This window comes from Variovorax sp. GW823-FHT04B03 (assembly GCF_058796495.1).
Genome location: NZ_JBXAIT010000001.1, coordinates 801,638 through 912,729, shown reverse-complemented (window position 1 = coordinate 912,729; position 111,092 = coordinate 801,638). Strand labels below are relative to the sequence as shown.

Here is a 111,092-nt window from a genome sequence, read left to right as displayed (position 1 = left end):
CCTGCCTGCGCGAAGCCGGCGCCGCGCGCCAGGAAGCCGGTCGCCACGGCCTGACCACCCCCGGTGCGGAACGCGAAGACGCCAACGCGCTCGCACGCTGCCGCGAACAACCCGTGGCCGACCGCGCCGATTGCGAAGCGCGCATCCGCGGCGGCGCGCGCACCTCCACCGAAGGCAGCGTGATGGGCGGCGGCGTGATCCGCGAAACCGTCACCCCGCTGCCGCCGCAGCCCGTGCAGCCGGCGCGCTGATCGCGCGAGGCCGGCCTTCACCCCGATACGCCAACAAGGAGCACACCATGCCAAACAATGCGCGTTCGATGATCTTTGCCCTGCTTGCACTCAGCGGGCTGGCCACCACCACCATCGCCACGGCCGCCCGTGGCGATGGCGGCGGCAGCACCTACCAGCAGGAGATTGCGGTCTGCGGCCACAACCAGCAGGACCGTGCCGCCTGCATCCGCGAAGCCGGCGCCGCGCGCCAGGCCGCGGCGCGCGGCGGCCTCACCTCCGCGCCCGACTACCGCGCCAACGCCGTGGCCCGCTGCGGTCTGCAGCCGCCGGCCGAGCGTGCCGACTGCGAAGCCCGCGTGCTGGGCAGCGCAGGCAACATCCGCAGCAATGTCGATGGCAGCGTGATGGGTGGCGGCGTGATCCGCGAATCAGTCTCGACCCGCGTGGTGAACATACCGGCCGCAACATTGCCGCCGCCGATGCCGGCACCGATGCCTGCGGAACCGATGCCGATGCCCATGCCGCGCCCCGTGCCGGTGCAGTGACCCGGTGCGCATCGCCCGGAATGCGCCTCGGTGATAACACCGACGACACGTTCGCGGGCGATGCCCTCGTTTGTCATCAAATCGTCACAAAATACAGGCATGTGCTAGCTATAGTTCCCGGTCCCTGCCAACCGAGGAACACTTTCCCATGAATGCCATCAAGGTCGCTCGCCGATTCATTGAAACGGACCCGGCCAACGAATCGGCCAAGATCCTTGCCCAACTCGTGCTGGCGCTCGAAGCCGAACGCAGCTTCGAGTTGATCACGCTCTACAGCCTCGACTACAAGAGCTTCCAGCTTGCGATGGACATCCTGAAGGAGTGGCGCCTGGACCGCTACTACGCCAGCAAGTCCAAGCTGTTCGATCTCTCGCTGCAAGTCACCGAGCTCGAAGCGGGCAACAGCGCCGCTTCCTGAGCCCGTCCCATGGCGGTCCGGTACCTGGCGTACCCGGGCCCGCCTTTTTTCATTTCCCCCAGCGCAACACCAACGGATCGAGCCGCCGCGCGGTCTCGATGAGGCCCGCGCGCGTCTCGGGATGCAGCGCGGGCAGCGGATGCCGCGGCGCTTCGCAGGCGATCACGCCGCCTTCCTTCATGAGCGCCTTGCAGGCCAGCAGGCCCGCTTGGCGGTTCTCGCAGTTGATGAGCGGCAGCCACCGCTGGTACAGCGCGAAGGCCTGGTCGCGGTCGCCGGAACGGTGTGCCTCGATGATGGGGCGGATGCCGTCCGGATAACCGCCGCCGGTCATCGCACCGGTCGCGCCGGCATCGAGGTCGGACATCAGCGTGATCGCTTCTTCACCGTCCCACGGCCCTTCGATGGCATCGCCGCCCAAACGGATCAGCTCGCGCAGCTTCGACGCGGCGCCAGCAGTTTCGATCTTGAAATACGCGACCTGCTCGATCTCTTTCGCCATGCGTGCGAGGAACGGCGCCGACAGCACCGTGCCGCTCGCGGGTGCGTCCTGGATCATGATCGGAATCTTCACCGCATCCGACAGCCGTGCGTAGAACTCGTGGATCTGCGGCTCGGGCACGCGGAAGGTCGCGCCGTGGTACGGCGGCATCACCATCAGCATCGCCGCGCCCATCGCCTGCGCGCGGCGGCTGCGCTCGGCGCAGACCTGGGTGCTGTAGTGCGTGGTCGTCACGATCACCGGCACGCGTCCCTTCACGTGCTCGAGGATGGTGCGCGTGAGCACCTCGCGCTCCTCGTCGGACAGCACGAACTGCTCGGAGAAATTCGCCAGGATGCACAGCCCGTCGGAGCCCGCGTCGATCATGAAATCGACGCAGCGCTTCTGGCTTTCGAGATCGAGCGCGCCCTGTTCGGTGAAGGTGGTGGGTACCACCGGGAAGATGCCGCGGTATCGAGGATTGGACAGGTTGTAGTTCATGGGTTTGGGCATGGCGGTTGAACAAGGCTCTTTCGGGGGGGACACCGCGGAACCGGCTTTGCCGGGCCGCTGGTGTTGTCCCCGGTAGGGGGTTGGCGAAGCGACACGAAGTGCGCGCAGCCTGGGGGCGAGTCAATGCGAATGGCGGGGAACGGCCGAGCCTCTGCAGCCGACCAGGAAATCGAAGTCGCAGCCTTCGTCGGCCTGCAGCACGTGGTTGACGTAGAGCTTCTGGTAGCCGCCGCCGCGCGTGCTCATCGGCTGCGCATCGGACGCGGACAACGAGGCCAGGCGCGACGCCAGCTCCTCGTCGCTGATGTCCAGGTGCAGTCGCCCCGCATCGCAATCGAGCTCGATCCAGTCGCCATCGCGCACCGCCGCGAGCGGCCCGCCGTCGGCCGCTTCGGGCGCGACGTGCAGTACCACCGTGCCGTACGCCGTGCCGCTCATGCGCGCGTCGGAGATGCGCACCATGTCCTTCACGCCCTGGCGCAGCAGCTTCGGCGGCAGCCCCATGTTGCCCACCTCGGCCATGCCGGGGTAGCCCTTGGGGCCGCAGTTCTTCAGCACCATCACGCAGCTCGCGTCGATGTCGAGGTCTTCATCGACGATGCGTGCCTTGTAGTGCTCCAGGTTCTCGAACACCACGGCGCGGCCGCGGTGCTTCAGCAGCTCGGGCGTGGCGGCCGAGGGCTTGAGCACCGCGCCGCGCGGCGACAGGTTGCCGCGCAGGATGCGGATGCCGCCGTCGGCGATGAGCGGGTTGTCGAGCGGGCGGATCACTTCGTCGTTGAGGCTCGGCGCCTCGCGCACGTTGTCCCAGAGCGACTGGCCGTTGACGGTGAGCGCGCCGGGATGCGGCAGCAGCCCGTTCTCTCCGAGGCGGCGCAGCACGGCGGGCAGGCCGCCCGCGTAATAGAACTCTTCCATCAGGAAGCGCCCCGAGGGCATGAGGTCCACGATGGTCGGCGTGTGGCTGCCGATGCGCGTCCAGTCTTCCAGCTCGAGCTCGACGCCGATGCGCCCCGCGATCGCCTTCAGGTGGATCACCGCGTTGGTCGATCCACCGATGGCCGCATTCACGCGGATCGCATTCTCGAAGGCCTCGCGCGTGAGGATCTTCGACAGCGTGAGTCCGTCCTTGGCCATCTGCACCGCGCGCGCGCCCGACATCTGCGCCAGCACGTAGCGCCGCGCATCGACCGCCGGAATCGCCGCGTTGTGCGGCAGCGAGGTGCCCAGCGCCTCGGCCATGCAGGCCATGGTGGAGGCCGTGCCCATCGTGTTGCAGGTGCCCGCCGAGCGCGACATGCCGCCTTCGGCCGAGAGGAACTGGTGCAGGTTGATCTCGCCCGCCTTCAGCGATTCGTGCAGCTGCCACACGGCCGTGCCCGAGCCGATGTCCTTGCCGTCGAGCTTGCCGTTGAGCATCGGTCCGCCCGTGACCACGATGGCCGGGATGTCGCAGCTGGCCGCGCCCATCAGCAGCGCGGGCGTGGTCTTGTCGCAGCCCGTGAGCAGCACCACCGCATCGACCGGATTGCCGCGGATGGCCTCTTCCACGTCCATGCTCGCGAGGTTGCGCGTGAGCATGGCCGTGGGCCGCAGGTTCGATTCGCCGTTCGAGAACACCGGGAACTCGACCGGAAAACCGCCCGCCTCCGAGATGCCGCGCTTCACGTGCTCGGCGATCTTGCGGAAGTGCGCGTTGCACGGCGTGAGTTCCGACCAGGTGTTGCAGATGCCGACGATGGGGCGGCCGTCGAACTCGTGGTCCGGGATGCCCTGGTTCTTCATCCAGCTGCGGTACATGAAGCCGTTCTTGTCGGCGGAGCCGAACCATTCGGTCGAGCGCAGTTTCTTTGTCATGGGGAAATGGTCAGCGGCGCGGGGCGCGCGAGGTGAAGAAGCGTTGGAGCAGGCAGAACACGAAGAGCAGCGCACCGACCACGATGCGCGTCCACCACGAACTCAGCGTGCCGTCGAAGGAAATCAGCGTCTGGATGATCCCGAGCATCAGCACGCCGAAGAGCGTGCCCGCCACGTAGCCCACGCCGCCGGTGAGCAGCGTGCCGCCGATCACCACCGCCGCGATGGCGTCGAGCTCCAGCCCGAGCGCGTGCAGGCCGTAGCCCGAGAGCATGTAGAAGGTGAAGATCACGCCGGCCAGCGCCGAGCAGAAACCCGAGAGCGTGTACACGCCCACGAGCGTGCGGCGCACCGGCAGGCCCATGAGCATGGCCGAATGCTCGCTGCCGCCGATGGCGTACACCGCGCGGCCGAAGGGCGTGCAGTGCGCGATGAACACCGCAGCCAGCAGCACGGCGATGGCGATCACCGCGCTGACCGAGACCGAGGCCTCGCCCCAGATGGGAATGCGGATCTGCGAGACCTCCGAATAAAAATCGTTGGTGATGCTGATCGAGTCGATGCTGATGAGGTAGCACAGACCCCGTGCGAGGAACATGCCCGCCAGCGTGACGATGAAGGGCTGCAGCCGGAAGCGCTCGATGAGCAGGCCCATGAACGCGCCGAAGGCCGTGCCCATCGCGAGCACCAGCGGAATCACGACCGCCGGGCTCCACCCGTGCTTCTCGACCAGCGAGGCCGACACCATCGTCGTGAGCGCGATCACCGAGCCCACCGACAGGTCGATGCCGCCCGAGAGGATCACGAAGGTCATGCCGACCGCGACGACGATGAGGAAGGCGTTGTCGATCAGCAGGTTGAGGAACACCTGCGCCGAGAAGAAGCCGTCGTAGAACACCGAGCCCAGTGTCGCCATCAGCACGAACAGCGAGATGGTCGCGGTCAGCGGCAGGTACTTCGGATTGAGCCTTGCCTTGCTCCCGCGCACGGGAGCGGGTGGAGCGGAAGGCGCCGCCTCGATCACCGCACTCATGCCCTGCTCCCGTCATGCACCGGCCGCTGCACCAGCGTGCGAACCTCCGCCCGGAACTCCGGCGACTGCATCAGCATCACCACGAACACCACCACCGCCTTCACCACGAGGTTGATCTCCGGCGGCACGCCCAGCGAATAGATCGCGTAGGTCAGCGTCTGGATGATGAGCGCGCCGATCACGCTGCCCACGAGACTGAAACGCCCGCCCGTGAGCGCCGTGCCGCCGAGCGTGACCGCGAGGATCGCGTCCAGCTCCAGCAGCTGGCCGGCGTTGTTGCCGTCCGCGCTCTTCACGTTCGAGCTGATCAGCAGGCCCGCCACGCCCGCGCACACGCCGCAGAACGCATACGCACCGACGACCAGCCGCCGCGCCTGGATGCCCGCCACGCGCGCGGCCGTCGGGTTGATGCCCACCGCCTGGATGAACAGGCCGAGCGCCGTGCGCGTGATCGCGAGATACAGCAGCGCGAACACCGCCGCCACGATGAACAGCGAGAACGGCAGCCCCAGCAGGTAGCCGCTGCCGAGGAAGAAGAAGGGCTTGTAGTAGATCGTGATGATCTGCCCGTCCGCAATGAGCTGCGCGATGCCGCGCCCCGCCACCATGAGGATCAGCGTCGCGATGATCGGCTGCATGCCGACCTTGGCGACCAGCAACCCGTTCCACAGCCCGCACAGCAGCGCGACGGCCAGCGCCGCGAGGATCGCGAGCGGCATCGGGAAGCGGCTCACGTCGCTGGACACCGAGCCGCCGATCATCCAGGCCGCGACCGCCGCCGCGATGGCCACCACCGCACCCACCGAGATGTCGATGCCGCGCGTGGCGATCACGAGCGTCATGCCGAGCGAGACCAGCACCAGCGGCGCCGCGCGGTTCACGATGTCGATGAGGCTGCCGTAGAGATGGCCCTCGCGCCATTCGAGGCGCAGGAAGCTGGCGTTGAACGCGGTGTTGATCGCGAGCAGCAACAGCAACGTGATGATGGGCCAGGCGAGCCGGTGGCTCATGAGGGACGAGAAGCGGTTCATGCGGCGGCAATCATTTCGTAGACCTCGTCCTCGGTCGAGCCGCCCGGCAGCTCGCCCACCTTCTGCCGGTCGCGCAGCACCACGATGCGATGCGCCACGCGCACCACCTCGCTCATCTCCGACGAGATGAAGATCACCGCCATGCCTGCACGCGCGAGCCGCAGGATCTCTTCCATGATTTCCTGCTTGGCCGCAACGTCGATGCCGCGCGTGGGCTCGTCCAGGATCAGGAGGCGCGGCTCGGTCGCGAGCCAGCGCGCGATCATGGCCTTCTGCTGGTTGCCGCCCGAGAGCAGGCCGATGGGGGTTTCGACACTGGCGGTCTTGATGCCCAACGAGGCGACAAAGCGCTCGGCCATCGCGGTCTGCTCCGCGTGCGAGAGAAATTTCCGCGTGCCCAGGCGGGCCTGCAGCGCGAGCGCGATGTTCTCGCGCACCGACAGCTCGGCCACGATGCCATCGGTCTTGCGCTCTTCGGGGCACAGCGCGAGGCCTTCGCGGATTGCATCGGCCGGATTCGAAAGGCTGATGGAGCGGCCGTCGATCTTCAGCACGCCACGGTCGGGCGATTCGAGGCCGAACAGCAGGCGCGCCAGTTCGGTGCGGCCCGCGCCGAGCAGGCCGGCGATGCCGACGACCTCGCCGGCACGCACGCGCAGATCGGTGGCCTGCAACTGCCCGGCCTGCCCCAGTCCTTCGGATTGCAGCAGCGCGGGCGCCGCCTCATCGAATGCAGGCAGCGCGGCAGGTCGTGCCGACTGCGCAGCCAACTCGCGACCCAGCATCGCCGCGATCAAGGCTTGCGGCCCGAGGTCCGCCGCCTTCCACTCGCCCACCCAGTTGCCGTTGCGCAGCACGGTGATGCGGTCGGATACCGCGTACATCTGGTTCAGGAAGTGCGTCACGAAGACGATGGCCAGGCCCTCGCCGCGCAAGCGCCGCAGCACCTCGAACAGCTTCTCGACTTCATCGTCATCGAGGCTCGATGTCGGCTCGTCGAGGATCAGCACCTTCGACGACACGCCGAGCGCGCGCGCGATCGCCACCATCTGCTGCACCGCGACCGAATAGCTCGACAGCAAGCGCGCCACGTCGATGTCGAGCCCGATGCGCGCCAGCAGCTCCGACGCCCGGCGGTTCACCGCCGCCCAGTCGATGCGAAAGCCCTGCAGCGCGCCGCAGCGCGGATAGCGCCCCGCGAACACGTTCTCCGCCACCGAGAGGTTCGGGCACAGGTTCACTTCCTGGTAGACCGTGCTGATGCCCAGCTTCTGCGCCTCCAGCGGCGAGCCCGGACGGATGGCCTCGCCCCCAAGGAACATCTCACCGCCGCTCGAAGGCAGCACGCCCGTGAGCACCTTGATGAGCGTCGACTTGCCCGCGCCGTTCTGCCCCATGAGCGCATGGATCTCGCCCGGGTAGAGCTTGAGCTGCACGCCGTTGAGCACCGGGATGCCGGCGAACTGCTTGTGGATGCCCCGCAACTCCAGCACGGGGGTGACGCCGCTGTCGGTCATGCGTTCACTTGTTCTTGTTGTAGACGTCGATGAACACCGCCGCCAGCAGCACCAGCCCCTTGATGACCTGCTGGTAGTCGATGCCGATGCCCAGGATCGACATGCCGTTGTTCATCACGCCCATGATGAAGGCGCCGATCACCGCGCCCATCACGCGGCCCACGCCGCCCGAGGCCGAGGCGCCGCCGATGAAGCAGGCCGCGATCACGTCGAGCTCGAAACCCAGGCCCGCCTTGGGCGTGGCGGTGTTCAGGCGCGCCGCGAACACGAGGCCCGCGAGCGCCGCCAGCGCACCCATGTTCACGAAGGTGAGGAACGCCAGCCGCTGCGTCTTCACGCCCGACAGCCGCGCGGCCTTCTCGTTGCCGCCCAGCGCATAGATGCGCCGGCCGATGGTCGTGCGGTTCGTGACGAAGTCGTAGACCACGATCAGCACCGCCATCACCACCAGCACGTTGGGCAGGCCCTTGTAGGTCGAGAGCAGGTAGCTGAAGAAAAGAATGATCGCCGCGAAGAACAGGTTCTTCACGAGGAAGAAGGCATACGGCTCCTGCTCCATGCCGTGCGCCTTGAGCTTGGCGCGCCCACGCAGCTTGAAGAACACCAGCGCCGCAGCGGCCAGCGCGCCCACGATCAGCGAGGTGGTGCGCAGCGTGTCGCCGCCGAGCGGATCGGGAATGAAGCCCGAACTCAGGCGCTGGAACTCCACCGGAAACGGCCCCACCGACTGGCCCGCCAGCAACGCCAGCGTGAGCCCCTTGAACACCAGCATGCCCGCGAGCGTGACGATGAACGAAGGGATCTTGCGGAACGCGACGAACCAGCCCTGCGCGGCGCCGATGACCGCACCGGCCGCGATGCTGATGAGCGCCGTCGGCACGAAGTGCCACTCGTACTCCACCATCAGCACCGCCGCGAGCGCGCCGATGAAGCCGCAGACCGAGCCCACCGACAGGTCGATGTGCCCCGCCACGATCACCAGCAGCATGCCCAGCGCCATGATGACCACGTAGCTGTTCTGCAGCAGCAGGTTGGTGAGGTTCAGCGGCCGCAGCAGCGTGCCGTCGGTCAGCACCTGGAACAGCACCATGATCGCGACCAGCGATATCAGCATGCCGTACTCGCGCAGGTTGTTCTTCAGGAAGCCCACATGGAGCTTCGGTGCTGCAGGTACGGCGCTCTGCACCGCGTTGGCTTCAGGCAGCGACATGGACAGCGCTCCCTGCGCTCACGATGGCATGCATGATGCGCTCCTGCGACGCCTCGGCCGCGGTGAACTCGGCCACGAAGCGCCCCTCGTTCATCACGTAGATGCGGTCGCACATGCCCAGCAGCTCGGGCAGTTCGGAAGAAATCATGAGAATGCCTTTGCCCTCGCTCGCGAGCTGGTCGATGATGGTGTAGATCTCGTACTTGGCGCCCACGTCGATGCCACGCGTGGGCTCGTCCAATATCAGCAGTTCCGGCTTGGTGAAGAGCCACTTGCTCAGCACCACCTTCTGCTGGTTGCCGCCCGACAGGTTGACCACCAGCTGCTCGACGCCCGCGCAGCGGATGTTCAGCGCCTTCCTGAAGTCGTTGGCCACCTTGAACTCGCGGCCGTCGTCGATCACCGCGCGTTCGGAGATCGCATCGAGGTTCGCGAGGCTGATGTTCTTGCGGATGCCTTCCTCCAGCACCAGCCCGAGGCCCTTGCGGTCTTCGGTGACGTAGGCGATGCCGTGGTCGATGGCCTTGCGCACCGTGCTCACGTCCACCGGATGGCCGTGCATCAGCACCGAGCCGCTGATGCGCTGGCCGTACGACTTGCCGAACACGCTCATCGCCAGCTCGGTGCGGCCCGCGCCCATGAGGCCCGCGATGCCCACGATCTCGCCCTGGCGCACCTGCAGGTTCACGCCCTTGATCTGCTCGCGGTCGGCATGCAGCGCGTGGTGCACGCGCCAGTCGCGCACCTCCAGCACCGTCTCGCCGATCTTCGGCGAGCGTTGCGGATAGCGGTGTTCCATGTCGCGGCCCACCATGCCCCGGATGATGCGGTCTTCGCTGATCGGCGCGCCGCGGCAGTCCATCGTCTCCACCGTCGCGCCATCGCGCAGCACGGTGATCGAATCGGCCACCTTGGCGATCTCGTTGAGCTTGTGCGAGATGAGGATCGAGGCGATGCCCTGGCGCTTCAGCTCGAGCAGCAGCGCCAGCAGCGCGTCGCTGTCGTTCTCGTTCAGGCTCGCGGTGGGCTCGTCGAGGATCAGGAGCTTCACTTCCTTCGCCAGCGCCTTGGCGATTTCCACGAGCTGCTGCTTGCCGACACCGAGGTCGGTCACCAGCGTGGTGGGCGGCTCCTTCAGGCCCACCTTGGCGAGCAGCTCGCGCGTCTTCGCATAGGCGGCGAACCAGTCGATCACGCCGCCGCTCGCGATCTCGTTGCCCAGGAAGATGTTCTCGGCAATCGAGAGCAGCGGCACCAGCGCGAGCTCCTGGTGAATGATGATGATGCCCAGCTTCTCGCTGTCGGCAATGCCCTTGAAGCGGCGCAGCTCGCCCTCGAAATGGATCTCGCCGGTGTACGAGTCGCACGGGTAGACGCCGCTCAGCACCTTCATGAGCGTCGACTTGCCCGCGCCGTTCTCGCCCACCACCGCGTGAATCTCCCCCGCGCGCACGGCGAGGTTGACGTTGCTCAGGGCCTTCACGCCCGGAAACGTCTTGGTGATCCCGCGCATCGCGAGGATCGTGCGCGCTTCGCCGGCCGGGCTCACTTGACCTGGCTTTCCTTGTAGTAGCCGCTGTCCACCAGCACCTGCTTCCAGTTGGAGCCGTCCACGCTCACCGGCTTGAGCAGGTACGAGGGCACGACCTTGATGCCGTTGTTGTAGGTCTTGGTGTCGTTCACCTCGGGCGTCTTGCCCGAGAGCATGGCGTCGACCATGGCCACCGTCACCTTGGCCAGCTCGCGCGTGTCCTTGAACACGGTGGAGCTTTGCTCCTTGCGCAGGATCGACTTGACCGAGGGAATCTCCGCGTCCTGCCCCGACACCACCGGCATCGGCTGCGAGCCCGAGCCGTAGCCCACGCCCTTGAGCGACGACAGGATGCCGATGGAAAGACCGTCGTACGGCGACAGCACCGCATCCACGCGGTCCTTCGTGTAGTAGGCCGACAGCAGGTTGTCCATGCGCGCCTGCGCCACCGCGCCGTCCCAGCGCAGCGTGCCGACCTTGTCCATGCCCATCTGCTTGCTGCGCACCACGAGCTTGCCGCTCTTGATGTACGGATCGAGCACCGACATCGCGCCGTTGTAGAAGAAGAAGGCGTTGTTGTCGTCGGGCGAGCCGCCGAACAGCTCGATGTTGAACGGGCCCTTGCCGCTCTTCAGGCCCAGTGCGGTTTCGATGGATTGCGCCTGCAGCACGCCGACCTGGAAGTTGTCGAAGGTGGCGTAGTAGTCGACGTTCTTCGAGCCCTTGATGAGCCGGTCGTAGGCGATGACCTTCACGCCCTTGTCAGCAGCCTTTTGCAGCACGTCGGACAGCGTGGTGCCGTCGATGGCGGCAATGACCAAGACCTTCGAGCCCTTCGTCACCATGTTCTCGATCTGCGCAAGCTGATTGGGAATGTCGTCGTCCGCGTACTGCAGGTCGGTCTTGTAGCCCTTGTCCTTGAAGTACTTGACCATGTTCGCGCCGTCGGCAATCCAGCGCGCCGACGACTTGGTGGGCATCGAGATGGCGATCAGGCCCTTGTCCTGCGCGTGGGCCAGCGGCGTGAAGCCGACGACGGCGAAGGCCAGGCCCGCGAGCGAGGCCTTGAGGAAGTTGCGTTTCATGTCGGTCGGTCCTCAGTACTTGCGATTGGGAAACTCTTTGGCCGCGACTTCCATGGGGAAGATGCCTTCTTCCGTGACGATGCGCTTGGGCAGCGTCTTGCCGGCCTTGATGTCCTTCACCGCGCTCATGAGCTGCGGCCCGAGCAGCGGGCTGCATTCCACCGACACGTTGAGCTTGCCGGCGATCATGGCTTCGAAGGCGCCCTTCACCCCGTCGATGGAGATGATGGTGATGTCCTTCGCGGGCTTCATGCCGGCCTCTTCGATCGCCTGGATGGCGCCGATGGCCATGTCGTCGTTGTGCGCGTAGAGCACGTTGATCTTCTTGCCCTCGGCCTTGAGGAAGGCTTCCATCACCTCCTTGCCCTTGGCGCGCGTGAAGTCGCCGGTCTGCGAGCGGGTGATCTTGAACTTCGGGTCGGCCTTGATGATTTCCTCGAAGCCCTTCTTGCGGTCGATGGCGGGGGCCGAGCCCACGGTGCCCTGCAGCTCGACGATGTTCACCTCGCCCTTCTGGTCCTTCATCTTCTCGACCAGCCAGCGGCCGGCCTTGCGGCCTTCCTCGGTGAAGTCGGAGCCCATGAAGGTCACGTAGAGCGAGTCGTCCTTGGTGTTCACGGAGCGGTCGGTCAGCACCACCGGAATCTTCGCGGCCTTGGCTTCGCGCAGCACGGTTTCCCAGCCCGACTCGACCACGGGCGAGAACGCGATCACGTCGACCTTCTGCGCGATGTACGAGCGGATGGCCTTGATCTGGTTTTCCTGCTTCTGCTGCGCGTCGGAGAACTTGAGCTCGATGCCCGCCTCCTTGGCCGAGGACTTGATCGACTCGGTGTTGGCGGTGCGCCATTCGCTCTCGGCGCCCACCTGCGCGAAGCCGAGCACGAGTTTCTTCTGCGCGAGGGCGGACACGGGCAGCATGCTGCCCAGGGCTGCGGCGGCGAGCGCGGTGTTGAGGGTGCGGCGATTCATGGTCATGGTTGTCTCCTTCTTGATGAGTCTGTGATGTGTTCGGTCAGGCCAGCATGTAGCCGGTCTTCACCGTCGTGTAGAACTCCGCGGCGTGGCGCCCTTGTTCGCGCGGCCCGTAGCCCGACCCCTTGCGGCCGCCGAAGGGCACATGAAAGTCCACCCCCGCGGTCGGCAGATTGACCATCGTCATGCCGACCACGGCATGGCGCCTGAAGTGCATCGCGTGCTTCAGCGAATTGGTGCAGATGCCCGCGCACAGGCCGAAGGGCGTGTCGTTGCACAGCGCGAGCGCTTCGTCGTAGTCGCCGGCGCGCAGCACGCAGGCCAGCGGCCCGAAGATCTCTTCGCGCGCAATGCGGTGTTCGGGTTGGGCCAGGAAGAGCGCGGGGCTCATGTAGTGGCCCGCGGTGGCGCGCTGCAGCGCCTCGCCGCCCCACACGTGTTCCGCGCCCTCTTCGCGCGCGATGTCGATCCACGCGAGGTTCTGCGCCAGCCGCTCTTCGTCGGCCACGGGGCCGATGTCGATGCCGCGCTCCAGCGCGTGGCCGATCTTCAGCGTCTTCAGGCGCTGGCGCAGCTGCGCCACGAAGGCGTCGTGCACGGCGGCTTCGACGATGAGGCGGCTCGATGCGGTGCAGCGCTGGCCGTTGGAAAAGTAGGCGCCCTGCACCGCGCAGTCGACGGCGCGGTCCAGGTCGGCATCGGCCAGCACCACCAGCGCGTTCTTGCCGCCCATCTCCAGCTGCACCTTGGCGCGCCGTGCGGCCGCGGCCTGCAGCACGCGTTCGCCGTTGGCGGCCGAGCCGGTGAAGCTCAGCGCATCGACCAGCGGGCTGTCGACCAGCGCCTGGCCGGCTTCGCGCCCGCTGCCCATCACGAGGTTGAACACGCCGGCCGGCAGCGTGGCGCGACCGATGATGTCTGTGAGCGCCCAGCCGCAGGCCGGCACCAGCTCGGCCGGCTTGAAGACCACGCTGTTGCCGTGCGCCAGCGCCGCGGCAATCTTCGAGGCCGGCACCGCGAAGGGCGTGTTCCACGGCGTGATGAGGCCCACCACGCCGACCGGCTCGCGCGTCACGTCGACCTGCACGCCGGCGCGCACCGAGGCCACGTTCTCGCCACCGCCGCCGCGCAGGGCCTCGCCCGCGAAGAACTTGAAGATCTGGCCCGCGCGCGCCACCTCGGCCACGGCCTCGGGCAGGGTCTTGCCGACCTCGCGCGCCAGCAGCAGGCCCAGCTCGTCCTTGCGGGCGAGCAGCTCGGCGCCGATGCGGTCGAGCACGTCGGCGCGCCGCTGCGGCGTGCTGTGGCTCCAGTGCACGAAGGCCTCGCTGGCCGCGCGGATCGCCAGCTCGACCTGGCGCCGGTCGGCACGTGCGTACTCGGCCACCACTTCGCTGGTGTCCGATGGATTGACGCTGACACCGGTGGTCGCGCTGGTTTCCCAGCGGCCGTTGATGTACTGGCGCACGCTTTGCCGAAGCTCGCCGTGGATCACCGTGGCGTTGCCTTGTCTCTGTTGTTATGGGACTGGGGCGGAAGTCTAGGAATGATTTCGATATCGATCCAATCGTTTTTTAGACAAAATGCATATCAATCGGTGGATTCTGGAAAACCCCGTCAGACCTTCGTTCGCAGCCTCTTCATGAACACCTACAACCACTGGTTCATCCGCGCCCGCCTCAAGACCCGCCAGCTGCTGTTGCTGGTGGCGCTGGCCGAGGAAGGCAACATCCACCGCGCGGCGCAGGTGCTCAACATGACGCAGCCCGCCGCGTCGAAATTGCTGAAGGACCTGGAAGACGTGCTCGAGGTGCCGCTGTTCGAGCGCCTGCCGCGCGGCATGCGCCCCACCTGGTACGGCGAGACCATGATCCGCCACGCCCGCGTGGCGCTGGCCAGCCTGAACCAGGCGCACGACGAGCTCACCGCGCTGAAGGCCGGGCGCCTCGGCCAGGTGAACGTGGGCGCCATCACCGCGCCGGGCCTCACGCTGATGCCGCCGGCCGTGGCGATGGTCAAGCGCGAGCAGCCCGACCTGCGCGTGTCACTGGAGATCGAGACCAGCCCGGTGCTGCTCGAGCGGCTCGAGCAGGGCAAGCTCGACATCCTCGTGGCGCGGCTGTTCGCCGAGCACGACAAGTCGCAGCTGCGCTACGAGGCGCTCACCGAGGAGCCCGTGTGCGCGCTGGTGCGCCCCGGCCATCCGCTGCTGGGCGTGAGCGGGCTCACGCTGCGCGACGTGGTGGGCGCCGGCTGGATCGTGCCGCCCGCGGGCAGCGTGCTGCGCCATCGCTTCGAGCTGATGTTCCAGGAGGAAGGCCTGGCGCCGCCGGGCAACATCATCGAGAGCCCGGCGCTGCTGTTCATCACGCGCATGCTGCAGCAAAGCGACATGGTCGCGGTGCTGGCGACCGACGTGGCACGTTACTACGCGTCGCACGGCATCGTGTCGCTGCTGCCGCTGGACATGCCCTGCCACATGGACGCCTTCGGCATCATCACGCGCACCGACCGGCTGCTGTCGCCGGCCGCGAAGGTGATGATGAAGGCGCTGAAGACCGCGAGCATGAGCGTCTACGGACGCAAGCTCGAGATGGACTGATCAGGTCCAGCCGGCGTCGACGGTGAACTCCTGCGCGGTGCACATCTTCGCGTCGTCCGACGCCAGGAACAGCACCATGCGCGCGATGTCTTCCGGCATCAGCTTGTCGGGCAGGCACTGGTTGCGGTGCAGCGCCTTCTCGCCCTCCTCGTCGAGCCACAGCGCCACCTGCCGCTCGGTCATCACCCAGCCGGGCGACACGGTGTTGATGCGGATGCGGTCGCGGCCCAGCTCCACCGCGAGCCCGCGCGTGAGGCCGTTCACCGATGACTTGGCGATCGCGTAGCAGGGGTAGCCCGAGCCCTTGGTCTGCCAGCCCGTGGAGCCGAGGTTGATCACCGAGCCGAAGCCCAGGCGCTTCATGCCCGGCACCACCGACTGGATCGCGAACAGCGCGGGCCGCTCGTTGATGGCCATGCGGTTGTCGTAGTAGTCGGGCGTGACCGATGCGAGCGTGTGGCGGTCGTCGCTGGCCACGTTGTTGACCAGCACGGCGAAGTCACCGAGCTCGGCGGCCGCGTCGGCCATGGCCTGCTGCAGCGCGCCGATTTCGCGCACGTCGCAGGCACGCCACCACGGCGCGGCGTGGCCGGCCCCGGCGATCTGCGCGGCGAGCGCCGCGCTGGCGCCTTCCGCGATGTCGACAAAGGCCACGCGCGCGCCCTGCGCCGCGAAAGCAGCGACGATGGCCGCGCCGATGCCGCTGCCGCCGCCGGTGACGAACACGGTGCGGCCCTTCAGGCTGGGATGGATGGAAAGCTGAGGGGAATTCAAGGACAAGGTCTCCAGGGGGCATCTCATGACATTGCAAAATACATATCAATCGATGCAGTTATTTTCAATTTCTATTATCAATATGCCTTGATACGATCCGCCGCGTCAAGGCGACATGACCTACAGAAAGAACAAATGAACATGCAAGAGACAAGCGCCCCTTCTTCGCCGCACGCAGCGCCCCGCGTGCTCGGCACCCCCGAATGCCTCTGGCCGGCCGCCGCCGACCTCGGCGAAGGCACGCTGTGGTCGGTGCGCGAGCAGGCGCTGTACTGGATCGACATCCTGCAGCCGCGCCTGTTCCGCTACGACCCGGCCACGGGCGCGCAGCGCACCTGGCATTTCGACGAAGAGATCACCGCGATTTCCGAGCGCGCGTCGGCGCCGGGCCTGTTCCTCACGCTGCGCCGCGGCTTCGCGCTGTTCGACACCACCGCGCCCGGCGACACCACGAAGCCGCGCTACCTGCACCAGCCCGAACCCGAGCGCATCAACAACCGCTTCAACGACGGCAAGTGCGACAGCCGCGGCCGCTTCTGGGCCGGCAGCATGGACTTCGACTGCAAGGCACCCACCGGCGCGCTCTACCGCTTCGACGCCGACGGCCAATGCACCCGGCACGACGACGGCTTCGAGGTGACCAACGGGCCGACGTGGTCGGGCGACGGCCGCACCATGTACTTCAACAACACGGCGATCAACACGATGTACGCCTACGACTTCGACATGGACGCCGGCGCGGTGTCGAACAAGCGCGTGTGGCACCGCTTCCCGAAGGGCGACGGCCTGCCCGACGGCATGACCACCGACGCGGCCGGCCGCCTGTGGATCGCGCACTGGGACGGCGCCTGCGTCACCTGCCACGACCCGGTGAGCGCCGCCGAGCTGTGCCGCATCGCGCTGCCCGCGGGCAACGTGACCGACTGCGCCTTCGGCGGTGCAGACATGCAGACGCTCTACATCACGACGGCGCGCAACAGCCGCACCGAAGCACAGCTGCAGAGCGAGCCGCTGGCCGGTGGGCTCTTCGCCGTGCGCATCGACAGCCCGGGCGTGCCGGCGGCGCTGTTCGCCGGCTAGGCGCCCTCACGCGGCTGCAGCGACGGCAGGTGCGCCGCCGCGAAATCGGCGAACAGCCTGGCCCGCGCGAAGCTGCCACGGGATGAAGGCCACACCGCGTGGACCGGAATCCTCGGCGACTCGAACTCGGTCAGCACCAGTTCGGCCTGCCCGCTGTCGAGCAGGTCGCGGATCTGCCACAGCGGCGTGAAGAACAAGCCCAGCCCGCTCAGCACGGCCGCATAGATCGCGGCCGTGTTGTCGGCCCGGAAGCGCCCCGTCACCTTGACGCGCTGCAGCGTGCCGTCGACCGTGAAGGGCCAGTGCGCGTCGCTGCCGTGCGTGGTGCGCACCACGCACTGGTGGTCGGCCAGGTCTTCGGGCCGCTGCGGCCGCCCGTGCCGCGCGAAGTACGCCGGCGAGCCGAACACCACCAGCCGCAGCTCGCCGAGCGGCTTGGCCGCCAGTTCGGAATCGGGCAGCTCGCCGATGCGGATGGCCAGGTCCAGCTCGCCTTCGATCAGGTCCACGAAACGGTCGGAGGCCGTGAGCTCGACCTCCATGTCCGGGTAGCGCTGCATGAACGCGCCGATCAGCGGCACCACGAAGGCCGGCGCGAACTGCACCGGCGCGGCCACGCGCAGCAGGCCCCGCGGCGAGGCGAGCTGGCTGCTGGCCTCGACGGCCGCTGCATCGAACTCCGCCAGCGCGGCCCGCACGCGGCGGTGGTAGGCCAACCCCACTTCGGTGACCGACGACTGCCGCGTGGTGCGGCGAAGGAGCTGCACGCCCAGGCTGCGCTCGAGCACGCTCAGCGAGCGGCTGATGGACTGCACCGAGCGCCCCAGTTGCCGGGCCGCCGCGCTCTGGCTGCCGTGGTCGACGATGGCCACGAAGGCCCGGATGTCCTGAATCTGGTCCATGGATTCTCTCGGTCTGGATGAAGGTCTATGGCGGCGCGCGTGGATTCCCGATGGCGCCTGCCGTTCGTATCTTCGAGGCCTCGCGGTCGCAGATCGCATTGCCAAAAAACGAAGGAATCATTCCATGAAACAACGACACAGACCCACCGTGCGGGTGGTCAGCACCGACGGCGCCACCGGCGCAGAGGGGCTGCAACCTCGTCCGCGCACCTTGAACCCCTACATCCAGGAGCTTGCCCAATCATGACCACCCGAAAACTGCCGGCCCGTTATGCGGGCATCGTCATGCCCTTCCTGCTGTCGATCTTCATGTCGTGCATCGTGGCGGGCATCTCCACGCTCAAGAGCGTGGGGCTGGCCTCGGGCCTCTTCCAGATGTGGATGGCCGCATGGGGCGTGTCGTGGCTGGCCGCGTTTCCGTCGCTGCTCGTGGTGCTGCCGGTGGTGCGCCGGATCGTCGCGGCGACGGTGCAGAGCCCGCAGCGCTGATCCGTGGTCAGCCGATGCCGAAGCGGTGCTCGGTCGTGCTGGTGAACACCTCGCCGGGGCGCAGCACGGTCGACGCAAACGCCGGCCGGTTCGGCGCGTCGGGAAAGTGCTGCGTCTCCAGGCACAGGCCGTCGCCCTGGCGCAGGCTCGCGCCCGCGCTGCCGCGCAGGCTGCCGTCGAGGAAGTTGCCCGAATAGAACTGCACGCCGGGCTCGGTGGTGTGCACGTCCATCACGCGGCCCGAGGCCTCGTGGGCGAGGCGCGCCGCAAACGCCAGGCCCGTGCCGCTGCGGTCAAGCACCCAGTTGTGGTCGTAGCCATGCGCGCGCAGCAGCTGCTCGTGGCTGTCGCGGATGCGCGCGCCGATGCGCGTCGGCGTGCGGAAATCGAAAGGCGTGCCGGCCACCTCGCCCAGCCCGAGCGGAATGAGCGTGGCATCCACCGGGCAGTAGCGGCTCGCGGGCAGCGTCAGCACATGGTCCATCACCGAACCGCTGCCGGCGAGGTTGAAGTAGTCGTGGTGGCTCAGGTTGAGCACCGTGGGCCGGTCGGTGGTGGCGCGGTAGTCGATGCGCCAGGTGTTGGCGGTGGCACTCAAGGTGTAGCGCACCGTCAGCTGCACCTCGCCGGGGTAGCCCTCTTCGCCGTCGGCGCTGGTGTAGCGCAGCTCGAGCGCGAGTTCATGCGGCACCGGCACGATCTCCCAGTAGCGCTTGCCGAAGCCGGTGGCGCCGCCATGCAGCGTGTTCACGCCGTCGTTCAGGCCCAGCTGGTGAGCCGTGCCATCGAGCGTGAAGCGGCCCGCCGCGATGCGGTTCGCATAGCGGCCGACGATGGTGCCGAAGTGCGGGTGCGGCTTCAGGTAGTCTGCCAGCGAGGGCAGCCCCAGCACCACGTTGGCGCTGCGCCCCTGCCGGTCGGGCACGTGCAGCGCGGTGACGATGCCGCCGAGGTTGATGGCGCTCAGGCGCAGGCCGTGGCCGTTGTCGAGCGTGTATTCGGTGACGGGCCGGCCGTCGGGCATGGCGCCGAAGGGGCGCGAAGTGAGGGGTTCGATCATCGGGCTTGCGACTGCAGCGCCTCGCGCGCGCACTGTGATGCGGTGCGCAGGCCGATGCGGTCTTTCAGGTCGTGGAAGGTCGGTGGCTCGGCGTCGTGCGTCATCACCTCGACGCGATGGCCCGCCTTGCCCACCGCGTCGGCAAAGCGCTGCTGCAGCGCGAACGGCGTGTTGCGGTCGCCGGGATTGCCGATGAGCACGATGCGCCGCTGCGGGTCGCGCGGGATGCCGGCCACATGGTCCAGCGGGTCGTAGACCTGCGCGCTGCCCGTGGTGTCGGTGCGCCCGTTCTTCGAGCGGCCGAGCAGCCGCGCGCGCTCCAGCAGGTCGAACGCGCCCGAGGTGAGCACCGCGCAGGCCACGCGCGTGCGCCCGAGCGTGAGCAGCGCGGCACCGGCCGTGGCGCCTCCGCTGTGGCCGAAGAGCACCACGCGCTGCAGCCTGTGGCGCTGCATCAGCGCTTCGAGCGCCGCATCGAGCGCATGGAACTCCACCGCCTCGCGCCGCTGGCGGTGGTCGCCCGACGAGCCGTAGGTGCCGGGGCGCGCCATGAAGATCCACGGCATGCCCGCGCGGTCGCTCGCGGCCTGCGCGTCGAGCGTGCGCAGCGGTTCGGTGTTGCCGGGAATGCGCGTGGGCGACAGGTTCATCACGCTGTCGCGGTCGCCCGAGAACTGCACGATGGCGATGCGCGCGTCGTCGATGTCGCGGCTGGCGAAGTAGCGGATGCACGACGGCCCCTCGACCGCCTGCACCCAGAGAAAGCCCGGGCGGTCGGGGCAGTTGGCGCGCACGGCGGGCTGGTTCCAGTGCAGCAGCGCGCCCTCGGCCGAGGCGGAGGCCGCCGGTTCGCGGGGTGTTGAAATTCTTGGCGCATCGGCGCGTTGCGCGCAGGCCGTCTGCATGAGAACCAGCAGCAGGCAGGCCAGGCGCGTGCGCGGCTTCATAGCTTCTGCAGCAGTTCGGAGATGAGGCCGAAGTCCGACTGCTGGCGGTCGCCCTTCACCAGCACCAGGTCGCCGTCGCGCAGGAATTCGCCGAGGTAGCCGGTGAGCTGCGCGGCGTCTTCGAAGTGCGGGCCGAGCAGCTCGGCCGGCACCTCCTCGCGCAGCCAGCGCATCTCGGCCCCGTGCGTCACGAGGTGCTGGATGCCCGAGGCCAGCAGCGGCGCGGCCAGGCTGCGGTGCATGGCCTCGGCTTCCTTGTCGAGGTTGATGATGCGCCCGAGCACGCCGATCTTGCGCGTCACCGGCCCGTGCGCCGCATGCTGGCAGTTGCGCACGAACTCCATCGCGTTGCGCATCGACATGACCTCGGCGTTCCAGCTGTCGTCGATCAGCGTGGCCTGCACGCCGCCCTGCGTGCGCAGCGGGCGCAGCTGCATCACCGAAGCCGGCAGGCGCACGAAAGGCATGCGCGCGCACGCGGCCTCGGCATCGAAGCCCAGCGCCAGCAGCGCCGCAAAGGCCAGCGCCGAATTGCGCACCAGCCCCGCACTGGCGATCGGAAACAGGTATTCCACCGTGCGCCCCGGCAGCGCGATGCGCACGCGGCAGCCGCCGTCGGGCTCGGGCCGCGTGTCGACGATGCGGATGTTGGCGTCGGGGCTGCTGCCCACCACCCAGATGGCGCCCGCCGTGCGCGCGGCCGCCCGCACCACCTGCATCAGGCAGGGGATATGGTCGGGCACGATGGCCACGCCGCCGGGCTCCAGGCCCAGGAAGATGCGCGACTTGAACTCGGCCGTCTGCTCGAGCGTGGCGGTCTGGCGGGTCTGCGACAGGCCGATCTCGGTGAGGATGGCCACGTGCGGGCGCGCCACGAGCGAGATCGGGCCGCGGTCCATCCACAGCGCGCTCTGCGCCATCTCGAGCACGCACACGTCGGCATCGGCCGCGAGGTTGGCCAGCATCGCCGGCACGCCGACGCGCGAGTTGTAGTTGTCGATGGTGGTGTGCACGCGCGCCGCCTCGGGCAGCAGGTCGCGCAGCATGGCGATGGTGGACGACTTGCCGACCGTGCCGGTCACGCCCACCACACGGCCCTTGAAGCGCGCACGCGCGGCCACGCCCAGGTCGATCATGGCGCGGATCGGGTCCTCCACCTGCAGCAGCGGGAACGACGGGTCGAGCCCGTCCACCGGGTGCGCGACCACGGCGCCCGCGAGTGCGTGCTGCAGCACGGGCACGTCTTCATGGCGGTCGGGGTTGTCGGCGCGCGGCTTGCTGTAGTTCTCGTGCCTGGCGAGCGTGCGGTAGTCGGACGCGATGAACAGCGCCGGCTTCGGCAGCCGCGCCATGTGCGTCGGTCCGCGCACCACCGCGTTCACGAGCCAGCCCGAAGGCGGCGGCACCAGCCACTGCCCGCCGGTGACACGCTGCAGGTCGTCGGCGGTCCACACGGGCGACGGCTGCGCCGGGGCACCGGGGCGCAGCGCCGCGAGCACGGGCGCGGGGCGCTCGGGCAGCGGCGCCGGAAACTTCGGCACGCGCAGGCCGCACCACACGGGCAGCCGGCGCGCGCCCGGCAGGTCGGGCATGCTGCCGCGCACGCGCACCTCGATCTGCAGCACGTCGTTCTCGAGCAGGCCCAGGCGTGGCGCGCGCAGGCCGTAGCGGTCGCGGTAGATGCGTCCCGGCGTCCAGCGGCTGGTGGGCCACATCCAGTCGCAGGGGTCGTGGTCCATGGCCTCGCCCCAGGCCGGCATGGTGGTGCTGCGCATCGGCAGCGCGCGGAACTGCACGCGCAGGTCGGCGCTCACGGGCGCATCGGCGGTCCAGAACGACTCGACCCACAGCAGGCGCCGCCCGATGATCTGCGTCGGCGCGAGGCGGATGCCCACGAGGCGCAGCGGGCCGAACTGCAGCGGGCGAATCTTGGCGTCTTCGGGCACGGCATCGACCGACCACTCGGGCCGGGGCGCGAGCACGGGGCCGACCAGCGCGGGCGGGCGCGACGCCGACAGCGGCGCCAGCGGCGGGCGCCCGGCCGGCGCGGTGCGTTCGGGCGGCGACAGCTGCAGCGCGCAACGCCCGTCGGGCCGCGCCGTCATCTCGGTGCCGAGCGCGCGGCACAGTTCAGCGAAGCGCGCGCTGGCGGCTTCGGCCGCCTCACCCGCGAGCTGCTGCGAGAAACCGAAGCCCACGCCCACCGGCGTGAACACCACCTCTTCCACGCCGTGCGGCCCCAGGCGCAGCGAGAACACGCCGGAGTCCGCGAGATCGTTGCGGATCGCGTCGAACAGCAGGTCGCCCGCGTCGTGCAGGATCGGCCGGCCCTGATGCACCTCGATGCCCTGCAGCACGTGGGCGGAGGTGCCGAGCACCGCGTCGGCGCCGGCTTCGACGATGGCATGGCCGACGGCGATCTCGGCACGCGAGGGCGCGGTCTCCAGGTTCTCGCCCCAGTGCACGGCCACCAGCACCACGTCGGCCTCCTGGCGTGCGGCGGCGATGCGCGGCGCGAGCGTGGCGCGCCATGCCGCCGGGTCATCGAGCGACAGCCAGGCCGCGCCGGGGCGCTGCGCGGTGGCGGCGAAGCGCGGCTGCGTGGCGTCGAGCGAGAACAGCGCGACACGCAGCCCGCCGGCTTGCCGGAAAGCGGGGCGCAGCGCCGAGTCGAGATCAGGCCCCGTACCGGCGAACGCGATGGCGGCGGCGTTGAGCAGCCCGTGCTGCTCCAGCAGCGCCTCGGGGCCGTAGTCGCCGCTGTGGTTGTTGGCCGTGGCGACCATGTCGATGCCGGCCTCGGTGAGCACCGACAGCATCTCGGGGCGCGCACGGTAGTAGTAAGGGCCGCCCTCGTCCTTCTCGACGCCCTGCTCGCCCGTGGTGGCGACCACGCATTCGAGGTTCACGATGCGCAGGTCGGCCTCGCGCAGCGCGGCGATGTCGCCGAGCATGCGGGCGGGGCCGCCGAGGTCGTGCATGCGGTAGTGCTGGCGCCGGCCCAGGTTGACGTCGCCGCCCCACAGCACGATGCCCTCGGCGCCGCGCGGCGCAGTGGGCTCGGCCGTGGCCAGCGTGAGCTGCGCGCTCAGCTGCTGCGCCTCGCGCGCCTCGAGCAGGCGGTGGTAGGCCACGTAGCCCGACAGGTAGTGCTCCACGTCGTCGATGCGCACGCGGAAGCTGTGGTGCTTGATGAAGAACGAGCCCGCGATGCGGTCGGGGTGGCGGAAGAACATCGCCAGCTCGGGCCAGAAGTGGCCGTTGGCGAGGTAGCGCGCGCGGTGCTCCAGCGCGCGGTCGAACTTGTGGCGATCGAGCCCCGCGAGCAGCGGGCGCAGGGCAGGGTCGGCTTCGAGCCGCAGCACCATCTCGCGCGCGGCCATCATCAGCTCGAGCAGCGTGGGGAAGGTGGTGATGCGCTCCAGCACGAAGTCGAGGTGGCCCGCCATGTTCTGCAGGCCGAACTGGTAGTAGCGCGTCTCGGGCTTGAAGCGCGTGAGTTCGTTGACGCAGTAGCTCAGCCAGTGGTCGTGCGCGCGCCAGTGGCCCGCGGCGATGAAATGCTCGAAGGCCTTCTCGACCACCGCGAGCCAGCGCGCGTCGCGCGTGAGGCCGTACAGCCGCATCAGCCCGAAGGCCGCCTCGCCGTCGTAATAGATGATGCGGTAGGGCTCCTTCACATCAAGCCCCGGGTGGTTGAGCACGTGCACGAAGCGCCCGGTCTCGGGGTCCTGCATGGAGCGGATGCCCAGCGCCAGCTGCTCCATCAGCGGCTGGTACTGCGCATCGCCGGTGAGCTCGGTGTACTTCACCAGCGCCAGCAGGCACACGGCGTTGCCGCCGAGCTTGATCTCGTTGCCGATGTCGACCAGGAACGCGGCCTGCGTGCCGTCGGCCAGCGTGGCGCGGCGGATCAGCCGCTGGCTCAGGAAGGCCAGCGCGCGGTCGATGGCGGCCTTCTGCACGTCGCTGCGCGTGAGCTCCCAGCCTTCGAGCATGGCGTAGGTGGAGCTGGCGTGGCGCAGCGTGTTGTAGGTGGGAATCGCGCGGTCGAAGCACGGGAACCAGCCGTAGTGGAACTCGCCCGTGGGCTTGACCTGTTCGGCGAGGTAGTCGCTCGCCGAATCGACCAGCGCGCGCACCTGCACGGCGTTCCAGTCGGTGAGCGTGCGAAAGCCCGCGGCCTGCCCTTGCGCGGTGAGCGGCCAGGCGCCCTCGGCATCGACGTACACGGCGCGCGTGGTGAAGCACCACACGGGCGCGGCGTCGTCGGTGGGAAAGTCGCGCTCGTCGCCGAAGCGGCGCTTGGTGTGCGTGCGCAGGTTGCCGTTGTTGGGCTCCGCGTGGTCGACCGTGCCGTTGTAGAGCACGGCGCTGCCGTGCATCTCCTGCGCGAGCAGCGCGGTCTCGAAGCGCGCGTCGAGCGCGATGCCTTCGTTGAAGTAGTTGCGCTTGGTCTGCGCCAGCCGCGCCTTGAGTTCGCCCCAGGTCATCGGCGTGGCGTGCTCGACGATCTCCGCGCGCAGCCGCTGCGCGGGCCGCTCGGCGCGCTTCGCCTTCACGGCCAGCGCCTCGGCGGCGGCCTGCCACGCGGCCTCGGTGTCGCGGCCGCGGCCCATGACGACGCGGGCGCGGCTTTCGCCCTCGCCCATCGCGAGGAACACCACGCAGCCGGCCTCGTCGGTGGCGGGCGGGGCCGGGGGCAGCGCCCCGTCCGGGGTGGCCAGGGCCTGCCTGGCGCGGTTCAACAGATCGGCGAGGGGGACGGGAGCTTGGTGAGTCATGCGCCGCGAATGATGACAGGCCACGGCGCAGCCTGCCACTGCGGAAATCCGGGGCGCACCAGGTCCGGGTCAGGCCCAGGCGTCGAACACCGCGCCGCGCACGGCCTCGACCGCCGCCGAGCGCTGGCCGCCGGCCGGCGCGATCCAGCACAGCCACGAGTGTGAGCGCCAACCGTTCCAGACCACGAGCTCGCCCTGGCGCTCGCCCTGCTCGGCCTGGTCCAGCCGCATCAGGCCCGCGCCCATGCCGCTGGCGACCATGCTGCGGATGGCGCTCTCGCCGTCGGCGGTGACACCCTGGCGGTAGTCGCGCCCGGCCGAAGCGAAGAGCTTCTCGAGGTGCGCGCGCAGGATGCACGAGGGCGGCGTGCCGACCCAGGTCAGGTCGGTGAGCTGCGCGAGCGTGAGCTCGGGGTGCGTTTGCGCCACCGCCAGCGGCAGGCCCACGGCCAGGTCGACCGCGCCCAGGCGCCGCAGCTCGAAGCCTTCGAGCCGCTCGGCATCGCTGAGCACGTAGGCGCAGTCGAGTTCGCCGCGCTGCACGGCCGCCAGGGTTTCGTACGACAGCCCCTGCTTGAGCTGCAGCGTGACCTGCGGGTGCTGCTGCGCCAGCGTGACCAGCACGCTGCCCAGGCGCAGCGCCACCGGATCGACCACCGTGCCGAAGCGCACCACCCCCTGCGCCGCGCCGCGCAGCTGGTCGGCGGCCGACTGCATGCGCATGGCCGAGGCCAGGGTGCGCTCGGCCTCTTCGAGCAGGCGCCGGCCGGCCGCGGTGGGCGACATGCCGCGCGGCGTGCGCTCGAACAAGCGCACGCCGAGTTCGTCTTCGAGCGCCTTGAGCTGCGCGCTGGCGGCCGGGGCGCTGGTGAACACGCGTTCGGCGGCGCGGGTCAGGTTGCCCTCCTTCGCGATGGCGACGAAGGTCTTCAGTTGGTACAGCTCCATGACCGCGGATTGTGAGCGCGTGCGGCGCGGTCGTCCGTTCGCTTTTTCGGAAGCCCTTGTCCAAAGAAACGAATGGCCTTCGCGGCGGCCCGTCCCCATCCTTCAGGCCACGCGCTCCCTCTTTTTTCTTGAAAGGCCTTCCCGTGTCCTCCCCTTCCTCACGCCTGCCGGGCATCGCGGCCCTGCTCTTCGCCACCGCCAGCTGGGGCAGCCTGTTCCTCGTCGGCAAGGGCGTGCTGCAGCACGTGGCGCCGGTGTGGCTCACGCTCATCCGCTACACCCTGTCGGCGCTGGTGTTCGCCGCGCTGCTGGGCCTGCGCGGCAGCGGCGGCTGGCACAAGCTGCGACAGCATGCGGTGCCGCTGGCGCTGCACGGCTTTGCGGGCTTCGGCGTGTTCAGCATCCTGCTGTTCGTCGGGCTCTCGCACTCGGTGCCTTCGCACGGCGCGGTGCTGATCGCCACCACGCCGATCACCACGCAGCTGCTGCGCTGGTGGCTCGACGGCGTGCGCCCGACGCGCACCACCTTGCTGACCGCCGCGCTGGCGCTGGCCGGCGTGGCCACGGTGGCCGGGCTGCTGTCGCCCGGTGGCGCAGGCCTGTCGCACGACACGCTGCTCGGCGACGCCATCGCCTTCGTCGGCACGCTGGGCTGGGTCGTCTACACGCGCGGCGCGGCGCGCTTCCCGACGCTGGACACGGTCGACTACACCGCGCTCACGGTGCTGGCTTCGTGGCCGCTGCTGCTGGCCGTGGCGGTGGGCATGACCGCGCTGGGCGCATCGCCCGCGCCCGACGCGCAGGGGCTGCGGCTGTCGTGGCAGGTGCTGCTGTACGTGGGGCTGGTGCCGTCGGCGCTCGCGGTGCTGGCCTTCAACCACGGCGTGCGCGCGCTCGGTGCGGTCACGGGCACGGCCTTCCTGAACTTCGTGCCGGTGTCGGCGCTGCTGATGGGCGTGGCGCTGGGCAAGCCGCCCGCGACGCACGAGATCGTCGGCGTGGCGATGGTGGTGGTGGCGCTGCTGCTGCATGTGGCAGCAGCGAAGCGGGCGGCGACGCCTGTGGCCCCGGTCCGCGTGCCGGCGCCAGGCCAGCGCACCTGCGGCGTCACGCCATGAACATCAGCCCTCGGCGCGGCTGCGCCGGAAGATCGCGTAGTTGCCGTTCGCCATCCCCACGAGCACCTCGCCCACGTACAGCCGCGACTCCAGGTTGGCGACGGTGCGCCCGCGGTTGAGCAGCGTGGTCCTGCAGACGACCTGGCCTTCGAACACGGGCTTGAAGTAGTTCATCTTGATCTCGATGGTGGCGCAGATCTCGCCCGCCTCGAGCGTGGGGTACAGCGCCGTGCCCATGCCCGTGTCAGCCAGCGCATACAGCACGGCGCCGTGCACCACCTCGTGCGGGTTCAGGTGCTGCGGCGCGACCACCAGCGTCATGGTGCTGGCGCCGGCGGTGGCTTGCTCGCAGTGCAGGTCGATCAGTTCGGCGAAGGGGTGTTTCATGGCGACGGGAAATGAAAGGACCGGCCGACTGTAGACCGCACGGCCGTCAGTCGCCGAGCGCGCGATAGAAGTAGGTGGTGCCGCACGGCGTGCCGTCGGGCAGCAGCGCATAGCCGGGGATGGTGCCCACGCGCAGCCAGCCGCAGCGGGTGTACAGCCGCTCGGCCTCGGGGCTGGAGGTGTCGAGCACCAGCAGGGTCTTGCCGTGGTCGCGTGCGCGCTGTTCGGCGCCCTTCATCAGCAGCGCGCCGAGGCCGTGGCGGCGCGCGCGGCGGTGCACCAGCATCTTCGCGACCTCGCCGCGGTGCGGCTGGTTCTCGGGCTGCGCCAGCACCAGCTGCACGGTGCCGACGATGCCGGCGTCGTCCTCGGCCACGAGCAGCTCGCGCTCGCCGCGCGCCACGCCGTCGGCCACGTGGCGCCAGAATGCCCGCGCGCGTTCGGGCGTGAGCGGCTGCATGAAGCTCACCGAGGCGCCGCCATCGACGCAGTCGATGAGCACGTCGGCCAGGGCGTTCATCTCGGCCTCGGTGACGGAAGAAAGGGCGCGCAGGCGCGGGGTGGTGGCAGCAGTTATGGTCATTTCCGGTTGGCGTGAGAAGGCGCGCTGGTGATGACGACCGCGTAGCGCGCCGTCTCGCGGGTGGGGTTGAAGTAGCTCGTCGGCTGGTCGAGCACGAGCGCGAGGCAGTCGCCCGCTTCGAGCCGGTGTTGCTGGTCGCCGACCGCGAGTTCGATGCAGCCTTCGAGCACCCACACCTGCTGGTGGATGCGCGGCTCGCGCGCGCCGGTTTCGTAGGCCACGCGCGCGCCGGGCGGAAACAGCACCTCGACGATCTGGATCGGCGAGGCGTCGCCGCCGGCCGAGACGTTGCGGCGCAGGTAGCCCGAATGCGGATCGCGCCATTCGAGCTGGTCGGCGCGGCGCGACACCGGGCTGGCGGCCGGCGCGTCGGACTCGAACAGCGAGGCCAGCGGCACGCCCAGGCCGGTCGCGAGTTTTTCGAGCAGCACGGCTGTCGGACTGCTCTCGCCGCGCTCGATCAGAGAGATCATGGAGCGGCTGACGCCGCAGTGCGTGGCCAGGGCGTCGAGCGAGAGATCGCGCGCGGCGCGCAGGGCGCGCACACGCTGGGCGATGCGGTCGTTGAGGCTGGGGGTCGAAGCCGATTCTTCTTTCATATTGGATGAAATATCCAATGAAATAGAAACTCAGTCAACCCCGGGCTGAAAGCTGGCCGTCTCGGACGTAGAGACTTGCTCGTCGAAGTGACTGTTCTTTGGAGAAATATTCATGCCGATCGCTGAAATCATCCAACACATCACCACCACCGACGCACCATGAGCGCCAACGATCCCGCCCCCCTGCCCTCGACGTTTGCCACCTTCGCCGACGGCCCCGCCGCGCCTTCCGCGCTGCGCGCCCGCATCACCGCCGCCTGCCGCCCGCCCGAATCGGAGGCACTGCAGCCGCTGCTCACGCAGGCCCGGCTGCCGGCCGACCAGGCCGCCGAAGCCCACGCCCTGGCCCATCGCATCGCCCACCAGCTGCGCCAGCGCAAAAATGGCGGCGGCCGCTCGGGCCTGGTGCAGGGCCTGCTGCAGGAGTACGCGCTGTCGTCGCAGGAAGGCGTGGCGCTGATGTGCCTGGCCGAGGCGCTGCTGCGCATTCCCGACGCCGACACGCGCGACGCGCTCATCCGCGACAAGATCGCGCAGGGCCAGTGGCAGGCGCACGCGGGGCACAGCCCGTCGGTGTTCGTCAACGCCGCCACCTGGGGCCTGCTGCTCACGGGCAGGCTGGTGGCCACGCACAGCGAGACGGGCCTGTCGGCCACGCTCACGCGGCTGATCGGCAAGGGCGGCGAGCCGCTGATCCGCAAGGGCGTGGACATGGCGATGCGCATGATGGGCGAGCAGTTCGTCACCGGCGAAACCATCGCCCAGGCGCTGGCGCATGCGCGCACGCTGGAGGCGCAGGGCTTTCGCTATTCGTACGACATGCTCGGCGAGGCCGCGCTCACGGCCGACGACGCGCGCCGCTACCGCGCGGCCTACGAAGACGCGATCCACGCCATCGGCCGCGCCTCGAACGGGCGCGGTGTGTACGGCGGGCCGGGCATCTCGATCAAGCTGTCGGCGCTGCACCCGCGCTACAGCCGCGCGCAGTACACGCGCGTGATGGCCGAGCTGTACCCGGTGCTGCGCGACCTGGCGCTGCTGGCGCTGCACTACGACATCGGCCTGAACATCGACGCGGAAGAAGCCGACCGGCTCGAGCTCTCGCTCGACCTGCTGGAGCGCCTGTGCTTCGAGCCCGCGCTGGCGGGCTGGCAGGGCATCGGCTTCGTGGTGCAGGGTTACCAGAAGCGCTGCCCCTTCGTGATCGACTGGGTGATCGACCTCGCGCGCCGCAGCGGCCACCGGCTCATGGTGCGCCTGGTGAAGGGCGCCTACTGGGACAGCGAGATCAAGCGCGCGCAGCTCGACGGTCTCGCGGGCTACCCGGTCTACACGCGCAAGGCCTACACCGACGTGTCGTACCTCGCGTGCGCGCGCCGCCTGCTCGACGCGCCCGACGCGGTCTACCCACAGTTCGCCACGCACAACGCCCACACGCTGGCCGCGATCTACACGATGGCCGACCCGTCGCGCTACACGCCGGGCCAGTACGAGTTCCAGTGCCTGCACGGCATGGGCGAGCCGCTGTACGAGCAGGTGGTGGGCCCGCTCGGACGGCCCTGCCGCATCTACGCGCCGGTGGGCACGCACGAGACGCTGCTGGCCTACCTGGTGAGGCGGCTGCTGGAGAACGGCGCCAACACCTCGTTCGTGAACCGCATCGCCGATGCGTCGATCCCGCTCGACACGCTGGTGGAAGACCCGGTCGCGACCGTCGAGCGCATGGCCGCGCAGGAAGGCGCGATGGGCCTGCCGCACGCGGCCATTCCGCTGCCGGCCGCGCTCTACGGTGCGCAGCGCGCGAACTCGCAGGGCCTGGACCTCGCGAGCGAAGCCGCGCTGCATGCGCTCGCCGCCACGCTGCAGGCCAGCGCGAGCGAGCCGTGGCGAGCGACGCCGATGCTCGCCGCGCCACGCGCAGGAAACGAAGCCAGTCGCACCTGGGCCGAGGTGCGCAACCCCGCCGACCGCCGAGACCTCGTCGGCCAGGTGCAGGACGCGGTGCCGGGCGACGTGGCCTCGGCCCTTGCGCAGGCCGAAGCCGTCGCCACCACATGGGCCGCCACGCCGCCCGCCGAACGCGCCGCCGCGCTCGAGCGTGCCGCCGCATCGCTCGAAGCGCAGCAGCCGCGCCTGCTCGGCCTGTTGATGCGCGAGGCCGGCAAGAGCGGCGCCAACGCCATCGCCGAGGTGCGCGAGGCGGTCGACTTCCTGCGCTACTACGCGGCGCAGGCGCGCACCGACTTCGCCAACGCCACGCACCGCCCGCTCGGGCCGGTGGTGTGCATCAGCCCGTGGAATTTTCCGCTGGCGATCTTCACCGGCCAGGTGGCCGCGGCGCTCGCGGCCGGCAACCCGGTGCTGGCCAAGCCGGCCGAGCAGACGCCGCTGGTCGCCGCCGAGGCGGTGCGCGTGCTGTGGGAGGCCGGCGTGCCGCGCGCAGCGGTGCAGCTGCTGCCGGGGCGCGGCGAGACCGTCGGCGCCGCGCTGGTGGGCGACGCGCGCGTGCAGGGCGTGATGTTCACGGGCTCGACCGAGGTCGCGCGCCTGCTGCAGAAGACGTTGTCGGCGCGGCTCGGCGCGCGCGGCGCGCCGGTGCCGCTGATCGCCGAGACCGGCGGGCAGAACGCGATGATCGTCGACTCGTCCGCGCTCGTGGAGCAGGTGGTGGCCGACGTGATGGCCTCGGCCTTCGACAGCGCCGGCCAGCGCTGCTCGGCGCTGCGCGTGCTGTGCGTGCAGGAAGAAGCGGCCGACCGCCTCGTGGCGATGCTGCAGGGCGCGATGGCCGAGAGCTGCATCGGCAACCCCGCGCGGCTCGCGGTGGACGTGGGCCCGGTCATCGACGACGAGGCGCGCGACGGCATCGAGCGCCACATCGCCGGCATGCGCGGGCGCGGCCGGCGCGTGTTCCGCCAGGGCCGCGAGTTCGGCCACGACACGCGCCACGGCACCTTCGTGCTGCCCACGCTGGTCGAGCTGGAGCACCTGGGCGAGCTGCAGCGCGAGGTGTTCGGCCCCGTGCTGCACCTGCTGCGCTACCGCCGCCGCGACCTGGGCGCGCTCATCGGCCAGATCAACGGCAGCGGCTACGGCCTCACGCTGGGCGTGCACACGCGCATCGACGAGACCATCGCGCAGGTGGTGGCGCAGGCGCAGGCGGGCAACGTCTACGTGAACCGCAACATGGTCGGCGCCGTGGTGGGCGTGCAGCCCTTCGGCGGCGAAGGGCTGTCGGGCACCGGGCCGAAGGCCGGCGGGCCGCTGTACATGGCGCGCCTGCTGTCGGCGCGGCCCGACGACGTGCTGGCGCGCGCCGTTGCGGACGACGTACCCGTCTCACCATCGGCCGGCCTCGCGGCGCTCGAAGGCTGGGCGCGCGACACGGGCCGCAACGCGCTGGCCGCGCAGTGCCGCCGCTTCGCAGGCCTGGCGCACGTGGGCCGCGCACGCACGCTGGCCGGCCCGACCGGCGAGCGCAACGTCTACACGCTGCAGCCGCGCGAGGCCGTGCTGTGCCTCGCCGATGCGGAAGCCGACCGGCTCGTGCAGCTGGCGGCCGTGCTGTCGGTCGGCAGCACCGCCATCTGGCCCGCCGATGCGCCCGGCGCACACGCGCTGCTGGCCGCATTGCCCGACGAGGCGCGCCACGCGGTCGTGCTCGCCAACGACTGGCGCGCACCCACCGTGGTGTTCGATGCCGTGCTGCACCACGGCGACGCCAGCCACCTTGCCAGCGTGCTGCAGCAGGTGGCGGCGCGGCCCGGCCCCATCGTCGGCGTGCGCGGCTTCGCGCCGGGCGACACCGGCATCCCGCTCGAGAGCCTGGTGCTGGAGCGCGCGCTGAGTGTCAACACGGCCGCGGCCGGCGGCAATGCGAGCCTGATGACGATCGGTTGAGCGGGCTTACTTGTCGAACGCCGGGTCGATCGGCACGCGGTAGCCGTTCACCAGCCGGTTCGTCTCGTTCGCCATGCCGACCACGGCCATCAGCTCGGCGAACATGGCCGGCGTCATGCCGGCCTTCTCCGCGCCCGCGTGGTGGCTCGCGATGCAGTAGCCGCAATTGTTGGTGACGCTCACCGCCAGATAGATCATTTCCTTCACCACCGGGTCGAGCGCGCCCGGCGCCATCACCTCCTTGAGGCTGGCCCAGGTGCGCTTCAGCGTGGCCGGGTCGTTGGCCAGGTACTTCCAGAAATTGTTGACGTCGGGCACGTTGCGAGACGCCTTGATGTCGTCGAACACCGCGCGGACCTCGTCGGAAGCGGCGGCGTGCTCGATGGGCTGGGGTTTCATGGGGGCTCCTGAAGTGTGAATGCGCGATGGAAAGCAACATTTGCTTTCGGTACCTTCACATTTATTGTGAATTAGGTCCTAGGTTCACGCGCCCTGCGGTTCATACAGTCGAAGCGTCACACATCAAGCGCGCCATCAGGCGCCATCTCAGGGAGAAGAGAGAACCATGGAACACGTCACACAGCACGTGGGGGGCGGTGCGCGCGCCGCATTCGTCTGCAAGAAGAAGACCCGAGGCATCGCGGGCGCCGTGCTCGCACTGGCCGCCGGCCTCGCAGGCCCGTCGGCCTGGGCCGATGTGAGCCTGGGCGGCACCAGCTACACCACCGGCTCGGGCGCGGTCTGCAGTTCGGGCGGCGCCGGTCCCACGTGGGCCTGCCAGGTGCCCAACGGCAGCGGCGGCTTCGCGCTCATCACCGGCGTGCCGACCGATCCCGTGAACGGCGGCCCCGATGCTGCGGCCTTGCAAGGCATGGTGAGCGGCAACCTCGGCGGCGACGCACTGTTGCTCGGCGGCACGGCTGCCAAGGCCACCGGCTTCGGCAGCGTGGCGGCGGGCTCCGACGCACGCGCCACCGAAACCTACGCCACCGCCATCGGCTCCACCACCGTGGCCGCGGGCGTCAGCAGCACGGCCGTGGGCAACGTGGCCCAGGCCTTCGGCACCAACGCCACCGCCATCGGCGCCAACAGCACGGCCGTGGCCACCAGCAGCGTCGCAGTGGGCGACCGCGCCACCGCGAGCGACATCAATTCGACCGCGCTCGGCGCCAACACGCAGGCACGCAAGAAGAGCAGCCTGGCGGCCGGCGACAAGGCGATCGCCGACGGCATCAACGCCGCCGCGCTCGGCGCGAACACGCAGGCGCTGGCCGACAGCGCCGTGGCCGTGGGCGACCGCGCCACCGCGGGTGCCGAGTCGGCCGTGGCCGTGGGCCGCCAGAGCACCGCATCGGCCGCGTCCGCCGTGGCCATCGGCACGGGCGCGACGGCGAGCGCCATCAACGGCGTGGCGCTGGGCGCCGGCGCTACAGCCGACCGCGCGGGCATGAACGGCCAGCAAGAGCGCTTCTCGAACTTCGCCGTGGGCTCCACGCAGGGCGCGGTCTCGGTCGGCAGCGCGGGCGGCGAGCGGCAGATCACGAACGTGGCGGGCGGCACGCAGGCGACCGACGCGGTCAACGTGCGCCAGCTGCAGGCCGTGCAGGCCGGCGCGGTCAACTACGTGACCAACGTCGATGGCAGCGTGAACCACAACCAGATCGTGCTGGGCAACGGACAGGCGCCCAACGGCACCACCGTGTCCAACGTGGCGCCCGGCGTGGCCGGCACCGACGCCGTCAACGTCAACCAGCTGAACGCCCAGGGCGCGCAGTGGCGCGACGCCATCCGCGTGAACCAGCGCGACGCCAACGCCGGCACCGCCGGTGCGATGGCCATGGCCGGCATGCCGCAGGCCTACATGCCGGGCAAGAACATGATCGCGGCCGGCATCGCCGGCTACGAGGGGCAGAGCGCGCTCGCGGTCGGCTTCTCGAGCATCTCGGACAACGGCAAGTGGGTGATGAAGTTCACCGGCTCGGCCAACTCGCGCGGCAAGGTCGGCGTCTCGGCCGGCGCGGGCTACCAGTGGTGAGCCGCATGAACCCCAGAACCGCCATCGCTCCAGGCCCCACGCATTCCTCCTTCATGACACGCACCTCTTTTCTGCCCACCGCCGCGCTGCTGGCCTTGCTCACGCTCGCCGGCTGCACCTCGTACGTGAGCCGCGGCATCGACAGCGACGGCAAGGCCACCGAACTCGTCTGGCCCGGCGCCGACCAGCAGCAGACCTGGCAGACCGAAGGCAGCTTTCCGAACCGCGAGAACCTGCGCGCCATCGGCCCCGGCGCCACCAAGGACCAGCTGTACGCGCTCATCGGCCGCCCGCACTTCGACGAAGGCATGGCCGCCGTGCGCGAGTGGGACTACGTCTTTCACTTCCGCTCGGGCGGCGGTGCGACGAGCTGCCGCTACAAGGTGATCTTCGACGCGGCCTACAAGGCGCGCAGCTTCCACTGGAACCCGGCGATCTGCGCCGAGCTGGCCAAGGGCTGATCAGCCGCCCTGCGGCGGCTCCGGCCGCCGCCACAGCCACGCCAGCACGACCGCCATCGAGCCGGTGGCGACGCCTGCGAGCCACGGCTTGTGCGCGGTCAACACGATGACGACCGCGCAGAACGCCATCGCCGCAGTGGCGCTCCACTTGGCGCGCCGGCTCACGGTGCGGCCGTTCTCCCAGTTGCGCAGCAGCGGCCCGAAGAGCCGGTGGTTCAGCAACCACCGGTGCAGCCGCGGCGAACTGCGCGCCGCGGCCCACGCGGCCATCAGCACGAAGACCGTGGTCGGCATGCCCGGCGCGACCACGCCGATGGCGGCCAGCACCAGGCACAGCGCGGCAAAGACCATCAGCAGCCAGCGCACGACCAGCGGCAACGGCCGGGGCTCCACGACAGCGGGCGGGTTCTGGGGGTCTTCGGCGGGGGTCACGGGCCGATTGTCTTTCTTTCTCTTTCACCGCACCGACGCGCTTGATTCAGATCAACCGCGCGCCGCTTTCGGCTGCCGATACTGGACTTTTACATCCACCTGCAAAGTTCTGAAGACCATGGCCCACCTTGTATGGAAGACCGAGCTCAATACGGGGATCCATGAGATCGACACGCAGCACCAGCGCATCGTGCAGTACATCAATGCGCTGGACGATGCCCGCCGCACGAACGACCGCAAGGTCGTGGGCCGGATCATCGAAGAGATCATCGACTACACCGCCTCGCACTTCGCGTTCGAGGAGGCCATGATCGAGGACGCGGGCTACCCCTTCACGGGTCCGCACCGAAAGGTGCACGAGATCTTCGTGCGCCGCGTCACCGAGTTCCGCGCGCGCTTCGAGCACGGCGAAGAGGTGCTGGCCGAGCTGCACGACATGCTCTCGCGCTGGCTGTTCAACCACATCCGCCATGAGGACGGCGCGTACGTGCCGACCGTGAAGGCCCATCTGCACACCACGGATTCGTCAGCGGAAGTGCTGGTCCACGCGCAGGTGCGCAAGGCGGTGCAGCAAGGCGGCGCCGCGGGGCAGGTCAAGATGGGGTGGATGCGGCGCTTGTTCGGCGGGTGACGCGCCGCATCACTCCTCGACGAAGGCTTCTTCGCGCTTGGCCTTCACCGAAGGCAGCAGCACCACGATGAGCAGCAGCGCCGCCGCGGCCAGCAGCCCCGCCGACAGCGGGCGCATGACGAACACGCTCCAGTCGCCGCGCGACAGCAGCAGCGCGCGGCGCAGGTTCTCTTCCATCATCGGCCCGAGGATGAAGCCCAGCAGCAGCGGCGCGGGCTCGCACTTGAGCTTGAGGAACAGGTAGCCCACGATGCCGAAGATCGCGACCATCCACACGTCGAAGGTGTTGTTGTTCTCCGAGTACACGCCCACCGCGCAGAACAACACGATCGACGGGAAGAGCCACTTGTAGGGAATGGTCAGCAGCTTGATCCAGATGCCGATCATCGGCAGGTTCAGCACGATGAGCATCAGGTTGCCGATCCACATCGAGGCGATCAGGCCCCAGAAGAGTTCCGGGTTGCTGGTCATCACCTGCGGGCCCGGCTGGATGTTGTGGATGGTCATCGCACCGACCATCAGCGCCATCACGGCATTGGGCGGAATGCCCAGCGTCAGCAGCGGAATGAACGAGGTCTGCGCGCCGGCGTTGTTGGCCGACTCCGGCCCCGCCACGCCGCGGATGTTGCCCTTGCCGAAGGGCACCTCGCCCTGCTTGAGCTTGATGCGCTTCTCGATGGTGTAGGCTGCGAAGGCCGACAGCAGCGCGCCGCCACCCGGCAGGATGCCCAGGGCAGAACCCAGCGCGGTGCCGCGCAGCACGGCAGGCGTCATGCGCCGGAAGTCTTCCTTGGTGGGCCACAGGCCCTTGACCTTGGCGGTGAACACCTCGCGCTCGTGCTCGGGCACGGCGAGGTTGGCAATGATCTCGCCGTAGCCGAACACGCCCATCGCGATCGCGATGAAGCCGATGCCGTCGGTGAGTTCGGGAATGTCGAAGCTGTAGCGCGCCACGCCCGAGTTCACGTCGGTGCCCACGAGGCCCAGCGCCAGCCCGAGCAGGATCATCGTGATGGCCTTGAGCAGCGAACCCGAGGCCAGCACCACGGCGCCGATCAGGCCCAGGATCATCAGCGAGAAGTATTCGGCGGGGCCGAACTTGAAGGCCAGCTCGGTCAGCGGCGGCGCGAAGGCCGCAAGAATGAGCGTGCCGACGCAACCTGCGAAGAACGAGCCCAGGCCCGCCGCGGCGAGCGCCGGCCCGGCCCTCCCCTTGCGCGCCATCTGGTAGCCGTCGATCACGGTCACCACCGACGACGATTCACCCGGCAGGTTGACCAGAATGGCGGTGGTCGAGCCGCCGTACTGCGCGCCGTAATAGATACCGGCCAGCATGATCAGCGCCGACACGGGCGGCAGCGCGTAGGTGGCGGGCAGCAGCATCGCGATGGTGGCCACGGGGCCGATGCCGGGGAGCACGCCGATCAGCGTGCCCAGCAGGCAGCCGACAAAAGCATAGACAAGGTTCTGCGCGGTGAAGGCCACGCCGAAGCCGATCGAGAGGTTGGTAATCAGGTCCATTGTTCTCTTGGATTTCTTGTTGTTCTGCGCGGGTCAGCCGGCGATGAAGGTGGGCCACACCTGGAACTGCAGCTTCAGCGCCACCACGAAGGCCAGGTAGCTGCCGAGCGCAAGCACGGTCGCCAGCAGGGTCACGCCCTTCCAGCCGAAGCTGTCGCCCGCCAGGCTCGCGATGAAGGTCAGCGCATAGATCGCGACGATGAGCCCCATCGACGGCAGGCCGATGCTCGGCAGCCCGCCGAGCAGCACGCCGAAGATCAGGTTGGCGCCGATGATGAACAGCAGCGGCTTCCATGCGATGCGGCCCACCGGTTCGCCGTCGGCGGTCTCGACCGTGAGGGCCTTGAACGTGATCAGCACGCCCATGCACGCGATGAGGATGCCCACGATGAGCGGAAAGTAGCCGGGGCCCATGCGGGCGCCGGTGCCCACGTTGTAGGTCGTGGCGCCCCATGCGAAGGCCACGCCGAAGGCGCTGAAAAGCACGCCCGAGCAGAAGTCTCTCTGACTCTTGATTCTCACCGTTGATGTCTCCTGGAACTGCGTTGATCGGCACAGGATGTGCGTCAGCGATCCTAGGAATTCAGCGCGGCGGTGTGTATGAACAAAGCATTGCCATTCGGCAATGTTCGAGGCGCAAGAAGGCGGGAAAAGGTGTCGCTCAGGCGTCCGTCGTCGGCAGGTCGATGCAGGCGCGCAGGCCCGGTCGGGCATCGCCGAACTGCAGGCGACCGCCGTGCAGCGCGACCACCGCCTGCACGCTCGCGAGCCCCAGGCCGTGGCCCGGCGTGCTGTGGTCCAGCCGATGGAAACGCACGCCCAGGCGCTCGTACTCGGCGCTCGGAATGCCGGGGCCGTCGTCCTGCACGAACAGCTGCGCACGCCCGTCGACCGTGTGCGTGCCGATGCGCACGGTGGCGCCGGCCCCGCCGTACTTCAGCGCGTTGTCGAGCAGGTTGGCCGCCGCGCCCGCGAGCAGGTCGCGGTCACCGAGCGCGATGGCACGGTCGGCGGGCTCGCGCAGCAGCGTGATGCCCCGCATCTCGGCCACCGCCTCGTACAGCTCGGCCACGTCGTCGGCGATGACGTGCAGCGCCACCGGCGCGAACTGCTGGCGCCGCGCACCGGCCTCGACCTCGGCGATCTGCAGCAGCTTCTCGAACATCACCGCCAGCTCCTCGAGCTCGCGGATGGCGGTGGCGACGGGCTCGCGCTGCGGATGGTGGGCGTCGCCGAGGCCCGCCTCCACCGCACGCAGGCGCACCAGCACGCGCGTGAGCGGCGTGCGCAGGTCGTGCGCGATGGTGTTCGACACGTGGCGCACGCCGTCCATCAGCGACTGGATGCGGTCGAGCATCGCGTTGATGTCGCCCTCCAGCAGCGCGAACTCGTCCTCCTGGCCCGAAGGCGCCACGCGCTCCTGCAGCTCGCCCGCCGCGATGCGCGCGGCCGTGCGCCGCACCGCGCCCACGCTGCGCTCCAGCTCCTGGCGGAAGACGAAGGTGCCGCCGATGAGCAGCAGCACCGCCACGATGCCCGCCGCCGCGCTGGCGCTGGCCACCAATGATTCGATCGACTCCTGGTCGCGCAGGTCGTGCCCCACCACGAGCATGCCGCCGTCGGGCAGCGGGCGCATCACGAGGTAGGCGATGACGGTCTGGCCCGCGCGCACCACGCGGCGGTGCACGCCGTCGCCCGCATCGGGTGCCAGTGAGGGCATCTGGTCGAGGTTGCCCGCGCGCTTGTTTCCGTCGCGGTCGGTGAGCAGGTAGATCTCGTTGTCGGAGTTGCGGCCGTCGGAGAGCGCATGGGCGATCTCGCCCGCCACGCCTTCGGCGCCGCGCGCTTCGTAGCGCACCACCAGCTGCTGCACGCTGGCGGCCACCTGCCGCACCATGCGCTGCTGCAGCACACCCACGGTCTGCATGTAGACGATGGCCAGTGCGGCGAGCATGGTGATGGCCACGAGCAGGCCGTAGTAGAAGGCCAGGCGGAAGCCGACCGAGCGCCACAGCTGGCGCAGGGCCCGGGTCATTGCGGCGCGGCCAGCGTGTAGCCCACGCCGCGCACGGTGTGGATCAGCGTCGGCGCGCCGCCCGCATCGAGCTTGCCGCGCAGGCGGCTCACCTGCACGTCGATCACGTTGGTCTGCGGATCGAACTGGTAGTCCCACACGGCCTCGAGCAGCATGGTGCGCGTGACCACCTGGCCCGGATGCATCATGAGATAGGCCAGCAGCCTGAACTCGCGCGGCTGCAGCGCGATCGGCCGGCCGCCGCGCTCCACATGGCGACGCGCCAGGTCGAGCGTGAGGTCGGCCAGCTGCAGCGTGCGGATCTCGGGCCCGCTGCGCGAGCGCCGCACCAGCGCCTCGGCGCGCGCCGCGAGTTCGGAAAAGGCGAAGGGCTTGGCCAGGTAGTCGTCGCCGCCGGCCTTGAGCCCGCGCACGCGCTCGTCGAGCGCGCTCAATGCGCTGAGCACCAGCACCGGCGTCTTCTTGCCGAGCGCGCGCATCGTGGTGAGGATCGACAGGCCGTCCACGTCGTTGGGCAGCATGCGGTCGAGGATGACGAGGTCCCACGTCTCGCCCGTGGCGCGCGCGAACGCATCCACGCCGTCGCGGCTGATCACCGCCACATGGCCGAGCGAACGGAAGCCTTCGGCGATGTAGCGCGCGTTGTCGGCATCGTCCTCGACGATGAGGCAGTTCCAGATGACGGTGGGGCCGAGCACGTCAGTCGGTGCGGCCACGGCAAGAAATACCCATGGATGGCGGTGCGGTTGTGCTCACGTTGCGCCCCCTGGGATGCGGGGGCCTGCAACGCAAATGCTAGCCCAGGTGGAAGCGGGAAAGGCCTGCGCTTCATTACCGTTTGTCCATGAAGCCGCGTGGTCGCGTGGTCGCATGTGCGATGAGCTGACCTGACCCCATCCAGTCGAAGACCACACTCACTCTCCGTTCACCAGAGACACCCCGTCCGCCGGCTTGCGCATCCATTTCGCAACGTCCACGCCCAACCCGTGAATCACTGCATCCATGGCGCTGCATTCGGTCGTCTCCGCCGTGATATCAGCGTACGGGGTGTGCACTTGGCGCAGGGCCTTGAATTGCGCAGGGGGCAGTCCCGGTCGTTCAAGCACCGCATGGATGACCACGATCGTGGGGCCGCCAGCGCTGACGGTCACGATGTCCATGATGTCGATCTTCAGCACAAGGGCGGCCTCCCTGCCGGGACCCGGCACAGGGCGCACAACCTCATACCGCGCCTTCAACTGATCTTGCACGGCCTGACGCAGCGGGTCCGGCACACCGCACGCGTCATCGGCTTCGGACATCTGGCGGCCCTGGTCATGTCCGTACGCGACGGGCGGCAGCACCACCGTGGTGGAGGCAGCAGGCGCGGGTCGCGTTCGCTCGGGCGGCTGGGAATCGTGTGAACCGCAAGCAGCCAGAAGTGCGCTTGCCGCCATCGCGATGCACGTGTTGCGCACGAAGGCAGGCGAAGCCTCTGCAGGCGCATTGGAGGTACAGCAGGCCGGCGGCACCAAGACGCGATTTGTTACATTAGTCCGGGGGTTGGAGGAATTTTGCAGGACCGACTACCTACCGGGCGATCGCCCGGCCAAATCAACTATAAGGAAAAATTCTACATGCACACCATCAATTACAAGATGGAGTACTCGATTCTCGAGTACGTTTTCGGCCTGATTGGCCCGGCAATTATCATTGCCGCCATTTTTTATCCGATTGCCGATCTGAAAATAGGCACCCTTCGGCTTCACCTGCCGACCGGCGTGGCCAATGGCGTTCTCATGTTGATCGGGGCTTATGTCACGTATCTTACGGTGGGAACACTTTTCAAGAAACGCGCAGCCAACAGCCAGGGCGCCAGCATTGTTCTTGATGAAAAGGGCATGTCTTTCACGACCGTCAAGAAATTCTCGGGCGTACTGACCACCGTGGGCTATGACGCCATCAATCAAGTCACCATCACGGACATCCCGGAAACCTCCACATCGAGTGCGGAGAAAACAATAGAAATCAGCACGCCGTCGATGGCACCCAAGAAGCACGAGTTCGATGCCATTCACATGGTGAAGGATTCAGACTTTGAAGTTCTTGTGAATGCGCTCAAGCATCGCGCCGTCAATGCCACCTTCAAGCAAATCTGACCCATGGGTTTCTTGAAGAAGTTGTTCCAGATAGTTTCTGGCAAAAAATACAGAAACTGCCCCGATGGGGCCGCAGCGGATCCGGCGGCGCAGCGCGCACTTCAAGCGGGGCTCATCAACTCCGAACAGATCATGGCGTATTGCGACAGCTACGCAACGGGGCTGTCTGACGAAACTCTCTCCGAGGGACTTGGCTCGCACTGGGGCATACGCTCGCCCCAGGAGGCTGCTGAAACCCTGGCGTCACTCGGTCGCCATGGCCATCGCTTTTTTTACGACATTGTTTTTCGTATTTACAGCAATGGTGCTTCAGGAGAGGAGCGCCAGGAGGTTCTCGAGGCCTTGATCGCCAGTGGGCGCTACGGTTCCCCGGAAACGGTGCGCGAGCAGATTGCTGCGCAGGGGCCGAGTGAGGAAAAAGACCTCGTTTTCTCGGCTTTGGCGCAGGCGATGGAGATGCTGGAGAATCTGCGATCCGTTTTTCGTCTTCTCGAAGACAAAGTCAATGGCTCGTACCTTCCCAAGGATTACAGCGCCGGCATCCTTGCCTGGGATCTGGGCCGCCTCGTCACGGTTGCGAGAATGTCATTGGACTGCAAATACATCGAGCAGGCTGAATTCGATCGAATTCTTTCGCATGCAGACAAAGAATTGCGCTCGAATTTTTCGTCCTGGCCGCAGTTTGCAAAGAGCTACATCATCGGTCGGGCCAGCTGGGCGGGTCAGAATATGACGCTGGGCGGAATCATCGGTATTGCCGAAGATCTCATGACCGATGAGCGGAGCCCTTGGGTGCTGTCGCCTCTGTGAGTCGCATTCGACGACAGCGCTGGAAAAGATCCAGCTCGTCGGATCACTCCCTGTTGATTTCCGTGGACGCTTGATCCACCTTTCCATCGCGAACTGACCGGCCGCAATGTCTTTCGGCCGTTGTTCGCATGGAGGACTGGATTACTCGTAAACGGAAATCAACAAATTCAAAGTATTTACGACGCTGTTTGCGCGTTCAAGACTTTATTTGGCGAGATCGTCAGGATCGCGTCGCCCACGCACGCTCACTCCACCGTCACGCTTTTAGCGAGGTTGCGCGGCTTGTCGACATCGGTCCCGCGCGCACACGCCGTGTGATACGCCAGCAGCTGCAGCGGCACCACGTGCAGCAGCGGTGACAACGCGCCGTAGTGCTCGGGCATGCGGATCACGTGCAGGCCTTCGCCGCTGGCGATCTGCGTGTCGCCGTCGGCCAGCACGTAGAGCACGCCGCCGCGGGCGCGCACTTCCTGCAGGTTGCTCTTGAGCTTTTCGAGCAGGGCGTCGTTCGGCGCCACGGCCACCACGGGCATCTCGCTCGTGACGAGCGCGAGCGGGCCGTGCTTGAGTTCGCCGGCGGCGTACGCCTCGGCGTGGATGTAGGTCACTTCCTTGAGCTTGAGCGCGCCTTCGAGCGCGATCGGGTAGTGCAGGCCGCGGCCCAGGAACAGGGCGTTGTCCTTGCGCGCGAAGTCTTCGGCCCAGCCGATGATCTGCGGCTCGAGCGCGAGCACCGACTGCAGCGCGACGGGCAGGTGGCGCATTTCCTTCAGGTAGCGCGCTTCGTCGAGCGCACTCAGGCGGTCCTTGGACTGCGCGATGGCCAGCGTGAGCAGGAACAGGCCCGCGAGCTGGGTGGTGAAGGCCTTGGTCGAGGCCACGCCGATTTCGACGCCGGCGCGCGTGATGTAGGCCAGCTTGCACTCGCGCACCATGGCGCTGGTGGCGACGTTGCAGATGGTCAGCGTCTGCTCCATGCCCAGCGAGCGCGCGTGCTTGAGCGCGGCCAGCGTGTCGGCAGTTTCGCCCGACTGGCTGATGGTGACGACCAGCGTCTTGGGGTCGGGCACGGAGTCGCGGTAGCGGTACTCGCTGGCGATCTCGACCTGGGTGGAGATCTTCGCGATGCTCTCGAGCCAGTACTTGGCGGTGCAGCCGCTGTAGTAGCTGGTGCCGCAGGCCAGGATGAGGATCTTGTCGATGTCCTGGAACACGCGGTGCGCGCTCGCGCCGGTGGCGCCGTCCTGGCCGATGCCGTCGAACAGCTCGGGCACGATGCCCTCGACGCCTTCGAGCGTGTCGCCGATGGCGCGCGGCTGCTCGAAGATTTCCTTCTGCATGTAGTGGCGGTACGGGCCCAGCTCGGCCGCGCCGCTGTGGGCGTGCACGGTGCGCACGGTGCGGGTGACGGGCTTGTGGTTCTTGTCGACGATCCAGTACTTGCCGGGCTGCAGGTCGACCACGTCGCCTTCTTCGAGGTACACGATCTGGTCGGTCACGCCGGCCAGCGCCATCGCGTCGCTGGCCAGGAAGTTCTCGGTGCCGTCCTTGCCGGCGCCCAGGATCAGCGGCGAGCCGGCGCGCGCGCCGATCACGCGCTGCGGTTCGTCGCGGCAGATGACGGCGATGGCGTAGGCGCCGTGCAGCTGCAGCACGGCGGCCTTGACGGCCTCGAACAGGTCGCCGTTGTAGAGGCTGTCGACGAGGTGGGCGATGACCTCGGTGTCGGTCTGGCTCTCGAACACGTAGCCCTTGGCCTCGAGCGCGGCGCGCAGCGGTTCGTGGTTCTCGATGATGCCGTTGTGCACGAGCGCGATGCGGCCCGGGCGCGCGGCGGGCGCGTCGGCGCCGACGCCGTGGCTGAAGTGGGGGTGGGCGTTGTGCACGGCCGGTGCGCCGTGGGTGGCCCAGCGCGTGTGGGCGATGCCGGTGAGGCCTTCGACCTTGTCGTCGCGCACCTGCGTCAGCAGGTCGGCCACGCGCGAGGTGGTGCGTGCGCGGCTCAGGCCGCCGGCATGCACCGCGACGCCGCAGGAGTCATAGCCGCGGTATTCGAGCCGCTGAAGGCCCTGGACCAGGACCGGAACGATGTCGCGATGGGAGGCTGCGCCGACGATGCCGCACATGGGGTGTACCTTGTCTTGAAGAACAGAAGGGCTCGATGGTAGGGAGCCCTTCGAGAAATATGGCGTCTAAATTTCCATAGTTTTGGATTTTTATTTCACTCAAACCTGCAGATGGAGTTTTATTCCATAATTTCAATCCATATGGAATCAATCTCTCTCGACGCCATCGACCTCAAGCTGCTCGACGCGCTCCAGAACGACGCCTCGCAGACCAACCAGCGCCTGGCCGCCGAGGTGGGCATCTCGCCGCCGACCTGCCTGCGCCGCGTGCAGCGGCTGCGCCAGGAAGGGCTCATCGAGCGCCAGGTCGCCCTGCTCTCGCCCGACCGCCTCGCCACGGTGCTGGGCCACGGCCTGCAGGCGGTGGTGGAGATTTCGCTCGACCGGCAGGACGCCGCCGCGCTCGACGCCTTCGAGGCCCGCGTGATCGCGGACGACGCCGTGCAGCAGTGCTGGCGCGTGTCGCCGGGGCCCGATTTCGTGTTGGTGGTGGTGGCGCGCGACATGCCCGGCTACGGCGCGCTGACGCAGCGGCTGTTCACGGCCGACGCCAACGTGCGCAACGTGAAGGCGTTCTTCAGCCTCAAGCGCGCGAAGTTCGGGGCCCGCGTGCCGCTGGGCTGACGCGGGTTCCCGACCCGATCAGCGCTCGCTCGCCGCCTCGCGCAGCGCTTCGAGGAAGGTGCGCCGCCACCAGTGGATGTCCTGTGCCCGGATGCGCGACAGCAGCTTCTGGTGCCGCTCGCGCCGCTCTTCCAGCGGCATCTGCAGCGCCTGCTGCACCGTCTCGGCGGTGCCGTGCGTGTCGTACGGATTCACCAGCAGCGCTTCCTTCAGCTGCTCGGCCGCGCCAGCGAAGCGCGACAGCACCAGCACGCCGGGGTCGGCCGGGTCCTGCGCCGCGATGTATTCCTTGGCCACGAGGTTCATGCCGTCGCGCAGCGGCGTCACCAGCCCCACGGCCGCCGCGCGGCACAGGCCGGGCACGCGGCGCCGCGCCACCATGCGGTGGATGTAGCGCACCGGCATCCAGTCGAGCTCGCCGTAGTCGCCGTTGATGGCGCCGCACAGCGACTCGAGCTCCTTGCGGATGTCGGCGTAGGCATCGACCGTCTCGCGCGTGGGCGAGGCGATCTGGATCAGCGTGGCGCTGCGGCGGTTCTCGGGGTAGTTGGCCAGCAGCTCGCGGAACGAGCGCACGCGCTGGGGGATGCCCTTCGAATAGTCGAGCCGGTCGATGCCCAGCAGCAGCCGGCGGCTCGAGTACTCGCGCTTCATGGTCTCGTACATGTCGCGCGATTCCTTGGCGTGCGTGAGCGCCGCGAACTCGTCCACGTCGATGCCGATGGGGAAAGCGTTGCAGCGCACCGTCTGCCCGTAGGCGCGGTACATGTCGTTGCCCAGGTATTCGCCATGGGCCTCGTTGCGCACGTAGTGCTCGAAGTGCTGCACGTCCTGCTGCGCCTGGAAGCCGATCAGGTCGTACGAGAACAGCGAGCGCATCAGCCACTCGTGCTGCGGAATGGCCGCGATGATGATCTGCGGCGGCAGCGGAATGTGCAGGAAGAAGCCGATGCGCTGCTTGCAACCCATGGCGCGCAGCTCGGCGGCCAGCGGCATCAGGTGGTAGTCGTGGATCCAGATGATGTCGTCGTCCTTCAGCAGCGGCATCAGCTTGCGCGCGAACAGCTGGTTCACGCGCCGGTAGCCGCCGATGAAGCCGGCATCGAAATGCGCCAGGTCCAGGCGGTTGTGGAACACCGGCCACAGCACGTCGTTGCTGTAGCCCAGGTAGTAGCTGTCATGGTCGTCGCGGCTCAGGTCGAGCGTGGCCAGCGTCACCTTGCCGGCCTGCTGCTTGTGCATCTCGCCTTCGCCCGTGGGGCCGCCTTCGACGATCTGCCCGCTCCAGCCGAACCACAGGCCGCCGCTTTGCTGCAGGCTCTCACCCAGGGCCACGGCCAGGCCGCCGGCGGCGGGCTTGCGCGGGTCGGCCACGCGGTTCGAAACAACGACGAGACGACTCATATGCACGAATCCCAGGGAGCGGACAGGCGCACGGCCGCATTGATGATGCCGACCATCGAATAGGTCTGCGGAAAGTTGCCCCACATCTCGCCCGTGACCGGGTGCGTGTCTTCCGACAGCAGGCCCAGCGGGTTGCGCGCGGCGAGCATGGTCTCGAAGATCTGCCGCGCCTCGGCCTTGCGGCCGATCTTGGCCAGCGCGTCGATGCGCCAGAAGGTGCAGATGTTGAAGGCGGTCTCGGGCTTGCCGAAATCGTCGGCCGCTTCGTAGCGGCGCATGTAGGGGCCGTCGCACAGCGACTTTTCCATGGCGTCGACGGTCGAGATGAAGCGCGGGTCGCGCGCGTCGATCAGGCCCACCTCGACCATCAGCAGGATGCTCGCGTCGAGCTCGTGCCCGCCGAAGCTTTCGGCAAAGGCCTGGCGCTCTTCGCACCACGACTTGGCAAGAATCTCTTCCTTCATGCGTGCCGCATGGCCGTGCCAGTACGCGGCGCGTTCGGGCAGCTCCAGCGTGCGCGCGATCTTGGCGAGCCGGTCGCAGGCGGCCCAACTCATGAGCGCCGAGCTGGTGTGCACGCGGGCGCGCGTGCGCAGCTCCCACATGCCGGCGTCGGGCGTGCCGTACACGCGCACCGCCTGCTCGCCCACGGCCTCCAGGTGCGGAAACTCCGCCACGCCCGCGCGGCTCAGCAGCCGGTGGTCATGAAAAGCCTGCGCCGCGCCGAGCACGATGTTGCCGTACACGTCGTGCTGGAAGTGCTCCTGCGCCTGGTTGCCCACGCGCACCGGACCCATGCCGCGGTAGCCGGGCAGGCCCTCGACGAAGGACTCGGGCAATTCGCGTTCGAGGCCGATGCCGTACAGCGGCTGGATGTGCTCGCCGTGCGAGCCGATCACCACGTTGCCGAGCCAGCGCAGGTAGTCTTCCATCGTGCCCACTTCGCTCAGCGAGTTGAGCGCGCGCACCACGAAGAAGGCGTCGCGCAGCCAGCAGTAGCGGTAGTCCCAGTTGCGCTGGCTGCCCGGCGCCTCGGGGATACTGGTGGTCATGGCGGCCACGATGGCGCCGGTGTCCTCGTACAGCGAGAGCTTGAGCGTGATGGCCGCGCGGATCACCGCGTCCTGGTACTCGAAGGGAATGGCCAGGCGCTTGCTCCAGGTGCGCCAATAGGCGATGGTTTCCTGCTCGAACTTGCGCGCGGTGTCGGCGATGCCTTCGAGCAGCGTCTCGTCCACGCCGAACATGAAGTTGTACTCGCGCGAGATCACGAAAGGCTGGCGCGACAGGATGTGCGAGATCGACGCGTCGGTGTTCAGCCGCAAGGTCACGTCGGGCCCGACATAGCGGATGTGGTTGCTGCCGCGCGTGACCTCGGTCGGCGCCGAGGCGCCCCACTGGAAGCGCGGGTCGAGCGCCACGCGGATGCGCGGCGCGCCGGCAATGGGGCGCACGCGGCGCACCATCATGAGCGGACGGAAGTAGCGCGAGCGGCTGTGAAAGCGCGGCGCGAAGTCGGTGATCTCGATGCCCTGCCCCGCGCTGTCGAACAGCTGCGTGCGCAGCACGGCGGTGTTGGGCTCGTACCACTGCTTGCTGGAGGCGAAGTCCTCGATCTCGATGGCCCAGGCGCCGGCCTCCTCGCCGGGGTGCAGCAGCGCGTTGAAGACCGGGTCGCCGTCAAAGCGCGGCAGGCAGCACCAGACGGCGCGGGCGCGCGCATCGACGAGCGCGCTGTAGGCGCAGTTGCCGATCACGCCGACATTGAGCGAGGGCTCGGCCGGCGGCGCGAAGCCGCGCGGCGGGGCTGCTGCCACCTTCGCGGCGTCGACGGGCGCCTGGTCGTCGGGGCCCGCCGCGCCGGCCAGGGCGTTGCCCGCGCGGTCCTCCGGAGCCTTCGGCAGTTGTTGTTCGCTCATGCGGGGCTCCTCGGTGGTGTCTGGGGATGGTCGGGTGCGGCCAGCAGGTCACGCGCCTGCACCAGCCATTCGTACACCGCGCGCGGCGATTCGAGCCGGTGCAGCGCCAGGCTCGGCCCGGCGCCGACCTTGATCGCGACGCCGCCGCGCGGCTGCACGACGGCGAAGCCGCTCTCGTCGGTGGTGTCGTCGCCCGCGAAGACCGGCGTGCGGCCCGCGAAAGGCGCTTCGGTCATGAAGGCTTCGATCGCGAGGCCCTTGTTGACGCCCGAAGGCTTGACCTCGAACACGAACTTGCCGTGCATGAGCTCGAGCTGCGGACGGCCTTCGATGGCGCGCGCCATCGCGTCGCGGCACACGGCCTCCAGCTGCGGCGCGAGCCGGTAGTGCAGCGCGATGGCGCCGTGCTTGCGCTCGACCAGCAGGCCTTCGTGGATGCGCGCGAGTTCGTTGGCCACGTCCAGGATCGGGACGAGGTCGGGCGGGCGCTGCTCCTGCATGCCGCCTTTGGCATCGCGGCGCTGCACGCCGTGCTCGCCGGCCGCGGGCAGCCGCAGCGGCGCGAGAAAGCGGTCGATGGCATCGATCTGGCGCCCCGACACCACGGCGAGCGCGCCACCGAGCAGGTCGCGCAGGTCGCTCAGCAGGGGCACGAGGGCGGGCGGCACCTCGATGGCTTCCGGCGTGGCGGCGAGGCCGACCAGCGTGCCGTCGAAGTCGAGAAAAAGGGCGGCGTCCCGGCCCGGCGGAGGTGGCAACTGCACGTTGCTGCTGGAGGACTTTGGCATTGGGAAAAACCATAGCACGGCTCGCACGCGGCGCGTGTCGGCCAAAGTCCCGGCGTGCGCCGATGGCGGGGATTCAGTCGGCCGTGGCCGGCAACGAGGCCTTCACCGCCGCGATGCGCGCACGGTGGATCGCCTCGCCGATGCGCGGCCCCGTGGCGCCGGCCTGCTGCGCCTCGCGCGCCACCACGTCGGTGGCCACGGCCTGGGCCGCAGCGAGCACCGCGAGCAGGCGCGGGCGTTGCGGGTAGGCCGTGTCTTCGAAGCCGAGCCGGCCGCGCGCGTCGCATTCGCAGGCCAGCAGCGCCTCGGCGAAGCGCGCCGGCTTGCGGAAGGCGTCGCAGCGCTCCAGCAGGCGCACCAGCGGCGTCGCGTCGAGCGCGCCGCTGCGGTGGATGTTGCCGTGCTCGCGCGCCACCACCTCGGCCAGCTCGCGCAGCTCCACCGGCACGCGCCAGCGTTCGCACACGGCCTGCAGCAGGTCGACGCTGCGCAGCTCGTGGTTGATGTGGCGCGGCAGCATGTCGGCGGGCGTGGTGCCCTTGCCGAGGTCGTGCATCAGGCAGGCGAAGCGCACGGGCAGCGTGGCGCCCAGCCGCGCGCTGGTGTCGAGCACCATCATCAGGTGCACGCCGGTGTCGATCTCGGGGTGGTGCTGCGCCGGCTGCGGCACGCCCCACAGCCGGTCGACCTCGGGCAGCAGCACGGCGAGCGCGCCGCAGTCGCGCAGCACCTCGAACATGCGCGAGGGGCGCGTTTCCATCAGGCCGCGCGCAAGCTCCTGCCACACGCGCTCGGGCACCAGCGCATCGACCTCGCCGGCCGCGACCATCTCGCGCATGAGCGCCATGGTTTCGGGCGCGACGGTGAAGTCGTCGAAGCGCGCGGCAAAGCGCGCCACGCGCAGGATGCGCACCGGGTCTTCACGGAAGGCGTCGGTCACGTGGCGCAGCACCTTGTCGCGCAGGTCGCGCTGGCCGTGGAAGGGATCGGCCAGGGTTTCGGGGCGAGGGTCGAAGCTGCCGTCGGCGCCCACGTGCTCGGCGGGCAGCGCGATGGCGTTGACGGTCAGGTCGCGCCGGGCGAGGTCCTGCTCCAGCGTGACGTCGGGCGCCGCATGCACGACGAAGCCTCGGTAGCCCGGCGCGCTCTTGCGCTCGGTGCGGGCCAGCGCGTACTCCTCGCGCGTGCGCGGATGCAAAAACACGGGGAAGTCGCGCCCCACGGGCAGGTAGCCGCGCGCCACCATGGCCTCGGGCGTGGCGCCCACCACCAGCCAGTCATGGTCGGAAACGGGGCGGCCCAGCAGCCGGTCGCGCAGTGCACCGCCGACGAGAAAAATGTTCATGAGTGCAGTGTAGGGATACTCTCCCTGCACAAAAAGAACGGTCGTTCGATAATCGCCGAGCGATGCGAACGACCGTTCGTAAATTCGTGTCGCGCGAAGCACCGGTCGCTGGCCGGTGCCCCCGTGCGCGGGGCTGTTTTCAACACCCAAGGAGCATTCACAGCTATGAAGAAACTCACAACAACAGCATCGTTGGCATTGGCGGCACTCGGGGTCCTGGCATCGGGCAGCGCCATGGCGCAGAACGCGGGCGACTGGGTCGTCGGCACCGGCTGGTTCCACCTGTCGCCGCAGGATTCGAGCAAGCCGCTGACCGTGACCTCGCCCGTGCACAGCGTGCTGGCCGGCTCGGGCGCGAGCGTCACCAACTCGGACACGCTGGGCCTGAACGTCGCGTACTTCATCGACCCCCACTGGGCCGTCGAGGGCGTGCTCGGCGTGCCGCCCAAGTTCAAGCTCAACGGCAGCGGCACGCTGGCGCGCGTGGGCGAACTCGGCCAGGCCCGCCAGTGGAGCCCGACCGTGCTGGCCAAGTACTACTTCAACGAAGGCAACGACGCCTTCCGTCCGTTCGTGGGCCTGGGCGCCACCTACGTCTGGTACAGCGACGTGAAGCTCACGTCGAACCTGCAGGGCGCGCTGGCCAGCCAGTTTCACGTGCGTCCGTCTTCGGTGAACACCACGGCCAAGCTCGACAGCTCGTTCGCGCCCGTGCTCAACGCCGGCGTGGCCTACCAGTTCGACAAGCACTGGGGCGTGTCGTTCTCGGTGTCCTACATCCCGCTGAAGACCAAGGCCAAGCTCACCACGACCAGCATCACCGGCCTGCCGGTGGCGCGCAGCGAGGCGAGCCTGAAGCTGAACCCGATCGTCACCTACCTGGCGGCGACGTACCGGTTCTGATGAGGTCCGGCGGGCCTCAGTCGCGCGAAGTGCGGTAAGGCTCGTCGAAAGCCACGAAGGTTTTTTCAGCCAGGGCGCCGTCGATCCAAGCGGCGACGCCCGGCAGGGCCGCCACGCGCGCGATGTACGCGTCGATGGCCGGCGGCACCGGCAGGCCGTAGCCTCGGATGCGCATGCCCACCGGCGCGAAGAAGGCGTCGGCGATGGTGAAGGCGCCGAACAACATCGGGCCGCCGTGCGTCTCGAGCAGCTCGGTCCACATCTGCACGATGCGGTCGAGGTCTTCCTGCACGCCGGGCTGCTCGGCCAGGAGCCGCGCCCCCACCTCGGGCAGCGAGGCCTCGATGTTCATCGGGCAGTTGCCGCGCAGGTTGGTGAAACCCGAGTGCATTTCGGCGCAGATGCTGCGCGCGCGGGCCCGCTCGGCCACGCCCTGGGGCCACAGCTGCTTCTCGGGGAAGCGCTCGGCCAGGTACTCGGCGATGGCCAGCGTGTCCCAGATGGCCAGGTCGCCGTCGACCAGCACCGGCACCTTGGCCACGGGGTTGATGGCGCCGATCACGTGCTTGAACTGCGAGGTGGCGTCGAACGAATCGAAGCGCACCATCACCTCCTCGAAGGGAATGCCGGCCTGCGTCATGAGCACCCAGGGGCGCATGGACCACGACGAGTAATTCTTGTTGCCGATGTAGAGCTTGGACATCTGTCAGGGTCTCCGGGTCAGTGCGGGAATGCGGGGCAAAGCCGTCGATGCTAGCCGGGCGGCGCGCTGCGATTGATGACGAAGGCGGCGCGAATTGATGCGGGCCGCTTCAGCGTTCGCCGTCCTGGCGAGATTCGGGCGGGACGATCACGCGCGGGCCGGAGGCGTCCGTGTTCGCGGCAGGCTTCACGACGCGCTCGATCAGGCCCACGAGGCGCGGCACCAGCGACAGCACCGCGAGCGCCAGCAGCGCGCTGAACACGGCCGTGACCTCGCGGCCGAGCCCGCAGGCCATGCCGATGGCGGCCGTCATCCACAGGCCAGCGGCGGTGGTGAGGCCCTGCACGTGGGATTCGTCCTTGCCCTGCTTGAGGATGGTGCCGGCGCACAGGAAACCCACACCGGCCACCAGCCCCTGGATCACGCGGCTCATGTCGGCCGGCACGATGCCGGTCTGCTGCGGAATCAGCACGAACAGCGCCGAGCCGATGGCCACCAGCATGTGCGTGCGCACGCCGGCCGCCTTGCCCTGCTGCTCGCGCTCGAAGCCGAGCAGGAAACCCAGCACGGCTGCCAAGAGCAGCCGCACCGAGATGCGCGTGAGCTGCGCGACGTCGCCCGCGTCCGAGAATTCGGACGCGACGGTGTCGAGCACCTCGTCGCGCCAGCTCATGTCAGGGCAGGTCCTTGTTGGGCTCGGGCTCGTTGGCGTTGCGCGGGCCCACGCGGCCCAGGCGCTCCTTCAGCGACTGCGGCTTGCCGCTGATGATGGCGGCGTAGTTGGTGGTGTTGGCCAGCACCTTCTTCACGTAGTCGCGCGTCTCGTTGAAGGGCACGTTCTCGGCCCAGATGGCCGCGTCGATCACCGGGCCGTTGCGCCAGTTGCGCGGGCGGCCCGGGCCGGCGTTGTAGGCCGCGGCGGCCAGCGCCATCGAACCGTCGAAGTCGTCGAGCGCGAGCTTCAGGTAGTTGGTGCCGATGGTGATGTTGGTCTCGCGGTCGTTGATCTGACCGGGCGTGAAGTCGGTCAGGCCGATCTTGCGGGCGGTCCAGCGCGCGGTGGCGGGCATGACCTGCATCAGGCCCGAGGCACCGACGCCCGAGCGCGCGTCCATGATGAAGCGGCTTTCCTGGCGGATCAGGCCGTAGACGTAGGCCGGGTCCAGGCCGATGTCCTGGCTCTTGCGCAGCACCGTGTCGTGGAAGGGCATGGGAAAGCGCTGCTCGACGTCGATCACGCCCTTGGTGCGCTCGCTGGTGTTGATGCAACGGTCCCACACCTCGCGCTGGCAGGCCAGGTCGGCGGCGGCCAGCAGGGCGCGGTCGTCCATGCCGCCCTTGTCGTGCAGGTTGGTGGCGTAGTTCCACTCGCGCGTGCCTTCGGAGCGCAGGCCCATGCCGATGGCCTGCAAGCCGCGCTGCAGGCCCGGGTTGGTGCGCGCGGCGTTCTTTTCCTCGGGCGTGAGCGGCGCGGGCCGCGTGGCCGCCACGACGCGCTGGCCCAGCTCTTCGAGCGCCAGCATTTCATAGAAGCCGCGCGTGCCGGCGATGCTGGTGTACAGCTCGCGGGCCTGGGCGCGGCGCTCGTCGCCACCGGCGCTGCTCAGCGCACGGGCTTTCCAGTAGACCCAGGTCGGGTCCTGCTGGGCGGCGTCGCTCATGGCGTTGATGGCGGGCGCGACGTCCTTCCACTGGCTGGCGCGCAGTGCGGCGCGCACGCGCCAGCCGAGCATGTCGTCGGACAGGTCGCTGTTCTTCGTGACGTTGCCGAAATAGCTCACGGCCATCGGCGAGAGCTTGTTCGCGGCCGCGCGGCCGATGGTGCCCCAGACCCAGTTGCGCTCTTCGGCGGAGAGCATCGGGCCCCACTTGCCGTCGAGCTGCGCGGCGCCCTGGTCGGGGTCGGCGACCGCGATCTTGATGAGCGCGAGCACCACCAGTTCCTTGCGCGACTTGGCGGCCACGAAGGCGCGGCCCGTGAGGAACTTGGCGGCGCTGGCATTCACCTCTTCGAACAGCGGCAGCGCATCGGGTGCGGCGATGGTGACGGCGCCACGCGCGGCGGCGGGCCGGTTGGCCTCGATGGCCAGGCGCGCCTTCTTCCAGGCGTCGTTGGTCGTCATCAGGCGGGCCGCGACCATGCGGTCGGCGGCGGTGAGGCAGCCGTCGTCGCTGTCCTTCTGCGCGAACCAGTTGCGGCGCACCTCGTCGGCCTGCGCCTGCGTGGCCGTGCCAGTGCGCAGCGTGTCGACCAGCACCGCGTAGCAGCGCACCTGGGCGTCGTCGCCCATGCGGAAGCCGGCGATGTTGGAGGCGAAGCCGTCCCAGTCGCGGCGCTGGCCGAGCAGCAGCAGCCAGTCGTTGCGCAGGCGGTCTTCCTGGTAGGTGTTGGGGTAGCGCGCGTAGAAGTCCTGCACCTCGTTGGGCGCGGCCTCCTGCAGGCGGGCCTTGAGCTCCCAGTAGGCGGCCCAGGGTTCGAGTGCATGGCCGCGCGCTTGCGGCAGCAAGGCCGTGAGGCGGGCCTTGTCGCCGCGCTGGAAGGCCTGCTTCATCTGGACCAGCACGTCGTCGTTGGTGTTGTTCTGCGCGGCGGCGGGCTGTTGCGACAGCAGCGCGGCGAGTGCGAGAACGGCGGAAAAAACCAGGGCGGGCGCGCCGCGACGCTGACGAGCGCGCGCGGATGCCAAAATGCTTGGGAACTGCATCGGGGGATTATGGACAAGTCAAAGGATGCCGACACCTCGGCCACGGCGAGTTTTCTGAAGGGTCAACTGCGAAAGGCACTCATCGAGCAACGCCTGGCGCTGCCCGACCGCCTCGCGCGGGCCGACCTGTTGCAGCGGGTGATGCGGATCTGGCTGGTCGGCCGGCCCGACACCGTGATCGGCGCCTACTGGCCGATCAAGGGCGAGTTCGACCCGCTGCCCGCACTGCATCGCTGGAAGGAAGACGGCGAACTCATGGAAGAAACGCAGCGCCGCCGCATCGGACTGCCGGTGATCGACAAAGTTCACAAGACGCTCACCTTCCATGCCTGGTACCCGGGCTGCCAGATGGAAGAAGACGCCTACGGCATTCCCAAGCCCAAAGACACCGAGCTGATCGTGCCGACCCTGCTGTTCGTGCCCTGCGTGGGCTACAGCGCCGGCGGCTACCGGCTGGGCTACGGCGGCGGCTTCTACGACCGCACGCTGGCAGCGCTCGAGCCCCGGCCGTTCACCGTGGGGCTGGGCTTCACGAACGGCTTCCTCGAAGACTTCGAGCCCGAGGCGCACGACCTGCCCCTGGACGCCATACTGAACGACAACGGCGTGGTCTGGCCGACCTCCTGAGCCGGCTCAGTCGAGGTTGTCGACGGTGTCGGGGTCGGGCACCTCGCCGATCGTCTGGCGCGTGGTGACGGCCTGCGCCTCCAGCCAGTCGGAAAAGGCCTTGATCTCGGGCCGCAGCGCATTGCGCGGCCCCGAGATGAGCCAGTAGGCCATCGGTGAATCCAGCCGGTGCTGCGGCAGCACCTCGATCAGGTCGCCGTTGGCCAGGCTTTCGGCAATGAGCGAACTGCGCGCCAGCACCAGGCCCTGGCCCGTGAGCGCGGCCTGCACCATCTGGTACGCATAGTTGAAATAGAGCCAGCGCTTGGGCTGCGCGCGCTCCAGCCCGTTCACTTCGAACCAGCGCCGCCACGTGAGCCATTCCAGGTGGGTGCGGTGCGCGTCGCCCGCCTCGATCAGCGTGAAGCGGGCGATGTCGGCCGGCGTCTTGATCGGCGGGTTGCTCTTGATGAGCCACGGGCTCGCCACCGGCGTCAGCGTTTCGCCGAACAGCCGCACGGCGCCGGGCGGCATGCCTTCGGGTGGGCCGTAGCGCAGCGCGATGTCCACGTCGGCCACGTCGAGGTCGACCGCGATGTCGCTGGCGTCGATGCGGATGTCGATCTCGGGGTTGTCGCGCTGGAAGGCCTCCAGCCGCGGAATCAGCCACATCGAGGCGAACGAGGCAAAGGTGGTGAGCGCCACGCTCTTGCGCCCGGCGCTCTGGCGGATCTGCCGCACCGCCATGTCGATGCGCGGCAGCGCCTGCTGCACCGACAACAGCAGCTGCGCCCCGGCGCTGGTCAGCTCGACCGCCCGCGTGTGGCGCAGGAACAGCGACACGCCCACTTCCTCTTCGAGCGACTGGATCTGCCGGCTCACGGCCGACTGGGTGAGCGCCATTTCCTCGGCCGCGGCGCGGAAATTGAGGTGCCGCGCGACCGCCTCGAAGGCCCGCAGGTGCCCCGCCGAAATGGGGCGGGAGCGCAGGTGGGTTTGCGAATGTTGCATGGGTATGACTTTGGTGTGCGTTCCCGGCGGCCGGCCGATTGATGCGGGAATCGCATCAGTAGGCTACCTCGTTTTCATTGGACCTCCAAGGCCGCAAAAACGATCATTCATTCCCGAACTGCGCCAACCTCTCTGTCTGTCAAAGGCGCTTCGGATCAGCCAAGGAGTCCTCATCATGTCCACCGCCGTCTGCACCAACGAATCGCTCGCTTCCCTGTCCCGTTCCACCCGCACCGCGGCCATTCCGCCAGCCGTGCGCCGTGGCGCCTGGCAGATTGCGCCCGGCGAGGCGATGAGCCTGAAGGCGCGGTCGGCGAGCGTGCTGCGCGTCAAGCAGGGCCGCGTGTGGGTCACGCCCGACGCCACCGCCCATGGCCCCAGCGAAGACATCGTGCTGGCCCCGGGCGAATCGCTCACCGTGGCCGCCGGCCAGCGTATCGTCATGGAAGCCTGGGATGGCTACGGTGCCACCTACGTGTGGGACCCGGTCTGACCGACCGCCTGCACTCCCGGCTCTTCTGAACAAAGGCGGCTTCGGCCGCCTTTTTCTTTGCCCGTCGTTTTCAGTTTTCCGTCAATCAGCCGGTCAGGTGCTGATGTCGAAGCTGGCGCGCAGCGCCAGGAAGTGCGCCAGCGCCGCCTCGCCGCGCAGGGCCCGCAGGCCCGAGACCGGGTCCGGCCCTTCGCATTCGGCCAGGCCCATCGCAAACCCGCTGTAGCGCCGGGCGGCCAGCGAGCCGTCGTGGACCACCACGAGCGCCACGTGGCGCGGATCGCGCTGCAGCCGCGCCATCAGAGCCTGCACCGCCTCGCGCGGCCCCTCGAAATGCTGGCAGAAGCACTGGCCGTCGAACACCAGCAGGCCGGAGATGCCGTCCTCGGCGTTGCGCGCGCGGGCCTGGGTGACGATCGCGCCCACGGTGGCGGGCGGCAGGTCGGGGGCGAGCAGGCTGCAATAGAGGAATTCGTACAGGAGTTCTGCAGAGGCTTGTTCTGGTGTCATGCGGTGCAAGAAGGGGACATCGTTTCGAGTCTAGGGGGCCATCCTGCACCCCGAAATGTCAAAAGACATAGCCCCGCCAGCCTATAGTGCGGCGTGAAGTTCGAGGACTACCCCGTTGCCGCCTCCCCGCCGCAGGGTGCGAACCCCTGCGAACACTGCGCGCTGCGGCGTCTGGAGGCCTTCCTGCCGGTGACGGCGCAGCAGCTGGAGGCGATCCAGTCCTTTCGCAGCGGCACCCGGCGCGTCGAGGCGGGCGGCACCATCGTCGACGAGCACCGCGCCAGTCCGCAGCTGTTCACGCTCTACGCAGGCTGGGCCTTCCGCTACAAGACCCTGAGCGACGGCCGGCGGCAGATCCTGGGTTTTCTGCTGCCCGGCGACTTCATCGGCCTGCAGGACGAGTTTGCCGACGGCCAGACCCACGGCGTCGAGGCCGTGACCGACGCCACGCTGTGCGCCTTCGCCCGCGAGCGGCTGTGGGCGCTGTTCCAGACCCAGCCCCGGCTCGGCTACGACATCACCTGGCTGGCGGCGCGCGAGGAAAAGCTGGTGGACGACCACCTCGTCACCGCCGGGCGCCGCAACGCCGGCGAGCGCGTGGCCATGCTGCTCATGCACCTGTACCGCCGCGCCCAGCGCGTGGGCATGGTGCGCGACGGCTGGGTGGAGTTTCCGTTCAACCAGCAGCACATCGCCGACGCGTTGGGGCTGTCGCTGGTGCACACCAACAAGACGATGCGGCGCTTGCAGCGCCTGGGCCTGTACAAGCTCGACGGCGGCTGGCTGCGCATCCTGGAGCCGCACGCGCTCGAAACGCTGGGCGACTACTTCGAGCGCCCCATGCGGCCGGTGCCGATGATCTGAAGGCGCCGCCTGCCTCAGCGCGCGGCCACCAGCTGCCGCAGGTCGCCCTGATAGGCCTGCAGCCGCCGCACCGCCTGCTCGCGCTGCGTGGCGCTGGTGGTGTTGTGCAGCGCCGCCAGGTTGCGGCAGCCTTCCTGCAGCAGCGCCTGCTGCTGGTCGCGCCAGGGGCCGGGCGGCGGATCGGCGATGCGCTGGATGTAGGCATGCAGCGCGGCGCGGGCCTCGGCCGGCGAGGCCCGCGGGCCGCCGTTGCTGCCCAGGAAGCCGCGCAGCAGCACCAGCGCCTCCTGCTGGCGCTGGCGCCGCTCCTCGTACGCCAGCTTCGGGCTGAACACCGACTGCGCCACCTGCTGGCGCAGCAACGCGCGCTGCTCGGTCGTGAGGCGGCCGTAGAAGTCTTCCTGACGCTCGAGGAACTGGTCGTAGCGTTTGTCCTGCACCTGCGCGGGGCTGCGGTCGAGCCAGTCCTTGCGGTAGTCGGTGTTGTTCTTCGCGTACTTGCGTTCGAGCTGCTGCAGTTGCGCGTCGCTCAGGCTCAGCGCCAGTTCGGCGCTGGCGGCCTCGGCGCGCTCGGTGACGGCGAGCAGGCGCTCGCGCACGCGATCGGCCAGCTGGCAGGCCTGGGCCGGCGTCACCTCGGCGCTCGCCAGGCCCTGGGCCTCCTGCAGCAGGCCGATGATGCGCGGCAGCTCGTTCTGGCGGTGCCAGGCCAGCAGTTGGGCGAGCTCGTCGCGCACCTTGGGGGTCTGGGCACCGTCGAAGTCGAAGTAGCCGTCGAGCCACCAGTAGCTCAGCTCGGGCAGGTTGTTGTAGGCGAGCTTGACCGCGCTGCAAGCCCCCAGGGCAGCGGCCAACAGCAGCACACCGATAATTCGGGCCAGTCCAGCACAACGAATCCGGGAAGAAAAGCGCATGAATCAGACTCCGCAGCAGAGCAACCAGGGACCGGTCGACGTCGTCATCATGGCGGCCGGCAAGGGCACGCGCATGAAGAGCAAGCTGCCCAAAGTGTTGCATCGTTTGGCCGGCCGCGCCTTGCTGGCCCACGTGACCGACACCGCCGCGCGCATCGGCGCGCGCCATGTCGTGGTCGTGACGGGCCACGGCGCCGAGCAGGTCGAGGCCGCGATCAAGGCCACCGCCGTGAACGCCGCCGCGCTCGGCTTCGCGCGCCAGGAGCCCCAGTTGGGCACCGGCCATGCCGTGCAGCAGGCCACGCCGCAGCTGCCGGACGACGGCACCGTGGTGATCCTGTCGGGCGACGTGCCACTCATCGCCGAGGACACGCTGCGCACCCTCATCGCTGCCAGCGGCGGCGAGCGGCTCGCGCTGCTGACCATCGAACTCGACGACCCCACGGGCTACGGCCGCATCATCCGCACCCGCGCCGGTGGCGAGGTGACGGCCATCGTCGAGCACAAGGACGCCACCGAGGCGCAGCGCGCCGTGCGCGAGATCAACAGCGGCGTGATGGCCGCGCCCGCGCGGCTGCTCAAGGGCTGGCTCGCGCGCCTGGACAACAAGAACACCCAGGGCGAGTACTACCTGACCGACATCGTGAAGTTCGCGGCCGACGACCGCGTGCCGGTGGTGGCGCATGTCACGACCGACGCGCTGCAGGTGGCGGGCATCAACAGCCCGGCCCAGCTCGCGGCCCTGGAACGCGCCTGGCAGCTGCGCCAGGCCAACGCGCTGATGGAACAGGGCGTGCGCCTGGCCGATCCGGCGCGCTTCGACCTGCGCGGCACGCTGAGCTGCGGCGCCGACGTCGACATCGACGTCAACTGCGTGTTCGAAGGCACGGTGTCGCTGGGCGAAGGCGTTCGCATCGGCGCCAACTGCGTCATTGCCAACGCGCGCATCGAGGCCGGCGCGGTGATCCATCCCTTCACCCACATCGACGGCGAGAAGGCCGGCGTGACGGTGGGCACGGGCGCGCTGGTCGGCCCCTTTGCGCGGCTGCGGCCCGGTGCCCAGCTGGGCGCCGAGGTGCACATCGGCAACTTCGTCGAGGTCAAGAACTCCACGCTGGCGGCAGGCGCCAAGGCCAACCACCTGGCCTACCTGGGCGACGCCACGGTGGGCGAGCGCGTGAACTACGGCGCGGGCAGCATCACGGCCAACTACGACGGCGCCAACAAGCACCGCACCGTGATCGAGGCCGACGTGCACGTGGGCAGCAACTGCGTGCTCGTGGCGCCCGTGACCATCGGCGCGGGCGGCACCATCGGCGGCGGCTCGACGGTGAACAAGTCGACCGAGCCGGGCGCGCTGACCGTGGCGCGCGGCAAGCAGGTCAGCTTCGCCAACTGGAAGCGGCCGCAGAAGTTGCCGAAGAACTGACGGCGGCTTCGGGCTCTGGTTCGGGGCAGGCGCCCTGCCCCGGACCTCACCAGCCCGTCAGCAGGCGCACGAAGCGCATCACCGGCCGCGCCGCCACCGGCGCCGTGGCCCGGGCCGTGCGCTGGGGCGCATGCACCCGCAGGTGCACCGCCGTCACCGCCGACACCTCGATCCACCCGCCCTGCGGCACGCAGTGCATGTCGCCCTCGCCGAGCAGCGTCTCGGTCATGAACACCGTCTCGCCCAGCCAGCCCGGCGGCGACACCACGCGGGCGCGGCCCTCGGCCAGCTGCAGCCAGGCGCCCGCGTCGACGGCGGTGCGCAGCGACTGGCCGGGTTCGAGGACGATGGAACCGGGGGCTTCGGACAGGGTGGTGATCATGGCGGACCTCGGGTGGATGTGGGCTTCATCGTAGGAATTCCGCCGCCCGAAAAACAGGCACACCCGACGGCTATTGCGACCGGAACAGCCGGGCCGCCACGCCATCTGTTATGGTCTTTTTCCCAGTCAACTGCATCTGTTTTCGGATGCCCGATGCGGGGAACATCGACCCATGGACTCGCTACCGCTCTACCGCCAGCTCGCGGCGCACTACGTCGACGCGATCCACGCCGGTTCGCTCAAGGCCGGCGACAAGCTCCCCTCGCTGCGCAGCCTGATGCGGCTGCACGACATCAGCCTCTCGACCGCGCTGCAGGTGTGCCGCGCCATGGAAAGCGAAGGCTGGGTCGAGGCGCGCGACCGCTCGGGCTACTTCGTGCGCCGCCCGCAGCGCCTGGCCATCGCGGCCATGGAAGAGCCCGTGTCCGGCCTGCCGCCCGACCCGGCGCAGTTCGTCAACATGCGTACGCGCATGGCCAACTTCATGGCGCGCGGACGCCTCAACGACGTGAAGCTCAACTTCGCGATCTCGCGCGCCGCCCCCGAGCTCTACCCGGCCGAGGCGCTGCGCAACGCGATGACGCGCGCGCTGCGCCAGCGCCCCGAGCTGCTGACCACCGCCTCCTCGCAAAAAGGCCACGAGCAGTTCCGCCAGGTGGTGGCCCAGCGCAACCTGCGCGTGGGCATGACGGTGGCGCCCGACGACGTGCTGGTCACCAACGGCTGCATCGAGGCGCTGAACCTCGCGCTGCGCGCCATCGCCAAGCCCGGCGACACCGTGGCGGTCGAATCGCCCACCTTCTACGGCCTGCTGCAGGTGCTCGAGAGCCTGGGCCTGCGCGGGCTGGAGATTCCGACCAGCCCGCAGACCGGCATCTCGCTCGAAGCGCTCGACCTGGCCATCCACACCTACGACGACATCAAGGCCGTGGTGGTGGTGCCGCACCTGCAGAACCCCATCGGCAGCGTGATGCCCGATGCCCACAAGCAGCGGCTGGTGCAGCTGTGCGAAAGCCACGGCATCGCGCTGGTCGAGGACGACACCTACAGCGACCTGGTGGAGACCGAGGTGCCGCCGCGCGCCATCAAGTCCTGGGACCGCACGGGCAACGTCGTGTATTGCGCCTCGCTGCACAAGGTGCTGGCGCCGGGCCTGCGGCTGGGCTGGATCACGGCCGGGCGCTGGCACGCGCAGGTCGAAATGCTCAAGTACGCGCAGACGCGCAACAACGAGGCGCTGGCGCAGATCGCCGCGGGCGAGATCATTGCCAGCGGCGGCTACGACCGCCACCTGCGCCGCCTGCGCGAACGCCTGCACACGCAGCGCGACCAGACGGCCGACGCCATCGCCCGCTACTTCCCGGCCGGCACGCGGCTGAACCTGCCGCGCGGCGGCTTCCAGCTGTGGGTGGAATTGCCCGAGCGGCTGTCGTCGGTGGCGGTGTTCGAGGCCGCCCTGCGCGAGCACATGCTGGTGGCGCCGGGCGCGCAGTTCTCGAACGCCTCGCGCTTCGACCATTACTTGCGCATCAACTGCGGCTGGCCCTTCAGCGAAGCGGTCGATGCGGGGCTGAGGCGGCTCGGACGGATCGTCGAGGAAGGCTGCGCGGCGCAGAAGCACCCGCCGGCGACGGGGGTGCGGGCGCCGCGCGCGGCGGCTCAGTCCAGCAGCGCCAGGGCCGCGTAGTCGCCCACCTTGTCGCCGAGCCCGGCGGGCACCAGCAGCACGCCGCGCGTGAGCGGCGGCAGCTTGCCGTCGACCTGCGCCTGCAGCCGCGGCAGCACGAAATCGCGGTGGTGCCAGAACACGCTGCCGCCCAGGCTGATGCGCTGCAGGTCGAGCGTGATGACCAGGTTGTAGAGCATGCGGCCGATCACGCGGCACAGCGCGTCGGCCTTCTCGAGGGCCGCGGCGTCACCGGCCGCGGCGGCCGTGAACAGATCGGCCGCGGGCTGGCCGAAGCGGTGCGCGATCGAATTGCCGCCCGCCAGCGCTTCCACGTCGCCCAGGTTGCCGCAGCCGCACAGCGCGCCGCTGTCGTCGTCGACCACGAAGCTGTGGCCCGCATGGCCGGCGTTGCCGTTCTTGCCGCGCAGCGCCTTGCCGTCGACGCACAGGCCCACGCCCACGCCGGTGCTCCAGGTCGCGTAGGCACAGTTGTCGAGCCCCTTCAGCGCGCCCCAGTGGCGCTCGGCCTCGAGCGCGGCCACGGCGTCGTTCTCGACGCGCACGCGGGCGAAGCGGCGCGCCAGCGGCGCCTCGACGATGGCCGTCATCCAGTTGTTGGGCAGCCCGCGCGAGGGGCCGGCAATGCCGCCGCAGATGTTGGGCGTGGCCAGCTCGACCATGCCGTCGTGCAGTTCGAAGGGCCCGGTCGACGACACGCCCACGCGGTCGATGCTCGCCGGGTCGATGCCCTGCTCGGCGCAAACCTCGTCGATGAGCCGCAGGATCTGCACCGCCACGGCGTCGTTGCTGCCGGTCTTGGCGGTGGGCTCGCTGCGGCGGCCGATCAGCGGCGCGTCGCTCGAAGCGGAAAGGCTCACGGCGACCTTGGTGCCGCCGATGTCTACGCAGGCTCTCATTGCGGGGTTCTCTTCTTTCTCAGGCGTTTCTCAGAGCAGCCGCGCGACCAGCGCCGCGATCATGCTGAGCACCACCGTGCTCGCGATCGGCAGCTGCCAGTCGCGGCCGAAGGCGCGAAACTCGAAATCGCCGGGCAGCCGTCCGAAGCCGAAGCGGCGCAGCCAGGCGGTCAGGCCGCTCATGAGCACCAGCGCCAGGACGACGACGATCAGCCAGCGGAACATGCCGACAGTCTAGGCGGCCAGTACAGCCAGGGCCTGTCGGTGAAGTTCGGGTGTGGCCGCCGCAATCACGCGCTGGTCGGGATTCAGCCCCAGCGGCCGGCCCTCCCAGTCGGTGACGACGCCGCCCGCGGCCTCGATCAGGCCCGCCGGGCCCAGGAAGTCGTAGGGCTGCAGGCCGGTCTCGACCACGAGGTCGATGGTGCCGCCCGCGAGTTGCGCGTAGCCGTAGCAGTCGCCGCCGAAGCGGCGCATCGCGCACTGGCGGCTCAGGCGGTCGAAGGCGCTCCAGTCGGCCGGCGAGAAGATGTCGGGCGAGGTGGTCACGATACGGGCCTTGGCGATCTCGGTGCAGCCGCTCACGCGCACGGGCTGGCCGTCGCGCGTGGCGCCCTTGCCCGTTTCGCCCACCCAGCGCTCCTTGAGCACCGGCATGTCGACCATGCCCAGCACCACGCGACCGCCCTGCAGCACGCCGATGAGCGTGCCCCACAGCGGCGAGCCGGTGATGAAGCTGCGCGTGCCGTCGATCGGGTCGAGCACCCAGATGCGGTCAGCATCGAGCCGCTCGGGGCCGTGCTCTTCGCCGAAGATGCCGTCGGTGGGCACGCGCGCGCCGAGGATCTCGCGCATGGCTGTCTCGGCGGCGCGGTCGGCCAGCGTGACCGGGCTTTCGTCGGCCTTGGTGATGATGTCCAGCGGCGTGCGGAAGTAGCGCATCGACTGGGCGGCGGCGGCATCGGCCAGCGCACCGGCGATCGCGGAAAGGTCGGGGGCGGAAGAGCTCATGGGAAGGAGAACGCGTGCCAAAAGCTGCGATTAGACCCGAGCCCGCAGCCCTTGCGCCATCGCCGGGGCATTCGTCCGCCCGGCCCCTTCACCTGTTGGCTACCGCTGCTGGCCCCAGCGCCGCACGGTGAGCCGCTCCAGCGTGCGAAAGCCCAGGCTTTCCACCAGCAGGCCGATCAGCACCACCAGCGCGAGGCCCGCGAACACGCGGTCGGTGTACAGCTCGTTGCGGTTCTGGAAGATGTACCAGCCCAGCCCGCCCTTGCCCGACGAAGCGCCGAACACCAGCTCGGCCGCGATCAGCGTGCGCCACGCAAAGGCCCAGCCGATCTTCAGCCCTGACAGGATCGACGGCAGCGCGGCCGGCACCAGGATATGCAGCACGTAGCGCAGCCCCTTCAGCCCGTAGTTGCGCCCCGCCATGCGCAGCGTCTCGGGCACGCCCTGGAAGCCCGCGTAGGTGTTGAGCGCCAGCGGCCACAGCACCGAATGGATCAGCACGAACACCAGGCTGCCGCGCCCGAGCCCGAACCACAGCAGCGCCAGCGGCAGCAGCGCGATCGCGGGCAGCGGGTTGAACATCGAGGTCAGCGTGTCCAGCAGGTCGCGCCCGATGCGCGTGGACACCGCCAGCGTGGTGAGCCCGAAGGCCAGCAGCACGCCCGCGAGGTAGCCCTGCAGCAGCACGGCCAGCGAGATGCGCACCTTCTCGACCAGCTCCCCGCTGGCCAGCCCTTCGATCAATGCACGGGCGGTGGCGGTGAAGGTGGGCAGCAGCAGGTCGTTGTCCTGCCAGCGCGCCGCCAGCTCCCACAGCACGGCGATGACGGCGAGGATCAGCCCCTTGCGCAGCCAGGTGTGCGAGGCTAGGCGCGTGGCCAGCGGCAGCGCGCGCTCCACCGGCAGTTCTGTGAAGGGCTCGAGCGTGCGTTCGTACTCGGGGCGGATGGGTGGCGTCAGGGTGCTCATGGGGTGCCCTGTTCTTCCTCGAACAGCATGTCGTGGATGCGCCGCGCCGTCGCCTGAAAATCCGCACCGCCCAGGCTGTCCAGCGAGTAACCGTGGCTGTTGAACTCGGCACGCATGCGCCCCGGATGCGGCGACAGCAGCGCCACGCGGTTGCCCACCACCAGCGCCTCTTCGATCGAGTGCGTGACGAACAGCAGCGTGAAGCGCACCTCGTCCCACAGTTCGAGCAGCTCCTGCTGCATGCGGCGGCGCGTGAGCGCGTCCAGCGCGGCGAAGGGCTCGTCCATCAGCAGCACGCGCGGCTGCATCGCCAGCGCACGCGCAATCGCCACGCGCTGCTTCATGCCGCCCGAGAGCTGGTGCGGGTGCACGTCGGCGAATTTCGAGAGGCCCACCTTGTCCAGGTAGTGCAGCGCGCGCTCGGCCGCTTCCTTGCGCCCCAGCGTGCGCGAGGCGAGCAGCGGGAACATCACGTTCTGCTTCACCGTCTTCCACGGCGGCAGCTGATCGAACTCCTGGAACACGACGATGCGGTCGGGGCCCGGCTGCGTCACGCGCCGGCCGTCGAGCCGAATCTCGCCCTCGACCGGCGGGATGAACCCGGCCACGGCCTTGAGCAGCGTGGACTTGCCGCAGCCCGAGGGCCCGAGCAGCACGAAGCGGTCGGCGGCATGCACGTCGAAGCTCACGCGGTGCGTGGCGCGCACCACGCGCTCGGGCGTGCGGTACTCGAGGCTGACGCCCTCGACCTGCAGCAGCGCCTCGTGCACGTACGGCGGTGCCGCGTCGCCCGTGGCCACCACGCCGCGCCGTCGGGCCGACCGCTGCGGCGCCGCCGTGCCGCCAAGGAAGGCCGCGGCGGGCGGTCCTGCCAGGCGCTCGAGCCGGGACAGCATCGCGTCAGTTCCCGGAGGCCGTGTGCGCGTCGTCGAAGAAATAGTCCTTCACCGACGCCGGCTTGTTCTTGATCGCGCCCACGCGGTGCATGAACTCCGCGAACACGTAGGTGTTCTGCGGCGCGGTCTTGAACTGCACCTCGGGGTTCTTGATGATCTTCAGCAGCAGCTCGCGGTCGAGCTTGGCGTTGCTCACCTTCAGGTAGATGTCGGCCGCCTTCTCGGGATTGGCCGTGACGAACTTCGCCGCCTCGTCGAGCGCGTCGACGAACGCCTTGTAGGTCTTGGGGTTCTCGTTGCGGAATTTCTCGGTGGCGTACAGCACCGTGGCCGACGACGGCCCGCCCAGCACCTGGTACGAGTTCAGCACGATGCGCGCGTTCGGGTTGCCCGCGAGCTCCTGCTCCTGGAACGGCGGGTTGCCGAAGTGCCCCGTGATCTCCGTGCCGCCCTTGATGATCGCCGCCGCCGCATCGGGGTGCGGCAGCGCCACGCTGATCTTGTCGAGCTTGTTGAACTCCTTGTCGCCCCACAGCTTGGCCGACGCGATCTGCAGCACCCGCGACTGCACCGACACGCCCACGGCGGGCAGCGCGATGCGGTCCTTGTCCGTGAAGTCGGCGATCGACTTCACGTTCGGGTTGTTGCTCACCAGGTAGTACGGGAAGTTGCCCAACGAGGCCACGCCCTTCACGTTCTGCTTGCCCTTGGTGCGGTCCCACAGCGTGAGCAGCGGCCCCACGCCCGCACCCGCGATCTCGATGTTGCCCGACAGCAGCGCGTCGTTCACCGCCGAGCCACCCGAGAGCTTGACCCACTCCACCTTCGCATCGACCCCTGCGGCCTTCGCGTGCTTCTCGATCAGCTTCTGCTCCTGCGCCACGTTGAGCAGCAGGTAGACGATGCCGAACTGCTCGGCGATGCGGATCTGCCCTTCGGCATGCGCGGCCAGGCTGCCGGCGAGAAGGCCGAGGCCGGTGACGAGCGCGACGGCGCGGCGGGTGAAGCGGTTCATTGGAAAGTCCGGAAAAGAGAAAAGGAAGAAATCAGAACGGCGTGCCGCCCACGATGGTGGTGCGGTTGAGCCGGCGGCGCAGGTGGTCGGGCGTGCCTGCCGCGAGGTGCATCAGCGAGCGGTTGTCCCAGAACACCAGGTCGTGCGGCGCCCACGTGTGGCGGTACACGAACTCGGGCTTCACGCTGTGCGCGAACAGCTCGGCCAGCAGCGCGTCGCTCTCGCCTTGCGGCAGGCCGACGATGCGTGTCGTGAAGTGCTCGCTGACGAACAGCGCCTTGCGCCCCGTCTCCGGGTGCGTTCGCACCACGGGCTGCACGGCGGGTGCGACCTGGTCGATCTGCGCTTGAGACAACTTGGGACGCCACGGATTCTTCGCACGCAACTCCTCGTACTTCGCGAGGTAGCTGTGCTCCGCCTTCAGCGGCAGGATGCGCTGCTGCAGCTCGGCAGGCAGCGCCTCCCACGCCAGGTGCTGGTCGGCGAACAGCGTGTCGCCGCCTTCGCTCGGCAGCTCCTGCGCGTGCAGCAGCGAGCCCAGGCTGGGATTGGGCTTGTACGAAATGTCGGAGTGCCAGTACACGCCCGCGTCGCCGAGACCGATCGGCTCGCCGTTCTCCTTGATGTTCGAGACGATCAGGATCTCGGGGTGGTTCTTCAGCTGGAACTGGTGCAGCACGTGGATCTCGAGCGGCCCGAAGCGGCGGCTGAAGTCGATGTGCTGTGCGGGCGTGATGCGCTGGTCGCGAAAGACCAGCACGTGATGGTCCAGGTGCGCGCGGTGGATGCGTTGGAAGTCGGCGGCGTTGATCGGCTCAGCGATGTCGAGCCCAACGATCTCCGCACCGACAGGCGCATCGAAAGGCAGCACCTCGAAGTGCTGCTCGGGCGCCTCTGCGGCGGGGGTAGCGCGGGAAAGAACGGCAGTCATGCCGCGAATGTAGAAGCGCGCCCTCCGTTCCCCAACGAAGTCTTTGTTGCTTGCTTATGACCAACTCTTTCCGTTGAAAGCACAAGCCCCGGGCCGAGCGAAGCGACGGCCCGCCCGGCATCCAAGCCCCTCTGGCTGCGCCGAGGAGCGCAGCGTTTCGCGGATCAGGGCTCGCCCTTGTTTGAGCGAAGCGAGTTTGGGCGAGACCCCGCGAAACGCGAGCACCGCAGGTTGCCCGCAGCGAAGCGGAGGGACGCAGACAGTGGGGTCGCCTTTTCTTTGCTTACTTTCTTTTGGCGAAGCAAAAGAAAGTGAGTCCGCCGCCGGGCGGAACTCCCGGCCCCGGGAAGCAACCCCTCAGAGGGTGTGACTCCGATCCCCTTCAGAGAACCCAACGGCGTCCCAAGGTTCACCGACAGCAAACCCCACCACCTTGAACAACTCCCCCATCTCATGCTCATGAATCAACCGAGCCGCCATCCCCCGCTGCGCCACAGTCCCCCGCTCCATCCGCCCCAAGATCCCGCAGTTCAAAAGAAACCGCGCCTGGCTCGTATAGCCAAGAACAGCAAGCCCCGCCTCCTGCCCCGCCACAGCAATCCCCGTGAAGTCCACATGCGCCGTGATGTCCTTGTACCCCACCTCCGAAAGAGGATCGCCATCCGCCTGATGCCCCCGATGGCACATCACCGTCCCCATGTGCCGTTGCGGGTGGTAGTACTCGCCCTCGGGAAATCCATAGTCGATGAGAAAAGCCGCGCCCTTCTCAAGCCGATCCGCCAGCGTCGCAATAAAAGCCTGAGCCTGCGGATGCACCTCCGTGAGGTAGTCATGCACCCCAGGCACCTCGACCGGCGGCCGCAACTCGGTAGCCCGGTCCGCCCACGTCCACCCATCCCCCGCCGGATTGCGCACCACCCCCCGCTCGAACCAAGCCCCCTTCACCCGTGCCAGCAGTTGTACCGGCATCGCATCGAGCACTTCATTGCCGACCACCACGCCCTGCATGGACTCAGGCAGCTCCCCAAGCCATTCAACCCGCCCCGCATACCCCGCCAGCGCCTGCTGCTGCCGCTCGCGCAAGGTGCCCGACAGGTCGACGATGCGGTAGCGCACGTCGCTGCGCCCCATCTCGCCCAGCGCATGCAGCAGCTGCACCGCCAGCGCCCCCGAGCCCGCGCCGAATTCCCACACCGTGTCGGTGCCGGTCTTCTCCAGCGCCTCGAGCACCTGCACCGCGAGCGTGTGGCCGAACATCGGCGTCAGCTCGGGCGCGGTCACGAAGTCGCTGCCGGACGAGGGCATGTGGCCGAACTTGGCCGAGGTGTTGGCGTAGTAGCCCAGCCCCGGCGCATACAGGGCCAGGGCCATGAAGCGGTCGAAGCCGATCCATCCGCCCGCGCGCTCGACGGAGCGGGCAATCAGATGGTCGAGGGCGATGGGTAAACTGTTTGTCGTTGGCGTCGTCACGGCGCCATTGTCCTCTTCCTGTCTTCTGTCTTCTTCCTCCGAATGAGCGCCATCCCACCCTCCTCCCCCGATCGCCGCCGCACCGTCCTCGTCACGGGCGCGGGCCGCCGGCTGGGCCGCGAGATCGCGCTGGCGCTCGCCGCGGGCGGCTGGCAGGTGGCGGTGCACTACCGCAGTTCGCGCGCCGAGGCCGAGCAGACCGTGGCCGACTGCGCCGCGCGCTCGGGCGACTCCGCGCTGTTCGAGGCCGATCTGGCCGACGAGCAGGCCACGCGCGCCCTGCTGCCGCGCGTGGCGGCGCGCTTTCGTGCCGTGGATGCCGTGGTGCACAGCGCCGCCCTCTTCGAGCACGACGACGCCGCCAGCTTCAGCTACGCGCTCATGGAGCGCCACGCGCGCAGCAACACCGGCGCGGCCATCCTGCTGGCGCAGGCGCTGCACGACCACCTGGCCCGGCGCGACGCGCAGGGCGGCGCCGTGGTGCACCTGCTCGACCAGAAGCTGTGGAACCCGAACCCCGACTTCCTGAGCTACACGCTTTCCAAGGCCGCGCTCGAAGCCGCCACCCCCATGCTCGCGCTGGCGCTCGCGCCGCGCGTGCGCGTGGTGGGCGTGGCACCCGGCCTCACGCTGGCGAGCCACATGCTCGATGACGACAAGTTCGCGCAGCTGCACAAGCTGTCGCCGCTGGGCCGCTCGTCCACGCCGGACGACGTGACCGCCACCGTGAAGTTCGCGCTGGAGAACAGCTCGATCACCGGCACCACGCTGCTCGTCGACGGCGGCCAGCACCTCATGAAATTCGAGCGCGACTTCTCGCTCATGTGACGAGCACCACCACCATGTCCACGAACACACCGCACGGCCACCAGACACTCACCCTCCAGGGCCTGCGCTTCGACGCCAACCTGGGCATCCTCGAGCAGGAAAAGACCGCGCCGCAGCCGATCCTGGTGGACGCCGAACTCAACCTCGGCCCGCAGCCGCTGCTGCCGCAGGACGACGACATCTTCCACGTGCTGGACTACCGCAAGGTGCGCCGCATCATCATCGACGAGTGCACTGCCGAGCACGTCAACCTGCTCGAAAGCCTGATCGGCAAGCTCGCGCAGCGCCTGCTGCAACTGCCCGGCGTGCGGGGCGTGCGCGTGAAGATCGCCAAGCTCGAAATCTTCGACGACTGCGAAGTCGCCATCCGCATCGAAGCCGGGGAATGGTGATCCAAGGCAAAATCGGGGGTCTTTCCCCTGATTTGCCCGAAGTAGCCCCCCAATGAACGCCGTCTGGATCGACGATACGCCCGAAGCCGGTGCGCCCTCCAACTCGCTGAAGATCGAACGCGAGACGCACAAGCTCGAGAAGCGCCTGTGCCGCCAGGTCGGCCAGGCCATCGTCGACTACAACATGATCGAAGAGGGCGACAAGGTCATGGTGTGCGTCTCGGGCGGCAAGGACAGCTACGCGCTGCTCGACATCCTGCTCAAGATGAAGGCGCGCGCGCCCATCCACTTCGACATCGTCGCGGTCAACCTCGACCAGAAGCAGCCCGGCTTTCCCGAAGAGGTGCTGCCCAAGTACCTGAGCGAGCTCGGCGTGGCCTTCCACATCGAGAACCAGGACACCTACAGCATCGTCAAGCGCGTCATTCCCGAGGGCAAGACCACCTGCGGCCTGTGCAGCCGGCTGCGCCGCGGCATCCTGTACCGCGTGGCCGACGAGCTGGGCGCCACCAAGGTCGCGCTGGGCCACCACCGCGACGACATGCTGCAGACCTTCTTCCTCAACATGTTCTTCGGCGGCAAGCTCAAGAGCATGCCGCCCAAGCTGGTGAGCGACGACGGCAAGCACATCGTGATCCGCCCGCTGGCCTACGTGGCCGAAAAAGACACGGTGCGCTGGGCGCAGCACCGCGAGTTCCCGATCATTCCCTGCACGCTGTGCGGCAGCCAGGAGAACCTGCAGCGCAAGCAGGTCGGCGAGATGCTGCGCGAGTGGGACAAGAAGTACCCCGGCCGCGTGGAAAACATGTTCACCGCGCTGCAGAACGTCGTGCCTTCGCACCTGCTGGACGGAACGCTGCACGACTTCCAGGGTCTGAAGGCGACGGGCGTGGCCGACGAGAACGGCGACAAGGCCTTCGACACGCCCGCTTTCGACCTGCTCTCCCAGGCACCCTCCGCCCTGCGCATCGTCCAGGGCTGACTCGGGCAACCCAGGGGACTTTGAGGGCCTAAGGCCCGGAGACCCTTATGTATCGTGCGTTTTCAGCTCTATTTTTGGTAGCAACCCTGAGCGGCTGCGCCACCTCCTGGGTGGTCGACAGCAACGTCAAGAGCTTTGCCACGCCGGGCACGACCGTGCCGCCCGGCGCCACCTACCGCTTCGAGCGCCTGCCTTCGCAGCAGGCCGACACGGCGCGCCAGGAAGGCCTGGAGGCCATGGCCGCGGCCGCGCTCGACAAGGTCGGCCTGCGCCGCGACGACACAAGGCCGCAGTACACGGCGCAGATCGGCGCGCGCGTCACGGCGGCGCTGTCGCCCTGGGCCGATCCGTGGCTGTACGGGCCCGGCCCCTGGGGCTACGGCTATGGCGGCTACTACGGCCACCGCTGGTATGGCAGCGGCTGGTACGGCGGCCCGATGTTCACGCCGCCGGCCAACCCCTGGTACCAGCGCGAGGTGAGCCTCGTGCTGCGCGAGGCGGGCGGCAGCCACCGCGTGGTGTACGAGACCCGCGCGCGCAACGACGGCCCCTACAGCTCGAGCGCGGCGATCCTGCCGGTGATGTTCGAGGCCGCGCTGCAGGGCTTTCCGAACCCGCCGCCGGGCGAGCGCCGCGTGAACATCGAGCTCACGCCGGCTGCCAAGAAATGACGCACTTCTAGAATTCGGACGGATGGAAGCCAATCTCACCCGCCTGATCGCCGTGCGCCACGGCGAAACCGCCTGGAACGTCGACACCCGCATCCAGGGCCACCTCGACATCGGCCTCAATGCCACCGGCCTCTGGCAGGCGCAGCGCGCCGGACAGGCGCTGGCCGACGAGCCGATCGCGGCGGTCTATGCCAGCGACCTCTCGCGCGCCTGGCAGACCGCCCAGGCCATCGCCGAGCCCCACGGCCTCGCCGTGCAGCCCGACCTGGGCCTGCGTGAGCGCGCCTTCGGCCGCTTCGAGGGCATGAGCTTCGCCGAAATCGAGGCCACGCTGCCCGAGGACGCCCGCCGCTGGCGCGAGCGCGACCCCGAGTTCGAGCCCGAAGGCGGCGGCGAGAGCCTGCTGACCTTTCGCGACCGCGTGACCGGCACCGCCTCGGCCATCGCCGCGCGCCACCCGGGTCAGCTGGTGGTGCTGGTGGCCCACGGCGGCGTGATGGACGTGCTCTACCGCGCCGCCACGCGCCAGGAGCTGCAGGCGCCGCGCACCTGGCAGCTCGGCAACGCGGCCATCAACCGCATGCTGTGGACGCCCGAAGGCTTCAGCCTCGTCGGCTGGAGCGACATCGCGCACCTCGCGACGGACGCGCCGCTAGACGAGACCACGACCTAGTGGGGTGAGCCGCTTGCCTCTCTTCGCCCCGGGCAAGACGCTCCCATGAAAAGAACGAATCCCACGCCCTCGGCCTACGCCAGCTGGGACGCCTCCCAGTCGCTGTCCGCGCCGTGGATCGACGCCACGCACCTGGGAAGCTTCGTCACCCTGGACGCCGGCGACACCATTGCGCGCGAAGGCGAACGGCACGACTACTTCTATCTCTTGCGGTCGGGCTTCGTGCACTCCACGATCCACCGAAGCAACGGCGCGGAGTTCCTGCTCGAGATCTTCGGGCCGGGCGCGATCTTCGGCGAAGGCCCGGCGTTTGCCGACAGCCCCCGGCCGACGACGACCCGGGCGGTCGCGCCGGCCGTTCTCAGCCGCTACCGCCCCGCGGATGTCGCGCAGCAGTTTTCGGCGTTGCCCGAGCTCGCGACCTCGTTGATCCAGCTGCTCGGCTTCAAGAACCACATGATCGTTGCCAAGCTCGCCGGCGTGGCCTCGGCGGCGCCCAAGGAGCGGGTCATCGACTTGCTGCTGCGGGTGGCACGCCCGCCATCGGCGCAGGCACCGAAACAACTCACCGTGGATCTGACGCACGAGCAGATCGGCGCCATGACGGCCCTGAGCCGCGTCACGGTCACGCGCACGTTGAATGCGCTGGCGAGAGAAGGGCTCATTGAAACGCGGGCCCGGCAGGTCGGCATCCCGAATGCGCCGGCCCTGCATCGTTTCCGCGACGCGACACCGTAAGGAAAAAGCCCGCTTCCTGTATCGCTGGATACCGTCGACACCCTCTCCCCCTCGCGATCATTCATCCCGTCACACACATGGGAAGAGCAGCGGCGGAGGGAATGGAGAGAGCCGTTGAGGAGAGAGGCCGGAGCGCCTTCAATGGGCGATGGTCCGGGTGTGGCGCAACGCGGGACTGCACAAGTCCTTCCTGGCCGGGTGGCTCACGCTCATGGCCATCCGGCATCTTTTGAATCGCCGTCAGGCGTGTAGTTTGAACCGCCGTCAGGCGTGTGAGGCCGCATGCCCCGCCGCAGCCTCGGCCTTCGCCTCGCCCGGCAGCTCCACCATCGGCCCGCTGCCGCTGTAGCGGTCGAGCGCCAGGTAGATCGCGGGCGTGATGTACAGCGTGATCACCTGCGAGAAGATCAGCCCGCCCACCACCGCCACGCCCAGCGGCTGGCGCAGCTCGGCGCCGGCACCCAGGCCCAGCGCGAGCGGCAGCGCGCCCATCAGCGCGGCCAGCGTGGTCATCAGGATCGGGCGGAAGCGCAGCCGGCAGGCTTCGCGGATTGCGTCGACCGGCTTCATGCCCTCGGTGCGCTGCGCGTCAAGGGCGAAGTCGATCATCATGATCGCGTTCTTCTTCACGATGCCGATCAGCAGCAGGATGCCGATGGTCGCGATCAGCGTGAGGTCGAAGCCGAAGAGCTTCAGCGAGATGAGCGCCCCCACCGCCGCCGAGGGCAGGCCCGCCAGGATGGTGAGGGGGTGGATGTAGCTCTCGTACAGCACGCCCAGCAGCACGTAGATGACCAGCACCGCGAGCACCAGCAGCACGGCCTGGCTCGACTGCGAACTCTGGAACACCGCCGCATCGCCGCCGTAGGTCGTGATGATCGACTGCGGCATCTTCAGCTCGTCCTTGAAGCGGTCGATCTTCGCGGTCGCGTTGCCCAGCGGCACATCGGGGCCGAGGTTGAACGACACCGTCACCGCCTGCAGCTGGCCCTGGTGGTTGACCGAGGTCGGCCCCACGGTGCGCTTGACGGTCGAGAAAGCCGACAGCGGCACCAGCTTGCCGGTGGTGCTGCGCACCGACAGGCGCGCCACGTCTTCCTCGAACTGGCGGTCGCTGTCGGCCGCCGACAGGATCACCTGGTAGGTGTTGCTGGCGCCGTAGATGCTGCCGATCTGGCGGTCGCCGTACGCGTTGTACAGCGCGGTGCGCAGGTCGCCCACGGCCACGCCGAGCACGCCGGCCTTGTCGCGGTCGATCTCCAGCGTGGCCTGCAGGCCGCGGTTCTGCGAGTCGCTCGTCACGTCGCGGAAGTCGGGGTCGGCGCGCATGCGCTCCATGAGTTTGGTCGACCACGGCACCATCTCGCCGGCATTGACGCTCTGCAGCGTGTACTGGAAGCGCGCCTTGCTCTGGCGCCCGCCCAGGCGCAGGTTCTGCACCGGCTGCATGTACACGGCAATGCCCGGAATCTCGCGAAAGCGCTGGCGCAGCGACTCGAGCACCTTGGCCATCTTGGGGCGCTCGCTGCGCGGCTTGAGCACCGCGAACAGCCGGCCCGAGTTCTGCGTGGCGGTCGGGCCGCCCACGCCGACGAAGGAACTGACGTAGTCCACGCTCGGGTCGGCCTTGAGCGCGGCGGCCACGCGGTCCTGCAGCGCCTTCATGGCGGTGAACGAAATGTCTTCGGCCGCCTCGGTGGTGATCTGGATCTGGCCGATGTCTTCCTCGGGGAAGAAGCCCTTGGGAATGCTGATGAAGAGCCAGGCCGTGACCACGAAGGTCAGCCCCGCCATGACCAGCATCAGCGCGCGGTGCCCGAGCGTCCAGTCGAGCGTGCGCATGTAGCCGCCGTGCACGGCGCGGTAGCCGCGCTCGAAGGCACGGCCGATCGCCGTGCCGGGCTCGGGGTGCTCTTCCTCGTGGTCGAGTGCGCCTTCCTTGCGCGGCACGTGCTTGAGCAGCCGGCTCGCGAGCATGGGCACGAGCGTGAGCGACACCACGGCCGACACCAGCACGGCCAGCGCCACCACCACGGCGAACTCGTGGAACAAGAGGCCGATCACGCCGGGCATGAAGAAGATCGGGATGAACACGGCCACCAGCGAGATCGAGATCGACACGATGGTGAAGCCCACCTCGCGCGCGCCGCGCAGGGCGGCGGCCATCGGCTCCATGCCCTTCTCGACGTAGCGCATGATGTTCTCGAGCACCACGATGGCGTCGTCCACCACCAGGCCCACGGCCAGCGTGATGCCCAGCAGCGAGACGTTGTCCAGGCTGTAGCCGAAGGCGTAGAGCAGCGCCACCGCGCCAATGAGCGAAATGGGAATGGTGGCCGCCGGAATCAGCGTGGCCACCAGCCGGTGCAGGAACAGGAAGATCACCAGCACCACCAGCGCGATGGTGCCCAGCAAGGTGAGCTGCACGTCGTGCACCGCCTCGCGGATCGAGAGCGAGCGGTCGTTGACCATGTGGATCTCGACCGACTGCGGCAGCTCGGCCTTGAAGCGCGGGATGAGCGCGCGCACCGCGTCCACCACCTGCACGGTGTTGGCGTTGGGCTGGCGCTGCACGGCCAGCGAAATCGAGTCTTGCCCGTTGAAGCTGCTGGCAGTCTTGACCGACTCGAAGCTGTCTTCGAGCGTGGCCACTTCGTCCAGCCGCACCGGCGCGCCGTTGCGCTGCGCGATGATCAGCTTGGCGAAGTCGGCCGCTTTCATGAGCTGGCGGTTGGCCTGGATGGTGAGCGTCTGGCGCGGGCCGTCGAGCGTGCCGACCGGCGTGTTGGCGTTGGCCGAATTCACCGCCTTGGCCAGCTCGTCGAGCGTGATGTTGCGCGCGTTGAGCAGGTCGGCGTTGGCCTTGATGCGCACCGCGAAGGCCTTGCGCCCGTACACGCCCACCTGCGCCACGCCGTCGATGGTCGAGAGCGTGGGCGAAATGAGGTTCTCGGCGTAGTCGTTGAGCTCCGACGGGTTCATCGACGGCGAGATCAGCGCGATGAACAGCACCGGCGCGTCGGCCGGGTTCACCTTGCGGTACGAGGGCAGCTGCGTCAGTTCTTGCGGCAGCTGGCGCTGGGCGCGCAGCAGCGCGGCCTGCACGTCAACCGCGGCGGCGTCGATGTCGCGGCTGCTGACGAATTCGAGCGTGAGCGAGGTCACGCCCTGGGTGTTCACCGAGCTGATGGTCTGCAGGCCGGGGATGGTCGAGAACTGCTTTTCGAGCGGCAGCGCGACCGAACTCGCCATGGTGTCGGGGCTGGCTCCCGGCAGCTGCGCGTTGACGTTGATGACCGGCGTGTTGTAGCTGGGCAGCGCCGCCACCGGGATGCTGAAGTACGCAAAGATGCCGATGACCACGACGGCCGCCGACAGCAGCACCGTCATCGCCGGACGGCGGATGCAGAGCTCTGAGATGTTCATGCGCGTTCTCGTGCCGGCTGAACATCCGACGAAGCGGCGCTGCCGGGCGTGACGCCCGTGGTGCCGTTGGCAGGCGCCCCGCCTGGTCCGGCCGGTGCCTTCACGTCGATGCGCACCTTGCCGCCCGGGCGCACGTTCTGGCTGCCTTCGATCACGACCTGCTCGCCGGGCGTCACGCCGCTCACGGCCACCTTGGTGCCGAAGGTGTGGAGCACCTTGACCTGGCGGCGCGCCGCATTGCGCTCGGCATCGACCACGTACAGCGTGGCGCCGTCGGACAGCATCATGAGCGCCGCGGCCGGCACCACGGTGACGCCGTCGAGCATGCGCACCGTGATGCGCGTGTTGACGAACTGGCCGGGCCACAGGCTCTGGTCGGCGTTGGCGAACACAGCCTTGGCGCGCACGGTGCCGATCTGCGGGTCGACCGTGTTGTCGACGAAGTCGAGCGTGCCGAACAGCGGCTCGCGGCGGCCCGTGACCAGCGCCTCGACCTTGGCGCGCGTGCGCGCCGCGGCCAGCAGGTCCTGCAGGTTGCCTTCGGGCACCGGGAAGCTCACGGCGATCGGGTCGAGCTGGGTGATGGTGACCAGCGACAGCGTGGGCTGCACCAGCGTGCCCGGGTAGATGTTCACGGCGCCGATGCGCCCCGCGATGGGCGCGCGCAGCGTGGCGTAGCCCAGCGCCACCTGCGCCGACTGCACGGCCGCGCGGTCGGCCGCGACGGCGGCGCGCTGCGCCTGGAGCTGCGACAGCGTGGCATCGGCCGCGCTCTTGGCGATGAAGTTCTGCGCCACCAGGTCCTGGCTGCGCTTGTACTGGCGCTCCAGGTCGGCCATGGTGGCCTCGTCCTTCTGCTGCTGGGCCCGGGCGCGGGCCAGGTTGGCCTGGTCGTTGCGGTCGTCCAGCGTGAAGAGCAGCTGCCCTGCTTTCACGAACTGGCCTTCCTTGACATGCACCGCGCTCACGGTGTTGGTGACCTGCGGGCGCAGGTCGACGCTGTTGAGCGAAACCACGCTGCCGTTGACCTGCACCGTGACCGGAACGTCCTGCTTCTCGGCCGTGGCCAGCGTGACCAGCGCGGCGGGAGGCCCGGCGTTCGCGGCCTTGGCATCCTTCGTGTCCTTCGTGACGGGCCGATCGCCCGACATGCGCCACCAGCCGCCTGCGACGGCTACGATCAACACGCCCGCGAGGGCGAAGGCGGCAGATTTCTTCATGGGTTCTTGTGCACTTTGGGCTGACAGCAGCTATTGGAGCAGTGGCCGACGCACGGTGTTCACGGGCGCCGTAAAGAAATGTAAAGCAGGCCGACGCAAAGCCCCCGCACCACCCGCTGCACCCGGTATGAGGGAAAACACCCCCTCGCTAAAATCGCCGGTCCACAGCCTCTGGATATACCCCATGAACCGCTGCAAGACACCCACGAAAACACTCACCTCCCTCGCCCTTTGCGCAGCCCTTGCCGGCGCCGCAGGTCTTTTCTCCCTCCACGCCAGCGCCCAGGACGAGGTGCCCCGTCCGCAGACCCAGAACGAGTCGCTCAACGGCGGGCGCAACTTCCCCATCGGCACGCTGCGCGGCAAGTTCATGGTGACCAGCGCCCCCGACGTCGAGCTCGACGGCCGGGCCGACCGCCTGGGCGCCGGCGCGCGCATCCGCAGCCCGCAGAACATGCTGGTGATGCCCGGCGCGATCATCGGCCAGAAGTACCTCGTGAACTACACGCGCGACGCCGCCGGGCTGCTGCGCGAGGTCTGGATCCTGACGCCCGACGAGGCCATGGCCAGCCGCGAATCGCTGAACAAGCCGTTCCTGAACATCTGGCCGTTCACCTCGAACGACACGCTGAACACGCAGTAACGCGGCCGGGCCGCAAGCAAGCAAAAATCCGCGGGCGCCACGCGCGCCTCGCAGCCCTTCCTCTTTGCGAAGGGCACAGAGAGCTCCCCCATGAAAAAAGTATTCATCAAGACCTTCGGCTGCCAGATGAACGAGTACGACTCGGACAAGATGGCCGACGTGCTCCACGCCGCCCAGGGCTACGAGCCCACGCAGAACGTGGACGAGGCCGACCTCATCCTGTTCAACACCTGCTCGGTGCGCGAGAAGGCGCAGGAGAAGGTGTTCTCCGACCTCGGCCGCGTGAAGCACCTGAAGGCCAAGGGCGTGAAGATCGGCGTGGGCGGCTGCGTGGCGAGCCAGGAAGGCCAGGCCATCATCGCGCGCGCGCCCTACGTCGACATCGTGTTCGGCCCGCAGACGCTGCACCGCCTGCCCGAGATGCTGAACGACCGCGAGCGGCTGGACCGCCCGCAGGTGGACATCAGCTTCCCCGAGATCGAGAAGTTCGACCACCTGCCGCCCGCGCGCGTGGAAGGCGCGACCGCCTTCGTGTCGATCATGGAAGGCTGCTCCAAGTACTGCAGCTACTGCGTGGTGCCCTACACCCGCGGCGAGGAAGTGAACCGCCCGCTCGACGACGTGCTGGTCGAAATTGCCGGCCTGGCCGACCAGGGCGTGCGCGAGATCACGCTGCTGGGCCAGAACGTGAACGCCTACCGCGGCAAGATGGGCGACACCGCCGAAATCGCCGACTTCGCGCTGCTCATCGAGTACGTGGCCGAGATCCCCGGCATCGAGCGCATCCGCTACACCACCAGCCACCCGAACGAGTTCACGCCCCGGCTCATCGAGGCCTACGCCAAGGTGCCACAACTCGTCTCGCACCTGCACCTGCCGGTGCAGCACGGCAGCGACCGCATCCTCATGGCCATGAAGCGCGGCTACACGGCCATGGAATACAAGAGCACAGTGCGCAAGCTGCGCGCCATCCGCCCCGACCTGGCCCTGTCCAGCGACTTCATCGTCGGCTTCCCCGGCGAGACGGATGCCGACTTCGACAAGATGATGAAGCTCATCGACGACTGCCAGTTCGACAACAGCTTCAGCTTCATCTTCAGCCCGCGCCCCGGCACGCCCGCCGCCGCGCTGCAGGACGACACGCCGCACGAGGTGAAGCTGGCGCGCCTGCAAACGCTGCAGCGCGTGATCGACGGCAACGTGCGCCGCTTCGGCGACGCGCTGGTGGGCAGCACGCAGCGCGTGCTGGTCGAGGGCGCGTCGCGCAAGGACGCGAACGAACTCATGGGCCGCACCGCCTGCAACCGCGTCGTCAATTTCGAAGGCGACGCCCGCCTCGTGGGCCAGATGGCCGACCTGCGCATCACCCGCTCGCTGGCGTACACGCTGCGCGGCGAGGTGGTCACGCGCGAATCGGCCCTGGCTGCCGCCACGGCGCTCGCCCACTGATGGCGAAACGTCCGTCCGTCCGGGGCTCGTTCCAGCAGCTCCTGCTGTTTGCCTTCCTGCTGATCACCGCGCTGCTGGTGGGCGTGGCGCTGCGCTCGGTGCTGCAGTACGACGCGCTCGTCACGCAAAGCCGCGACGCCGCCGCGCGCGCGCTGCGCCTGTCGGGCGCCTCGCAGTCGCTGGCCGAGCGCAGCGCGGCCATGGAGCGCGCGGGACGCCAGTCGCTGGTGCTCAACGACGCCGTGCTGCGCCGCCGCTTCGACGAGGCGGCGCGCGAAGCCCACCAGGTGCTGGAGCGCCTGGAACGCAACGGCCTGCCGGCCGCCGGCATCGACATGTGGCGCAGCCAGCTCGGCGTGATCGAAGGGCTGCTCGGCGGCAGCCCCGACAGCGCCCTGGCGCGCGAAAGCACGATGGCGATGCAGTTCCGCGAACTCGACGCCCTGAACACCAACATCGCCCAGCAGGCGCAGTTCCTGATCGAAACGCAGAACGACGCGCTGGCCAAGCGCATCGAGAACGCGCGCCGCCGGCTGATGCGCGAGGTGGTGGCCGCCAGCGTGCTGGCCGTGTCGCTGGCGCTGGCCTTCGGCATCTGGCTGGCGCGCCCCTTCAAGCGGCTCGAGAACGCCATCGTCGGCCTGGGACAGAACCGCCTCGACGAGCCGATCGACATCCGCGGCCCGGCCGACGTGCGGCGCGTGTCGCAGCAGCTCGAATGGCTGCGCCTGCGCCTGACCGAACTCGACGCCGACAAGGCGCGCTTCCTGCGCCACGTGTCGCACGAGCTGAAGACGCCGCTGGCGGCGCTGCGCGAAGGCGTGTCGCTGCTCGAGGACGGCGTGACCGGCCCGCTGAATCCGGCGCAGCTCGAAGTGGCTCAGATCCTGCAGCAGAACACCGTGTCGCTGCAGAACCAGATCGAGGCGCTGCTGCGCTTCAACGCCGCCGCCTTCGAGGCGCGCGAGCTGCGCCGCGAACGCACCGAGCTGCTGCCGCTGATCGAGGAGCAGATCGAGGCCCAGCGCCTGCAGTGGCAGGCGCACGGCCTGCGCGTGCGCGCCGAGGGCGAGCCGATCGCCCTCACGGTCGACCGCACCAAGCTCGGCACCGCCATCGCCAACCTGCTGTCGAACGCGATCCGCTTCTCGGCCGCCGGCGGCGTCATCACGCTGGTCGTGTCGGGCACGCCCGAGGCGGTGCACATCGACGTGTGCGACGCCGGCCCCGGCATCGCCGTGAACGACCGCGACCGCATCTTCGAACCCTTCTTCCGCGGCGAGCGCCAGCCCGAGCACACGGTGAAAGGCACCGGCATCGGACTTTCCATCGTGCAGGAGTACATTGCAGCCCATGGGGGCCGCATCGCCCTGCTGCCGGACGGCCCCGGTGCACGCTTTCGCATCGAACTGCCGCGCACGACCTGACCCCGGACACCCCACCCACACCGCCCCGCGCTTTTTCGACCCATGTTCCTTTCGTTCGTCCGCAGATCCACCTTCGCCGGGGCCATGGCCGTGCCATGCGCCCTGTTGCTGGCAGCCTGCGCCTCCCAGCCCAAGCCGCCGGCCGAAGCCGACGCGCTGCCGCCGCCCGTGGCCGCGCCGCGCGTCGTGCCGGTCGAGGCCGAGCCCCGCGCGCCGGCCACGCAGCCGGCCTCGCTCTTCACGCAGCTCACGCAGGGCCCCGTCGCGACCATGCTGGCCTATGCCGACAAGGTGCGCCCGCTGGGCGGCGCCGACCTGAGCGCCGAAATTGCGCGCGTCAGCGAACAGGGCGAAACGCCCGCGGCGCAGATGCAGCTGGCGATCCTGCTCGCGCAGACCCGCGTGCCGGCCGACCTGGCGCGCGCGCTGGGCCTGCTGCAGCGCGTGATCGCCAACCCCGCGCCCGAGGCGCAGCCGCTGCATCCACTCGCGCGGGCGCTGGCGGCGCGCTATGTCGAGCAGCGCCGCGTCGAAGACGACCGCGACAAGCAGGTGCAGCAGCTGCGCGACAGCCAGCGCCGCATCGACCAGCTCAACGAGCGCATCGAGGCGCTGCGCGCCATCGAGCGCAGCTTCGCCCGGCCCAACACGCCGGCACCCACGCCCTCCTCCAACGGAAGCAGATCCAACCCATGAGTACAGCTGGTGCCCGCCTCCTCGTGGTCGACGACGACCCGGACATGCTGCGGCTGCTCTCGATGCGGCTGGTGTCGGCGGGCTACCAGGTCACGGCCGTCACCTCGGCCGAGACCGCGCTCACGCAGCTCGAGATCGAGCACCCGCAACTGGTGCTCAGCGACGTGCGCCTGCCCGGGCGCGACGGCCTGCAGCTGTTCGACGAGATCCGCAAGCGCCACCCGACGCTGCCGGTCATCCTGCTGACCGCGCACGGCACCATCCCCGACGCTGTCGAAGCCACGGCGCGCGGCGTGTTCACCTACCTCACCAAGCCCTACGACGCGCGCGAGCTGCTCGAGAAGATCGCGCAGGCATTGGCGCTCGGCGCGCCGACCACCACGCCCAGCAAGACCGGCGACGACAGCTGGCGCTCGGAAATCGTGAGCCGCAGCAACCGCATGGCCGAGCTGCTGGCCGAGGCGCGCATGGTCGCCAAGTCGGACGCCTCCGTGCTGCTGCGCGGCGACTCCGGCGCCGGCAAGGAACTGCTGGCACGCGCCATCCACAAGGCCAGCGCGCGCGCCGACAAGCCCTTCGTGGCGGTCAACTGCGGCGCCATTCCCGAAGCGCTGCTCGAATCCGAGCTGTTCGGCCACATGAAGGGCGCCTTCACCGACGCCCACGCCAACCACAAGGGCCTGTTCCAGCAGGCCGACGGCGGCACGCTGCTGCTCGACGAAATCGGGGACATGCCGCCCGCGCTGCAGGTCAAGCTGCTGCGCGTGCTGCAGGAGCGCGCGGTGCGCCCGCTGGGCGCGAGCCAGTCGATCGAGGTCGACGTGCGCATCGTCTCGGCCACCCACCGCGACCTGGACGCCGCGATGGAGGCCGGCCAGTTCCGCGAAGACCTGTATTACCGCCTGAACGTGGTGACGCTCACGCTGCCGCCGCTGTCGGCGCGGCGCGAGGACATTCCGCTTTTGGCCAACCACTTCCTGCAGAAGCTGTCGACCAAGTACGGCAAGCGGCTGTCGGGCTTCGCGCCCGAGGCGCTGAAGGCGCTGACCACCGCCGCGTGGCCGGGCAACGTGCGCCAGCTCTACAACGTGGTGGAGCAGGTCTGCGCGCTGTCGGGCTCGCCGCTGATCCCGCTGGCGCTGGTGCAGCGCGCGCTGCGCGTGCCGAGCGTGGAGGTGCTCACCTACGCCGAGGCCAAGCAGCGTTTCGAGCGCGATTACCTCGTCGGCCTGCTCAAGCTGACCGATGGCAACGTGGCCGACGCGGCCCGCCTGGCCGACCGCAACCGCACCGAGTTCTACCGCCTGCTGCAGAAGCACGAGCTCACGCCGGGCAACTTCAAGGCCGACGTTGTCGCTCCCGGTGGCGACCCTGTCGCCGAGTAGCGACAGGCCTAAGTCGTTGATTTGAAAGGCTGTTTCCCGAGGGCCTCCCCGGCTTGTCGGGATTCGGCGACAAAAACGGGGGTTTCGAGGGCCCGGCAGGCCCCTCCCCCACGGAAAACGGTTTCGAATCGCGCCAAGTCGTTGATTTGAAAGCGTTTTTCCAGGCTGGCACAGGGTTTGCCCCTGTACTGGCATGACAGCACTTACCAGCCCATCTTTCGCACTGCGTCCGCAGCGCGACGGCCTGCGTCAAAAGCAGTTTTCCTCCTCGCGGCCCCGTGCCGCGGGCCATTCGCTGACCGCGCTCTCCGGCGTCGGCGGCGCCGCCACGGACTGCGTCTTCAAGCGCCTTCCGGCCATTGGCGACACCCCCCTCGACAAGCAACGTTGGTGAATGAACCGATGAAGCCGAACGACTTCTCCCACCTCAACGTCCTCGCCGAATCCGATTTCGCACGCCGCAGCGCGCTGCGCGAGGAACGCCACCCCAACGCCGTCACCGCACCGCCGTTGAACCGCGGTTCCATGGCACCGCGCCCTTGGCGTGGTTTCTGGAACAGCCTCGGCACCGCACTGCTCGTGCGCCTGGGCGCCGGCCGCAACGCCGACAGCGCCCCCGCCGCCAAGCAGGCCGCCCCGGCCCCGCAGGCCTGGGAACGCGCCGCCGGCCAGCGCCGCCTCGCCTTCATGCTGCTCACGCTGCTGAGCACCGTGATCGCGTCGTCGCTGTTCGCCAGCGTGCAACCCGACTACGACAACGTCTGGCTCGAATACGGCCAGATCGGCCTGTACGGCCTGCTGTCGGGCTGGGTCGTGACCGGCTTCGTGACCGCGCTCATGGGCTTCTATGTCTCGGTGCGCGGTGACAAGCACGCCCTCTCGGCGAAACAGGTGGCCCACCACCCGATGAACCCCGAGGCACGCACCGCGATCATCATGCCGATCTGCAACGAGGACGTGGCCACCGTGTTCGCCGGCCTGCGCGCCACCTGCGAATCGGTCGCCTCCACGGGCCACGCCAAGCAGTTCGACGTGTTCGTGCTGTCCGACAGCTACAACCCCGAGACCGCCGCCGCCGAGCGCGCCGCCTGGGAAGACCTGCGCGCCGCGCTGGCCGAGAGCCCGAACCAGCCGCAGGTCGAGGTCTACTACCGCCTGCGCACCCGCCGCACGCACCGCAAGGCCGGCAACGTCGCCGACTTCTGCCGCCGCTGGGGCAAGGACTACCGCTACATGGTCGTGCTCGACGCCGACTCGGTGATGAGCGGCGACTGCCTGGCCTCGATGGTCAAGCTGATGGAAGCCAACCCCACCGCCGGCATCATCCAGACCGCGACGCAGGCCATCGGCCACGTCACGCTGCACGCCCGCGCCCAGCAGTTCGCTTCGCGCGTCACCGGCCGCCTGTTCACGCTGGGCATGCAGTTCTGGCAGCTCGGCGAGTCGCACTACTGGGGCCACAACGCGATCATCCGCGTCGAAGCCTTCATGAAGCACTGCGCGCTGGCCCCGATCAAGGGCACCGGCGGCATGTCGGGCGGCATCATGTCGCACGACTTCGTCGAAGCCGCGCTGATGCGCCGCGCCGGCTACCACGTGTGGCTGGTGTCCGACCTGGTCGGCAGCTACGAGCAGCAACCGCCGGACCTGCTGGCCGAGCTGCAACGCGACCGCCGCTGGTGCCAGGGCAACCTGCAGAACGCCCGCCTGATGGCCGAACCCGGCATTCACCCGGTGCACCGCGCGATGTTCGTGACCGGCACCATGGCGTATGTCTCGGCCCCGCTGTGGCTCGCCTTCCTGACGCTGGGCACCGCCCTGTGGCTGAGCGGCTCGAGCCTCGTGTCGAGCTGGAACGTGCTGCCTGCCGAACTGGCCGGCCTGTGGGTCTGGACCCTGTGCCTGCTGTTCCTGCCGCGCGTGCTGGGCATCGCCGCCGTGCTGATGCGCGGCGAACAACGCCAGTACGGCGGTGTGTGGGGCCTGGTGAAGAGCTCGGTGCTCGAAGCCGGCCTGGCCATCGTGCAGGCCCCCGTGCGCATGCTGGCCCATTCGCTGTTCGTGCTGGTCGCCCTCACCGGCATCAAGCTCGACTGGAAGTCGCCCCCGCGTGAAGCCAACGCCGTGCCGTGGAAGGTCGCTGCCTCGCAGCTGGCCCCCATGACGCTGGTGATCGCCATGCTGGCCGTCGGCGTCGCGATGATCGACCCGAGCGCGCTGATCTGGCTCATGCCTGTCGGCCTGCCGCTGCTGCTGGCGATTCCGCTGACCGTGCTGACCAGCCAGATCGCGCTGGGCACCACGCTGCGCGACCGCGGCTTCCTGCTGATTCCCGAGGAATCGCGTTCGCCCGCCGTGCTGCGTCGTGCGTGGATGCATGCACTGCGCCTGGCGCGTCCGGCGGCGCTGGCCACGGCCTGATGCGATCTCAGCCCTGCGGCTGATCGCTCCAAAGAAAAAGCCCGCTTCGGCGGGCTTTTTGCTGGGCGGTGCGCGATGCGCATCGATCTGTCAGAAGGGCAGCCAGCGGCGCCAGAACGGCGGACGGGGTGCGCGGGCGCCGCGCGCCACCAGCGCCGCGACGAGCGCCTCGCGGCCGTGCTTGCGGGCGGCCTGCAGCGGTGTCAGCCCGTCGAATTCAGACAGCAGGTTCGGATCGGCACCGTGGTCCAGCAGGTAGCTGGCGATCTCGCCGTGCCCCTGGACCAGGCTGGCCACCAGCGGTGTGCACAGGATCTCGGGGTGCTGGTAGTTCGGATTCACGCCCGCACCGATGTGATAGCGCACCAGGTCGAGGTCGCCGGTCAGCGCGCCCTGGTAGAGCTCTTTCCAGTCGCCTGCGGACATGGCGGAGCTGCGTGCCTCTCTATATATGCATGCGTCGAGCGGTCGGGCTCAGAACGGCAGCTTGCCGCCACCTCCGCCCATGCCGGGCATCCCGCCCATGCCCTTCATGCCGCCCATCTTCTTCATCATCTTCATCAGGCCGCCGCCCTTCATCTTCTTCATCATGCCCTGCATCTGCTCGAACTCGTTGAGCAGGCGGTTCACTTCCTGAACCTGCACACCCGCACCGGCCGCGATGCGGCGCTTGCGCGTGGCCTTGAGCAGCTCGGGCTTGCGGCGCTCCAGCGGCGTCATGCTCTGGATGATCCCTTCCTTGCGGCGGATGTCGCGCTCGGCGCGGGTCATGTCGGCCTCGGTGGCCTTGGCGGCCATCTGCTGCGGCAGCTTGTCCATCAGGCTGGAGAGGCCGCCCATCTGCTTCATCTGCTGCAGCTGGCCGAGGAAGTCGTTCAGGTCGAAGCCCGCGCCGCTCTTGACCTTGGCCGCGAGCTTCTGCGCCGCTTCGACGTCGACGCCGGCCGTGACCTGCTCAACCAGCGCGACGATGTCGCCCATGCCCAGGATGCGGCCCGCATGGCGCTCGGCGTCGAACACCTCGAGGCCGTCGATCTTCTCGCTCACGCCGGCGAACTTGATCGGCACACCCGTCACCTGGCGCACCGACAGCGCCGCGCCGCCGCGCGAATCGCCGTCGGTCTTGGTCAGGATGATGCCGGTGAGGGGCAGCGCTTCCTTGAAGGCCTTGGCGGTGTTGATCGCGTCCTGGCCCTGCATGGCATCGACCACGAACAGGGTTTCGACCGGATCGAGCTCGGCGTGCAGCTGCTTGATTTCGGTCATCAGCACTTCGTCGATCGCGAGGCGGCCGGCCGTGTCGACCAGCAGCACGTCGAAGTAGTGGCGCCTGGCGTGGTCGAGCGCGGCGCGCGCGATGTCCAGCGGCTTCTGGTCGGGCGTGCTCGGGAACCACTCGGCGCCGGCCTGCTTGGTGACGGTCTTGAGCTGCTCGATGGCGGCCGGGCGGTACACGTCGCCCGACACGGTGAGCACCTTCTTCTTGCGCTTCTCGATCAGGTGCTTGGCCAGCTTGGCGGTGGTGGTGGTCTTGCCGGCGCCCTGCAGGCCGGCCATGAGGATCACCGCCGGCGGCTGGGCCGCGAGGTTGATGTCGGACACGCCTTCGCCCATGGTGGCAGCCAACTCGCGGTTGACGATGCCGACCAGCGCCTGGCCCGGCTTGAGCGAGCCCAACACTTCCTGGCCGAGTGCCTTCTCCTTCACGCGGGCGACGAAGTCGCGCACCACGGGCAGCGCCACGTCGGCCTCCAGCAGCGCCATGCGCACCTCGCGCAGCATGTCCTGCACGTTGCTTTCGGTGATGCGCGCCTGGCCGCTCATCGTCTTGACGAGGCGGGAGAACTTTTCGGTGAGGGCGGTGGCCATGAAGGAAATACCTTGTTGTCCGCGGCAGCGGACCGATGGAAAGTCGTGAAAACCTGGAAGCGGTATGTGGGCCCGCTCTCTCGCGGGGGGTGCCCCCGGCGGGGGTGGGCGAAGCGACGCGACGTGCGCGAAGCCGGGGGGCGAGCCTATACACTCCACCGATGATTTTAGCGATCCCCTCCCCACTCGGCGTGGCGCTGGGCATCGCCACCGCGGCAGCCTACGGTTTTGCCGCTGCCGCCGGTGCGCGGCTCAGCCGCCAGACCACCCAATGGGCGCTCGGCATCGCATGGCTGCTGCACGCTGCGGTGCTCGGCCACGGGCTGATCGGCGGCGACCCTCGCTTCGGTTTTGCGCCGGCGCTGTCGGTCACGGCGTGGCTGGTGCTCACGGTCTACGCGGTCGAAAGCCGCCTGTACCCGCAACTGAAGGCACGCCGCGCGCTGGCCTGGCTGGGCGCGGCCGCCGTGCTGCTGGCGCTGCTGTTCCCGGGCACGCCGCTGCATGTCAGCGCCTCGCCCTGGCTGCCGCTGCACCTGGCGCTGGGCATCGCCTCGTACGGCCTGTTCGGCGCCGCCGTGGTGCACGCCTGGCTGATCACGCGAGCCGAAAAGCAGATCCGCCTCGCCAGCGCCGATGCACAGGCCGGCGTGCCGCTGCTCACATTGGAACGGCTCACCTTCCGCTTCGTCACGGCGGGCTTCGTGCTGCTGTCGGCCACGCTGTTGGCCGGCCTGCTGTTCAGCGAGCAGCTCTACGGCGCCGCCGGCCGCGCCTGGAAGTGGGACCACAAGACCATCTTCTCGGTGCTCGCCTGGCTCAGCTTCGCGGTCCTGCTGACCGGCCGCGCGCGCTTCGGCTGGCGCGGACGTACCGCGCGGCGCGTGCTTTACGCGGGCGCGGCGCTGCTGCTGCTGGCCTACGTGGGTTCGCGCTTCGTGCTCGAAGTCGTGCTGACGCGCCTGCCGGCATGAAGTACCTGCTCGTCCTCGCGGTGGTGTGGGTCGCGATCTGGCTCTGGCGCAAGAACCGGCGCGAAGAGATGCGCGACGCACAGCAGGAACGCGCCAAAAAAGCGCAACAGCGCACGCCGGCCGTCGGCCCGCCGCAGGCCATGGTGCGCTGCGCCCATTGCGGGCTGCACCTGCCCGCGGCCGACGCACTCCCCGGGCCGGACGGCGCGGTGTTCTGCAGCGCCGCGCACCGCCAGGCCGGCACCTCCGCATGAGTTCATTGCGCCGGTCGCGCGGCGAGCCGGCCACCGACTGGGACGTGCTCGACCTGGGCGCCGGCGACAGCACCGCGCTGCTGCGGCTGTGGCGCGGCTTCATGGCGGCGCGCTGCTTCGTGGCGCTGGTGCTGGTGCTGCTGCAGGGCGTGGCCTTCGCCATCGGGCAGGCCGTGCAGCCGCTGCCGATCGTGCTGTCGGGCGGCTACCTCGTGCTGGCCTGGCTGGAGATGCGCTATGCGCACTTCGAGCCGCCGATCCGCGGCTTCTCGACGCTCTGGCTGCTGACCATCGGGGTCGACCTGGGCATCTTCAGCGCCCTGCAGGTGCTGCAGGGCGGCAGCGTCAACTACACGCCGCTGTTCGCGCTGCCCGTGCTGATGAGCGCGGTGCTCGGCACGCTGCTCGTGGGCCTGGGCACCACGGCCACCGTGACGCTGCTGCTGCTGGCCGACGCCGGCTGGCACTGGCTGCAGCAACCCGGCGATCCTTCGGCGCGCTTCGTGCAGGCCGCCCTCACCGGCACCGGCCTGTTCGTGGTGGCGCTGCTCGCGCACGAACTCGCGCGCCGGCTGGCGCGCGAGGAAGCGGTGGCGCAGCGCAGCCGCAGCCACGCGCAGATGCAGGCGCAGGTCAACGACCTGGTGATCGAAACCCTCAGCGAAGGCGTGCTGGTGATCGACACCGACGGCCTGGTGCACGCGGCCAACCCGGCGGCCGACGCGATCCTCGGCCAGGGCCTGGCGCAGCTGGCGTTGCCGTTCCCGCTGCACACCCAGCCGGCCTGGCACGCGCTGGCCGCGCTCGCGCGCCAGACCTTCGCGCGCCGCGCCCCGCAGACCGAAGAGATCCCGGTGGCACAGGCCCGCGGCGCGGCGCGCGAGGTGCGCGTGCGCACCCGGCTCACGCCCACCGACGACCGCCGCGCCGACAGCCTGTGCGTGATGTTCCTGCAGGACCTGCGCGAGCTCGAAGCCCGCATCCGCACCGAAAAGCTCGCCGCGATGGGCCGCATGTCGGCCGCGGTGGCGCATGAAATCCGCAACCCGCTGGCCGCCATCGCGCAAGCCAGCGCGCTGCTCAGCGAAGACCTGACCGACCCGGCGCACCGCAAGCTGACCGACATGGTGCAGCACAACGCGCAGCGCCTGGCGCGCATCGTGGACGACGTGCTCGACGTCTCGCGCGCGCGCCAGCAGCGCGTGCTCTCGCTGGGCGAGCAACTGGTGCTCGACCCGGCGGCGCAGATCCTGGCCGAGGAATGGATACGCCAGACCCAGCGCAAGGGCGTGCGCGTGGCGCTCGACGCGCCGGGCAGCGAGGTGCGCTTCGAGGCCGAGCACCTGCGCCGCCTGCTGGTGAACCTGCTGGACAACGCGGCACGCTACGCCAGCCAGCGCGAGGGCGCGATCCAGGTCATCACCACCTTGCAGCGGGCCGGCGTGCAGCGCGCCGCGTTGCTGGTGTGGAGCGACGGTGCGCCGCTGGAGCCGGCGGTTCAGCGCCACCTGTTCGAACCCTTCTTCTCGTCCGAGAGCCGCTCCAGCGGCCTGGGCCTGTTCCTGTGCCGCGAGCTGTGCCGGCGCCACGGCGCCACCATCGGCTACGAACGGCGCGCACTGGTGCCGGGCGGGCCCGAGGGCAATGAATTCTTCGTCAGCTTCGCACCGAGCGAAAACCGGCTGACACAATAGCGGCCGTGAGCTCTCTCCCGCCTTCCGCCGCCGCCCCGCGCCCCGCGCAGATCCTCGTCATCGACGACGAACCCGACCTGCGCACGCTCTACGAACTCACGCTGCTGCGTGAAGGCTACCGGGTGGAAGCGGCAGGCAGCGTGTCCGAAGCCTGGCAGCACCTGGAAGCCGGCCGCTTCGACGCCGTGATCACCGACATGCGGCTGCCCGACGGCGAAGGCATGGAGATCATCCATCGCATCCAGAAAGACCAGCGCAGCGAGCGCTGCGTGGTCATGACCGCCTACGGCTCGGCCGAGAACGCGGTCGAGGCACTGAAGGCCGGCGCCTTCGACTACCTCACGAAGCCGGTCGACCTGAAGCAGTTCCGCGCCGTGGTGGCGTCGGCCGTGCAGGCCAACCGCGCCGCGGTGGTCGTGCCGCAAAAGGCGCCGCCGCAGGCCGCCGGCCAGGGCGGCGAACGCCCCGATGCGCTGGCCGTGACGCGCAGCGGCGCCACCGCGCTCGACCGGCTGGTCGGCGACTCCGACCCGATGCGCCTCGTGAAGTCGCGCATCGCCAAGGTGGCGCGCGGCATGGCGCCGGTGCTGGTGCGCGGCGAGTCGGGCACCGGCAAGGAGCTGGTCGCGCGCGCCGTGCACGGCTGCAGCCAGCGCAGCGAAGGTCCCTTCGTCGCGGTGAACTGCGGCGCGATTCCCGAGAACCTGCTCGAGGCCGAGTTCTTCGGCGCCAAGAAGGGCTCGTACACCGGCTCGTCGCAGGACCGCGACGGCTACTTCCAGGCGGCGCGCGACGGCACGCTGTTCCTGGACGAAATCGGCGACCTGCCGCTGGCCATGCAGTCGAAGCTGCTGCGCGCCATCCAGGAACGCAGCGTGCGCGCGATCGGCTCGACGCAGGAAGACGCGGTCGACGTGCGCATCGTGAGCGCCACCCATAAAGACCTGCACGCCGAGGTGCTGGCCGGCCGCTTCCGGCAGGACCTGTTCTACCGGCTCAACGTGATCGAGATCGCCGTGCCCGCGCTGCGCGAGCGCCGCGAAGACCTGCCCGCGCTGTGCACCGCGCTGCTCGCGCGCATCGCGCAGGACGGCGGCCTGCCCGTGCCGCGCCTGTCCGACGCGCTGCTGCAGCGCCTGGCCCAGCACCCGCTCGACGGCAACGTGCGCGAGCTCGAGAACCTGCTGCACCGCGCCGTGGCGCTGAACGACGGCGACGAGCTGCACATCGACCTGATGGGCGCGATGACGCCGATGCCGGCCGCGCCGCGCGGCGAATCCGCCGAAGCGCCAGCCGCCGTCGCGGTGGCTGCGCCCGCCGCGCCGGCGGTCGAGCCCAAGCCCGCGCCGCCACCGCTGCCCTCCGACCTGCAAGCCTGGCTCGACCAGCAGGAGCGCGAGATCCTCGTGCGCGCGCTGCACGAAAGCGGCTTCAACCGCACGGCCGCCGCCGCGCGGCTGGGCATGAGCCTGCGCCAGATCCGCTACCGCATCGCGCGCCTGGGCATCTCCACGCCCAACGGCGACGACGGCGCCACCGCGCATGCCGACGACTGACGACCCCGTCACCCCACCGGCCGGCGACGACAGACTTTGGCGCGCCGGCTGGTACCGCTTCGCCAAGGCCCTGCCCTCGCCCAACTTCGGCCCGCGCCCCGTCGGCGCGCAGACCGACCTGATCGTGCTGCACTCCATCAGCCTGCCGCCGGGCGAATACGGCGGCGACGCCGTGCAGCAGCTCTTCACCAACCGGCTCGACTGGGACGCGCACCCGTACTTCCAGTCGATCCGCGGGCTCGAGGTGTCCTCGCATTTCTATGTGCGGCGCAACGGCGAGCTCTGGCAGTTCGTGAGCTGCGAGGACCGCGCCTGGCACGCCGGCGTGTCGTCGTGGCGCGGGCGCAGCAACTGCAACGACGACTCCGTCGGCGTCGAGCTCGAAGGCCTCGAGGGCGAGCGCTTCGAGGAGGCGCAGTACGAAACGCTGGCCAGCCTCTGCGCCGCGCTCGCGCAGCACTACGCCATCGCCCACATCGCCGGCCACGAGCACATCGCGCCCGGCCGCAAGCAGGACCCCGGCGCCGGTTTCGACTGGCGTCTGCTGCGCGAACAGCTCGGCTGGAATCCACAGATGTTTCCCGAGCAGGTGGTCGCGCGCTAATTTTTTCAATCGCTCCGTGGCCCGCGATGCGCCGCTCTCGCAGCGCAGCAATCTCGCAAGCGCAGGCACGCGACGTAGCAACCATGCGGCCTGCAGGCCCAAATCGCCTTGCAAGCCGCGCCCCATGCGGGTTGCGCCACCATGGGCCAGTATTCACGCGGCATCGCTGGCGATGCGCTGAGTGCGGCGCAATTCCTGTCAGGGTTGCGTCCATAGGAAAACACTACCTGTAGTGGCTTGTGGGGCACAGACACCCTAGATATAGTGTCTTCCCGTTCGGCAACAACGCCGACGCAAGGCCCGCGAGGCCTTGCCAACCAACAAGAATTGCACAACCGAGAGGAAGCGAATGCAAACTGCACTGAACACCCCGTCGACCCCCCGCGCCGTCCCCGCGACGCCGCAGCAGCAACAAGACACTGCGGGCTCGCCCACCGGTCAGAACCTCGCGCACTACCAGATCATTCGCCGCAACGGCGCCGTCGTTCCCTTCGAACCGAACAAGATCGCCATCGCGATGATGAAGGCCTTCCTGGCGGTGCACGGCACCCAGGGCGCGGCTTCCGCCAGCGTGCGCGAGACCGTCGACACGCTGACGCAAGGCGTGATCCGCGCCATGGTGCGCTCGCGTCCGGGCGGCGGCACCTTCCACATCGAAGACGTGCAGGACCAGGTCGAGCTCGGCCTGATGCGCGGCGGCCACCATGAAATCGCGCGCGCCTACGTGCTGTACCGCGAACGCCGCACCCAGGAGCGCTCCAAGCAGGGCGAGCAGGACGTGCCCGCCGCACCGGCACTGCACGTGCTCGACAACGGCGAGCGCGTGGCGCTGGACCTGAACGAGCTCAAGGGCCTGATCGAATCGGCCTGCCAGGGCCTGGGTGACAGCATCACCGCCGCCCCCATCGTCGCCGAGACGATGCGCAACCTGTACGACGGCGTGCCGCTGGACGAGGTCTACAAGGCCTCCATCCTGGCCGCCCGCACGCTGATCGAGAAGGACCCCGACTACACCTTCGCCACCGCGCGCCTGCTGCTGCACACGATCTTCAAGGAAATCATCGGCCGCGAAGTGATGCCGGTCGAGCGCGCCACCGCCTACGCCGACTACTTCCCGCAGTTCATCAAGAAGGGCGTCGAGAACGAGCTGCTCGACGAGAAGCTGCTGCAGTACGACCTGCCCCGCCTGGGCGCCGCCCTGAAGGCCGAGCGCGACAACCAGTTCGACTACCTGGGCCTGCAGACCCTGTACGACCGCTACTTCCTGCACGTGCGCAAGACCCGCATCGAGCTGCCGCAGGCGTTCTTCATGCGCGTGGCCATGGGCCTGTCGCTGAACGAAATCGACCGCGAAGCCCGCGCCATCGAGTTCTACGAAGTGCTGTCGTCGTTCGACTTCATGTCGAGCACGCCCACCCTGTTCAACGCCGGCACGCTGCGCTCGCAGCTCTCGAGCTGCTACCTGACCACCGTGCCCGACGACCTGGACGGCATCTACGAGTCGATCAAGGAAAACGCGCTGCTGTCGAAGTTCGCCGGCGGCCTGGGCAACGACTGGACCCGCGTGCGCGCACTGGGCAGCCACATCAAGGGCACCAACGGCGAATCGCAAGGCGTGGTGCCGTTCCTGAAGGTGGTGAACGACACGGCCGTGGCCGTGAACCAGGGCGGCAAGCGCAAGGGCGCCGTCTGCACGTACCTGGAAACCTGGCACCTCGACATCGAGGAGTTCCTGGAGCTGCGCAAGAACACCGGCGACGACCGCCGCCGCACGCACGACATGAACACCGCCAACTGGATCCCCGACCTGTTCATGCGCCGCGTGATGGAAAAGGGCACCTGGACGCTGTTCTCGCCCTCCAACGTGCCTGACCTGCACGACCTGTTCGGCGCCGACTTCGAGAAGGCCTACGTCGCCTACGAAGAGAAGGCCGCCCGCGGCGAGATCAAGCCCGCGCGCACCCTCCAGGCCTCGGACCTGTGGCGCAAGATGCTCACGATGCTGTTCGAGACCGGCCACCCCTGGATCACGTTCAAGGACGCCTGCAACGTGCGCTCGCCGCAGCAGCATGCCGGCGTGGTGCACTCGTCGAACCTGTGCACCGAGATCACGCTGAACACCAGCGACACCGAAACGGCCGTCTGCAACCTGGGTTCGGTGAACCTGCTGCAGCATCTGAAGGACGGCAAGGTCGACCAGGAAAAGCTCAAGCGCACCATCTCCACCGCGATGCGCATGCTCGACAACGTGATCGACATCAACTACTACGCCGTGAAGAAGGCGCGCGACTCGAACCTGCGCCACCGTCCGGTCGGCCTGGGCCTGATGGGCTTCCAGGACGCGCTGTACGAACTGCGCATTCCCTACGCCTCGCAGGAAGCGGTGCAGTTCGCCGACGAGTCGATGGAAGCCATCTGCTACCACGCCTACTGGGCCTCGACCGAGCTGGCCAAGGAACGCGGCAAGTACTCCAGCTACAAGGGCTCGCTGTGGGACAAGGGCATCCTGCCGATCGACTCGCTCGACCTGCTCGAGAAGGCCCGCGGTGGCTACGTCGAAGTGGACCGCTCGGCCACCCTCGACTGGGATTCGCTGCGCGCCAAGATCAAGGCCGACGGCATGCGCAATTCGAACTGCGTGGCCATCGCCCCCACGGCGACCATCTCGAACATCATCGGCGTGGACGCCTCGATCGAACCCTGCTTCGGCAACCTGTCGGTCAAGTCGAACCTGTCGGGCGAGTTCACCGTGATCAACCACTACCTGGTGCGCGACCTGAAGCGCCTGGGCCTGTGGGACGACGTGATGGTCATGGACCTGAAGCACTTCGACGGTTCGCTGCGTCCCATCGACCGCGTGCCGCAGGACGTGAAGGCGCTGTACGCCACCGCGTTCGAAGTCGAGACGACGTGGCTGGTGGAAGCCGCCGCGCGTCGCCAGAAGTGGATCGACCAGGCGCAGTCGCTGAACATCTACATGGCCGGCGCCTCGGGCAAGAAGCTCGACGACACCTACAAGCTCGCCTGGCTGCGCGGCCTGAAGACCACCTACTACCTGCGCACGCAGAGCGCGACGCACGCTGAAAAGTCGACGGTGCAATCGGGCCGTCTCAACGCGGTGTCGTCGGGCAACGACGCACCCTCGGGCATGAGCGCACTCGAAGCTGCCGCTGCTGCAGCGAAGGCACAGATGAGCGCGATGCCCGCCACCGACATCGCGTTCTGCGGTGTCGACGATCCGACCTGCGAAGCCTGCCAGTGATGTGCAAGTGAAGCGTCAACACACAAGACGCTTCGATCGATCAGCGAGGTGCTCGCACAAGTGAAAAGCGCGCGACGTTCAATCAATCAAGGCATTGACTGACGTCGCGCGATGCATGCGAGCAACATAACAACCCCATAAATGGCGCACGATGTGAACGAGCACTTTGCAACTCACATCGTTGCTCCGATAATTGCGCATTGGATTTTTCTATGTTGACCTGGGACGAAGAAGTCAAGCCCTCCTTACCAAAGGATATGCAACAAGGATTGCAGCAGCACCACGCATCGACCGGCGGTCTTTCCGCTGGCCGCGCGGTCGCCGCTCCGACTTCGTCGCTTGCACAACCCGCCACTGCCACCGCACCGGTGGCCGCCGCTGCAGGCCAGCGCGTCAAGGCTTCCGACAAGCGGATCATCAACGGCCAGACCGACGTCAACCAGCTGGTGCCGTTCAAGTACAAGTGGGCTTGGGAAAAGTACCTCGCCACCTGCGCCAACCACTGGATGCCGCAGGAAGTGAACATGACGCGCGACATCGCGTTGTGGAAAGACCCGAACGGCCTGACCGAAGACGAGCGCCGCATCGTCAAGCGCAACCTCGGCTTCTTCGTGACCGCCGACTCGCTGGCCGCCAACAACATCGTGCTGGGCACCTACCGCCACATCACGGCCCCCGAGTGCCGCCAGTTCCTGCTGCGCCAGGCCTTCGAGGAAGCGATCCACACACACGCGTACCAGTACATCGTCGAGTCGCTCGGCCTGGACGAGAGCGAGATCTTCAACGCCTACAACGAAGTGCCGTCGATCCGCGAGAAGGACCAGTTCCTGATCCCGTTCATCGACGCCATCAGCGACCCGAACTTCAAGACCGGCACGCACGAGACCGACCAGACGCTGCTCAAGTCGCTCATCGTGTTCGCCTGCCTGATGGAAGGCCTCTTCTTCTACGTCGGCTTCACGCAGATCCTTGCGCTGGGCCGCCAGAACAAGATGACCGGCGCCGCCGAGCAGTACCAGTACATCCTGCGCGACGAGTCGATGCACTGCAATTTCGGCATCGACCTGATCAACCAGCTCAAGCTCGAGAATCCTGGCCTGTGGACCGCAGAGTTCAAGGCCGAGATCAAGGACCTCTTCATGAAGGCCGTCGAGCTCGAATACAAATACGCCGAAGACACCATGCCGCGTGGCGTGCTCGGCATGAACGCCTCCATGTTCAAGGGCTACCTGCGCTACATCGCCAACCGGCGCGCGCAGCAGATCGGCCTCGAAACGCTCTTCCCGAACGAGGAAAACCCGTTCCCCTGGATGAGCGAAATGATTGACCTGAAGAAAGAGCGCAACTTTTTCGAAACCCGCGTGATCGAGTACCAGTCGGGTGGTGCGCTCTCCTGGGATTGAATTTTTCGATACACAACAATTCATGAATTCAAGAATTGCCCTTGCCACCGACTGCGCCAAAGAGCGCGGCATGGACGAGGGCTCAGGTGTTCATGGTGCTGGGGCTCAGATTCCAACGCCATGAATCGCTTCACGCTCCCAACGCGCGTGGAGTGCTTCAATAGGTTGATTTTTTCAACTTGATCAAGGAGAAATAGAAATGGCAACTGCAAAGAAAGCGCCGGCCAAGAAGGCCGCTGCAAAGAAGGCTCCGGCTAAGAAGGCTGTCGCCGCGAAGAAGGCTCCGGCAAAGAAGGTCGCTGCCAAGAAGGCTCCGACCAAGAAGGCTGTCGCCAAGAAGGTCGTAGCGAAGAAGGCTCCGGCAAAGAAGGTCGCGGCCAAGAAGGTTGCAGCCAAGAAGGTCGTAGCGAAGAAGGCTGCACCGGCGAAGAAGGCCGCTGCCAAGAAGGCTCCGGCAAAGAAGGCCGCCGCCAAGAAGGCGCCTGCCAAGAAGGCCGTAGCGAAGAAGGCGCCTGCCAAGAAGGCTGCTGCCAAGAAGGCCCCTGCGAAGAAGGCTGCCGCCAAGAAGGCCCCTGCCAAGAAGGCCGCGGCCAAGAAAGCCGCGAAAAAGCCCGCTGCCAAGCCTGCCGCTGCTGCCAAGAAGCCTGCTGCCAAGAAGGCCGCCGCGCCTGCGAAGGCTGCCGTAGCGCCTGCCCCTGCGGCGCAAACGACGCTGAATCCCCAGGCAGCCTGGCCGTTTCCGACGGCCAGCAAGCCCTGAGTGAATTCTCAGCGGCCCTGAAAGGCATAAAGCCCGGCACCGCAAGGTGCTGGGCTTTTTTCATGGGCGGCCCGCTGTGGCCGAATCGCCGAAGCGATGCGGGCCAGTCAGCGAATCACAGGTCGAGCGTGGCGCGATCGATCTGGTAGTTCTGCGGTCCGCGTTGCGCGATCTTGAGCGCGCCGATGCGGTTGCCGAGCGCTGCGCAGCGCGCCAGCGGCCATTCCTTTTCCAGACCGTACAGCAGGCCACCGCGCCATGCGTCACCGCAACCCGTGGGCTCGATCACAGCCGTCGGCGTCACGCCGGGCACGTGCTCGCGCTCGCCGCCGGTCCACACTTCACAGCCCTCGGCCGCCAGCGTGACCACGAGGCCGCGCACGCGCTGCGAGATCTCGGCCAGGCTCCAGCCGGTGCGCTGCGACAGCATCTTGCCTTCGTAGTCGTTGACGACGACCCAGCTCGCGAGCTCGATGAAGTGACGCAGTGCATCGCCGTCGAACATCGGCAGGCCCTGGCCCGGATCGAACACGAAGGGAATGCCGGCGACAGCGAATTGCTCGGCGTGCTGCAGCATCGCCTCGCGGCCGTCGGGCGCGATGATGCCGAGCTTGATGTCCTCGCGCGCCGCCACCTTCGTGACGTGCGCCTGCTGCATCGCACCGGGATGGAACGCCGTGATCTGGTTGTTGTCCGTGTCGTTCATGATCATCGCCTGCGCGGTGAACGTGTCGTCGAGCTGACGCACGAACTCCGTGCTGATGCCCAGCGTGCGCATGCGCTCGGCGTAGTCGGCGCCGTCGCTGCCCAGCGTAGCCATCGGCAGCGCCGTGCCGCCGAGTGCGTTGAGGCTGTAGGCGATGTTGCCGGCGCAGCCGCCGAAGTCACGGCGCAGGCCCGGCACCAGGAACGACACATTCAGGATGTGCAGCTGGTCCGGCAGGATCTGGTCGGCGAACCGGCCTTCGAAAGTCATGATGGTGTCGAACGCGAGGGAACCGCAAATCACTGCTGCCATGGGTGGACCGTAGGTTGGATGAGAAAGGGAACGAACGGCGCGCGTGTCGGCGCTCCGCTCAGGGATAGAAAGCTTCGACGCGGTAGCCCGCGATCGGCGGCAGTGCCGCCGCCTCGCTGGCCGACAGGGTCAGCGGCAGCGAGGCCGCGCGGTCGGCACGCGCCGCCAGCACGCCTGGCGCGCCGTAGTCGGTGGGCGTCAGCACGCGCCGCACGACGGCTTGTTCCTGCGTGTCGAGCAGCGACAGCTCGATGGCCGGCATCGCGAGCGGCACGGTCGCGGCATTGCGCAAGGTGAAGCTCAATCGGTAGTCGTTGCCGCCGCTCTTCTCGCGCGCGAAGGCCGCGCCCTCGATCACGATGTCGCCGATCTGGCGCAGCGCCGCGAGCTCGCAACCGGTGTACTGGCACAGCGCCGACAGGGCGGGCCGCAGGTTCGGCTGGCGCGCCACGATGCCGTCGCGCTCGTGGCGAACGATCTGCACGATGAGGGCCAACGCCGCGAGCACGGCCAGCACCACCAGCAGGCGCCGCACGCCCTTGCGTTGCCAGAAGCCGGTGGCCTTTTCGGCCGGCTCGTCTTCTTCGGCGAAGGGATGGTCTTCAGGCGCCTCGAAGGTCGCGGAGAGCGAGAAATCCGGCTCGCCTTCGGCACGGATGCCGGGACCCGGCAGCGGCGCGGACGCCTCTTCGTGCTGCGCGTCACGCGCCTTGGCGTTCGCGATCTTGGCCGACTTGGCGCGCGCGCGGCGCAGCGCCTTCTGGATCAGGAGCTGGTCGTGGTCTTTCTCTTCCTGCTCGCGCTCCGCGGCCGCGCCGTCGTCGTTCTCACCGGTCGCTGCAACCAGCCCGCGCAGCGCTGAGCTGCGCGGCAAGTCGGGCAAGGGCGGCGCAGGCGGCGGCGATGCGGGAGGCGGCGCGCCGAGGTTCAGGTCGATGTTCGGAAACGGCGGCAGCGAACTCGCGGGCGGACGCCATGCGGGCTCGGTGGCGTCGAGGTCGGACCAGGGCTCGTCCGCGGCGAGGCCGTGCGCGGGCAGCGTCAGTTCGAAAGGCAGCGGGGACGCAGCCGGCGCGACATTGGTGGCGGCAGTCGACAGCCCGGCTTCGTCTTGCGGGGCAGGCGGTGGCGCCTGCGGCTCGGACTCGTCGTCGAGAAAGTCGGCCTCCTCGACCGCCGGCCGTGCGGCCACCAGGTCGAGGCGTACGTCGTCGAAAGACGCCACCAGTGCGGCCATCGACGACATCGGCGAAGGTGCCGGTGTGGGCGCGGGTGCCGGCGCGGCAGGCGCGGCAGGCGCGGACACCGCACCATCGGGCGCCTCCTGCAGGTCGAGCGTGGCATCGAACACGTGGCTGCATCGACCGCAGCGCACCCAGCCGTCCGAGATGCGAAGCTGGTCGCGCACCACCTTGAAGGTGGTGGTGCAGGCGGGGCAACGCGTGACGAGGCTCATGACCGGGCGATTGTAGGGTTGGGCCCCCGCCGTGCAGGCAGGCGCCCGGGGCGCCCGCGGTGCGAGCGCCCGGCCGCGCGCTTCAGCAGCGCGCGGTCATGAGGATCCAGCCGTCCTCGGTGTCGCTGACTTCGAGCGCGGCGTACGGCGCATAGGCCGCCTTGAGCTCGTCGGCCTGGCGCTCGAGGATGCCGGCCAGCACCAGCGAGCCGCCGGCGGCCACGTGGCTGCGCAGCAGCGGCGCCAGCACCTTGAGCGGCGTCGCGAGGATGTTGGCGAGCACCGTCTGGTACTCGCCCTTCGCAGCTTCGGGCAGACCCGCGTTCAGCTGCACACCGTTGGCCTCGGCGTTGAGCCGGGTCGAGGAGACCGCGGCTTCGTCGATGTCGACGGCGTCGATGTTGCGCGCGCCGAACTTGGCCGCGCCGATGGCCAGGATGCCGGAGCCGCAGCCGTAGTCGAGCACGCGCTGGTCAGCAAAGGCGCCCTCGCCTTGCGTCGCGATCCAGCGCAGGCACATGCGCGTGGTCGGGTGCGTGCCCGTGCCGAAGGCCAGGCCCGGGTCGAGCCGGATCACCTGCTTCGCTTGCGCCGGCGGCTCGTGCCACGTGGGCACGATCCAGAACTCGGGCGTGATCTCGACCGGTGCGAACTGCGATTGCGTGAGCCGCACCCAGTCCTGGTCAGGCACCGGCGCCACGCCGAGCACCGCACAGCCTTCGAAGAAGTCCTGCAGCGCGAGCACCGAGGCGGCCTCGTTGGCGGCATCTTCATCGGGGAACAGCGCGATCACGCGCGAACGCTGCCAGCCCTCCTTGGGCGGCGGCATGCCGGGCTCGCCGAACAGGGCCTGCTCGGCATCGGTCTGCGCATCGGCGTCTTCGACCGACACGCTCAGCGCATCGAGTGCGTCGAGCGCATCGCCGAGCATTTCGACCCGGTCTTCCGGCGCCATGAGGCGGAGTTCAAACATACAGGGCGTTGCGCGTGGACTCAGCGCTTGTGCGCTGCGAGCCACTCTTCGAGGTAATGAATGTTCGTGCCGCCGCTCATGAACTTGGCGTCGACCATCAGCTCGCGGTGCAGCGGCATGTTGGTCTGGATGCCTTCGATCACCGTCTCGTTCAGGGCCGTGCGCATGCGCGCCATGGCCTGTTCGCGGGTGTCGCCGTACACGATGATCTTGCCGATCATCGAGTCGTAGTTCGGGGGCACGAAGTAGTTGGTGTACACGTGCGAGTCGACGCGAACGCCCGGGCCGCCCGGCGGGTGCCACATGGTGATTCGACCCGGCGACGGCGTGAACTTCCACGGGTCTTCGGCGTTGATGCGCACCTCGATGGCGTGGCCGCGCATCTCGATCTGGCGCTGCGTGAACGGCAGCTTCTCGCCGGCGGCGACCATGATCTGCGTCTTCACGATGTCGATGCCGGTGGTGAACTCCGTGACCGGATGCTCCACCTGCACGCGCGTGTTCATCTCGATGAAGTAGAACTCGCCGTTCTCGTACAGGAACTCGAAGGTGCCGGCGCCGCGGTAGCCGATCTTCTTGCAAGCAGTGGCGCAGCGTTCGCCGATCTTCTCGATCAGCTTGCGCGGAATGCCGGGGGCCGGCGATTCCTCGATCACCTTCTGGTGGCGGCGCTGCATGGAGCAGTCGCGCTCGCCCAGGTAGACCGCGTTCTTGTGCTTGTCCGCGAGGATCTGGATTTCGATGTGGCGCGGGTTCTGGAGAAACTTCTCCATGTACACGGCCGGATTGTTGAAGGCCGCGGCGGCTTCCGCCTTGGTCATCTGGATCGCGTTGACCAGCGCCGCCTCGGTGTGCACCACGCGCATGCCGCGGCCACCGCCGCCGCCTGCCGCCTTGATGATCACCGGGTAGCCGATCGCACGGGCGATGCGCTTGTTGGTGGCGGCGTCGTCCGAGAGTTCGCCTTCCGAGCCGGGCACACAGGGCACGCCGGCCTTGATCATGGCCTGCTTGGCCGAGACCTTGTCACCCATCGTGCGGATGTTGTCAGGCGTCGGGCCGATGAACTGGAAGCCGCTTTGCTCCACGCGTTCGGCGAAATTGGCGTTCTCGCTCAGGAAACCGTAGCCGGGGTGGATGGCTTCGGCGTCCGTCACCTCGGCGGCCGAGATGATGGCCGGCATGTTGAGGTAGCTCAGGCCCGAAGGCGCCGGGCCGATGCACACGGCTTCCTGCGCCAGCTTGACGTACTTGGCTTCGCGATCGGCTTCGGAATAGACCATCACGGCCTTGATGCCCATTTCGCTGCAGGCACGCTGGATCCGAAGGGCGATCTCCCCCCGGTTTGCAACCAGAATCTTCTTGAACATGCTTACTCGATGATGAACAGCGGCTGGCCGTATTCGACCGCCTGGCCGTTTTCGCCGAGGATCTGCGTGACCGTGCCGGCCTTGTCGGCCTCGATTTCGTTGAGGATCTTCATCGCCTCGATGATGCAGAGCGTGTCGCCCTCGTTCACCTTGCTGCCGATTTCGACGAAAGCCGCGGCGCCCGGGCTGGACGAACGGTAGAAGGTACCGACCATCGGCGACTTCACGGCGTGGCCGGTCGGTGCGGCTTCGACGGCGGGCGCAGCAGCGGCCGGAGCGGCACCAGCGATGGCGGGCGCCGCCACGGCGGGCGCGGCGGCCAGGGTCTGCACATACTGCACGGGGGCGGCACCGCCACCCTTGACGATGCGGACCTTGCCTTCGGTCTCGGTGATTTCCAGTTCGGAAATATTCGATTCGGACACCAGATCGATCAGTGTCTTGAGTTTGCGCAGATCCATGGGACTCCAGTGCCAGCTTTGCCGGTCTTTAGGAAAGAACTTGACCGAAAACCGTCGATTTTCGGCGTTTGGCGTCTAACGCCAGCTTGTGTATTTAAATTCTAACCGTGAACAAGTTGGCGTCGCCAAGCGTCCAGGTCGGTCGTTTCAAGCTTGCCCATTTTACGAGCCAGCACCGAACCGTCGGCATGGAGCACCAAGGTGAACGGCAGGCCGCCTCCGGTGTTGCCCAGATTCTTCACCAGTTCCATGCCCTGCAAGCCGGCCAGCGCGGTCGGGTAGGTGACCGGCGTGCGCTGCAGGAACTTGCGCACGGCGCTCGGTTGGTCGATGGCCAACCCGACAACTTGCCAGCCGTTGGCACCGTGTTCGCGGAAAAAGGCGTCGATCATCGGCATTTCTTCGACGCAGGGCGGACACCACGTGGCCCAGAAGTTGAGCAGCACGGGCTTGCCGCGCAGGCTCGACAGGACCAGCTCGCCGCCCTCGGGGCGCTCGAAGCGCTGATCCCAGAACATGGCCGCATCAAGCTTTTCGCCGCCGCTGGCCGCGACACCGCTGTCATTGCGCTCCCGCCACCAGGCGCCGGCAATGCCGGCCGCGGCAGCGACTGCCGCCACGCCGGCATACAGCATGCCGCGTCGTGTGGGCGTTGAAGTCATTCACTGGTCCTTTACTTGTTCAATGCGTCGGCGCAGCGCGTTCAGGTCGCCGCGCGGCGCGCGCCCCTGGGCGTCGGGCTTGAGGGCGCCGCGCAGGTCGTCGAGGTCGTACACCAGCAGGTGCACCCCGATTTCCTCGCCCAGCGCCCGGCTCGGCGCGTGGACGCTGAGGGCTTCGACCTGCTCGCCATGGAAGCCGGTCACCATGCGCGGCTCGTAGTCCACGTGGTGATCGATCAGGGCGATTTCGGCCGACTTGGAATCATCGCAGAACAATTGAATATAAATGTCTGACAAACGTGTGGCCGTGCCGTGCCAGACGGCGCCGCCCACATGCGGCCGGAACACGGCCATGCGCTCCATCCACTCGAGCGCGAGCAGGCGCAGTGCGTGCAGTTCCTGGGGCTGGGTGTCGGCGCAGAAGACCGCGATGTAGTCGCGCACCTCGGCCTCGACCTCGTCGTTGTTGGGCAGCGCGGTGCGCGTCGGGAGGCCGAGTTCGCGCAGCGCCCGGCGCTTGGCCGGGCCGTACTCGAGCCCCTCCTCGACCACGAGTCGGGCGGCAACGGCGGCGATTTCACGCTTGGACGTGTCCATCGGGGCATTTTGCCCGCTGCGGACGTCCCTCACATGAACATCAGTACGGCGCCCGGGGCGAAGCCGCCGGGGCACCCGCAGCGCCTCCCTAGAATTGGCCGATGCACATTCATATTCTGGGTATCTGCGGCACGTTCATGGGCGGTGTGGCCGCCCTCGCACGCGAAGCAGGCCACCGGGTCACGGGCTGCGACGCCGGCGTGTACCCCCCGATGAGCGACCAGCTGCGCGCGCTCGGCATCGATCTCATCGAAGGCTTCGGCGCCGACCAGCTGGCCCTCGCCCCCGACATGTTCGTGGTCGGCAACGTCGTCTCGCGGGCCCGGCTGCCCGATGGCAGCCCCAAGTTCCCGCTGATGGAAGCCATCCTGGACGCCGGCAAGCCCTACACCAGCGGCCCGCAGTGGCTGGCCGAACACGTGCTGCAGGGCCGCCATGTGCTGGCCGTGGCCGGCACGCACGGCAAGACGACCACCACCTCGATGCTGGCCTGGGTGCTCGAACAGGGCGGCAAGGCACCCGGCTTCCTGGTCGGCGGCGTGCCGCTGGACTTCGGCGTCTCGGCCCGGCTCGGCGACGGCCCGGCCTTCGTGATCGAGGCCGACGAGTACGACACCGCCTTCTTCGACAAGCGCAGCAAGTTCGTTCATTACCGGCCGCGCACCGCCGTGCTGAACAACCTGGAGTTCGATCACGCCGACATCTTTGACGATCTCACCGCCATCGAGCGCCAGTTCCATCACCTCGTGCGCACCGTGCCCGGCACCGGGCGCCTGGTGGTGAACGCCACCGAAGAGAGCCTGCAGCGCGTGCTGGCCCAGGGCTGCTGGAGCGAACTCGCCCGCTTCGGCGACGGCGGCCCGGCCACGGAATGGCAGGCGCGCGGCACGCACGACGCCTTCGACGTGCTGCACCGCGGCGAGGTGGTCGGCCGGGTCGAGTGGGCGCTCTCGGGCCTGCACAACCAGATGAACGCGCTGGCCGCCATCGCGGCGGCCGATCATGTGGGCGTGCCGCCGGCCGACGCGGCCCGCGCGCTCGGGCGCTTTCGCAACGTGCGCCGCCGCATGGAGCTGCGCGGCACGGTCGAGGGCCAGGGCGGCGCGATCACCGTCTATGACGACTTCGCCCACCACCCCACCGCGATCCGCACCACGCTCGACGGCCTGCGCAAGAAGCTCGACGACGCCGGCAAGCAAAGTGAGCGCATCCTCGCGGCCTTCGAGCCGCGCAGCAACACGATGAAGCTGGGCGTGATGGCCGCGCAGCTGCCGTGGAGCCTGGAATCGGCCGACCTGTCGTTCTGCCACACGGCCGGCCTCGACTGGGACGCGGCCGCCGCGCTGGCGCCGATGGGCGCGCGCGCCCAGGTGGCCGGCGCCATCGAACCGCTGGTGCAGCAGGTGGTGGCCGCGGCGCGGCCCGGCGATCACATCGTCTGCATGAGCAACGGCGGCTTCGGCGGGGTGCACGAGAAACTGCTGGACGCCCTGCGCGCCGCCCACGGATGATGAACGGCATGCGCGCGCGTGAGCTGATCGATACCCTGAAGCTCCAGCCCCACCCCGAGGGCGGCTGGTATGCCGAGGTATTCCGGTCGGCCGCGAGCGTGACGCCCGCCGACGGCCGCGCGCCGCGCAGCGCGCTGACCAGCATCTATTTCCTGCTCGAAGCCCACCAGCATTCGCGCTGGCACCGGGTGCTGTCGGACGAAGTCTGGGTGCACCTGGAAGGCGTGCCGCTGGCGCTGTGGACCTGCGACGCCGCGATGCGAACCGCGCCGGCCCACGTGAAGCTGGGCCCGGTCGATGTGCACGGCACCCGGCCGCAGCACGTGGTGCCCGCCGGCCAGTGGCAGGCCGCGCGCCCGATCCAGGGCCACGCGGCGGGCGACTACACGCTGGTCGCCTGCATGGTCGGGCCGGGCTTCGACTTCGCCGACTTCTCGCTGGTGCCACAGGGCAGCGACGAGGCGGCGTCTATGCGGCACCACTGGCCCGACCTGGCCAGCATGCTCTAACTAACTAGTGCGCTTCAGCCGCGGCGCTGTTTGACGGCTTGAGACAGCGTCTCGAGCACCTGCACCGAATCGTCCCAGCCGATGCACGCATCGGTGATGCTCTTGCCGTACTCGAGGCCCGACAGCTGGTCCTTGCCCGGCGTGAACTTCTGGGCGCCCGGCTGCAGGTGACTTTCGATCATCACGCCGAACACGCGCTTCGAACCGCCGGCGATCTGGCCGGCGATGTCCTTCGCGACATCGATCTGCTTCTGGTGCTGCTTGGAGCTGTTGGCGTGGCTGCAGTCGACCATGAGCGTGGGCGGCAGCTTGGCGGCTTCGAGGTCCTTGCAGGCGGCCTCGACGCTGGCGGCGTCGTAGTTCGGCGTCTTGCCGCCGCGCAGGATCACATGGCAGTCGCGGTTGCCGTTGGTCTGCACGATCGCGACCTGGCCGTTCTTGTGCACCGACAGGAAGTGGTGGCCGCGCGCCGCGGCCTGGATGGCGTCGGTGGCGATGCGGATGTTGCCGTCGGTGCCGTTCTTGAAACCGATGGGGGCCGACAGGCCCGAGGCCAGTTCGCGGTGCACCTGGCTTTCGGTGGTGCGCGCACCGATGGCGCCCCAGGCGATCAGGTCGCCGATGTACTGCGGCGAGATCACGTCGAGGAACTCGCTGCCCGCCGGCAGGCCCAGGCGGTTGATGTCGATCAGCAACTGGCGCGCGATGCGCAGGCCTTCGTCGATGCGGTAGCTCTCGTCCAGGTACGGGTCGTTGATGAGCCCCTTCCAGCCGACCGTGGTGCGCGGCTTCTCGAAGTACACGCGCATCACGATCTCCAGCGTGCCGGCGTACTTGTCGCGCTCGGCCTTGAGGCGGCGGGCGTACTCGAGGGCCGCGGCCGGGTCGTGGATCGAACACGGGCCCATGATCACCAGCAGCCGGTCGTCCTTGCCGGCCATGATGTTGTGGATGCCGCGGCGGGTGCCGGTGATCAGCGTTTCGATCGGCGTGCCGCGGATCGGGAAGAAGCGGATCAGATGTTCGGGAGGGGGGAGCACGTTGATGTCCTTGATGCGTTCGTCGTCGGTCTTGCTGGTTTTCTCGACGCTCGCATACCAGCTGTCGCCGGCGGGAGGGGTGTTCGTGCTCATGGTTCTCTTCCTTGTTGGTGTGAATGAAAAATCGTCAGGGCATAAAAAAACCGCCGGGGGCTGGAAGCCACCGGCGGTTCTGGGAGGGTGTTCGTTTGCTTTACGCGCTCGCCTCTCGTCCGCCGGAAACCGGGAACCAAAAGTAGGCAAAAAAGTAAGCGCGGAGGGCGGACATGTGGGCGGAATGTAGCACGGAAAACAAAAACCCGGCCAGGCGGCCGGGTCGGTGTTGTTTTTACCTGTAGCCGGATTCGTTGGCGTTGTGAATGATCCAGATCAGGTTGCCGCTGCTGAAATCGCCCATGCCGCCGCCCGCGAAGATCAGGCGGCCCTGGCCCTTGTAGGTCATCTCGAAGCGGTGGCGATCGCTGCCGAAGTAGAACGGAATCCAGGCCTTGCCGGTGATGTAGGCGCCCTGGTCGGTGGGCTGGCCGGCGAGGTCGGTGACCTGCTTGGTGCTCATGCCGATCTGCAGGCGCGTGAACTTGCTGTTGCGCGCCGGGTTGCCGGTGATCTCGCCCTCGAAACCGTTCAGGCCCTTGACGGTGCGGCCGCTGCCGGCCTCGACCTTGGACGAATCCACCACGTTGCCGCGTGCGTCCATGCCGGCCTTCGAACCGCTGGGCGCCGCAGGCGCGGCGGCGGCCGGGGCGGGTGCCGGTGCGGCGGCGGGCTGGCTGCCCGAACCACCGCGCGATGCGCAACCGGCTGTGGCCAGCGCGAGCACGGCGGTCACGGCCCACAGCACGGCGGGCGAATTGATCCTGTTCCCCATTGAAATGCTCCTTGATTCGTCGTTCGCAAAAAAGGAGCGCAGCTTAGCAACCGAATGAAACAGCCGGCAAGTGCCGAAAGTCCTAAGCCGTTCCACCTACCGTCAGGCCGTCGATGCGAAGGGTCGGCTGGCCGACGCCCACGGGCACGCTCTGGCCCTCTTTGCCGCAGGTGCCGACGCCCGAATCGAGCGCCATGTCGTTGCCGATCATGGTCACGCGGGTGAGCGCGTCGGGGCCGTTGCCCACGATGGTGGCGCCCTTCACCGGGTACTGGATCTTGCCGTTCTCGACCCAGAAGGCCTCGCTGGCCGAGAACACGAACTTGCCGCTCGTGATGTCGACCTGCCCGCCGCCGAAGTTGGTGGCGTACAGGCCCTTCTTGATGCTGGCGACGATTTCCTGCGGGTCCTTGTCGCCGCCGAGCATGTAGGTGTTGGTCATGCGCGGCATCGGCACGTGGGCGTAGCTCTCGCGGCGGCCGTTGCCGGTGGGCTTGACCTTCATGAGGCGGGCGTTCATCGAGTCCTGGATGTAGCCCTTGAGGATGCCGTCCTCGATCAGCACGTTGCGCTGGCTGGCGTGGCCTTCGTCGTCCACGTTGAGCGAGCCGCGGCGGTCGGCGATGGTGCCGTCGTCGAGCACCGTGACGCCCTTGGCTGCCACGCGCTGGCCGATGCGGCCCGAGAACGCGCTCGAGCCCTTGCGGTTGAAGTCGCCCTCCAGGCCGTGGCCGATGGCTTCGTGCAGCAGGATGCCGGGCCAGCCCGAGCCGAGCACCACGGTCATCTCGCCGGCCGGGGCCGGACGGGCGTCGAGGTTGGTCAGCGCGGCCTTCACGGCGTGGTCGACGTACTCGGCGATCTGTTCGTCGGTGAAGTAGGCCAGGCCGAAACGCCCGCCGCCGCCGCCCGAGCCGACCTCGCGGCGCCCGTTCTGCTCGGCGATCACGGTGACCGACAGCCGCACCAGCGGCCGCACGTCGGCCGCCAGCGTGCCGTCAGCGCGCGCCACCATCACCACGTCGTACTCG

Annotated in this window: 104 protein-coding genes (2 of these 104 running past the window's edge); 44 read left to right on the top strand and 60 right to left on the bottom strand. The window is 68.6% G+C overall.

Annotation, left to right across the window (positions count from 1 at the left end; translation table 11 throughout):
• From AC1RAD_RS04100 to AC1RAD_RS04090, 3 genes are all read left to right on the top strand, one after another.
• Positions 1-251 carry the 3' portion of a hypothetical protein gene (locus tag AC1RAD_RS04100; protein WP_307695526.1) on the top strand. 166 nt of this gene lie to the left of the window's left edge, so the window shows 251 of its 417 coding nt (coding positions 167-417); its start codon lies beyond the left edge, outside the window; the stop codon is at positions 249-251.
• 47 nt (positions 252-298) lie between these two features.
• Positions 299-778 carry a hypothetical protein gene (locus tag AC1RAD_RS04095; RefSeq protein WP_159278495.1) on the top strand — a complete coding sequence of 160 codons (480 nt, stop codon included), beginning with the start codon at positions 299-301 and terminating at the stop codon, positions 776-778.
• Between the two features lie 148 nt (positions 779-926).
• Positions 927-1,196, top strand: coding sequence for a hypothetical protein (locus tag AC1RAD_RS04090; protein WP_062480564.1), 270 nt, complete (start codon positions 927-929; stop codon positions 1,194-1,196).
• A gap of 49 nt (positions 1,197-1,245) precedes the next feature.
• On the opposite strand, the gene AC1RAD_RS04085 is transcribed toward AC1RAD_RS04090, so the two are convergent.
• The 10 genes from AC1RAD_RS04085 to AC1RAD_RS04040 form a co-directional block, all read right to left on the bottom strand.
• A complete protein-coding gene (locus AC1RAD_RS04085; RefSeq protein ID WP_492734011.1) occupies positions 1,246-2,190 on the bottom strand; it encodes a dihydrodipicolinate synthase family protein in 945 nt (314 codons plus the stop codon).
• 120 nt (positions 2,191-2,310) lie between these two features.
• Positions 2,311-4,047 carry an IlvD/Edd family dehydratase gene (locus AC1RAD_RS04080; protein ID WP_139700879.1) on the bottom strand — a complete coding sequence of 579 codons (1,737 nt, stop codon included), beginning with the start codon at positions 4,045-4,047 and terminating at the stop codon, positions 2,311-2,313.
• A gap of 10 nt (positions 4,048-4,057) precedes the next feature.
• Positions 4,058-5,080 carry a galactofuranose ABC transporter, permease protein YjfF gene (gene yjfF, locus AC1RAD_RS04075; RefSeq protein ID WP_492734010.1) on the bottom strand — a complete coding sequence of 341 codons (1,023 nt, stop codon included), beginning with the start codon at positions 5,078-5,080 and terminating at the stop codon, positions 4,058-4,060.
• A complete protein-coding gene (locus tag AC1RAD_RS04070) occupies positions 5,077-6,111 on the bottom strand; it encodes an ABC transporter permease (RefSeq protein ID WP_492734009.1) in 1,035 nt (344 codons plus the stop codon). Before AC1RAD_RS04070 ends, yjfF begins: the two co-directional genes overlap by 4 nt.
• A complete protein-coding gene (locus AC1RAD_RS04065; protein ID WP_492734008.1) occupies positions 6,108-7,628 on the bottom strand; it encodes a sugar ABC transporter ATP-binding protein in 1,521 nt (506 codons plus the stop codon). Before AC1RAD_RS04065 ends, AC1RAD_RS04070 begins: the two co-directional genes overlap by 4 nt.
• Positions 7,629-7,632: 4 nt before the next feature.
• Positions 7,633-8,838, bottom strand: a complete 1,206-nt coding sequence (gene mmsB / locus AC1RAD_RS04060; protein WP_492734007.1) for a multiple monosaccharide ABC transporter permease — start codon at positions 8,836-8,838, stop codon at positions 7,633-7,635.
• Positions 8,825-10,351 (bottom strand): multiple monosaccharide ABC transporter ATP-binding protein, encoded by a 1,527-nt coding sequence (gene mmsA / locus AC1RAD_RS04055; RefSeq protein ID WP_492734546.1) that lies wholly within the window; start codon positions 10,349-10,351, stop codon positions 8,825-8,827. Before mmsA ends, mmsB begins: the two co-directional genes overlap by 14 nt.
• Positions 10,352-10,383: 32 nt before the next feature.
• Complete coding sequence (chvE, locus tag AC1RAD_RS04050; RefSeq protein ID WP_492734006.1) at positions 10,384-11,454, bottom strand: multiple monosaccharide ABC transporter substrate-binding protein; 1,071 nt, start codon at positions 11,452-11,454, stop codon at positions 10,384-10,386.
• 12 nt (positions 11,455-11,466) lie between these two features.
• Complete coding sequence (locus AC1RAD_RS04045; protein WP_062480580.1) at positions 11,467-12,432, bottom strand: ABC transporter substrate-binding protein; 966 nt, start codon at positions 12,430-12,432, stop codon at positions 11,467-11,469.
• 37 nt (positions 12,433-12,469) lie between these two features.
• Positions 12,470-13,924, bottom strand: a complete 1,455-nt coding sequence (locus AC1RAD_RS04040; protein ID WP_307695533.1) for an aldehyde dehydrogenase family protein — start codon at positions 13,922-13,924, stop codon at positions 12,470-12,472.
• Between the two features lie 147 nt (positions 13,925-14,071).
• Between AC1RAD_RS04040 and AC1RAD_RS04035 the strand changes: the two genes are divergently transcribed.
• The gene (locus AC1RAD_RS04035) at positions 14,072-15,031 is read left to right on the top strand and encodes a LysR family transcriptional regulator (protein WP_369644706.1); all 960 of its coding nucleotides are present in this window, start codon (positions 14,072-14,074) and stop codon (positions 15,029-15,031) included.
• Here the strand turns inward: AC1RAD_RS04035 and AC1RAD_RS04030 are convergent, their stop codons facing one another.
• Positions 15,032-15,832: an SDR family NAD(P)-dependent oxidoreductase gene (locus AC1RAD_RS04030; protein ID WP_492734005.1), complete on the bottom strand. Its 801-nt coding sequence runs from the start codon at positions 15,830-15,832 to the stop codon at positions 15,032-15,034.
• Between the two features lie 108 nt (positions 15,833-15,940).
• Here AC1RAD_RS04030 and AC1RAD_RS04025 point away from each other — a divergent pair, with 108 nt between their 5' ends.
• Positions 15,941-16,885: an SMP-30/gluconolactonase/LRE family protein gene (locus tag AC1RAD_RS04025; RefSeq protein ID WP_492734004.1), complete on the top strand. Its 945-nt coding sequence runs from the start codon at positions 15,941-15,943 to the stop codon at positions 16,883-16,885.
• Here AC1RAD_RS04025 and AC1RAD_RS04020 read toward each other — a convergent pair.
• On the bottom strand, positions 16,882-17,787 hold the full coding sequence (locus AC1RAD_RS04020) for a LysR family transcriptional regulator (RefSeq protein ID WP_307638423.1): 906 nt from the start codon (positions 17,785-17,787) through the stop codon (positions 16,882-16,884). The genes AC1RAD_RS04025 and AC1RAD_RS04020 overlap by 4 nt on opposite strands.
• 124 nt (positions 17,788-17,911) lie before the next feature.
• Between AC1RAD_RS04020 and AC1RAD_RS04015 the strand changes: the two genes are divergently transcribed.
• Positions 17,912-18,034 (top strand): hypothetical protein, encoded by a 123-nt coding sequence (locus AC1RAD_RS04015; protein WP_492734003.1) that lies wholly within the window; start codon positions 17,912-17,914, stop codon positions 18,032-18,034.
• Positions 18,031-18,276: a DUF2798 domain-containing protein gene (locus AC1RAD_RS04010; RefSeq protein ID WP_390346563.1), complete on the top strand. Its 246-nt coding sequence runs from the start codon at positions 18,031-18,033 to the stop codon at positions 18,274-18,276. Before AC1RAD_RS04015 ends, AC1RAD_RS04010 begins: the two co-directional genes overlap by 4 nt.
• 7 nt (positions 18,277-18,283) lie before the next feature.
• Here AC1RAD_RS04010 and AC1RAD_RS04005 read toward each other — a convergent pair whose 3' ends face one another.
• The 4 genes from AC1RAD_RS04005 to AC1RAD_RS03990 form a co-directional block, all read right to left on the bottom strand.
• A complete protein-coding gene (locus AC1RAD_RS04005; protein WP_492734002.1) occupies positions 18,284-19,336 on the bottom strand; it encodes an aldose epimerase family protein in 1,053 nt (350 codons plus the stop codon).
• The gene (locus AC1RAD_RS04000; RefSeq protein ID WP_492734001.1) at positions 19,333-20,283 is read right to left on the bottom strand and encodes an alpha/beta hydrolase family protein; all 951 of its coding nucleotides are present in this window, start codon (positions 20,281-20,283) and stop codon (positions 19,333-19,335) included. The genes AC1RAD_RS04005 and AC1RAD_RS04000 overlap by 4 nt, the downstream gene beginning before the upstream one ends.
• The gene (locus AC1RAD_RS03995) at positions 20,280-25,067 is read right to left on the bottom strand and encodes a CapA family protein (RefSeq protein ID WP_492734000.1); all 4,788 of its coding nucleotides are present in this window, start codon (positions 25,065-25,067) and stop codon (positions 20,280-20,282) included. The genes AC1RAD_RS04000 and AC1RAD_RS03995 overlap by 4 nt, the downstream gene beginning before the upstream one ends.
• A gap of 69 nt (positions 25,068-25,136) precedes the next feature.
• Complete coding sequence (locus tag AC1RAD_RS03990) at positions 25,137-26,015, bottom strand: LysR family transcriptional regulator (protein WP_492733999.1); 879 nt, start codon at positions 26,013-26,015, stop codon at positions 25,137-25,139.
• A 143-nt stretch (positions 26,016-26,158) separates the two neighbouring features.
• Here AC1RAD_RS03990 and AC1RAD_RS03985 point away from each other — a divergent pair, with 143 nt between their 5' ends.
• A complete protein-coding gene (locus AC1RAD_RS03985) occupies positions 26,159-27,133 on the top strand; it encodes a DMT family transporter (RefSeq protein ID WP_390346572.1) in 975 nt (324 codons plus the stop codon).
• Between the two features lie 3 nt (positions 27,134-27,136).
• On the opposite strand, the gene AC1RAD_RS03980 is transcribed toward AC1RAD_RS03985, so the two are convergent.
• The 3 genes from AC1RAD_RS03980 to AC1RAD_RS03970 are packed head-to-tail and all read right to left on the bottom strand — an operon-like array spanning position 27,137 to position 28,702.
• On the bottom strand, positions 27,137-27,520 hold the full coding sequence (locus AC1RAD_RS03980) for a PaaI family thioesterase (protein ID WP_095743667.1): 384 nt from the start codon (positions 27,518-27,520) through the stop codon (positions 27,137-27,139).
• 46 nt (positions 27,521-27,566) lie between these two features.
• On the bottom strand, positions 27,567-28,103 hold the full coding sequence (locus tag AC1RAD_RS03975) for a GNAT family N-acetyltransferase (protein ID WP_492733998.1): 537 nt from the start codon (positions 28,101-28,103) through the stop codon (positions 27,567-27,569).
• A complete protein-coding gene (locus AC1RAD_RS03970) occupies positions 28,100-28,702 on the bottom strand; it encodes a helix-turn-helix domain-containing protein (RefSeq protein ID WP_369631294.1) in 603 nt (200 codons plus the stop codon). Before AC1RAD_RS03970 ends, AC1RAD_RS03975 begins: the two co-directional genes overlap by 4 nt.
• Positions 28,703-28,861: 159 nt before the next feature.
• Here AC1RAD_RS03970 and putA point away from each other — a divergent pair, with 159 nt between their 5' ends.
• Positions 28,862-32,602, top strand: coding sequence for a trifunctional transcriptional regulator/proline dehydrogenase/L-glutamate gamma-semialdehyde dehydrogenase (putA, locus tag AC1RAD_RS03965; protein WP_492733997.1), 3,741 nt, complete (start codon positions 28,862-28,864; stop codon positions 32,600-32,602).
• A 6-nt stretch (positions 32,603-32,608) separates the two neighbouring features.
• Here putA and AC1RAD_RS03960 read toward each other — a convergent pair whose 3' ends face one another.
• Positions 32,609-33,001: a carboxymuconolactone decarboxylase family protein gene (locus AC1RAD_RS03960; RefSeq protein ID WP_062481171.1), complete on the bottom strand. Its 393-nt coding sequence runs from the start codon at positions 32,999-33,001 to the stop codon at positions 32,609-32,611.
• A gap of 166 nt (positions 33,002-33,167) precedes the next feature.
• Here AC1RAD_RS03960 and AC1RAD_RS03955 point away from each other — a divergent pair, with 166 nt between their 5' ends.
• Complete coding sequence (locus AC1RAD_RS03955) at positions 33,168-34,637, top strand: YadA family autotransporter adhesin (RefSeq protein ID WP_492733996.1); 1,470 nt, start codon at positions 33,168-33,170, stop codon at positions 34,635-34,637.
• Positions 34,638-34,690: 53 nt separating this feature from the next.
• Complete coding sequence (locus tag AC1RAD_RS03950; RefSeq protein WP_492733995.1) at positions 34,691-35,098, top strand: outer membrane protein assembly factor BamE; 408 nt, start codon at positions 34,691-34,693, stop codon at positions 35,096-35,098.
• Here AC1RAD_RS03950 and AC1RAD_RS03945 read toward each other — a convergent pair whose 3' ends face one another.
• Positions 35,099-35,530 (bottom strand): YbaN family protein, encoded by a 432-nt coding sequence (locus tag AC1RAD_RS03945; RefSeq protein ID WP_492733994.1) that lies wholly within the window; start codon positions 35,528-35,530, stop codon positions 35,099-35,101.
• Between the two features lie 118 nt (positions 35,531-35,648).
• Here AC1RAD_RS03945 and AC1RAD_RS03940 point away from each other — a divergent pair, with 118 nt between their 5' ends.
• Complete coding sequence (locus AC1RAD_RS03940) at positions 35,649-36,161, top strand: bacteriohemerythrin (protein ID WP_492733993.1); 513 nt, start codon at positions 35,649-35,651, stop codon at positions 36,159-36,161.
• A 9-nt stretch (positions 36,162-36,170) separates the two neighbouring features.
• Here AC1RAD_RS03940 and AC1RAD_RS03935 read toward each other — a convergent pair whose 3' ends face one another.
• The 5 genes from AC1RAD_RS03935 to AC1RAD_RS03915 all read right to left on the bottom strand — a co-directional run bounded on the left by AC1RAD_RS03935 (position 36,171) and on the right by AC1RAD_RS03915 (position 41,018).
• Positions 36,171-37,682 carry a tripartite tricarboxylate transporter permease gene (locus AC1RAD_RS03935; protein ID WP_070060062.1) on the bottom strand — a complete coding sequence of 504 codons (1,512 nt, stop codon included), beginning with the start codon at positions 37,680-37,682 and terminating at the stop codon, positions 36,171-36,173.
• A 33-nt stretch (positions 37,683-37,715) separates the two neighbouring features.
• A complete protein-coding gene (locus AC1RAD_RS03930; protein ID WP_492733992.1) occupies positions 37,716-38,204 on the bottom strand; it encodes a tripartite tricarboxylate transporter TctB family protein in 489 nt (162 codons plus the stop codon).
• A gap of 139 nt (positions 38,205-38,343) precedes the next feature.
• Positions 38,344-39,717 carry a sensor histidine kinase gene (locus AC1RAD_RS03925; RefSeq protein WP_492733991.1) on the bottom strand — a complete coding sequence of 458 codons (1,374 nt, stop codon included), beginning with the start codon at positions 39,715-39,717 and terminating at the stop codon, positions 38,344-38,346.
• Positions 39,714-40,397 carry a response regulator transcription factor gene (locus AC1RAD_RS03920; protein ID WP_492734545.1) on the bottom strand — a complete coding sequence of 228 codons (684 nt, stop codon included), beginning with the start codon at positions 40,395-40,397 and terminating at the stop codon, positions 39,714-39,716. Before AC1RAD_RS03920 ends, AC1RAD_RS03925 begins: the two co-directional genes overlap by 4 nt.
• 234 nt (positions 40,398-40,631) lie before the next feature.
• Positions 40,632-41,018, bottom strand: a complete 387-nt coding sequence (locus tag AC1RAD_RS03915) for a hypothetical protein (RefSeq protein ID WP_492733990.1) — start codon at positions 41,016-41,018, stop codon at positions 40,632-40,634.
• Positions 41,019-41,333: 315 nt separating this feature from the next.
• Between AC1RAD_RS03915 and AC1RAD_RS03910 the strand changes: the two genes are divergently transcribed.
• Together AC1RAD_RS03910 and AC1RAD_RS03905 are read left to right on the top strand one after the other, a co-directional pair.
• Positions 41,334-41,855 (top strand): hypothetical protein, encoded by a 522-nt coding sequence (locus tag AC1RAD_RS03910; protein WP_095743658.1) that lies wholly within the window; start codon positions 41,334-41,336, stop codon positions 41,853-41,855.
• Between the two features lie 3 nt (positions 41,856-41,858).
• Entirely contained in the window at positions 41,859-42,665 is an 807-nt protein-coding gene (locus tag AC1RAD_RS03905) for a DUF1266 domain-containing protein (RefSeq protein WP_492733989.1), read from the top strand.
• A gap of 245 nt (positions 42,666-42,910) precedes the next feature.
• On the opposite strand, the gene glmS is transcribed toward AC1RAD_RS03905, so the two are convergent.
• Positions 42,911-44,791 carry a glutamine--fructose-6-phosphate transaminase (isomerizing) gene (gene glmS, locus AC1RAD_RS03900; RefSeq protein ID WP_070060065.1) on the bottom strand — a complete coding sequence of 627 codons (1,881 nt, stop codon included), beginning with the start codon at positions 44,789-44,791 and terminating at the stop codon, positions 42,911-42,913.
• 141 nt (positions 44,792-44,932) lie between these two features.
• Between glmS and AC1RAD_RS03895 the strand changes: the two genes are divergently transcribed.
• A complete protein-coding gene (locus tag AC1RAD_RS03895; protein ID WP_139705322.1) occupies positions 44,933-45,415 on the top strand; it encodes an Lrp/AsnC family transcriptional regulator in 483 nt (160 codons plus the stop codon).
• A gap of 18 nt (positions 45,416-45,433) precedes the next feature.
• Here AC1RAD_RS03895 and otsA read toward each other — a convergent pair whose 3' ends face one another.
• The 4 genes from otsA to AC1RAD_RS03875 all read right to left on the bottom strand — a co-directional run bounded on the left by otsA (position 45,434) and on the right by AC1RAD_RS03875 (position 50,871).
• Positions 45,434-46,819: an alpha,alpha-trehalose-phosphate synthase (UDP-forming) gene (otsA, locus tag AC1RAD_RS03890; RefSeq protein WP_307583131.1), complete on the bottom strand. Its 1,386-nt coding sequence runs from the start codon at positions 46,817-46,819 to the stop codon at positions 45,434-45,436.
• Positions 46,816-48,738, bottom strand: a complete 1,923-nt coding sequence (locus AC1RAD_RS03885; RefSeq protein ID WP_492733988.1) for a glycoside hydrolase family 15 protein — start codon at positions 48,736-48,738, stop codon at positions 46,816-46,818. Before AC1RAD_RS03885 ends, otsA begins: the two co-directional genes overlap by 4 nt.
• Positions 48,735-49,526, bottom strand: a complete 792-nt coding sequence (gene otsB, locus AC1RAD_RS03880) for a trehalose-phosphatase (protein ID WP_492733987.1) — start codon at positions 49,524-49,526, stop codon at positions 48,735-48,737. Before otsB ends, AC1RAD_RS03885 begins: the two co-directional genes overlap by 4 nt.
• A gap of 73 nt (positions 49,527-49,599) precedes the next feature.
• Positions 49,600-50,871, bottom strand: a complete 1,272-nt coding sequence (locus AC1RAD_RS03875; RefSeq protein ID WP_062477956.1) for a multifunctional CCA addition/repair protein — start codon at positions 50,869-50,871, stop codon at positions 49,600-49,602.
• A gap of 165 nt (positions 50,872-51,036) precedes the next feature.
• Between AC1RAD_RS03875 and AC1RAD_RS03870 the strand changes: the two genes are divergently transcribed.
• The gene (locus tag AC1RAD_RS03870; protein WP_492686266.1) at positions 51,037-51,774 is read left to right on the top strand and encodes an OmpW/AlkL family protein; all 738 of its coding nucleotides are present in this window, start codon (positions 51,037-51,039) and stop codon (positions 51,772-51,774) included.
• A 16-nt stretch (positions 51,775-51,790) separates the two neighbouring features.
• Here the strand turns inward: AC1RAD_RS03870 and AC1RAD_RS03865 are convergent, their stop codons facing one another.
• The 3 genes from AC1RAD_RS03865 to AC1RAD_RS03855 form a co-directional block, all read right to left on the bottom strand.
• The gene (locus AC1RAD_RS03865) at positions 51,791-52,477 is read right to left on the bottom strand and encodes a glutathione S-transferase family protein (protein ID WP_159273911.1); all 687 of its coding nucleotides are present in this window, start codon (positions 52,475-52,477) and stop codon (positions 51,791-51,793) included.
• A gap of 109 nt (positions 52,478-52,586) precedes the next feature.
• Positions 52,587-53,150, bottom strand: a complete 564-nt coding sequence (locus AC1RAD_RS03860) for an MgtC/SapB family protein (RefSeq protein ID WP_492733986.1) — start codon at positions 53,148-53,150, stop codon at positions 52,587-52,589.
• Position 53,151: 1 nt separating this feature from the next.
• Positions 53,152-55,182, bottom strand: coding sequence for a lytic transglycosylase domain-containing protein (locus AC1RAD_RS03855; RefSeq protein WP_492733985.1), 2,031 nt, complete (start codon positions 55,180-55,182; stop codon positions 53,152-53,154).
• 9 nt (positions 55,183-55,191) lie between these two features.
• Between AC1RAD_RS03855 and AC1RAD_RS03850 the strand changes: the two genes are divergently transcribed.
• The gene (locus AC1RAD_RS03850) at positions 55,192-55,809 is read left to right on the top strand and encodes a 5-formyltetrahydrofolate cyclo-ligase (RefSeq protein WP_095743648.1); all 618 of its coding nucleotides are present in this window, start codon (positions 55,192-55,194) and stop codon (positions 55,807-55,809) included.
• 6 nt (positions 55,810-55,815) lie between these two features.
• Here AC1RAD_RS03850 and AC1RAD_RS03845 read toward each other — a convergent pair whose 3' ends face one another.
• Complete coding sequence (locus tag AC1RAD_RS03845; RefSeq protein WP_062477933.1) at positions 55,816-56,799, bottom strand: LysR substrate-binding domain-containing protein; 984 nt, start codon at positions 56,797-56,799, stop codon at positions 55,816-55,818.
• Positions 56,800-56,974: 175 nt separating this feature from the next.
• Between AC1RAD_RS03845 and AC1RAD_RS03840 the strand changes: the two genes are divergently transcribed.
• Entirely contained in the window at positions 56,975-57,292 is a 318-nt protein-coding gene (locus tag AC1RAD_RS03840; RefSeq protein WP_062477930.1) for a DUF2917 domain-containing protein, read from the top strand.
• A gap of 93 nt (positions 57,293-57,385) precedes the next feature.
• Here AC1RAD_RS03840 and AC1RAD_RS03835 read toward each other — a convergent pair whose 3' ends face one another.
• Positions 57,386-57,802, bottom strand: coding sequence for a BLUF domain-containing protein (locus tag AC1RAD_RS03835; protein ID WP_492733984.1), 417 nt, complete (start codon positions 57,800-57,802; stop codon positions 57,386-57,388).
• A 93-nt stretch (positions 57,803-57,895) separates the two neighbouring features.
• On the opposite strand from AC1RAD_RS03835, the gene AC1RAD_RS03830 reads away from it, so the two are divergent.
• Complete coding sequence (locus AC1RAD_RS03830; protein ID WP_174543682.1) at positions 57,896-58,666, top strand: Crp/Fnr family transcriptional regulator; 771 nt, start codon at positions 57,896-57,898, stop codon at positions 58,664-58,666.
• A gap of 14 nt (positions 58,667-58,680) precedes the next feature.
• Here AC1RAD_RS03830 and AC1RAD_RS03825 read toward each other — a convergent pair whose 3' ends face one another.
• Entirely contained in the window at positions 58,681-59,529 is an 849-nt protein-coding gene (locus tag AC1RAD_RS03825; RefSeq protein WP_492733982.1) for a DUF6279 family lipoprotein, read from the bottom strand.
• A 49-nt stretch (positions 59,530-59,578) separates the two neighbouring features.
• On the opposite strand from AC1RAD_RS03825, the gene glmU reads away from it, so the two are divergent.
• Complete coding sequence (glmU, locus tag AC1RAD_RS03820; protein WP_492733980.1) at positions 59,579-61,009, top strand: bifunctional UDP-N-acetylglucosamine diphosphorylase/glucosamine-1-phosphate N-acetyltransferase GlmU; 1,431 nt, start codon at positions 59,579-59,581, stop codon at positions 61,007-61,009.
• Between the two features lie 46 nt (positions 61,010-61,055).
• On the opposite strand, the gene AC1RAD_RS03815 is transcribed toward glmU, so the two are convergent.
• Entirely contained in the window at positions 61,056-61,391 is a 336-nt protein-coding gene (locus AC1RAD_RS03815; RefSeq protein WP_492733978.1) for a hypothetical protein, read from the bottom strand.
• A 172-nt stretch (positions 61,392-61,563) separates the two neighbouring features.
• Here AC1RAD_RS03815 and AC1RAD_RS03810 point away from each other — a divergent pair, with 172 nt between their 5' ends.
• Positions 61,564-63,078 carry an aminotransferase-like domain-containing protein gene (locus AC1RAD_RS03810; RefSeq protein ID WP_492733976.1) on the top strand — a complete coding sequence of 505 codons (1,515 nt, stop codon included), beginning with the start codon at positions 61,564-61,566 and terminating at the stop codon, positions 63,076-63,078.
• Here AC1RAD_RS03810 and AC1RAD_RS03805 read toward each other — a convergent pair.
• From AC1RAD_RS03805 to AC1RAD_RS03770, 8 genes are all read right to left on the bottom strand, one after another.
• Positions 63,051-63,977: an ROK family protein gene (locus AC1RAD_RS03805; protein ID WP_062477915.1), complete on the bottom strand. Its 927-nt coding sequence runs from the start codon at positions 63,975-63,977 to the stop codon at positions 63,051-63,053. The genes AC1RAD_RS03810 and AC1RAD_RS03805 overlap by 28 nt on opposite strands.
• A 30-nt stretch (positions 63,978-64,007) precedes the next feature.
• Entirely contained in the window at positions 64,008-64,202 is a 195-nt protein-coding gene (locus AC1RAD_RS03800) for a DUF2905 domain-containing protein (protein WP_056575522.1), read from the bottom strand.
• A gap of 9 nt (positions 64,203-64,211) precedes the next feature.
• The gene (hisN, locus tag AC1RAD_RS03795; RefSeq protein WP_492733974.1) at positions 64,212-64,988 is read right to left on the bottom strand and encodes a histidinol-phosphatase; all 777 of its coding nucleotides are present in this window, start codon (positions 64,986-64,988) and stop codon (positions 64,212-64,214) included.
• Between the two features lie 99 nt (positions 64,989-65,087).
• Entirely contained in the window at positions 65,088-65,957 is an 870-nt protein-coding gene (locus AC1RAD_RS03790) for an ABC transporter permease (protein ID WP_492733972.1), read from the bottom strand.
• Positions 65,954-66,853 carry an ABC transporter ATP-binding protein gene (locus AC1RAD_RS03785; protein ID WP_492733970.1) on the bottom strand — a complete coding sequence of 300 codons (900 nt, stop codon included), beginning with the start codon at positions 66,851-66,853 and terminating at the stop codon, positions 65,954-65,956. The genes AC1RAD_RS03790 and AC1RAD_RS03785 overlap by 4 nt, the downstream gene beginning before the upstream one ends.
• A gap of 4 nt (positions 66,854-66,857) precedes the next feature.
• On the bottom strand, positions 66,858-67,868 hold the full coding sequence (locus tag AC1RAD_RS03780; RefSeq protein ID WP_492733968.1) for an ABC transporter substrate-binding protein: 1,011 nt from the start codon (positions 67,866-67,868) through the stop codon (positions 66,858-66,860).
• Between the two features lie 31 nt (positions 67,869-67,899).
• On the bottom strand, positions 67,900-68,799 hold the full coding sequence (locus AC1RAD_RS03775; protein ID WP_492733966.1) for a TauD/TfdA dioxygenase family protein: 900 nt from the start codon (positions 68,797-68,799) through the stop codon (positions 67,900-67,902).
• Between the two features lie 357 nt (positions 68,800-69,156).
• Positions 69,157-70,269, bottom strand: coding sequence for a class I SAM-dependent methyltransferase (locus AC1RAD_RS03770; protein WP_492733964.1), 1,113 nt, complete (start codon positions 70,267-70,269; stop codon positions 69,157-69,159).
• Between the two features lie 42 nt (positions 70,270-70,311).
• Between AC1RAD_RS03770 and AC1RAD_RS03765 the strand changes: the two genes are divergently transcribed.
• Genes AC1RAD_RS03765 through AC1RAD_RS03740 form a run of 6 tightly spaced genes read left to right on the top strand, consistent with a single transcriptional unit; the run spans position 70,312 to position 74,553 of the window.
• Positions 70,312-71,097, top strand: a complete 786-nt coding sequence (locus AC1RAD_RS03765) for an SDR family oxidoreductase (RefSeq protein ID WP_159273900.1) — start codon at positions 70,312-70,314, stop codon at positions 71,095-71,097.
• Between the two features lie 14 nt (positions 71,098-71,111).
• Positions 71,112-71,489: a dihydroneopterin aldolase gene (locus tag AC1RAD_RS03760; RefSeq protein ID WP_056576172.1), complete on the top strand. Its 378-nt coding sequence runs from the start codon at positions 71,112-71,114 to the stop codon at positions 71,487-71,489.
• Positions 71,490-71,541: 52 nt separating this feature from the next.
• Positions 71,542-72,471, top strand: a complete 930-nt coding sequence (gene ttcA / locus AC1RAD_RS03755) for a tRNA 2-thiocytidine(32) synthetase TtcA (protein ID WP_062477895.1) — start codon at positions 71,542-71,544, stop codon at positions 72,469-72,471.
• Positions 72,472-72,518: 47 nt separating this feature from the next.
• A complete protein-coding gene (locus AC1RAD_RS03750; protein WP_095743637.1) occupies positions 72,519-73,142 on the top strand; it encodes a DUF4136 domain-containing protein in 624 nt (207 codons plus the stop codon).
• Positions 73,143-73,164: 22 nt separating this feature from the next.
• Entirely contained in the window at positions 73,165-73,815 is a 651-nt protein-coding gene (locus AC1RAD_RS03745; protein WP_492698028.1) for a histidine phosphatase family protein, read from the top strand.
• A gap of 45 nt (positions 73,816-73,860) precedes the next feature.
• A complete protein-coding gene (locus AC1RAD_RS03740) occupies positions 73,861-74,553 on the top strand; it encodes a Crp/Fnr family transcriptional regulator (protein WP_492733961.1) in 693 nt (230 codons plus the stop codon).
• 264 nt (positions 74,554-74,817) lie between these two features.
• On the opposite strand, the gene AC1RAD_RS03735 is transcribed toward AC1RAD_RS03740, so the two are convergent.
• Positions 74,818-77,979, bottom strand: coding sequence for an efflux RND transporter permease subunit (locus AC1RAD_RS03735; RefSeq protein WP_492733959.1), 3,162 nt, complete (start codon positions 77,977-77,979; stop codon positions 74,818-74,820).
• Complete coding sequence (locus AC1RAD_RS03730; RefSeq protein ID WP_206167840.1) at positions 77,976-79,199, bottom strand: efflux RND transporter periplasmic adaptor subunit; 1,224 nt, start codon at positions 79,197-79,199, stop codon at positions 77,976-77,978. Before AC1RAD_RS03730 ends, AC1RAD_RS03735 begins: the two co-directional genes overlap by 4 nt.
• Positions 79,200-79,383: 184 nt before the next feature.
• Between AC1RAD_RS03730 and AC1RAD_RS03725 the strand changes: the two genes are divergently transcribed.
• The 7 genes from AC1RAD_RS03725 to mdoH all read left to right on the top strand — a co-directional run bounded on the left by AC1RAD_RS03725 (position 79,384) and on the right by mdoH (position 87,220).
• Positions 79,384-79,842 carry a hypothetical protein gene (locus AC1RAD_RS03725; RefSeq protein ID WP_369631270.1) on the top strand — a complete coding sequence of 153 codons (459 nt, stop codon included), beginning with the start codon at positions 79,384-79,386 and terminating at the stop codon, positions 79,840-79,842.
• A gap of 90 nt (positions 79,843-79,932) precedes the next feature.
• A complete protein-coding gene (miaB, locus tag AC1RAD_RS03720) occupies positions 79,933-81,291 on the top strand; it encodes a tRNA (N6-isopentenyl adenosine(37)-C2)-methylthiotransferase MiaB (protein WP_369631269.1) in 1,359 nt (452 codons plus the stop codon).
• The gene (locus AC1RAD_RS03715; RefSeq protein ID WP_492733956.1) at positions 81,291-82,718 is read left to right on the top strand and encodes a sensor histidine kinase; all 1,428 of its coding nucleotides are present in this window, start codon (positions 81,291-81,293) and stop codon (positions 82,716-82,718) included. The genes miaB and AC1RAD_RS03715 overlap by 1 nt, the downstream gene beginning before the upstream one ends.
• An 84-nt stretch (positions 82,719-82,802) precedes the next feature.
• Positions 82,803-83,414, top strand: coding sequence for a hypothetical protein (locus AC1RAD_RS03710; protein ID WP_492733954.1), 612 nt, complete (start codon positions 82,803-82,805; stop codon positions 83,412-83,414).
• Complete coding sequence (locus tag AC1RAD_RS03705; protein ID WP_070060101.1) at positions 83,411-84,799, top strand: sigma 54-interacting transcriptional regulator; 1,389 nt, start codon at positions 83,411-83,413, stop codon at positions 84,797-84,799. The genes AC1RAD_RS03710 and AC1RAD_RS03705 overlap by 4 nt, the downstream gene beginning before the upstream one ends.
• Positions 84,800-84,992: 193 nt before the next feature.
• On the top strand, positions 84,993-85,193 hold the full coding sequence (locus tag AC1RAD_RS03700; RefSeq protein WP_082818265.1) for a hypothetical protein: 201 nt from the start codon (positions 84,993-84,995) through the stop codon (positions 85,191-85,193).
• An 8-nt stretch (positions 85,194-85,201) separates the two neighbouring features.
• Complete coding sequence (mdoH, locus tag AC1RAD_RS03695; RefSeq protein ID WP_159273892.1) at positions 85,202-87,220, top strand: glucans biosynthesis glucosyltransferase MdoH; 2,019 nt, start codon at positions 85,202-85,204, stop codon at positions 87,218-87,220.
• A gap of 90 nt (positions 87,221-87,310) precedes the next feature.
• Here the strand turns inward: mdoH and AC1RAD_RS03690 are convergent, their stop codons facing one another.
• Both AC1RAD_RS03690 and ffh read right to left on the bottom strand, forming a co-directional pair.
• Positions 87,311-87,646 carry an ankyrin repeat domain-containing protein gene (locus tag AC1RAD_RS03690; protein ID WP_159278540.1) on the bottom strand — a complete coding sequence of 112 codons (336 nt, stop codon included), beginning with the start codon at positions 87,644-87,646 and terminating at the stop codon, positions 87,311-87,313.
• 48 nt (positions 87,647-87,694) lie between these two features.
• Positions 87,695-89,089, bottom strand: a complete 1,395-nt coding sequence (gene ffh / locus AC1RAD_RS03685) for a signal recognition particle protein (RefSeq protein WP_070060104.1) — start codon at positions 89,087-89,089, stop codon at positions 87,695-87,697.
• A 161-nt stretch (positions 89,090-89,250) separates the two neighbouring features.
• Here ffh and AC1RAD_RS03680 point away from each other — a divergent pair, with 161 nt between their 5' ends.
• From AC1RAD_RS03680 to AC1RAD_RS03645, 8 genes are all read left to right on the top strand, one after another.
• On the top strand, positions 89,251-90,063 hold the full coding sequence (locus tag AC1RAD_RS03680) for a cytochrome C assembly family protein (RefSeq protein WP_056575582.1): 813 nt from the start codon (positions 89,251-89,253) through the stop codon (positions 90,061-90,063).
• A complete protein-coding gene (locus AC1RAD_RS03675; protein ID WP_062480350.1) occupies positions 90,060-90,317 on the top strand; it encodes a PP0621 family protein in 258 nt (85 codons plus the stop codon). Before AC1RAD_RS03680 ends, AC1RAD_RS03675 begins: the two co-directional genes overlap by 4 nt.
• Complete coding sequence (locus tag AC1RAD_RS03670; RefSeq protein WP_095948201.1) at positions 90,314-92,011, top strand: two-component system sensor histidine kinase NtrB; 1,698 nt, start codon at positions 90,314-90,316, stop codon at positions 92,009-92,011. The genes AC1RAD_RS03675 and AC1RAD_RS03670 overlap by 4 nt, the downstream gene beginning before the upstream one ends.
• Positions 92,012-92,016: 5 nt before the next feature.
• On the top strand, positions 92,017-93,567 hold the full coding sequence (locus AC1RAD_RS03665; protein WP_492733951.1) for a sigma-54-dependent transcriptional regulator: 1,551 nt from the start codon (positions 92,017-92,019) through the stop codon (positions 93,565-93,567).
• Positions 93,554-94,171 carry a 1,6-anhydro-N-acetylmuramyl-L-alanine amidase AmpD gene (gene ampD / locus AC1RAD_RS03660; protein WP_492733949.1) on the top strand — a complete coding sequence of 206 codons (618 nt, stop codon included), beginning with the start codon at positions 93,554-93,556 and terminating at the stop codon, positions 94,169-94,171. Before AC1RAD_RS03665 ends, ampD begins: the two co-directional genes overlap by 14 nt.
• Before the next feature lie 349 nt (positions 94,172-94,520).
• Positions 94,521-97,433 (top strand): ribonucleoside-diphosphate reductase subunit alpha, encoded by a 2,913-nt coding sequence (locus AC1RAD_RS03655; RefSeq protein WP_062480342.1) that lies wholly within the window; start codon positions 94,521-94,523, stop codon positions 97,431-97,433.
• Positions 97,434-97,645: 212 nt separating this feature from the next.
• Positions 97,646-98,836 carry a ribonucleotide-diphosphate reductase subunit beta gene (locus tag AC1RAD_RS03650; RefSeq protein WP_062480340.1) on the top strand — a complete coding sequence of 397 codons (1,191 nt, stop codon included), beginning with the start codon at positions 97,646-97,648 and terminating at the stop codon, positions 98,834-98,836.
• Between the two features lie 199 nt (positions 98,837-99,035).
• Positions 99,036-99,596 (top strand): histone H1-like DNA-binding protein, encoded by a 561-nt coding sequence (locus AC1RAD_RS03645; RefSeq protein WP_492733948.1) that lies wholly within the window; start codon positions 99,036-99,038, stop codon positions 99,594-99,596.
• Between the two features lie 115 nt (positions 99,597-99,711).
• On the opposite strand, the gene AC1RAD_RS03640 is transcribed toward AC1RAD_RS03645, so the two are convergent.
• The 7 genes from AC1RAD_RS03640 to AC1RAD_RS03610 all read right to left on the bottom strand — a co-directional run bounded on the left by AC1RAD_RS03640 (position 99,712) and on the right by AC1RAD_RS03610 (position 106,133).
• The gene (locus AC1RAD_RS03640; protein ID WP_492733946.1) at positions 99,712-100,614 is read right to left on the bottom strand and encodes a carbohydrate kinase family protein; all 903 of its coding nucleotides are present in this window, start codon (positions 100,612-100,614) and stop codon (positions 99,712-99,714) included.
• A gap of 58 nt (positions 100,615-100,672) precedes the next feature.
• Entirely contained in the window at positions 100,673-102,070 is a 1,398-nt protein-coding gene (locus AC1RAD_RS03635; RefSeq protein WP_492733945.1) for a zinc-ribbon and DUF3426 domain-containing protein, read from the bottom strand.
• Between the two features lie 82 nt (positions 102,071-102,152).
• Positions 102,153-103,043, bottom strand: a complete 891-nt coding sequence (gene prmA, locus AC1RAD_RS03630) for a 50S ribosomal protein L11 methyltransferase (protein WP_070060112.1) — start codon at positions 103,041-103,043, stop codon at positions 102,153-102,155.
• Between the two features lie 20 nt (positions 103,044-103,063).
• The gene (accC, locus tag AC1RAD_RS03625; protein ID WP_062480332.1) at positions 103,064-104,413 is read right to left on the bottom strand and encodes an acetyl-CoA carboxylase biotin carboxylase subunit; all 1,350 of its coding nucleotides are present in this window, start codon (positions 104,411-104,413) and stop codon (positions 103,064-103,066) included.
• Positions 104,414-104,415: 2 nt separating this feature from the next.
• Positions 104,416-104,874 carry an acetyl-CoA carboxylase biotin carboxyl carrier protein gene (accB, locus tag AC1RAD_RS03620; RefSeq protein ID WP_492733943.1) on the bottom strand — a complete coding sequence of 153 codons (459 nt, stop codon included), beginning with the start codon at positions 104,872-104,874 and terminating at the stop codon, positions 104,416-104,418.
• A gap of 101 nt (positions 104,875-104,975) precedes the next feature.
• Positions 104,976-105,536: a TlpA family protein disulfide reductase gene (locus AC1RAD_RS03615; protein ID WP_492733941.1), complete on the bottom strand. Its 561-nt coding sequence runs from the start codon at positions 105,534-105,536 to the stop codon at positions 104,976-104,978.
• Positions 105,537-106,133 carry a hypothetical protein gene (locus AC1RAD_RS03610; RefSeq protein ID WP_492733939.1) on the bottom strand — a complete coding sequence of 199 codons (597 nt, stop codon included), beginning with the start codon at positions 106,131-106,133 and terminating at the stop codon, positions 105,537-105,539.
• A gap of 101 nt (positions 106,134-106,234) precedes the next feature.
• Between AC1RAD_RS03610 and mpl the strand changes: the two genes are divergently transcribed.
• Complete coding sequence (gene mpl / locus AC1RAD_RS03605) at positions 106,235-107,644, top strand: UDP-N-acetylmuramate:L-alanyl-gamma-D-glutamyl-meso-diaminopimelate ligase (RefSeq protein ID WP_492733937.1); 1,410 nt, start codon at positions 106,235-106,237, stop codon at positions 107,642-107,644.
• The gene (locus AC1RAD_RS03600; protein ID WP_492734544.1) at positions 107,644-108,153 is read left to right on the top strand and encodes a cupin domain-containing protein; all 510 of its coding nucleotides are present in this window, start codon (positions 107,644-107,646) and stop codon (positions 108,151-108,153) included. Before mpl ends, AC1RAD_RS03600 begins: the two co-directional genes overlap by 1 nt.
• 14 nt (positions 108,154-108,167) lie before the next feature.
• On the opposite strand, the gene AC1RAD_RS03595 is transcribed toward AC1RAD_RS03600, so the two are convergent.
• From AC1RAD_RS03595 to tldD, 3 genes are all read right to left on the bottom strand, one after another.
• Positions 108,168-109,286 (bottom strand): 3-deoxy-7-phosphoheptulonate synthase, encoded by a 1,119-nt coding sequence (locus AC1RAD_RS03595; RefSeq protein WP_095948192.1) that lies wholly within the window; start codon positions 109,284-109,286, stop codon positions 108,168-108,170.
• A gap of 235 nt (positions 109,287-109,521) precedes the next feature.
• Complete coding sequence (locus AC1RAD_RS03590; RefSeq protein WP_492733935.1) at positions 109,522-110,061, bottom strand: hypothetical protein; 540 nt, start codon at positions 110,059-110,061, stop codon at positions 109,522-109,524.
• An 82-nt stretch (positions 110,062-110,143) separates the two neighbouring features.
• Positions 110,144-111,092, bottom strand: partial view of a metalloprotease TldD gene (gene tldD, locus AC1RAD_RS03585; protein WP_139703016.1) — the 3' portion only. Its footprint extends 512 nt past the window's final position; only the last 949 of its 1,461 coding nucleotides appear in the window; its start codon lies beyond the right edge, outside the window — the gene reads right to left on this strand; it ends in the stop codon at positions 110,144-110,146.

Excerpts from the sequence above, each read along its gene's own strand:
- AC1RAD_RS04095 (WP_159278495.1), top strand. The coding sequence starts at position 299 with ATGCCAAACAATGCGCGTTCGATGATCTTTGCCCTGCTTGCACTCAGC.
- AC1RAD_RS04090 (WP_062480564.1), top strand. The coding sequence starts at position 927 with ATGAATGCCATCAAGGTCGCTCGCCGATTCATTGAAACGGACCCGGCC.
- AC1RAD_RS04085 (WP_492734011.1), bottom strand. The coding sequence starts at position 2,190 with ATGCCCAAACCCATGAACTACAACCTGTCCAATCCTCGATACCGCGGC.
- AC1RAD_RS04080 (WP_139700879.1), bottom strand. The coding sequence starts at position 4,047 with ATGACAAAGAAACTGCGCTCGACCGAATGGTTCGGCTCCGCCGACAAG.
- yjfF (WP_492734010.1), bottom strand. The coding sequence starts at position 5,080 with ATGAGTGCGGTGATCGAGGCGGCGCCTTCCGCTCCACCCGCTCCCGTG.
- AC1RAD_RS04070 (WP_492734009.1), bottom strand. The coding sequence starts at position 6,111 with ATGAACCGCTTCTCGTCCCTCATGAGCCACCGGCTCGCCTGGCCCATC.
- AC1RAD_RS04065 (WP_492734008.1), bottom strand. The coding sequence starts at position 7,628 with ATGACCGACAGCGGCGTCACCCCCGTGCTGGAGTTGCGGGGCATCCAC.
- mmsB (WP_492734007.1), bottom strand. The coding sequence starts at position 8,838 with ATGTCGCTGCCTGAAGCCAACGCGGTGCAGAGCGCCGTACCTGCAGCA.
- mmsA (WP_492734546.1), bottom strand. The coding sequence starts at position 10,351 with ATGCGCGGGATCACCAAGACGTTTCCGGGCGTGAAGGCCCTGAGCAAC.
- chvE (WP_492734006.1), bottom strand. The coding sequence starts at position 11,454 with ATGAAACGCAACTTCCTCAAGGCCTCGCTCGCGGGCCTGGCCTTCGCC.
- AC1RAD_RS04045 (WP_062480580.1), bottom strand. The coding sequence starts at position 12,432 with ATGACCATGAATCGCCGCACCCTCAACACCGCGCTCGCCGCCGCAGCC.
- AC1RAD_RS04035 (WP_369644706.1), top strand. The coding sequence starts at position 14,072 with ATGAACACCTACAACCACTGGTTCATCCGCGCCCGCCTCAAGACCCGC.
- AC1RAD_RS04030 (WP_492734005.1), bottom strand. The coding sequence starts at position 15,832 with ATGAGATGCCCCCTGGAGACCTTGTCCTTGAATTCCCCTCAGCTTTCC.
- AC1RAD_RS04025 (WP_492734004.1), top strand. The coding sequence starts at position 15,941 with ATGAACATGCAAGAGACAAGCGCCCCTTCTTCGCCGCACGCAGCGCCC.
- AC1RAD_RS04020 (WP_307638423.1), bottom strand. The coding sequence starts at position 17,787 with ATGGACCAGATTCAGGACATCCGGGCCTTCGTGGCCATCGTCGACCAC.
- AC1RAD_RS04015 (WP_492734003.1), top strand. The coding sequence starts at position 17,912 with ATGAAACAACGACACAGACCCACCGTGCGGGTGGTCAGCACCGACGGC.
- AC1RAD_RS04010 (WP_390346563.1), top strand. The coding sequence starts at position 18,031 with ATGACCACCCGAAAACTGCCGGCCCGTTATGCGGGCATCGTCATGCCC.
- AC1RAD_RS04005 (WP_492734002.1), bottom strand. The coding sequence starts at position 19,336 with ATGATCGAACCCCTCACTTCGCGCCCCTTCGGCGCCATGCCCGACGGC.
- AC1RAD_RS04000 (WP_492734001.1), bottom strand. The coding sequence starts at position 20,283 with ATGAAGCCGCGCACGCGCCTGGCCTGCCTGCTGCTGGTTCTCATGCAG.
- AC1RAD_RS03995 (WP_492734000.1), bottom strand. The coding sequence starts at position 25,067 with ATGACTCACCAAGCTCCCGTCCCCCTCGCCGATCTGTTGAACCGCGCC.
- AC1RAD_RS03990 (WP_492733999.1), bottom strand. The coding sequence starts at position 26,015 with ATGGAGCTGTACCAACTGAAGACCTTCGTCGCCATCGCGAAGGAGGGC.
- AC1RAD_RS03980 (WP_095743667.1), bottom strand. The coding sequence starts at position 27,520 with ATGAAACACCCCTTCGCCGAACTGATCGACCTGCACTGCGAGCAAGCC.
- AC1RAD_RS03975 (WP_492733998.1), bottom strand. The coding sequence starts at position 28,103 with ATGACCATAACTGCTGCCACCACCCCGCGCCTGCGCGCCCTTTCTTCC.
- AC1RAD_RS03970 (WP_369631294.1), bottom strand. The coding sequence starts at position 28,702 with ATGAAAGAAGAATCGGCTTCGACCCCCAGCCTCAACGACCGCATCGCC.
- putA (WP_492733997.1), top strand. The coding sequence starts at position 28,862 with ATGAGCGCCAACGATCCCGCCCCCCTGCCCTCGACGTTTGCCACCTTC.
- AC1RAD_RS03960 (WP_062481171.1), bottom strand. The coding sequence starts at position 33,001 with ATGAAACCCCAGCCCATCGAGCACGCCGCCGCTTCCGACGAGGTCCGC.
- AC1RAD_RS03955 (WP_492733996.1), top strand. The coding sequence starts at position 33,168 with ATGGAACACGTCACACAGCACGTGGGGGGCGGTGCGCGCGCCGCATTC.
- AC1RAD_RS03950 (WP_492733995.1), top strand. The coding sequence starts at position 34,691 with ATGACACGCACCTCTTTTCTGCCCACCGCCGCGCTGCTGGCCTTGCTC.
- AC1RAD_RS03940 (WP_492733993.1), top strand. The coding sequence starts at position 35,649 with ATGGCCCACCTTGTATGGAAGACCGAGCTCAATACGGGGATCCATGAG.
- AC1RAD_RS03935 (WP_070060062.1), bottom strand. The coding sequence starts at position 37,682 with ATGGACCTGATTACCAACCTCTCGATCGGCTTCGGCGTGGCCTTCACC.
- AC1RAD_RS03925 (WP_492733991.1), bottom strand. The coding sequence starts at position 39,717 with ATGACCCGGGCCCTGCGCCAGCTGTGGCGCTCGGTCGGCTTCCGCCTG.
- AC1RAD_RS03915 (WP_492733990.1), bottom strand. The coding sequence starts at position 41,018 with ATGTCCGAAGCCGATGACGCGTGCGGTGTGCCGGACCCGCTGCGTCAG.
- AC1RAD_RS03910 (WP_095743658.1), top strand. The coding sequence starts at position 41,334 with ATGCACACCATCAATTACAAGATGGAGTACTCGATTCTCGAGTACGTT.
- AC1RAD_RS03905 (WP_492733989.1), top strand. The coding sequence starts at position 41,859 with ATGGGTTTCTTGAAGAAGTTGTTCCAGATAGTTTCTGGCAAAAAATAC.
- glmS (WP_070060065.1), bottom strand. The coding sequence starts at position 44,791 with ATGTGCGGCATCGTCGGCGCAGCCTCCCATCGCGACATCGTTCCGGTC.
- AC1RAD_RS03895 (WP_139705322.1), top strand. The coding sequence starts at position 44,933 with ATGGAATCAATCTCTCTCGACGCCATCGACCTCAAGCTGCTCGACGCG.
- otsA (WP_307583131.1), bottom strand. The coding sequence starts at position 46,819 with ATGAGTCGTCTCGTCGTTGTTTCGAACCGCGTGGCCGACCCGCGCAAG.
- AC1RAD_RS03885 (WP_492733988.1), bottom strand. The coding sequence starts at position 48,738 with ATGAGCGAACAACAACTGCCGAAGGCTCCGGAGGACCGCGCGGGCAAC.
- otsB (WP_492733987.1), bottom strand. The coding sequence starts at position 49,526 with ATGCCAAAGTCCTCCAGCAGCAACGTGCAGTTGCCACCTCCGCCGGGC.
- AC1RAD_RS03875 (WP_062477956.1), bottom strand. The coding sequence starts at position 50,871 with ATGAACATTTTTCTCGTCGGCGGTGCACTGCGCGACCGGCTGCTGGGC.
- AC1RAD_RS03870 (WP_492686266.1), top strand. The coding sequence starts at position 51,037 with ATGAAGAAACTCACAACAACAGCATCGTTGGCATTGGCGGCACTCGGG.
- AC1RAD_RS03865 (WP_159273911.1), bottom strand. The coding sequence starts at position 52,477 with ATGTCCAAGCTCTACATCGGCAACAAGAATTACTCGTCGTGGTCCATG.
- AC1RAD_RS03860 (WP_492733986.1), bottom strand. The coding sequence starts at position 53,150 with ATGAGCTGGCGCGACGAGGTGCTCGACACCGTCGCGTCCGAATTCTCG.
- AC1RAD_RS03855 (WP_492733985.1), bottom strand. The coding sequence starts at position 55,182 with ATGCAGTTCCCAAGCATTTTGGCATCCGCGCGCGCTCGTCAGCGTCGC.
- AC1RAD_RS03850 (WP_095743648.1), top strand. The coding sequence starts at position 55,192 with ATGGACAAGTCAAAGGATGCCGACACCTCGGCCACGGCGAGTTTTCTG.
- AC1RAD_RS03845 (WP_062477933.1), bottom strand. The coding sequence starts at position 56,799 with ATGCAACATTCGCAAACCCACCTGCGCTCCCGCCCCATTTCGGCGGGG.
- AC1RAD_RS03840 (WP_062477930.1), top strand. The coding sequence starts at position 56,975 with ATGTCCACCGCCGTCTGCACCAACGAATCGCTCGCTTCCCTGTCCCGT.
- AC1RAD_RS03835 (WP_492733984.1), bottom strand. The coding sequence starts at position 57,802 with ATGACACCAGAACAAGCCTCTGCAGAACTCCTGTACGAATTCCTCTAT.
- glmU (WP_492733980.1), top strand. The coding sequence starts at position 59,579 with ATGAATCAGACTCCGCAGCAGAGCAACCAGGGACCGGTCGACGTCGTC.
- AC1RAD_RS03815 (WP_492733978.1), bottom strand. The coding sequence starts at position 61,391 with ATGATCACCACCCTGTCCGAAGCCCCCGGTTCCATCGTCCTCGAACCC.
- AC1RAD_RS03810 (WP_492733976.1), top strand. The coding sequence starts at position 61,564 with ATGGACTCGCTACCGCTCTACCGCCAGCTCGCGGCGCACTACGTCGAC.
- AC1RAD_RS03805 (WP_062477915.1), bottom strand. The coding sequence starts at position 63,977 with ATGAGAGCCTGCGTAGACATCGGCGGCACCAAGGTCGCCGTGAGCCTT.
- AC1RAD_RS03800 (WP_056575522.1), bottom strand. The coding sequence starts at position 64,202 with ATGTTCCGCTGGCTGATCGTCGTCGTCCTGGCGCTGGTGCTCATGAGC.
- hisN (WP_492733974.1), bottom strand. The coding sequence starts at position 64,988 with ATGAGCTCTTCCGCCCCCGACCTTTCCGCGATCGCCGGTGCGCTGGCC.
- AC1RAD_RS03790 (WP_492733972.1), bottom strand. The coding sequence starts at position 65,957 with ATGAGCACCCTGACGCCACCCATCCGCCCCGAGTACGAACGCACGCTC.
- AC1RAD_RS03785 (WP_492733970.1), bottom strand. The coding sequence starts at position 66,853 with ATGCTGTCCCGGCTCGAGCGCCTGGCAGGACCGCCCGCCGCGGCCTTC.
- AC1RAD_RS03780 (WP_492733968.1), bottom strand. The coding sequence starts at position 67,868 with ATGAACCGCTTCACCCGCCGCGCCGTCGCGCTCGTCACCGGCCTCGGC.
- AC1RAD_RS03775 (WP_492733966.1), bottom strand. The coding sequence starts at position 68,799 with ATGACTGCCGTTCTTTCCCGCGCTACCCCCGCCGCAGAGGCGCCCGAG.
- AC1RAD_RS03765 (WP_159273900.1), top strand. The coding sequence starts at position 70,312 with ATGAGCGCCATCCCACCCTCCTCCCCCGATCGCCGCCGCACCGTCCTC.
- AC1RAD_RS03760 (WP_056576172.1), top strand. The coding sequence starts at position 71,112 with ATGTCCACGAACACACCGCACGGCCACCAGACACTCACCCTCCAGGGC.
- ttcA (WP_062477895.1), top strand. The coding sequence starts at position 71,542 with ATGAACGCCGTCTGGATCGACGATACGCCCGAAGCCGGTGCGCCCTCC.
- AC1RAD_RS03750 (WP_095743637.1), top strand. The coding sequence starts at position 72,519 with ATGTATCGTGCGTTTTCAGCTCTATTTTTGGTAGCAACCCTGAGCGGC.
- AC1RAD_RS03745 (WP_492698028.1), top strand. The coding sequence starts at position 73,165 with ATGGAAGCCAATCTCACCCGCCTGATCGCCGTGCGCCACGGCGAAACC.
- AC1RAD_RS03740 (WP_492733961.1), top strand. The coding sequence starts at position 73,861 with ATGAAAAGAACGAATCCCACGCCCTCGGCCTACGCCAGCTGGGACGCC.
- AC1RAD_RS03735 (WP_492733959.1), bottom strand. The coding sequence starts at position 77,979 with ATGAACATCTCAGAGCTCTGCATCCGCCGTCCGGCGATGACGGTGCTG.
- AC1RAD_RS03730 (WP_206167840.1), bottom strand. The coding sequence starts at position 79,199 with ATGAAGAAATCTGCCGCCTTCGCCCTCGCGGGCGTGTTGATCGTAGCC.
- AC1RAD_RS03725 (WP_369631270.1), top strand. The coding sequence starts at position 79,384 with ATGAACCGCTGCAAGACACCCACGAAAACACTCACCTCCCTCGCCCTT.
- miaB (WP_369631269.1), top strand. The coding sequence starts at position 79,933 with ATGAAAAAAGTATTCATCAAGACCTTCGGCTGCCAGATGAACGAGTAC.
- AC1RAD_RS03715 (WP_492733956.1), top strand. The coding sequence starts at position 81,291 with ATGGCGAAACGTCCGTCCGTCCGGGGCTCGTTCCAGCAGCTCCTGCTG.
- AC1RAD_RS03710 (WP_492733954.1), top strand. The coding sequence starts at position 82,803 with ATGGCCGTGCCATGCGCCCTGTTGCTGGCAGCCTGCGCCTCCCAGCCC.
- AC1RAD_RS03705 (WP_070060101.1), top strand. The coding sequence starts at position 83,411 with ATGAGTACAGCTGGTGCCCGCCTCCTCGTGGTCGACGACGACCCGGAC.
- AC1RAD_RS03700 (WP_082818265.1), top strand. The coding sequence starts at position 84,993 with ATGACAGCACTTACCAGCCCATCTTTCGCACTGCGTCCGCAGCGCGAC.
- mdoH (WP_159273892.1), top strand. The coding sequence starts at position 85,202 with ATGAAGCCGAACGACTTCTCCCACCTCAACGTCCTCGCCGAATCCGAT.
- AC1RAD_RS03690 (WP_159278540.1), bottom strand. The coding sequence starts at position 87,646 with ATGTCCGCAGGCGACTGGAAAGAGCTCTACCAGGGCGCGCTGACCGGC.
- ffh (WP_070060104.1), bottom strand. The coding sequence starts at position 89,089 with ATGGCCACCGCCCTCACCGAAAAGTTCTCCCGCCTCGTCAAGACGATG.
- AC1RAD_RS03680 (WP_056575582.1), top strand. The coding sequence starts at position 89,251 with ATGATTTTAGCGATCCCCTCCCCACTCGGCGTGGCGCTGGGCATCGCC.
- AC1RAD_RS03675 (WP_062480350.1), top strand. The coding sequence starts at position 90,060 with ATGAAGTACCTGCTCGTCCTCGCGGTGGTGTGGGTCGCGATCTGGCTC.
- AC1RAD_RS03670 (WP_095948201.1), top strand. The coding sequence starts at position 90,314 with ATGAGTTCATTGCGCCGGTCGCGCGGCGAGCCGGCCACCGACTGGGAC.
- ampD (WP_492733949.1), top strand. The coding sequence starts at position 93,554 with ATGCCGACGACTGACGACCCCGTCACCCCACCGGCCGGCGACGACAGA.
- AC1RAD_RS03655 (WP_062480342.1), top strand. The coding sequence starts at position 94,521 with ATGCAAACTGCACTGAACACCCCGTCGACCCCCCGCGCCGTCCCCGCG.
- AC1RAD_RS03650 (WP_062480340.1), top strand. The coding sequence starts at position 97,646 with ATGTTGACCTGGGACGAAGAAGTCAAGCCCTCCTTACCAAAGGATATG.
- AC1RAD_RS03645 (WP_492733948.1), top strand. The coding sequence starts at position 99,036 with ATGGCAACTGCAAAGAAAGCGCCGGCCAAGAAGGCCGCTGCAAAGAAG.
- AC1RAD_RS03640 (WP_492733946.1), bottom strand. The coding sequence starts at position 100,614 with ATGGCAGCAGTGATTTGCGGTTCCCTCGCGTTCGACACCATCATGACT.
- AC1RAD_RS03635 (WP_492733945.1), bottom strand. The coding sequence starts at position 102,070 with ATGAGCCTCGTCACGCGTTGCCCCGCCTGCACCACCACCTTCAAGGTG.
- prmA (WP_070060112.1), bottom strand. The coding sequence starts at position 103,043 with ATGTTTGAACTCCGCCTCATGGCGCCGGAAGACCGGGTCGAAATGCTC.
- accC (WP_062480332.1), bottom strand. The coding sequence starts at position 104,413 with ATGTTCAAGAAGATTCTGGTTGCAAACCGGGGGGAGATCGCCCTTCGG.
- accB (WP_492733943.1), bottom strand. The coding sequence starts at position 104,874 with ATGGATCTGCGCAAACTCAAGACACTGATCGATCTGGTGTCCGAATCG.
- AC1RAD_RS03615 (WP_492733941.1), bottom strand. The coding sequence starts at position 105,536 with ATGACTTCAACGCCCACACGACGCGGCATGCTGTATGCCGGCGTGGCG.
- AC1RAD_RS03610 (WP_492733939.1), bottom strand. The coding sequence starts at position 106,133 with ATGGACACGTCCAAGCGTGAAATCGCCGCCGTTGCCGCCCGACTCGTG.
- mpl (WP_492733937.1), top strand. The coding sequence starts at position 106,235 with ATGCACATTCATATTCTGGGTATCTGCGGCACGTTCATGGGCGGTGTG.
- AC1RAD_RS03600 (WP_492734544.1), top strand. The coding sequence starts at position 107,644 with ATGAACGGCATGCGCGCGCGTGAGCTGATCGATACCCTGAAGCTCCAG.
- AC1RAD_RS03595 (WP_095948192.1), bottom strand. The coding sequence starts at position 109,286 with ATGAGCACGAACACCCCTCCCGCCGGCGACAGCTGGTATGCGAGCGTC.
- AC1RAD_RS03590 (WP_492733935.1), bottom strand. The coding sequence starts at position 110,061 with ATGGGGAACAGGATCAATTCGCCCGCCGTGCTGTGGGCCGTGACCGCC.